This window comes from Cupriavidus pauculus (assembly GCF_008801835.1).
Classification (GTDB): Bacteria; Pseudomonadota; Gammaproteobacteria; order Burkholderiales; family Burkholderiaceae; genus Cupriavidus; species Cupriavidus pauculus.
Genome location: NZ_VZOW01000012.1, coordinates 57,672 through 148,461, shown reverse-complemented (window position 1 = coordinate 148,461; position 90,790 = coordinate 57,672). Strand labels below are relative to the sequence as shown.

The following is a 90,790-nucleotide window of genomic DNA, read 5'->3' as shown; positions in this document are numbered from 1 at the left end:
CCGGCGGGGCCGGCGGGGCGGGGGGCGCCTCGATCGCGGTCGGCGACGGCGGCAGCGATGCCACCGGTTCCGGCGTCGGTTGCGGCTTGGGCGGCGCCGGACGCGGCGTGACCACCTTGACCTGCTTGGGCGGCTCGGGTGTCTTCTGCGGCTTGGGCGGTTCCGGCGCCTTCTGCTGCTGAGGCGGTTCCATCGGGATGATGCGGGCGATGATTTCCGGGGCGATGACGGCCTCGGTCATCTTGCGCGCCAGACCGGACTGGATCAGATACAGCAATCCGGCATGAAACAACAGGACCGCGACGGTGATCTTGAAAAATCGTTGATCGAACATGAGAGGAACGACAGATGCTCGCCAAATGGCGCAATCACTTGCGGTAGAACAGGATCAGCGAGATGCCACATCCGACCAGCAGGCTCAATAGCAGTTCCATGATGATAACGCTCCAGAAAAACACAGCCGTGAAACGGGGTTGCCAGGGGAGCGCTACTCTTGGGCAGCGTATCAGCGAGCAGTATAAACGATAATGATTCTTATTTGTTGCGCATTGTGCAATGCGGGCGATTCTTCTGCATCCGCTTCATTCGGGCGGAACATCAATGGCGGCCGCTACGTCGGGCCGGCGTAACGTGGCCTAGGCCGCGCCAAAAAGCGCGCCCGGCGCCCATCGGCCGGAAAACCGCGCTACGATAAACAGAAACCCCATTGCGGCAGACACGGCATAGGTTGGGCGATCCCTGCGGTCCGGACGTCCGAAGTCCTGTGCGAAGGGAGCCAGTCATGGATTTCACCCGTTTTGCTGAAGACGACCGCACGATGGACGACCGCACCACGTTGCTTCGCGCGTCGCCCGGCGCGCCGGGAACGTCGGCCCTCGACTGGATGTGCGCCCAGTTTGCCTTGCGCGTGGTCTGCGCACTGGGCCCGCGCTTCAACTTGCGCAGCAATATCAACGATGTCCTGACCGTCAGCGCGCAGGAGATGGTCTGGCCCTACGGCGTGGTGTTGCGCGTGCAGCGATTCCTGTCGGCGCGATGCGCCGATATGCCCGCGTGGAAGGGCGCCTCGCGGCTGTCGCCCGAGGACTTTCTGGAACGCCACGGTCAATGGAACAGCGCCTTCGACGAAAGCGCGTTGTTCTATTACCTCGACGAATACGTCAAGCATCACGCCAAGGACATGTTCGCGGTATTCGCCGCGTCGTCGGCCGCCATCGCCGCGCGGCTGGACGGCGAGCGCGTGCTGCTCGTGCGCAATATCGACATGCTGAGCCATGTGCTCAACCTGCCGGACCACGAGCGCAAGCTGCTGCTCTACGCCGCGCTCGCCAAGTACAAGCGCGACCTCCGAGCGGTGATGGTCGACTGCAAGGTCGCGCACAGCCAGGAGGCATTCCAGATCCTGTCGGGCCTCACCGGCGCCAGTCCTGCCGATATCGCGGTCTCGCTGCGCCCCGGGTCGCGTCTGGAGACGTTGAACCTGATCGAGCAACCGCTGCCCGAAAACAGCGTGACCGATCTGGGCGACCTGATGCGGCTGTCCGATCGGCTGCTGCACGTACTGCTGGGCAATTACGCCAACGAAGCCGAGATGATGGCGGTGTTCACGCGGCCGGCCGCGCCGCCGACGCTAGGTACCGCGGACTATCCGCATGTCGAAACCGATGTGCGCTATCTGACCGCGTTGCTTGGCAATGCCACGCGCCAGAATGCGCCGGGCGTGAACTTACTGATCTATGGGCCGCCAGGCACGGGCAAGACCGAGTTTGCGCGATTGCTTGCGCGCGAAGCGGCGTGCGAACTTTACGAGGTCGACTGCTTCGATCGCGACGGCAACAGTCTTTCGGGCAAGGACCGCTATCGCTCGCTGCAGGTGTCCCAGGCGTTCCTGCGCGGACGCCCCCGCACCGCGCTGCTGTTCGACGAGGTCGAGGACGTGTTTCCGGGCAGCGCGCGCGAGCTGATGAGCCTGTTCGGTCAGGAAGACACGCGCGGGTCCGTCAACGGCAAGGCGTGGGTCAACCAGACGCTTGAGCAGAATCCCGTGCCGGTGATCTGGATATCGAATTCGATCCGGCAGATCGATCCGGCATATCTGCGCCGCTTCCAGTTTCACCTAGAGCTGAAGATTCCGCCGCCGCTGGTGCGCGAGAACATCATCCGCAAACATCTGGGCAGCCTCGATGTCAGCGATGCGTTCATTGCCACGCTGGCCGCGCGCAAGACGCTGACGCCGGCCCAGGTGCAATCGGCCGCGCGGTTCGTGGAACTGGCGCGACCCGATGTCGACGAACCGCTCGAAGCGCTGATTCTGCGCCAGCTCGAACATGCCGATCGCGCGATGGGGCTGCGCCCGGAGGCCGAGGCGCGTCCGGTCGTCACGCATTACCGGCTCGACAATCTCAATCTGGAATCGCGCTACGCCGTCGACAAGATCGTGCAGGCGCTGGGCGCGCGGCGGCGCGGCACGCTGTGTTTCTATGGCCCGCCCGGCACGGGAAAGACGGCGCTGGCCGAGCATATTGCGGCCGCGCTCGATCTGCCGCTGATGATCCGTCGCGCGTCCGACCTGATGAGCAAGTACGTGGGCGAAACCGAGCAGCAGATTGCGGCGATGTTCGCGCGCGCCGAAGAGGATGGCGCGGTGTTGCTGCTCGACGAGGCCGACAGTTTCATGCAGAGCCGCCAGCAGGCCGTGCGCAATTACGAAGTGTCCGAAGTCAACGAGATGCTGCAGGGCATGGAGCGTTTCAACGGCATTTTCGTCTGCACGACGAATCTGTTCGAGCGGATCGACGAAGCGGCGCTGCGGCGCTTTTCCTTCAAGATCCGCTTCCTGCCGCTCAAGCCTACGCAGCGCGTGGCGATGTTCGTCGACGAGGCGCTCGATGGCGACGACAGCCGCATGACCGACGCGATTCGCCGCGATCTCGATGCGATGGATTGCCTGACGCCCGGAGACTTCGCCACCGTCAAGCGACAGTCCGTGGTTCTTGGCGAAGCGCTGACGCCCGATGAATTCCTGGCGCAATTGCGGCAGGAGCACGCCGTGAAGCCGGACGTGCGGCATCACAAGCCCGTCGGCTTCACGCAGTAAGCGGTCCGTCTTCCAGCGCGGGTGCGGGTTCGATGACCACGGTTTCGGCACGGGCCTCGACCTGCAGCAGCGCCGCGGCCATCTCGTGCAGATGCGCCGCATCCTTCGTCGACAGATAGCGAATGCCGGCCGCGTTGGCAGGATCGGCCGCCATATCGAATTCGGCCAGCTTGCGCGCCAGTTGTCGCGCAATTGCGGCGCCCGTGTCGATCAGTGTCAGCCTGTCCCCGACCATCTCGCGAATCGCGGCCGACAGGAACGGGTAGTGCGTGCAGCCAAGCACCAATGTGTCGGCGCCGGCTTCGAGCATGGGCCCAAGATAGGCGTCGAGTTTTTCGCGAATGGCCGGACTGGACACGTCGCCTTGCTCAATCAGCGCAACCAGCCCGTGGCCCGCCGCGCACAAGTAGCGGCTTTCCGGCGCGAGCGTCGCCAGCAGACGAGAGAACTTCTCGCTTTTCAGGGTGTTGGCGGTGGCCAGCACACCTACCACCTTGCTGCGACTGATCGCCGCCGCGGGCTTCAATCCCGGTTCGACGCCGATGACCGGCACACTCAATTCGCTGCGCAGCGCCTGCACGGCATGCATCGTGGCCGTGTTGCAGGCTATCACCAGCGCCTTGCACCCCTGCGCGACGAGCCATCGGCACACTTGCAAGGTGCGCGCCGTCACGAACCGCTCGGGCTTGTCGCCATAGGGGGCGTAGCGAGAATCGGCAAGGTAGATCAGCGGCTCATGCGGCAGCAGCGCGCGCACTTCGCGCAGGACCGAAAGGCCGCCAAGACCGGAGTCGAAAATGCCGACAGGAGAAGAGTCCACGAAATCGCGCGCGTAAAAAAGCCGGACAGCAATTGTCCGGCTTCCGAGGGTAAAAGACTACCGGTCGATCAGGCCGTTGCGACCGGAATCTTGCCGATCTTCGCCTGCCATTCGGCAGGGCCGGTCTTGTGCACCGACGTACCCGAACTATCCACGGCCACCGTCACGGGCATGTCCTTGACGTCGAATTCGTAGATCGCTTCCATGCCGAGGTCTTCAAATGCCAGCACCTTGGCGCCGCGAATCGCCTTCGACACCAGGTAGGCGGCGCCGCCCACGGCCATCAGGTAGGCCGACTTGTGCTTCTGGATCGATTCGATCGCCACGGGGCCGCGCTCGGCCTTGCCGATCATCGCGATCAGGCCGGTCTGCGAGAGCATGGTTTCCGTGAACTTGTCCATGCGGGTCGCCGTCGTCGGGCCGGCCGGGCCGACTACCTCGTCGCGCACCGGATCGACCGGGCCGACGTAGTAGATCACGCGGTTGGTGAAATCGATGGGCAGCTTTTCGCCCTTGGCCAGCATGTCGGCGATGCGCTTGTGCGCGGCGTCGCGGCCGGTCAGCATCTTGCCGTTGAGCAGCAGCGTCTGGCCCGGCGTCCACGAGGCGACTTCCTCGGGCGTCAGCGTGTTGAGATCGACGCGCTTCGAGGTTTCCGTGTTCGGCGCCCATTCCACCTTCGGCCATGCCGACAGATCCGGCGCTTCCAGCTTGGCCGGGCCGCTGCCGTCCAGCGTGAAGTGAACGTGGCGGGTGGCCGCGCAGTTCGGGATCATCGCCACGGGCTTGGAAGCCGCGTGCGTCGGCGACGCCATGATCTTGACGTCGAGCACCGTGGCCAGGCCGCCCAGGCCCTGCGCGCCGATGCCGAGCGCATTCACCTTTTCATACAGTTCGACGCGCAGTTCCTCGATCCAGTCCTTCGGGCCGCGTGCGATGATGTCCTGGATGTCGATGGATTCCATCAGCGATTCCTTGGCCATCACCATTGCCTTTTCGGCGGTGCCGCCAATGCCGATGCCGAGCATGCCCGGCGGGCACCAGCCGGCGCCCATCGTCGGCACTGTCTTCAGCACCCAGTCGACGATCGAGTCGGACGGGTTCAGCATCACGAACTTCGACTTGTTCTCCGAACCGCCGCCCTTGGCCGCCACCTGGATGTCCACCGTGTTGCCCGGCACCACTTCGTAGTGGATCACGGCCGGCGTGTTGTCCTTGGTGTTCTTGCGGGCGCCTTCCGGCGGGCTGACGATCGACGCGCGCAGCACGTTGTCCGGGTGCGTGTAACCGCGGCGCACGCCTTCGTTGATCATCTCGGTCAAGCCCATCGTGGCGCCGTCCCAGCGCACGTCCATCCCCACCTTGACGAAGACCGTGACGATGCCGGTGTCCTGGCACAGCGGGCGCTTGCCTTCGGCGCACATGCGGCTGTTGGTCAGGATCTGTGCAATCGCGTCCTTGGCGGCCGGACTCTGCTCCAGCTCGTAGGCGCGGCCCAGGCTGGTGATGTAGTCCATCGGGTGGTAATAGCTGATGTACTGCAGGGAATCGGCGACGCTCTGGATGAGGTCTTCTTGCTTGATGACTGTCATTTTGTGGGGGGAGGGCAGCGGTGAAACACAGCCCGGGATGATACACCGTGGCGGCGACGGCTGTTGCAATGCATACAGCCGTCGACACATTTGGTCGGGTATTGCGGCGGTGGCAGCCCTCGCCCCGCCAGTCGCGAAGTCAGTGTGCGTTTTGCGGCGCGCCGGGCACGCCGCGGGACGCGCCCGCCGGGTGCGGATACGACACCATGCGGTCCACCCAGGCCATCGCCAGCGCCGAGAGCAGGAACGCAACGTGGATGATCACCTGCCACATGATCGTATGCGAGCTGCGCTGCTCGGCGTCGATAAACGTCTTGAGCAGATGGATCGACGAGATGCCGATCAGCGCCATCGAAAGTTTCACCTTCAGCACACCGGCGTTGACGTGATCGAGCCATTCGGGCTCGTCGGGATGATTGTCGATGCCGAGCCGCGACACGAAGGTCTCGTAGCCGCCCACGATCACCATGATCAGCAGGTTCGAAATCATCACCACATCGATCAGTCCCAGCACCACCAGCATGATCTTGGTCTCGTCGAAGGACGTGACGTGCGACAGCAGGTGCCAGACCTCGACCAGGAAGTGATAGACGTAGACGCCTTGCGCGACGATCAGGCCAAGATATAGCGGCAGTTGCAGCCAGCGCGAAGCGAAGATAATGCGGGGAATCGGACGAAGCGGTCGGTAGGGAGTGTCTGCCATGGGATGGGACGCGGGAATTGGTAATGTCCTAAGACAATCGAAGCGGGGTTCGATTGTACCGTGCGTCCGATAACACCCGACTGCGCCGCCTGGTAACGGTTCGTCACCGTACCGACTGGTCGCCCAGCGCGCGGCGCGCGATCGGTCCGGGCCAGCTGGCCAGCGCGATGCCGCCCAACACGCAACCGAGGGCCACGCCGTGAGCCCAGCCGGGCCGCTCGCCCAGCACCGCGATGCCGTATCCGGCCGCGGCCACCGGCAACACTGCCGTGAACACGCCAGCCAACTGCGCGGGCACATGGCGGATGCCCTTCATCCAGAGCCAGAAAGAGAAGATGCTGGCCGACAACGCGTACCACAGCAGCAGTGCCCAGGTGGTCAAGCCCACGCCGGCGAAATCGAATGTCAGCAGCGGCACGATGCCCAGCGGCAGCATCAATGCGCCGCCGATCAGATGCGTGTATGCGCAGATTTCGATCGCGGCAAGCGTCTGCGACAACCGGCGCGACAGGATCACGTAGATCGACTCGCATAACACCGCGCCCAGGATCATCAGGTTGCCCATCAGCGCCTGGTTGCTGGCGGTGCCTTGCGGCGCGCCATGATCGCCACCGCGCGCAATGTTCAGCACCGCAATGCCGGCCACCGCCAGCAATACCGAAAACACTGTCCGTCTGGACAGGCGTTCGCGCAGCCATAGCCACGACAGGATCGCCACGGTGGCCGGGATCGTGCTCGTGATCACGCCGGCGGCCATCGCACTGGTCAGCCGCACGCCGCCCAGCATCAGCAGCGTGAACATGAAGGTGCCGAAGAACGCCATCAGGAACAGGTTGAGCCATTCGCCGCGCGATACCCGGCGCATCCGGGCGGGCCGATACCACGGCGACAGGCACACGATGGCCACCAGGAAGCGCAGCAGCGCGAACAGCAGCACCGGCACTTCGGCGATGATCGATTTGCCCAGTCCGACATTGCTGCCGACGAGGGCCATGGCGGCAATCAGTAGGAGCGCGTGGATCGGCAAAGGGTGGCGTGGAAGGAAAGAAAGGGATAACGCGACAGGCGCGATGAATGGGCGTGCGCGCTGTTCGGGTATTCGCGACCGGCGCATTATAGCTGTGCTAACTTAGTAGAGCCGACTGCACTTGCGCCCCCGCTTTCCCGCCGCGGTCGACCTTTCGACGGATCTGTTGCGACGCAGCATGACTGCGGCATCGGCTGCGCTGTCAGTCATGATCGTCGGGTTGGACCGTCAGGTTTAAGTAAGGCGCCGGGCGTACCTTGCACGCAAAGCAGTCAAAGCCAAACAGGAGACACCCATGTCCGCCATCGAGTCGGTGATGCAGGAGCATCGCGTTTTCAATCCCCCTGAGTCGTTCGCGAAGAACGCCGCCATTCCGAGCATGGAGGCCTACAACGCCCTGTGCGACGAGGCCGCCAAGGACTACGAGGGCTTCTGGGCGCGCCATGCCCGCGAGCTGCTGCACTGGCACAAGCCGTTCACGAAGGTGCTCGATGAAAGCAACGCGCCGTTCTACAAATGGTTCGAGGACGGCGAACTCAATGCGTCCCACAATTGCCTCGAACGCAATATCGAGAAGGGCCTTGGCGACAAGACCGCGATTGTTTTCGAAGCCGACGACGGCAGCGTTTCGCACGTCAGCTACAAGGATCTGCTGGCCAAGGTCAGCCGCTTTGCAAACGGCCTGAAGGCGCTCGGCATCAAGAAGGGCGACCGCGTTGTCATCTACATGCCGATGTCCGTGGAGGGCGTGGTGGCGATGCAGGCCTGCGCGCGGATCGGCGCGACCCATTCGGTCGTGTTCGGCGGCTTTTCCGCCAAGTCGCTGCAGGAGCGCCTGGTCGACGTCGGTGCCGTGGCGCTGATCACCGCCGACGAGCAGATGCGCGGCGGCAAGGCGCTGCCGCTCAAGGCGATTGCGGACGAAGCGCTCGCACTGGGCGGCTGCGAGGCCGTCAAGCATGTGGTGGTCTATCGCCGCACTGGCGGCAAGGTGAACTGGACCGAGGGCCGCGATCGCTATATGGAAGATGTCGCCGCCGGCCAGCCCGATCACTGCGAGGCCGAGCCGGTAAGCGCCGAGCATCCGCTGTTCGTGCTCTACACGTCGGGTTCGACCGGCAAGCCCAAGGGCGTGCAGCACAGCACCGGCGGCTACCTGCTGTGGGCGTTGATGACGATGCGCTGGACGTTCGACATCAAGCCCGACGACATGTTCTGGTGCACCGCCGACATCGGCTGGGTGACCGGCCACACCTACATCGCGTACGGGCCGCTGGCCGCCGGCGCCACGCAGGTCGTGTTCGAAGGCGTGCCGACTTTCCCGAACGCGGGCCGCTTCTGGGACATGATCCAGCGCCACAAGGTCAGCATCTTCTACACCGCGCCGACTGCGATCCGTTCGCTGATCAAGGCTGCCGAGGCCGACGAGAAGATCCACCCGAAGCAGTACGACCTGTCGAGCCTGCGTCTGCTGGGAACGGTTGGCGAGCCGATCAATCCGGAAGCGTGGATGTGGTACTACAAGAACATCGGCCAGGAACGCTGCCCGATCGTCGACACCTTCTGGCAAACCGAAACCGGCGGCCACGTGATCACGCCGCTGCCGGGCGCCACGCCGCTGGTGCCGGGCTCGTGCACGCTGCCGTTGCCGGGCATCATGGCGGCCATCGTCGATGAAACCGGCCAGGACGTGCCCAATGGCAGCGGTGGCATTCTGGTGATCAAACGTCCGTGGCCGTCGATGATCCGCACCATCTGGGGCGATCCGGAGCGCTTCAAGAAGAGCTATTTCCCCGAGGAACTGGGCGGCACGCTGTATCTGGCCGGCGACGGTTCGATCCGTGACAAGGACACCGGCTACTTCACGATCATGGGCCGCATCGACGACGTGCTGAACGTGTCGGGCCACCGCATGGGTACGATGGAAATCGAATCGGCGCTGGTGTCCAACCCGATCGTCGCCGAGGCCGCCGTGGTTGGTCGTCCCGACGACACGACCGGCGAAGCGATTTGCGCGTTCGTGGTGCTCAAGCGCTCGCGTCCGACCGGCGAAGAGGCCGTAAAGATTGCCGCCGAACTGCGCAACTGGGTGGGCAAGGAAATCGGCCCGATCGCCAAGCCCAAGGACATCCGCTTTGGCGACAACCTGCCCAAGACGCGCTCCGGCAAGATCATGCGTCGCCTGCTGCGGTCGCTGGCCAAGGGCGAGGAGATCACGCAGGACACCTCGACGCTGGAGAATCCGGCCATCCTCGACCAACTGAAGCAAGCGCAGTAATCCACCGGTCATGCGCGCTTGGCGCTTGCGTGACAACCGTTGTGCCCGCCCCGGCGTTGTCCGGCGCGGGCACATCTGTCTGCTCGACGACTCCTTTTTCTGATGGCTGACACCCAGTCGCGCTTTGGCCGACGGCTGATGCTCTATTACGGCCTGTTCACGCTCGGGCTGTTCGGCTTCGTCGGCATGATGGCGCTGCTGGAGCGTTCGAACGCGGATGCGCTGTGGCTCGGCTATGTCTTCCTGTTTGTCACGATCGCGATCTACGCGTGCATCGGGCTGATTTGCCGAACCTCGGACCTGAACGAGTACTACGTGGCGGGCCGGCGCGTGCCGGCGATGTTCAACGGCATGGCGATCGCCGCGGACTGGATGAGCGCCGCGTCCTTCATCGGCCTGGCCGGCATCATCTTCGCGTCGGGCTACGAGGGGCTGGCCTACGTGATGGGATGGACCGGCGGCTATTGCCTGGTGGCGTTCCTGCTGGCGCCATACCTGCGCAAGTACGGCGGCTATACGATTCCCGATTTTCTGGCCGCGCGCTACGGCAACGGCAAGCCGGGCGGCAATATTCCCGTGCGGGCCATCGCGGTGCTGGCCGCGTCGCTGTGTTCATTCGTCTACCTCGTGGCGCAGATCCAGGGCGTCGGGCTGATCGTCACACGCTTTATCGGCGTCGAGTTTGCCGTCGGCGTGTTCTTCGGGCTCGCCGGCATCCTGGTCTGCTCGTTCCTGGGCGGCATGCGCGCGGTGACGTGGACCCAGGTGGCGCAGTACATCATGCTGATCGTGGCGTTTTTGCTGGCCGTGTCTCTGATCGCATGGAAGCATCATCAGCAGGTGGTGCCGCAGGTGAGCTACGGCGGGCTTCTCAGGCAGATCGACGCCGAGGAAAAGCGTATCGATCGCGATCCGGCCGAGCAGCAGGTGCGCGAGATATTCCGCCAGCAGGCAATCGACCTGCAGGATCGCATCGCCCGTCTGCCGCAGTCGTTCCACGAAGAGCGGGCGGCACTGGACGCGCGGCTGCAGGAACTGCGCGCGCGCAATGCGCCGCTACGCGAGATCAAGGCCGTCGAGCGCGAACGGCAGGCCTTTCCGACCGATGCGGCGGACGCGCAGCAGCAGTGGAGCCAGGCGCGCGAGCATGCGCTGGCGCGCAGCCAGCCTTCGACGTCGTCCACCGAACCCTATCCCGCCGCATCGGAACAGGAGCGCAAGACGCGGCGTCTTAATTTCGTGCTGCTGGTGTTCTGCTTAATGGTTGGCACCGCCAGCCTGCCGCACATCCTGACGCGGCTCTACACCACGCCGTCGGTCAAGGAGACGCGCAATTCGGTAGCGTGGGCCGTGTTCTGTATTGCGCTGCTCTACGTATCGGCGCCCACGCTGGCTGCGCTGGTCAAGGTGGAATTCTTCCAGCATCTGGTCGGCATCCCGTACGCGGAGTTACCGCAATGGGTGGTGCAATGGCGGAAGGTCGATCCGCCGGTGTTCGGGATCCGGGACATGAATGCCGACGGCATCGTGCAGTGGGCGGAAATTCTGATCCAGCCCGACATGATCGTGCTTGCCGCGCCGGAGATCGCGGGTTTGCCGTATGTGATCTCGGGCCTTGTCGCGGCGGGCGCGCTGGCCGCCGCACTGTCGACCGCCGATGGCTTGCTGCTGACCATCGCCAACGCGCTGTCGCACGACGTCTACTATCACATGATCGATCGTCAGGCCAGCCATCAGCGCCGCGTTACCACCGCGAAGATCGTGCTGCTTGGCGTGGCGCTGTTTGCGTCTTATGTGACGTCGCTGCGGCCGGGCAACATCCTGTTCCTGGTCGGCGCGGCGTTCTCGCTGGCGGCTTCAAGTTTTTTTCCGGTGCTGGTGCTGGCGATCTTCTGGCGGCGGACCACCGCGGCGGGCGCGGTCGCCGGCATGGCCACCGGACTCGGCGTGGCGGTCTATTACATCTTCGTCAACTACCCGTTCTTTACCAGGATGACCGGCATTTTTGGCGACCGCTGGTTTGGCGTGGATCCGATCGCTTCGGGCGCGTTCGGCGTGCCGGCCGGATTCGCGGCGGCGATCCTGGTCAGCCTGATCACGCCGCGCAACGCCCCGGTGATCGACCGGCTGGTCAACTATCTTCGCAAGGGCTGACAGTGCACTAGCGGTTGGCGACACGTTGGCCGACCGGTGTGGCGGGCAGCACCTGATACAGCTGGATGCGGCGCGGCGCAATCGGCCCGCGCACCACCACTTCCTCGATATACCTCGCGCGCCGCAGCGCGTGGCGGGCCGCCTTCAGATACACCTTCGCTTCGCGGCCCATGTCGCGAAACGGCTCGCGCTGGCCGCGGAACGAGGGAATCAGCGGCGAGCAATAGTTCAGTTGCCGGATGTCCTCGCCGTTGCTGAAGTGCCCCGCGTGGTTCAGCGTCGTCGGATATGAGAAGCCAAGTTCGGGCGTGACTTCGATGTGTTCGAGGCCGCGAATGTCGATACGGTAAGCGTAAAGGACCCCGTTGCCGATGGGCCGAAGGCGCGGCGGAAGATATTGCGGACGCTCGACGCGCTCGCCGCTGCGGCCATTGATCCGCTCCAGTCCGAACGAAATGAGTCCGAGCACTGACCGGCATGCCTGGATCGTCTGGCTGCCGTAGATCCGTGGATCAAGGTGGCTGGTAGCCCCGCCGGAAAATCCTTCTTTGAGGATTACGGAAGGGTCTCGGACATCAAGCTTGTAGACGTACTCGATCATGTGGCGGCTCCTGAAAGGATCGGCCCCGCGCATGTCGTGTGGCCCACCCCCTGGCCGCGCGTCGGGCCAAAAAGAAAAGCCCCGCAAGTTTGTGCAACTTGTGGGGCTTTCTTATGGGTGTCCTGGCGGAGAGAGGGGGATTCGAACCCCCGATAGGCTATTAACCTATACACGCTTTCCAGGCGTGCGACTTAAACCACTCATCCATCTCTCCGGGAAGTCCGCGATTATAGCAGAGTCATTTCGGGTGTCCAGAGGCGGAGGTGAAGCGGGAAATCGGGGTCGGCGTTGCATCGGGCAGACAGCAAGTTCCGTTGCCGGCGTGGTGGCATGCATCTATAACGATTGCCGGGGGAGCGCTTTCACGACGTCGCCTTGGAGGTCGAAACATGCTGCCACGCAAGCTTGTGGGTTTACTGATGTTGCTGATGCTCACTGGCTGCATGTCGCGCCAGGTGAATCATCTGCTGCCGCCCGCGCCAGAACCGCCGCGTATGTCGCCCGATCAGGCCGCCGAGCCACGGGACGCCGTACAGGTCCTGGCGCCCACCACCGGGGCGACCGCGGTGTCGCGTGCACCTGTGTCGCCATAGGGATAGGCGTCGATGGCCCGCGAGGCAGTGCGCACCGTCGCGCGCCGAAGCCTGCCGGGTCCGCATCGCGATTCGCAATCTTGGCGATCGTCCACTACCATGCAGCGTAGGTGTTCGCACAACGGGATAGACGCGCATGTCGAATGAAAAACGGGGCATTGCCTTGCCGACGCTGCTGGCCTTCACGATCGCCGGCATGGCGTTTACCGCGTCGCTGGTGCTGGCGTACTACGCCACGCATCCCGACAGGATCGGGCGCTAGCCCAGGATGGCGCGGGTCACGCGATTGCGGCCGCTGCGCTTGGCTTCGTAAAGCGCTTCGTCGGCGCGGCCGTAGGCATGTTCGAAGGTGCGGCCCTGCGGCGACCAGCTCACGCCGAAACTGGCCGTGACCTGGCGGTTCACCGGTGACGGGAAGCGGTATGCGGCGATGGCCTCGCGCATGCGTTCGGCCAGTGCGATGGCCTCGTCGATCATGAAGTCGGGCAGCAGGGCGGCGAATTCCTCCCCGCCCACACGGCCGATCACGCCTTCGGCGCAGACCGTATCCTTCAGGCACGCCGTCACGCCGCAGATCACCGCATCGCCGACCGGATGGCCGAAATCGTCGTTCAGTCGCTTGAAATGGTCGATGTCCAGCACGATCAACGCGAGGCTGCCGCGCGCCAGCGCAGCGGTGGCGCGGTCGATCACGGCGCCGCGGTTCAGCGCACCGGTCAGCGTGTCATGCGTGGCGCGATATTCGAGTTCCTGCGCCAGTTCCTGCAGCCGATGGTTGAGCCGGTTCATTTCCAGCTCTTCGCGGTCGCTGCGCCGGATCAGCCGCCGCGTTTCGCGCATCAGTCGTTCGTAATAGCTGATCAGTTGACCGAGCGTATGCCGGTAGGCGTCCTCGCCGGCGTCGACGTCGCAGAACACGGCCTTGGCATGCGCCAGCACGCTGTTCTCCGATTCGAACAGGTCAGGTTCCGACATGGCTGCGGCAGGAGGCACTTCGCGCGGCGCGTTCAACTGCTGGTGGTGATTTCGTCGACAAAGTCGATGGCGGGAAAGTCGTCGTGCAGTTCCTGGCCGAATTCCAGGATCGTGTCGTCGTCTTCGTCGTGGAACCAGTGCAGCGTCACGCGATTGCCGTTCTCGGCCGCTTCGTTCAGCGCGTCGAACATGCTGAACAGCATCTTGGTGCTGGAGCTGTTGAAATAGGTCAGCGCAACGTTCACGGTGATGTCCATGTCGTCGCACTCGGCCAGGTACTTGCGCAGCCGGCCGAGCGCTTCGCCGTAAAAGACCGCGGCGTTTTCGGGGTAGGACTCGCCCTTGAGCGAAAGCGTGTGCCGCGCGAAGTCGAAGCTCAACTCGGGCGAGCTTGGCGTGGCGGCGATAAACAGGTTTTCCATGTCTGGCTCTGTGCGATCGGCGGATCAGATGGTGGCGACCAACTGGAACATCGTCGAGACCGGATCCGTATCGATCGGCTGAAAGTTGTACTCCAGGGGTGCGCTGGCATCGCGTGCCATCGTCAGGATGCCAAGCCCCGCGCCCTTGCTGCCTTCGGGTGCGTCGGCGCGCAGCGTTTCCTTGTACGCGCGCTTGATTTCGTCCAGCGTCATGGTGCGGACTTTCTCGAGCGTGCCGCGCAATTGTTCGACGCGCGCCGAGGAAACCGGGTTCGAGCACATCAGGCGGTAGTGTTCGTCCACCATGCTGATGCAGACCGATCCGTGCCGCAGCTGGCCGTCCGGCTGCGAGGGCGACGTGAGCGAATCGGACGAATAGTGCACGATGTTCTGCGCCATTTCCACGAACGACGAAAACAGCTTGCGCCGCGTGGTGCCATCCACGCCGCTCACGGTGAGCTGCAGGCGCACCGCATCGGACATGGCGGCAATGATGTTCTGCGAAAAATAGCCGACGTAGTAGAAGATCACGTTGCGTTCCCGAGCCATCTGGAAGAACGGCTCATATTCCTTGTCAATCGAGTAGGCGGCGGTCATGTGCGGTGCGGTCTGGCGCGATGCGGCGAGGTTCATTGCGCGCGGAAACAGAAGAAGGTCAGGTCGTCGCGGCGGCGCTGCGCGCCTTGCCACGCGCGATGCGCATCGAGCACGGCTTCGCCGATCTGCGCGGCCGACGCGTGGCGCTGGGCGCAAATCGCTTCACGCATGCGGCGCTTGCCGAACGCGATCTCGCGAGGGCCGCCGATCTGGTCGATCAAGCCGTCGGTGGTGACGAACACGAGGGTTCCGGAGCGGGTCGGCACGGTGCGGTTTTCCCACGCAAAATCCATGGCCGTGCCGACATAGCCCACACCCATGCGGGCGCCGTTGATGATCTCGCCCTCGGTGTCGGCGGGGTCGGCCTGCAGCACGAACAGCGACGATTTCGCGCCGGCAAACGTCAGCGCGCCGGTAGCGTTGTCGAACCAGAAGAATGCGGCGTCCATGCCGTCGTCCGACGCCGAGGCGTCCAGCACCTGGCGCGGCTCGCGGTCATTCTGCGCCAGCATCTGTTTGATGCCGCGATTAACCGCCATCAGCAGCGCGCCGGGATCGCGCGGGCCCAGTTGTTCCAGCGCCTGCGTCAGCAGCGACGACGCGATCAGCGTCATGAATGCGCCTGGCACGCCATGCCCGGTGCAGTCGGCCAGCGCGGCGAACCAGCCGTCCGGGTACGCGGCGAAGTGATAGAAATCGCCACCCACCACGTCGCGCGGCTCCCACACCAGCGCGGCGTCTGGCAGCGTGGCCGCCAGCGATTCGCGCGACGTGCGCAGCATCGCGCGCTGGATCGTGCTGGCGTAGTCGATGCTGTGCATGATCTGACGATTGCGCTCGGCCTGCATGTCGGCCACCACGCGCATCAGTTGAAGGCCCTGGCCCAGGCCGATGTACTGGCCGTCGCGCGCGATGATGAAGCCATCAGCCAGCGCCTTTTCGCCGTACTCGACGGTGCGAAAGGTCAGCGCATCGATGCTCATCGACGCGTCCACCACCAGCGGCTCCTTGTCCATGAAGGCGATGCAGCTTTTGCGGTTGTAGAGCTCGCGGTGATACGGCTTGCTCATCTGCGACAGGAAAATCGACCGGTTGATCAAGCCGATGGGCCTGCCTTGCTCGGTGACCGGCAGGCAGGCCAGCTCGCGATGCATCGCGAAGACTTCCAGCACGTCCTGGTTGGAATGGTCCGTGGTGACCGAAGGCGTAGGCACGGCCAGATCCTCTGCGCATGGCTGCCGGAAGCGTGGTCGGGCAGCGGAAGGATCCACCAGAAAGCCGGACATGACGAGGAGAGCAGGGAATTGGAAAGTGGCCCAGAGTCTAGGCACGCTTTATGTCGATTCCGTGACGAATTCCCTTGCAAATCAACGGCTAAGGCCCTACTCGCGAGGGGTGGCGGCATTAGCGTTCCGGCCGGGTGTGTACGCCGCCCTCACGGCTCCCGGTCGGCCGTGCGCGCAGGCGCGGCGTTGTCCGTGGCGGCCAGCGCCGCGCCGTCCTCGCGCAACTGCAAGCCCATCGTGCGCGCCAGCAGCGGCCAGCGCTGCGCCGCCTGGCGCGTTTCCACTTCGCCCTGCTGGTCGAAGTAGTGACTGCCGTCGAAGCCACTGACATGTTGCGCCAGCGCGTCGATGTCGTTGTAGGCGATGGCCGCCTTGCGCGAGGTGATTGGCTTGGCCATGACGATGCCTATTTTTGTTCGACCCAGACACCGTCCGGGGTGTGGATCACGTAGCCCTCGGTGCGTTTCATCGTGACCGTGGCTTCGTTCTCGCCCACCATCTGGGTCTGCGGCAGGTCCGCCGCGTATTGCGACAGCGCGGGCGCGCCTTGCCGGAACGGGCTGTCGGCGACCAGGTTGAACACCAGTTGCGATAGTCCCAGGAAGCTCATGGGCGCGTCGATAGTCACCGGCTGTGGCGTCTCGCTGCTCGGCAGGCCTACCAGCTTCACGCCCACCGGCACATGGATGATATTGGGCGTGGGAATCTCGCGCAGGCCGGAGATCTGGTTCTTGTCGCCACGCAGTGCCGCGCCATGCTCGGGCACGAAGACCACCACGGCCTTGCGGCCGGATTTGGCGATGGTGTCGATGATGCGGTCGACATCGTCGAGCAGGCTCTTGAGCCGCAACGGATACGATTCCAGGCTGGTCAGGCGCTTGCCGGGCAGGCGGTTGCCGTCGTGCAGCGTCACCGTGTTGTAGTACAGCGCCACCGGCTTCTTGTCGGCCTGCGCCAGGCGTTGCCGATACCAGTGATCGAAGGTGTCGAAATCGCCCAGCACGGGGGAATTGTCGAACGACCGCATCGCCACAGGCACGCCGTCGGTCGGCTCGGGATGCAGGCCGTCCACGCCCATTTCCCTTTCTACAATCGAGCGGAAATTGTCGAACCGGCCATCGTGGTTCATCAGGACATGCGGCGTGAAACCTGCCTGGGCCAGATCGGCAAAGATATGGCATTCGGCCGGCGCCGGATCGTACAGCGCCTTGTGTTCTTCCTGTCCGCACGCGCCGCGCAGCACGCGGATCGCGGCCGGACGGCTGTAGCTGGCCGCCGAGCTGAAATTCTTGAACAGGTAATCGAAACGCGACAGCAACGGGTGATTCAGGCTCTTGGCCGCATCGAGGTCGTCCCACGACAGCGAGCAGATATGCAGCAGGATGACGTCGAACTGGGCATCGGGGCTTGCCGTCAACGGCGCCACAGTGACGCTGCGCGACGCTTCCTGTTGCCGGAACGCTGCCAGGATGGCGTCGTAGTTGTTGGTGGCGTTGATGTCCGCGCGCGGGCTGTCCGCGGCGCGCGCCACATCGGCCGCGCTAGCGCCGCGCGTGCCAATCCCGAGCCCATACCAGAACGGCATGGCCAGCAACGCGATCAGCACGAACGTGGTGGTACGCAGCCAGCGATTCACCAGCAGATAGACGCCCAGCACCAGCAGCGCGGCCACCACCATCTGGATCGACACCAGGCGTTGCAGCAATTCGACCAGATAGGCGGGCGTGAACTCGCTGATATTGGAAAACTGGGAGATCACGCGCTCGAACGGCGGCAGCGTCGATTCGCGCCACGCCAGCGCGGCGCCAACGCCAATCGCCAGGATTTGCCGGATCACCCGCAGCGGACGCGATTCCATCGGCGCCACCAACAGCAGCGCGAGGGCGATGTTGAGGATCCAAACCGGCTTCATCTGCCCGGTATGGAACAAGTACAGCTTGGTGAGGAAGTAGAGATTCCAGAGTCCCATGTCGTCTCGATACAGGCGGATTCGGTCGGCAGTCAGGGCATGCGCGAGCGGCGCCGCGCGACGACCAGATCCACGGCGTCCATCAGCGCGTCGTATAGGCGCAGCAAGCCCTGGTAGCCCATTTCGATCACTTCCTTGAGGCTGCGCAGCGGCGCGTCCACGCGTTCGTCATCGAGCCAGTCGATCCATGCGTCGGCCCGGCCGAAGGTGCACTGGATCAACTGCGTTTCGCGCTCGATGGTCAGGTTGTCCATGCGAACTCCGAGATGGCGATTGACGTGGCGCGTGACCACCGCCGGGAAGTGATAGGTGCGCGGACCGCGCGACAGGCACAGGCCAACCCGCGCGCCTTCAGGCAACGGCACGTCGATCGGCAATACCACGCCCAGTCCGCCCATCGAATAATTTTCCGTCTTGCACGCGAGCGTGCGGCCGTCGGGCAGCAACAGCGTGGCGGGCACGCGCATCGGAATCCGGTGCGACACGCGCACTTGCCGCGCCTCGCGCGCCACGCCCACCGCCGCGCCCAGCATGATCAGGTTGAACAACGCCCAGGCCATGTTCATCAGCACCGTGGCCGGCTCCTCGGTGCCCCAGAACAGCAGGCGCGCGATACCGCAGCCCAGGCCGATAACGTTCAGCCCCAGCAGCACCAGGTAGGGCTTGGAGATGGTCCAGTCCAGGTAATCCTCGGCAATCTGCCCGCCCTTGGCCGTCACGTTGAACTTGCCCGCGCGCGGATTAATGAACGCCACGGTGGTGGGCAGCACGATATACCAGGCCAGCACCGATTCGTAGACCTCTGCCCAGAACGAATGCCGGAAGCGGCCCTGCAGCCGCGAATTGGTGATGTTGGCGATCAGCAGGTAAGGCACCACATAGGCCGTGATCAGCAGCGCGGAGGTGTTGATCACATGCAGCCCGAAATACAGGTACGCGATCGGCATGGTCAGGAAGATCAGCCGCGGAATGCCGTAGAAGAAGTGCAGCATGGCGTTGCTGTAGCAAAGCCGCTGGAAAAACTTCAGCCCACGGCCGAACATCGGGTTGTCGAGCCGGAAGATCTGCGCCATCCCGCGCGCCCAGCGAATGCGCTGGCCGATATGGCCGGACAGGCTTTCCGTGGCCAGTCCCGCCGCCTGCACGGTGCGCAGGTAGGCGCTGTTGTAGCCCAGCCGGTGCAGCTTCAGTGCGGTGTGTGCGTCCTCGGTGACGGTTTCCACGGCAATGCCGCCGATTTCGAGCAGCGGCTCGCGCTTGATGACGGCGCACGAGCCGCAGAAGAACGTGGCGTTCCAGAAATCGTTGCCGTCCTGGATCAGCCCGTAGAACAGGCTGCCTTCGTTGGGCACGCGCCGGAACGTATCGAAATTTCGCTCGAATGGATCGGGCGAGAAAAAATGGTGCGGCGTCTGCACCAGCGCGCACTTCGGATCGGCCAGGAATTCGCCCATCGTCATCTGCAGGAATGAGCGTGTGGGGATGTGGTCGCAGTCGAAGATGGCGATATAGTCGCCGCCAGTCTTAGGCAATGCGGCGTTGATGTTGCCGGCCTTGGCGTGCCGATTGTCGGTGCGCGTCAGGTAGCCCACGCCAGCCGCTTCGGCGAATTCGCGGATGTGCGCGCGGCGACCGTCGTCGAGGATGTACACGCGCAGCTTGTCGGCAGGCCAGTCCATGCTGCGTGCGGCGAACACCGTGGGCTGGATCACGTTCAGCGACTCGTTGTAGGTCGGTATGAACACGTCCACGGTCGGCCATTGTTGCGGATCGGCGGGCAGCGGCTTCGGTTTGCGATGCAGCGGCCACGCGGTTTGCAGATAGCCCAGCGCCAAGACGATCCACGTATAGACTTCGGCGGCATAGAGCACATAGCCAACCGCCGCTTCGATCGCGGTGGAAAACTGCAGCGTCTGCGTGGATCGCCACCAGATGTAGCGGCCCGCCATCAGGGTCGAAATGGCGATCATCGTCAGCGTCGCCAGCCGTCCCGGAATGCGACGCACCACGGCCAGCGCGATCCACACCACGGCGAACAGCGTGAGCTGCTCCTTGAGCGGCAGCGGCGTCGTGCTGACCGCCACCACCGCGATCGCGGCCAGCACCAGCGACACCGGCAGCACGAACGGAATCTTTCCGACGCGCGCCGAAAACGCTTCCGATACATAGCCCACGCGATTCCAGTTCGGCCGCGGCAGCCGCGTCACGATCTTGTGCCGCAGGCGCGATACGCGATGCCACAGCGGCTCCAGTACGCGATCGAGCGCCCGGCGCAGCCAACCCGTGCGCGCAGGTTCCTGTTCGGTCCGCTGCTTGCGCGGATCGGCCGCCAGGCGCACGCGCGGCTTGGGCGGCCGCACGAACAGCCGCCAGACCCACGTACCGCTATGAGCGCGCTTGCCGATGCCGAGCCGGAGCTTCGCGCGGCGGTAGATCAGCGCGCTCCATTCCGCGGGGATGTCGCGTTTGCCGGGGCGCGGCGGCCGGAAGAACAGGCGCAGCAGCCAGTCCCCGAAATGCGGCGCGCTCCCCGTGTCGGCCTGCACGCCGAGCCGGCGCGCAATGCGTGCGCGCGCCGCGGTGGTCCATTGTCGCCATCCGCTTGCGATTGCGTTCATGACTGGCTCCCGCCTGGATCGCCGTCAGCCGCGCGCGTGTCGTTCGATTCCAGCCACGCGGACAGCCATGACGCCAGCCCGTTCAAATCGTGCGCGGTCTGCGAATGCGGCGTGCTGCGGCAGAAACTCTCGCTGCGCGCCAGGGCGTCGGCGACGCTGCTGTCCTCGTGCACGTGATAAGGCAGCATGTCCTGCCCCACCATGGCTTGCAGCATGGCAACGATATCGACCTGCAGTTGCCGCGCCGGCATCAGTCGCGTGGCCAGGTAGCGGACCGTCTTGCCGCGCGACGCCAGTGCATCCACCAGCCGTCGCAGCGTCAGGCAGGTTTCCGGTTGCGCGGGCGTCAGCACCAGCACCAGGTCGGCTGCATCGATGGCTTGGTTGGCGCCTGCCGACGGCCATGGCGGCGTATCGACCAGCACCGCCGCGCGTGCCGGCAGGTCGACCTGATCGATGCGCCGCGCGAGCCAGTTGGCGGGCAGGCGTTCCATCACGCCGATGGCCGTGTCGTCGCCCCATGGCACGAACAGCACGTCGTCGTCGCTGCGCTGGCCCGTGCCGGCCCATGCGGCGCCAGGGTTTTCCTGCAGATGGCTGCCGAGGCCGGCGGCGGGAATGTCGCGCAGCCCGAAATGAAAGCCGAGCACATTGCGCGGGTCGCATTCCAGCGCCAGCACCGCGTGCTTGCGCCACGCCAGCAGCGCCGCAAGCTCGGCGGTCAGCGTGGTGCGGCCGGCGCCGCCCGTGGTGGAGACGATTGCCACGGTTTTCATCGAGGGCCTCCGCCATTGGACTGGCGCTTGCCGCGGATTACCAGGGCGTCAAGCTGCGGCGGCAGGCGCACCGCGCGCCTTGGGCGCGGTGCGGTCCAGCGCGGCAGCCAGCGCAGCAGGTCGAAGCGCCACGCCAGCCATGCCAGCGGTGCGGCCAGAATCAGTCCCCAAACGAAGTAGCCGAGAAAGATGGGCATCGTCAGTCCTGTCGTTTGAGCGGCACCGGATGGTGCTCGGGTAGCGCGCGCGGCCCGGGGCGTGGCCCGACGCGGCGCGGTGCGATCAAGGGCAGCGATACGGGCGGCGATACCGGCTGCGGCGCGGGTGGGGCTCCCGGCGCGGTGCCGAGCTCCGTGGCCGCGTCGGCGCCGGTGCCGATGTGGGAGGGCGATTCCTGCGCGGCCGGCGACGGCAGCCAGGTGCTGTAGTCGGGCGGTGGATATGCGGCGATCTCGGCCTCCAAGCGGCCCAGCACGGCGGCGATCGATTCGTTGTCGCCACTGCGCAGATCGCCCTGGAACAGATCGGCCATGGGTCGCTTGAACACGCGCTGGCATACGGCGTCGACGTCGTCCATGCGGCACGCGAAGAAGAACGCGTAGAGACTGTCGCTGCTGGCCGTGCAAAGGTCGCCGGCCCGGTTCATCTGGCAAGCACGCAGTGCGTCGATATGCGCCTTTTCGGGCAACAACGGCAGTTGCAGCAACACATGCGGCAGCCGAATCATCCGGCTGCGCTCGACCGCGTCGCGCACCAACGTGATAAAGGTGGATGCGGTGACATAGCCGCTGGTCGTGGTGGTCAGCACGGCGGACAAGGCATTGCGATAGTCGGCAAGGATAGGCCGCGAGAACACCTGGCCTTGCAAGCCGTCGATCATCGCCTGCATGCGCGCAAACGGCGTGCGCTGTGCAATCACGGCATTGGCGCCCAGATTCAGCATCAATAATTCGTAGTGTTGCCGCATGGCCTCGCGGTCTTCGCGGATCACGATCTTGAGCGCGCGCCCCGCGGTGCGGCGCAGGCGATGCACCTGGCCGGCCAGCGTTTCCAGGTCTCGACTGCCCGCGTAATGGAGGATTACTGTCGCGGCGACCGACTTGCTGGCGGTGGCGACTGCCGCCTCGTTGCTGTCGACCACGCGCCAATCTTCCGGGATATGGCGCTCACGCAGCACCGCCTCGCGGCTGACGATCACGCGGTTCTCGTCGGGCGCGAGCATGCCGGCTTCCTCGATGGCATCGCTAAAAGTATCGGACGCTACCATCAGGCGGTGTTCCTGCGGCGCAAAGCGCAGGCGGATCACCTCGCCGGCCACCACGGCCTGGTTGTCACGCCAGAACGCGACTTCCCACGTGTATTGGCCTTGTTGCTGCGAGAGCTGCACCGCGCCGGCAAAGCGGCCGTGAAAGCCATGCAGGTCGGATGGCGCCTGTCCCGGCTCCAGCGTGGGCGGCGTCACGACCAGCAGCAGGCTGCAGCGTTCCTGCGCACACCAGTCGCCCAGCCGCGCGCCCTCCACGGCCAGCGCCGTGGCGTCGTGCCAGCTGAAAAACGCCTCCGCGCCTTCGATCAGGAACGCCGTGCCGCGCGCGCCGCATTGATCGACCAGCGCCTGCAGCGCGTCGAGAAGGACGTCGATGCCCGGGCGGCCTTGTTGCGGACGCAATGCGCACAGGTTGGCGCGTGCGTGCAGGGCTCGGTTCACATCGATATCGAGACCATGCTCGCGCAGCGCCGTGGCGATCTCCGCCGCGCTGCGCGTCGACAGCACGCAGGCCGGGCCGCGCAGCGCCGACGCGGCGGTCTGCCAGAACAGCGCATCGCGCGCGGGCGACGGCCTGGCGTACACGACATGCGCGCGACCGGCGGTCAACGTTGCCAGCGCCGCGGGCAGTCCCTCGATGGCGAGCGTGGCGCGCGCCTGTAGCCGCGCCAGCAACGGAGCGGGTGCGGATTGGGCGGGTTGGCGAGAGGCGTCGTTCATCAGTGGCCCAAAACTCAATATGCCGAATATGGCCGCACCGGCGTTGGCGGGAACGGCACCGGCATCTGCCGTTTGTCGAACAGATACCGCAGCCATGCCATGGCGCGGTTAGGCGCGTAATCACGTGAGCGGTCGATCGAGAAACCGGCGCCGACCACCCAGTGCGGCGCGAACGTGTATTCGACCGTAGCGCCGAGCGTGTAGCTGAAGCCGCCGCCAGAGCCGCCGCCATAGGTGGCGTTGCCGCTGAGCGCCTGGAGATCCGGGCGGGTGGGAAAGTAGGGCGCGTCGTTCTCGTAGGTGAACGACCAGCCCGCCGATCCCAGAAATCTCCACGACCACTTGGCGTAGCGGCCGGTCCAGTCCAGCGGAATGCCGACCGACACGTAGCGTTGCGGGCTGTAGTAGCCGCCGTGGCCAAAGGTGTAGAAGCGCTGGTTGTCGGAGTAGTGCCAGTAGTTGACGACCAGTCCGCTCGACACGCGCTGGTCACGCTGGGTATAGACCGGTACGTCGAAGCCGGTGCGCACCGTGATCTCGCGATTTGTCTTGACGTTGTCGCCAGTGTAGAGGCCGGCGCCGACATCGGCAAACAGCCCGACCCGGCCCACATCGCGCGCATAGCGCAGATGCACGCCGTTGCGCACGATGCCGCCCCAGGTCTCGCCCGTGACCGGATCGCGCGCACCGCCATACGAAATCAGCGAACTGGTCTGGGCGCGGCGCGAAATGTCGACCGTCACCGACTGCACGCCCAGATCGGCGCGATAGCGGAATCCGCCCACCACGGTGGTTTCAAGAAATCCGAGCGGCGTGGTGCCGATATCGGCGCGCCAACTGTTGTAGGCGCCGTCGTATTCGTAACCGGCGGCCAGCGCCACGCCTTTTTCGGATTGCCCGATGGCGCCCAATCCGGCGTTGCCCAGCGCCGGAATCTTGCCGAACGGCAGATCGCTGACGCGGCGGCTGGCCTGCAACGTGCCCGCATCGAGCAACACCGTGTCGGCGTGGAAGAACATGTGGCCGGTGTAGCCGTGCGGAATGCGCACGTACAGCGGAATCTCGGTGGCATGCAGCTTTGAGATGCCGTCGTCGCCGGATTTGTTCGATTGCATGACGGCGGTGGCCACTTCGCCCTGGCGTCGCGCTTCCAGTCCCGCGAGTGCGCGCTGCGCGGGTGTGCCGTCGGCGCCGGCGGGCACGCTTTCGCGCTGTTCCAGGCCGCGAGCGGTGCGATACAGCGCGGCCGCATCGTTGAAGTCGCCGCGCGATTGCGCGACGCGTCCGCGTTGCACGGTGATATCGGCGCGCTCGGGAAAGCGTGCATCCAGCGCATCGACGACTTCGCTCGCCTCGTCCTCGCGCCGCATCGCGGTAAAGCGCCGCGCGATCGACAGTCGCGTATCGATGTCGTCGTCCGGCGTTTCCGCCAGCACGGTACGCACGATCTCGAGCGCCTGATCGGTCTTGCCGATGCGTTCGTACTGCCGCGCCAGCGTCAGTTGCGCACCCGCGTCGTGCGGCTGGGTGGCCAACACCTCTCGTGCGGCATCGGCTGCGCCGCGATAATCGCCGGCTGCTTCGCGCAGGTCCGCCACCGCAAGCAGCCAGCGACGGTCGGTCTGCTGCGCAGCGGGCACGGCGTAAAGCACGTCGTGTGCGCGGCGCAGGTCGCCGGCGTCAATCTGCCGGTCAGCCTCGCGCATCGCCAGACGCAGCGACTGATCGGCCAGATCGGCGCGCTCCTCGGCTGACACGTCCGGCAGCGCCGACGATTCCGCAATCCACTGGCGCAGATCGTCGTCGCGGTCGGCCGCCGCCAGCAATTCGCCGTAGCGCAGGCGGATATCGACATGTGGCGCCTCGCGGTGCGCGGCCAGCCAGTCGCTGACCAGCGCGAGGCCCTTGTCGGGTTCGCCCAGCGCGATCCATTCGCGGCCAATCGACGCTAGCATGTGCGGGTCCTCCGCAGCTTCGGCGGCGGCTTGATCCAGCAGTGCGCGCGCTTCGTCGTCGCGGCCCTGGGCCACGCGCTGGCGTGCGTCGCGCAGCAGGCGTTGGGCGGCGAGGTTATGGGACAGCCCGCGCATGCCTTCCGAGCGCTCTGCCTGCGGCACGGCCGCCAGCACCGTGCTGGCCGCATCGATGTCGTCGAGGCTGTTCAGGTACAGCGCGGTGGCGTAGCGCATGTCGTTGTTGGGCGCCGCGCGCATGCCGTCATCCATCACGCTGCGGCCCAGCGCCGGCAGCTTCAGGTCGCGATAGACGCGCGCCAGCGTGAAGCGTGTCCATGGATCGTCGGGGCGCAGGCGGATCGACGCTTCCAGATTGCGGATCGCCGGGCTGCGTTTTTGCTGGGCGAGCAGGCTCTCGGCCTGCACGGAAAGCAGATCGGCACGCATCGCGCGCAGGTCGTCCGACGCGCCTTGCATGCGCGCTTCCTGGCTGGCGATCAGCGGCTCCACTTCGTCGCCGCGGCCTTCCTTCTGCAGCAGCGCTGCCAGCGTGCGCAGCGCGCCGACGTCCGGCTTGGGGCGCGCCAGCATCTGGCGCAGCAGCGTTTCCGCTTCGTCGTTTTTGTTCTGCGCGATCAACGCGTCGGCCAGGATGACCTGCGCGTTTTCGTTGCCGGGCTGCTGAGCCAGCGCCTGTCGCGCGAGCGTTTCCGCTTCGGCGGGCTTGCCTTGCGCATTCGCTTCACGCGCCTTGGCAAGCGTGCCCCAGAACGTGGCCGTGACGATGAGGCCGCGCCACTTGCTGCTCGGGTCGAGTTGCTGCGCGCGCGTGAACAGTTCGCGCGCTTCGTCATGGCGCCCTTCGCGCAGCCGCACCAGTCCCAGTCCGCCGACCACTTCGGCATCGTTGCGGCGCTTCTGGTAAGCCTTCTGCAGCGCGATGTCGGCGTCCTTGAGCTGGCCGCGTTCCAGGTTTGCCAGGCCGCGCTGACGCGCCTGGAACGCGGGGTCGGCTTGCAATTTGCGCTGCGCCGTGACCTTCTTGCCCAGTTCGGCCAGCGTTTCCTGCGCCGCCTTGTCGTCGGGTACTTCCTTCAGATAGCGCTCGAACCAGACGTAGTACGCGGTGTCGTCGTTGACACGATAGAGCGCGCGCCGCCAGATATCGATCGCCGTGGTGCGATCGCCATCGGCTTTTTGTGCCACTTCGTAGAGCAGCGCGAGGCCCTCCTGACGCGTGGCCTCGCGGTCGGTCAGCAGATCGCCCAGCGCCAGCTTCAGATACGGATCGTTGGGATTGGCGCGGATGCGCTGCCGCAATTCGGCGATCGCCTGCGGCCGGCCCTGCGTCGTGCCGGACAGGATGCGGTAGTAATCGCGCGCCAGACTGCCGGAGGGCGCGCCGCGTGGGAACAGCTTGCGCAGGCGTTGCGCCGCCTCGTCATCCTTGCCGCTGCGCGACAGCAGCCTGATCGTCGCCATCTCGCGCTTGTCGCGCGTGGCAATGCGATAGGCGTCTTCCAACTCCTGCGTGGCCGCGCTGTCGGGCGCCGCGGCGCGTAACTGGGCCAGCCGTTTCTCGGCTTCGGCGGGGCGGTTCGAACGGATCTCGATCAGCCCCATCAGCTTGAGCGCTTCGGGCTGTCTCGGGTCGATCAGCAGCGCCTTTTCCAGAATGCCGCGCGCCATGTCGGCGCGATTCTTTGCATCCCACATGCGTGCCGCCGCCAGCAATTGGGCCATCTCGCTCGATTGCGCGCTGCGCGAAGCGGGCGGGAGATCCGCCGCGATAGCCGGCAATGCGGAACTGGCCAGGCACAGCGCCAGCGTCGGGGCTAACGCGCGGCGCGGCATGTGGATTCCCAAGCCGGCACCAGCGTGCCGTCCGCCTCGAAGCGGAAGTGTTGGTCGAGATGGCCGAGGCCGAAGAGCGCCAGCACCTGGCTGTAGTAGCCGAGCGGCTCTTGCGCGGCCATCGTGCGCGTGCGTTGCGCCTGCGCGCGTGCCGCGTCGGTCTGGCCAATGGCCGCCAGATACGGCGCGACCGCGGCCGAGAATCCGGCGTTGCCGGCGTTGGGTCCGAAGGTTGCCGCCTGCGTATCGACGCGCTCGGGCGGGTGGCCATGCTGCAGGACGTAATCGGCCATCGGCCGAAACGCCTGCAGGACCGGCGTGCGCAGCGGGTCGCCCGAGGCCATCATGCCGGCCCACAGATAGACGCGGATCGCGTTGTAGGACCCGCCGGCCTGCGTCTGCGTGTCGGGGAAAAAGCCGCGTCCCTTGCGATATTCGACCCAGTCGGGCGAGAAGCCGCGCGGTGCCGTGTCGACGACCAGCCGCGCCGAGGTGTCGAGCAGTGTCTTCCAGTTGCTGTCGTCGCCGAGCAGTTTTGCCAGACGGCGCATCACGGGAAGCGGCACATAGCTGGGGTTGAGGCGCCAGACGTCGGCCGCGGGCTGGAAGCCAACGGGGCCGGGCAGCAGCGTGCGGCCGAGCCCAGGCAGGACGGCGGTTTCCTCGCGCAGCACGCGGCGCGCGATCAATGTGCCAAGCGCAGTGTAGCGGCGTTCCTTCCAGAGGCGGCCCGCTTCCAGCAACGTATAGGCGATCCACACATCGGCATCGGATGCGGGATTGCGGTCGATCACGCCCCATGTGCCGGCCTGTTCGCCTTCGGTCCGCTTGCCCCAGATCCACGCAGGCAAATGGGCGATCAGGTCGCCCTGCGCGAGATTGTTTTCCGTCCATGCCAGCAGCCTGTCGAACGTGGCGCGGTCATTGGCGACCAGCGCGAAGAACAGGCCGTAGGCCTGCCCCTCGGAGACGGTCACTTGCTGATCGGTGCTGGCGTCGATCACGCGGCCATCCTGGCTGATGGTGTTGCGGCGGAAGGCGTCCCAGTCCGGCCATGGACACGTGGCGGCGGCGCTGGTCAGCGCGACGCCAGCCAACCAGCACGCCAGCGCGCCGCGCATCGACGCACGCACCAGCCAGACCCTTGCCCGCAACATGTCAGCCTCCGTTGCGGCGCGCTGCCAGCCGGCCCAGGGCCCAGAACAGCGTCAGCGCCACCAGGAGGCCGGCCAGCATTCCGCCAATCGCCAGCAGCGCCGGATGCGCGGACAGCCGGATCCACAGCCATGCGTACCACGGCAGATTGCCGACGAAATACGTCTCGCCCAGCCGCAGACCTTCCAGGTCGCGCTGCCGGATCACGGTGAGATCGCCACGGATCTGCGCCACCTTGCCGGGATCTTCGAGCACGTCGAGCACGTCGCGCACGCGGTCATCGCTCGATGCGGTGAGGGCCACCACGCTGCGTTGCGCGGCGTAAGGTGATTCGAAGCCGATCAGCGCCGCCAGCGGCCCGTTGGCCGTGAGGATCGCGCGCCCGGCCGGCGAGATGTTCTCGGCCTCGATGCCGCTGAGCCAGTCCGACCACGCATGCGTGCGCTGGTCGCGCAACGCGATCTCGGTCTTGCCGCGCTCGATCAGCAGCGGCAGCGACTTGCCCCAGCCGTGCAGCACCTGCGCTGCGCTGCCGGTGCCGACGATCACCAGGTTGCGATCCTTGACCGATTCGATCGCCTTGGCCGGCGTGACGGCGACGCGCAGCGCAGGCAGGCCCGACCACTTGCCCATATGGCCGAGCACGGTCAGCAGCGCTTCCTCGTCGATGGCCGTCGGCGCATCGGGCATCACGACCGCGGTGTCGGCCAGGTCGGCCAGGCGTGTGAACGGGTAGCCGCTGTTGGCGAAGAACGCGAGATTCGGCAGCGCGGCATAGTGCAGGAATCCGCTGAAATCGATCGACGAATCGGGATCGATGGCGGCCCGTCCGACATTGGCCGCGGACGACGAGCATAAGCCGGTCTTTTGCGAATCGATATGAAAGCGGAACTGCATCTGGTTGTTGCTGCCGACCCGGAACGCCGGAATCAGTATCTCGTTGCTGACTGTGGCGCTGCCGCCGGACAGCAGCGGCACGCTAACCAAGTTTTCGTCGGTCTGCACGGTCAGCGGCTTGAGGCGGTACGACCGCACCAACTGGTCGTTGACATCGACGCTGAGTGTCGAATCGTTATACGTGGACGGCGCCGTATAGCGATACTTGACGCTGAGCGGCACCGCACGATCGTTCCAGCCGAACAGGTCGGCCGGCACGCGCATGTTCACGCGGATGGCATCGGGATTAGCGCCCGACACCTGCAGCTGCTGCGGATCGGTGACCAGTTCCTTGAACAGCACGGGGCGATCCGATGGCGCCCACGCCGGCGCGTCATACGGGCGGCGCGGCTTGCCGAGATCGACCGACTTGACGGCGGCGGTCGATCCGGCCAGACCGGCCTTGCCAAGCACGACCGCATTGGCGGCGACTTCGAGTTCCTGTGGGGTGCGCCCCGCCAGCACCAGCAGTTTGCGCGTGGGATCGGCCGGGTTCGGCATGACCATGACCGTGGGCCCTTCGATCTTGTCGAGATGGACGCCATCGGGCTGCGCGTTGGGCAGCACCAGCGCAATCGCATGCGCGTCGGCCGGCGCGCTGCGCGTAACCGGGAAGCGCAGTTCACGATAACTTGCCAGCGCCCCGAGCCACGACGCCACCACACCAGCGGCGCGCAGCGTCACCGGATCGGCATTGGCGGGCAGCACGAATGGCACCGTGACGCGCCGGTTGTCACGACGGTCGAAGAACGGCGCCGGCAACAGTGCGAGATTGTCCGGCAACGTAACCGTGGACTTGGTCAGCGTGAGCGTACTGGTGGGGCTGATGTCGGCCCACAGGCTCGAGTGATAGGGATCTTCGCAATGATCGAGCGTGTAGTGCGCGATCATCTGCACGTTGATGCGATTGAAGTCGGTGAAGTAGCGGGGATCGATGTCGATCTCGCGCGAGATCTGCTGGCCTGCGTGCTCCTGGTCGAGCGGCAGCGTGGCCACCACCTCGTCGTTGATGCGGATCTTCAGGTGCGACAGCGGATAGACGAGCGACGGCGAATAGGTGAATACGAGCTTGAGCCGGGCCGCGGTCACCACCTCGTCGAGACGGACGCCGACGTTGACCGTGCGCTCCGGATCGATGCCGCGCAGCGGAATCGTGTAGTTCGCGCCCATCTGTGCGAAGGTCAGCACCTGTGCGCGTCCGGGCGGCGGTGCGGCCGCGTCGGAGGCGCTGGCCGGTGCGATGGCCTGCGCGGCAGACCCTTGCGGAACGACGAAGGGGACAATGACCAGAAACAGCAAGGCCATCTGATGGAAAATGCGTCGAAGGCCAGACACACGTTCGGTCATATCGGCACGCCCTGTGAAGATCACGCAGCAGATTTTGCGTGTGGAAAATACTGCGTGACAAATATAGCACGCTGATTTCCGCGCGCAGCAAGGCATCCGGGAAGAATTCCGTGAATTAAGAAAAATTCAATTCATACGCGTGGCAGCCCTTAAAAGAATTGACTTGCATAACGCGCCACTCACGGCATGGCCCGTAAATTTGGCCCTCGGCATGCCAACTTTGCATAAAGTACACACCGGCCACGTGGAAGAATCCGGGCATTGTTCATTCCCATAAGAGCCGTCATGTCCGAACCCGTCGTCTTTCTGAATGGCGAACTGTTGCCGCTTTCCGAGGCCCGTGTCCCTGTGCTGGACCGCGGATTCATCTTCGGCGACGGCATCTACGAGGTGATTCCGTTGTACAACGGCAAGCCGTTCCGCGGCGCGCAGCATTTGGCGCGCCTGGCGCGCAGCCTGGCGTCGATCGGCATCCCCAACCCTTATACCGAGGCGGAATGGCTCGCCCGGATCGACAGTGTGGTCAAGGCCAACGGCTTGGCCGACCAGATGATCTATATGCAGGTGACGAGAGGGGTGGCCAAGCGCGCGCACGCTTTCCCGAAGGACGTCACGCCCACCGTGCTGATCATGACCAACGCGATGGCGCTGCCGCCGGCCGCGTCGGTCGAGCAGGGCGTGGCCTGCGTGACGATGGAAGACCGCCGCTGGCTCAACTGCCAGATCAAGTCGACTTCGCTTCTGGGCAACGTGCTGGCCGCGCAAGTCGCGGCCGAGGCAGGCGTCACCGAGGCCATCCAGTTCCGCGATGGATATCTGACCGAAGCGTCGTCGTCCAATGTGTGGATCGTCAAGCACGGCCGCGTTTGCGCGCCGCCCAAGGACAACCTGATTCTTGAAGGCATCCGCTACGGCCTGATGGAAGAGCTGTGCCAGGCGATGGACATTTCGATCGAAGCGCGCCGCATCGCCCGCGATGAAGTGTTCGGCGCCGACGAAGTGATGATTTCGTCGGCCAGCAAGGAGCTGCTGCCGGTGGTGTCGATCGACGGCCAGACCATCGGCACTGGCACGCCCGGCCCGGTGTTCCAGCGGCTCTATGCGGCGTATCAGGCAGCCAAGGCCGCGCTCTAAGGCGACCCGCCGCCAAGTCGGCGGCTGCGTGCTAGCATGGCCGCGGACGAACCACCGACTGGAGGCTCTCACATGTCCAAGCGCGAACGCAGCCGGCGCGTCATCAAGGAAGAGGTGAGCCGACGCATTCAGGAGATCGACGAGATCGTCAACGATGGCGCGCGCGTGCAGGTTCCGGACCCTACGCCACACGAGCGCGACGCGCGCGGGCGAAACTGGGACATGCTGCGCTTTGGCAACGCGCGCGGCTATGAAGCGGCGATTCGCGCGGTGGTGGACGATGTGCGCGACGAATTCGATCTGGTCGAGGACACCGTCGGCAAGGTGCCGAATCCGTTCGGAGACTGAGTCCGGGGCGGCCCGCAAGGTCCGCCAGCAAGATCCGCCAGTGTCAGTCGATGGTGACGATGATCGCCACGCGGCGGTTTTCGGCACGTCCCGCGGCAGTGCGGTTGTCGGCAATCGGACGCGACTTGCCCATGCCGCGCACCTGCAGGTGATCGCGGCCAAATCCGCATGAGGCCATCACGCGCGCCACGGCTTCGGCGCGCCGTACGGACAACTGCTGGTTGTAGTCGGCGCTGCCCGAATCGTCGGTGTGTCCGTCGATGCGCAGCGCTTCGATGCCTGCGTCGTGCAGCGCGCGCCCCAGCCGCAGCAATGCGCTTTCCCGATCCGGCGTGATGATGTCCTCGTCAAAACCGAACAGCAGCTTGTCCGGCAGGCCAAGCTCCCAGCCGTTGTCGGTCAGTTTGAACCCTTCGTCCTTGAGCAACGCGACCTGCGCGGGCGTGAGTTTCTCGCGCGCGGGTTCGGGCGCGCTGGCGCAACCGGTCAGCGCCAATGTGGCGCCGAAGGTGCAGGCGATAAAGAGGCGGCGGGTGATGCGGTGCTTCGTCATGGTGTTCGATCGGTGTGGCGTTCAGACATGCGGTTCCGGCGGGGCGGTTTCGGCGCTGCGCCAGGTGGCGCCGGATTGGCGTTTCGCGCCGTACATGGCGGCATCGGCGGCATGCATCAAACCTGAGCCGCTGCGCGCGTGCAGCGGGAATATGGCGATGCCGATCGACAGCGGCGCGATGATGGCGGTGCCGTCCGGCAGTTTCAGTGGCACATTCATGGCGTCCAGAATGCCCTCGGCAATCCGCACGGCGTCGTCGGGCAGCCGTAGCGCGCCAACCAGCACGGCGAATTCATCGCCGCCCAGCCGCGCGACGCTGTCGGTGTCGCGCACACAGGTACGGATGCGCTGTGCAATGCCGAACAGCACCGCGTCGCCCGCCGCGTGCCCGTGGCGGTCGTTGATCCCCTTGAAATCGTCACTGTCGAGATACAGCAGCGCGACATACTGGTTGCGCGCCGCCGCCGTGCGCACGGCCAGGTCCAGTGCGTCGGTGAAGGCGGCGCGGTTCAGCAAGCCTGTCAGGCTGTCGTGCGTGGCGCGGTGCGCCAGCGAGCGATTCTCGTGCTGCAACTGGTTCTGCCACGCTTCCAGTTCGTTCAGCAGGACGTTGAAGTCCTCCGACAACGCATTGAGTTCTTCGATACGCGCCGGCGGCATGCGCTGGCCGAACGCGCGTTCGGATCGCACCGCGTGTGCCACGCGCATCAGGTTGCGCAGCGGATCGACGATGTCGACGAGCATGCGGCTGGACATGTAGTGGGCGCCGATGGCAGTCAGCAACAGGCAGGCAATCAGCCCTAGCGTGCCTTGCAGCAGGAAATGTAGCAGCGCGACCGGATCCCCGACCACGCGGACGCTACCCACCTGTTGCGATTGATGGACGACCGGCATTTCTACTTCGCCGGAGCTCAGCAGTTCCCCCGCCAGCCGGCGCCACCCCGGGAAGCGGTCCTGGCCGGAGCGCTGCCACGCCGCCAGTTGCTGGCGATCGCGATCGAAAACCGTCACCGCCGCCACGTCTTCCACCGCAGCGATGACGGAAAGCGTGTCGGCCGCGGCCGCTTTGTCGCCGAACACCACCGGGGCCTCGACGGTATAGGCGATCGAGCGCGCCACCAGTCGCAGGTTGTGATCGGCGTAGGCGCGCAGCGCGGTCAGGCCGAGCGCCGTAAGAGACAGCCCGGCCGTGAGCACCGCAATCAAAGCCACGCTCAGATGGATGCGGCGCAGCGTGCCGTACAGCGTCGGCCGGGGCTGGGCAGTCTGGAGCGGGGAGGGTGGGCGGCCGCGCAGATTCATGAGCCCTGCGCCTTGCGGCGTCCCAGTTGCAATACGCCGGGGTGGACGTGAATGCCGCTGCGCGCGATGGCATCGAGATTGATGCGAAACGACACCTGGTTTTCGCGAATATTGAGGCAGAACATGCTACCGCCCTCGCATTCGAAGTCTTCCTCCGCGATCACCATCACGGGCCGGCCAACGAAGTCGGCAAGCAGCTTCTTGCGGCGCGCCTCGGTCATCGGGCCAAGGTACAGCGCGTCGCAATCGGCGGGCATCGGGTCGGCCAGCATGTCCACGCGCTGTGTTTCCACCAGCCGTCCGGTCGACAGCGTGCCGCCTTCCATCAATTTGCCGGCAAAGCGGGCGCTGTTGTCGATGCACAGGCGCAGCGATTCGCGCTCGTTCGGCCACCTTGCATAGCTGAGCAGGCTCATGACCACGCGCGCGACCAATTCCGGGCGAGAAGGGGACGCCGGGGACGCCGGGGACGCCGGGGACGCCGGGGACGCGGGCGGCGCGCCGGCCGTTGGCGGGGCCACGGAGGCCAGCGCGCCAGGGGCCGCCGGCGTCGCTACGGATGTCGGCGCCGCGCACACGGCGCCTGGGTAAGGCGTGGCGAGCACGACAACCAGCGCCGCCGCAAAGGCCGGTCGGGCGAGTCGGCACGGAACAGGAGGAAGGCGAAACGCGGTACGCAGCAATTGGAGGGCAGGCGGATTGTCGGACGATTCGCAGAAATGGGTGGGCGAAGGGCTCCATTGGAATGTCGGCAGGGATCGGGCAAAACTGTAGCGACAAACCGCTACGCCCGCATGGTGCCGGCGCTCTCGACTGCTTTCGACTGTATACCGGCCGGAGAGCTTAAAACGAATGTGCTAGAGTTTTTGGACGCGTTTGTCTTGTACGGAGAAGCACCATGGTGACTGAATCCAGACCGCAACTTAAGGCTTTCGTGCACACCGCGCCCCAGTCCGGGCGCTATGTGTGGGTGATTTCGCTGGTGGATTTTGGCGCCCAGCAGATCCGCAGGACCATTGTGTCCGACGACACCTTCACCACTTCCGACGCGGCGCGCGTGGCGGGCGACGCCCAGTTGAAGGCGATGGCCGGCGATCATTGAACCGGGCTCGTAATTTTCCGATACCCTTTCTTACACCCACCTCCTGGCCGGTGGGTAGACTGCTGCTCGTACCAGCTACAAGAATAGGGGTCCCATGAATCGTCATACCTTCCTGCGCGCAGCCGCTGGCGCCGCGCTGCTGTATTCGGCGGTGGCCTTCGCGCCGGCCGCCCTGGCTCAGGTCAACATCAACATCGGTATTGGCACGCCCCCGCCTGCGCCGATCTACGAAGCCGTGCCGGCGCCGCGCCCCGGTTATATCTGGGCGCCCGGGTACTGGGACTGGGACGATCACCATCACAAGCACGCATGGAAGGCCGGCCGCTGGATGCCCGAGCGCCCGGGCTATGCCTACGAAGGGCCGCGCTGGGTGCGCGCCAGCAATGGCTGGGTGATGCAGCCCGAGCGCTGGAACCACGGGCCGGATGACGATCGCTATCACGGGCACGACGGAGACGATCGGCGCGGCCCGGGGCCCAAGGGCTATCACTGCCCGCCCGGACACGCCAAGAAGGGCGAGTGCTGAACGCTCAGCGCCTCAGGAAAGCGCGTTGGAGCGTTCGGCGCGCGGTTCTCACGATGCGGTGACAGACGCGCGCAAGGCCATGCTAGGATGCCCGGGCTAAGCCGATTACCGGGAGATTCGACATGGCCAAGCAGGTCTTTTCGCGTGCACAGTATCTCGACATCCTTAACGACAGCCTGCGCCGGCACCCGGGATTCCAGCCGGGCATGGCGTTTGTGTTCCTGCCACCCGGCGCCAGCGCAAGCCAGGCCGCGGCGGTTGGCTGCACCGGGCCGCTCGAGGCGATGCCGGTCTATTGCGAGATCGAGCGCGTCGCGTCGGGGATGATCGAAGTGAAGGACTAGGGCGTCACGAATAATGCGGGCGCCCCGGCCGGCGCGCGGCGCATGGCAAGAAAAAAGCACCCGAGGGTGCTTTTTTTGCTTTCAGCCTTCGTCTTCCTCGTCATCGAGGAATTCGCGCCGGAGCATCCAGTTGGCGATGGCTTCGTCGCAGACCTTCTTGAGCTTGGCCTTGTCGGGCAGCTTGTCGAACAACTGGAAGTTCACCAGCGCCATGCCGGCATCGGTGATGTAGAACAGGCGGTCCGGCTCGTCATAGTGGACCACGCGCCCGTCGATGCCGGATTCCTCGCTGTCCGCGGGCATGTCTTCGAGTTCCACCACGCGGCACGTGAAGCGCGGGCTGCGCGTGTGCGTCAGATACTCGAATTCATCGTGCATGATTTCGCCGCCTTTATTGGCGACGACAGCGAAGCCCCAGATAAACCGGGGCATCGGCAGATCGGACAGATCGTCAATCTCGTCCATGGTGTTCTCCCTGATGCAATAGCCGGCATTATCGCCGAAGTCCCGCACCATGGGCGCCGCGGCGTGCCGATCCGCCGCCCGGCCGCCGGCTCAGCGGCACCGCTCAGGCCGCTCCGTTCAGCATATAGCCCTTTGCCAGCGCGCCAAACGCTTCGATTTCGCTGGCCTGCCAGGCGTCGTCAAGCCCAAGTTCCTCGGCCAGGATCGCGGCCACGCGCGGCGCGCCGGCCAGCGCATCCCTGGCATCGAGAAACAACGCGCGGTTGCGCCGGCCCAGCACGTCCTCGATCCGTCGCGCCAGCTCGTAGCGCGCCGCGAAGCGGACGTGCGCCTCGGTCAGGCCGGACGCCCCGACGATCATCGCGTCCGCGCCGGGCAGCGCCCGCACCAGCGGCAGATCGGCCCCGTAGTAGCGATCCGGCGATCCAGTATGCGGGTCGGGCAGGTCCTCCGGCATGCCCAGTGCGCCATGCAGCGGCAGCTCGGCAGTGCGGCACGGCGCGGCGCGCACCAACTGACGCTGGATCGCCGTTTCCACCACATCCTCGGCCATCTTGCGATAGGTGGTCCACTTGCCGCCGGTCACGGTGATCAGCCCCGCTTTCGATACGACGATCGTATGCTCGCGCGACAGCGACGCGGTGGACGCCTCGCCGGTGGCCTTTACCAGGGGCCGCAGCCCGGCCCAGACGCTGGTCACGTCGGCGCGCGACGGATCGCGGGCCAGGTAGCGCGAAGCGGTTTCCAGGATGAAATCGACATCGTCGCCGGCGGCGCGCGGCTCGAGCGGCAGGTCCTTGCGCGGCGTGTCGGTGGTGCCGACGATCACGTGGCCGTTCCAGGGCACCAGGAACAGCACGCGGCCATCGTCGGTCTTCGGGATCAGTACCGCGCGGTCGCCCGGCAGGAAGCTGCGCGGAATAGTCAGGTGCACGCCCTGGCTCGGCGCCACCATGGTGCGCGCCTGGCCGTCTTCCATCTGGCGCACGGCGTCCACCCACACGCCGGTGGCGTTGATCACGCAGTCCGCGCGCAGCGCGAACGAAGCGTCGCCGAGCGCGTCCTGCGCCGTGACGCCGGTGATCACACCATTGCTTTGCGTCAGGCCGGTCACGCGCATGTAATTGACGGCGGTGCCGCCCACGTCGAATAGCGTGCGCATCAGCGCGATGGCCAGGCGCGCGTCGTCGAACTGACCGTCGAAGTAGAGGTTGCCGCCGCGCAGCGGACGCCCGCCGACGTGTTCGGCCAGCGTGGGCGCGGCCTGCAGCGTTTCGCGATGATTGAGCCAGCGGCTGCCGGACAGGTTCAGGCTGCCCGCCAGCATGTCGTAGACCTTGAGTCCGATGCCGTAGAACGGTTGGTCGAACATCTGGTAGGCCGGCACGACAAAGCCGAGCGGCCACACCACATGCGGCGCGTTGCGCGCCAGCAGGCCGCGTTCGTGCAGCGCCTCGCGTACCAGGCCGATGTTGCCTTGCGCCAGGTAGCGCACGCCACCGTGCACGAGTTTGGTGGCCTTGCTCGACGTGCCCTTGGCAAAGTCGGCGGCTTCCAGCAGCAGCGTGCGATAGCCGCGCGACGCGGCGTCCACGGCGGTGCCGAGGCCCGTGGCGCCGCCGCCGATCACGATGACATCCCAGCGCGTCTCGCGTGCAAGCGTCGTGAGCAGATCGGCCCGCGAGGGCGGCTGGATCGGAGGAACGGTAATTTGCATGGATGCGATCACAGTCAATTCAGGAGTGCGCGGGCTCAATGGCCGGCTTCGTCGTCGCGCGCCCAGTCGCGCGCGCGATCCACGGCACGATGCCAGCGCGCGATGCGATGGGCGCGTTCGTCGTCCGACAGCCTTGGCTCGAAGCGATGTTCGATTTGCCACTGGCGAGTGATTTCCTCGGGGTCGGTCCAGTAGCCGGTGGCCAGTCCGGCCAGGTACGCGGCGCCCAGCGCGGTGGTTTCCGTGACGCGTGGCCGTACCACTGGCGTGCCGAGCAGATCCGCCTGCATCTGCATCAGCAGGTCGCTGCGCGAAGCGCCGCCGTCCACGCGCAGTTCGGCCAGCGAAATGCCGGCATCCTTCTGCATGGCGTCCAGTACGTCCACGCTTTGCAGCGCGATCGATTCGAGCGCGGCGCGCGCGATATGCGGGCCGCCGGTGCCGCGCGTGATGCCCACCATCGTGCCGCGCGCAAACGGGTCCCAGTGCGGCGCGCCCAGTCCGGCAAAGGCGGGCACCAGCACCACGCCGCCCGTGTCTTCGCACTGGCGCGCCAAAGGATCCACCTCGGGCGCGCTCTGGATCAGCTTGAGGCCGTCGCGCAGCCACTGGATCGTGGCGCCGCCCATGAACACGCCGCCTTCGAGGCAGTACTGGGTGTCGTTGCCGATCTGCCAGCCGATAGTGGTGATCAGCCGGTTGCGCGACGTCACGGGCTTGTAGCCGGTGTTCATCAGGATGAAGCAGCCGGTGCCATAGGTGTTCTTGGCCATGCCCGGCAGCAGGCAGGCCTGGCCGAACGTGGCTGCCTGCTGGTCGCCCGCGATGCCGGCGATCGGCACTTCCACGCCGAACAGGCGCGCCGCGGTGCGGGCAACTTCGCCGCTCGACGGCGCCACGTCGGGCAGCAGGCTGCGCGGAATGTCCAGGATGCCGAGCAGCTCGTCATCCCAGCGGAAATCGTGGATGTTGAACAGCAGCGTTCGCGACGCGTTGGACACGTCCGTGACGTGCCGCATGCCGTCGGTCAGCTGCCAGATCAGCCAGCTGTCGACGGTGCCGAACGCCAGTTCGCCGCGTTCGGCGCGCTCGCGGGCGCCATCGTAGTGATCGAGCATCCAGCGCAGTTTGGTGCCCGAGAAATAGGCGTCAATGATCAGCCCGGTCTTCTGCTGGAACGTGTCGCCGTGCCCGGCCGCCTGCAGGTCTTCGCACATCGGCGCGGTGCGGCGGTCCTGCCAGACCAGCGCACGCCCCACCGGCTCGCCGGTCTTGCGGTCCCACAACACCGTGGTTTCGCGCTGGTTGGTGATGCCGATCGCGCTCAACTGCGATCCGCTGACGTTGGCTTCGGTGAGCACCTCGTGCGCGACTGCCAACTGCGATTGCCAGATTTCGTACGGGTCGTGCTCGACGTGGCCGGGATGCGGATAATATTGCCGGAATTCGCGCTGGGCGATGCGCACCACATTGCCGGCGCGGTCGAACAGGATGGCGCGCGAGCTGCTGGTGCCCTGGTCCAAGGCCAGCACGTACTGGGGCTGGTGGGAAGTATGCGTGGATGTCATGCGTTCCATCCGGAATTGTTGAGTCGCGTTGTCATGTCTGAATTCGTGTCCAAGCCAATGCCTGTTTCCGCTTCCGCAGATGCCGATATCGTCGGCGCCATCCTGGCCGGCGTCGCCGCGCGCAGTCCATTCGATCCGGACGCGCACTGGCGCCTGACGGTGGAGGGCGTGCAGGTGGGATGGCTGCCGCGCAGGCATGCGCAAATCCTGACCGGCATGGCCGGCGACGTGATCGGCCCGGTCGACCCAGACGGCGCGGTGGCGCTGTTGCCCGGTTGCACGACGGTCGAAGCGCGCAATATCGCGCTGGCCGCGCTGGCGCGGCAACTGGCCGATGCGGGCCATGTGCGTGGCTGGCGCAACGAGCTGTTCGCCGTCACTCCGGCGCTCGATGCCGCGCCGTTTGCCGTGATCGAGCGCGCAGCCGCCCGTTTTTTCGGCCTGCTGACGTTCGCCTCGCATATGAACGGCATCGTCGACGGGCAGCGCGCCTTGTGGATCTCGCGCCGCAGCGAAACCAAGGCGGTCGATCCGGGCATGTGGGACAACCTCGTGGCCGGCGGCATGCCTGCGGGCAGCGATCCGCTGGAAACGCTGGTGCGCGAATGTGACGAGGAATCGGGCATCCCGCCCGCGCTGGCGGCGCAGGCGCAAGCGCATGGCGTGATCGACGTGCTGCGCGAAATCCCCGAAGGCGTGCAGTGGGAGCGCGTGTATGCGTATGACCTGATCCTGCCTGCCGGCTTCGTCCCCCATAACCGCGACGGCGAGGTGGCCGAGCATCGCCATATCGACCCGGCGTCATTGCTTGCTATCATGGCGGACCTCGCCATGACCGTCGATGCCACGCTGGTGACGCTGGATGCCCTCCGCCGGCGCGGCTGGACTGCCGTCCAGACCTGATTTGCACGCATCGCCGGCGCGGCTCGCCCAATCAAGATTCGCCCGATTCTCCGAAGATGAGCACCACCGGATTTATCCTGACCATTTCCTGCCCGGACCAGCCGGGCATCGTGCACGCCGTTTCCGGCCTGCTGTTCCAGCACGGCTGCAATATCGTCGATTCCGACCAGTACGGTGACGCCTTCACCGGCCGCTTCTTCATGCGCGTGCATTTCAGCACGGCCGCGGGCGGCCCGGGCCTGGCGGAACTGCGCGCCGCGTTCGCGCCCGTGGGCGAGCAGTTCGGCATGCAGTGGGAGGTCTTCGATGCGACGGTGAAGCCGCGCGTGATGATCATGGTGTCCAAGATCGGCCATTGCCTGAACGATCTGCTGTTCCGCGCCAAGGCCGGTGGCCTGCCCGTGGAGATCGCCGCGATCGTGTCGAACCACCGCGATTTCTATCAGCTGGCTGCCTCGTACGATGTGCCGTTCTTCCACTTGCCGCTGATGAATGCGTCGGCCGAGCAGAAGGCCGCGCAGGAAGCGCGCGTGTTCGAAGTGGTGCGCGACCAGAACATCGACCTGGTGGTGCTGGCGCGCTACATGCAGGTGCTTTCCGACGACCTGTGCCGCAAGCTGCAGGGCCGCGCGATCAACATCCACCACTCGTTCCTGCCCAGCTTCAAGGGCGCAAAGCCGTACTACCAGGCGCACGACCGCGGCGTGAAGCTGATCGGCGCGACCGCGCACTATGTGACGGCCGACCTGGACGAAGGCCCGATCATCGAGCAGGAAATCGAGCGCGTCGATCACAGCATGGATCCCGATCAGCTGACCGCCGTCGGCCGCGACGTCGAATGCGTGGCGCTCGCCCGCGCGGTCAAGTGGCATGCGGAACACCGCATCCTCGTGAACGGCCACAAGACGGTGGTCTTCAAGTAATTGCCCGCCGCCGCGCCGACGCGGCGCATCGCAACGGCTGCCCGCGCGCAACGGGGGCAGCCGGCGCGGTGGGCGCGCTTCATTCCTGGTCGGCGACCACACATTTCACTCCGCTTTCGGCCAGCATCGTATCGAACGGCGCTTGCAGAGGCTCGTCCGTGAACAGTCTGTTGATGCTCGACAGCGGCGCCAGTTCCACCATCGCCTGGCGATTGAATTTGCTGGCGTCGGCGGCGAGCCACACCTCACGCGAATGTTCCATGATCGTTCGCGCCACCTTCACCTCGCGAAAATCGTAATCGCGCAGCGTGCCGTCGGCCTCGATGCCTGAGATGCCGATCAGTCCGATATCCACCTTGAACTGACGGATAAATTCCACCGTCGCCTCGCCGACGATGCCGCGGTCACGCGATCGCAACACGCCGCCGGCCACAATCACTTCGCAGTCCGAATTGTCCGCCAGGATATTGGCCACGTTCAGGTTATTGGTAATCACGCGCAGCCCGCGATGATGGATCAGCGCGCGCGCGACTTCTTCCACCGTGGTGCCGATGTTCAGGATCAGCGAGCAGCCTTCGGGCACCGCGGCCGCCACGGCGCGCGCGATGCGCGCCTTGCCTTCGGCATTGAGCACTTGCCGCTGGCGATAGGCGATGTTCTCGGTGGTCGAGCCTTCCATCCGCACGCCGCCATGAAAGCGCGCCAGCATGCCGTTTTCGGCCAGCAGGTTGACGTCGCGCCGGACGGTCTGCAGCGTCACGCCGAACTTGCGCGCGAGTTCGTCGATGGAGGCGAAGCCCTGGCTGCGAACTTCCTCGAGCAGGGCGGTCTGGCGGGGATTAAGCGTCATGCCGGCATTCTAGTTCAAACAGAAACGAAAACAAATGATGCGCCGCAGTATTGTTTTATGTTCGTTTTTGCGCTAAAACGAGCGGGATGATTTTAAAAGTGCGCCTCGGCTGCGGTTTTTCGATGTGGCTGAGCAAGTACAAGAACATTGGAGACTGGATGCAGCTGAGCCTGGAAGGCATTGCGCAGCAAGTGGGGTCGCAAGCCTATCTCTACCCGATGTCACTGGCACCCACGCCAGGCGCCGTCACCATCCTTCTGGGAACCACCCAGGCCGGCAAGACATCGCTGATGCGGATCATGGCAGGGCTGGACAAGCCCAGCGCCGGGCGCGTGATGGTCGACGGCATCGACGTCACCGGCGTGCAGGTGCGCGAGCGCAACGTGTCGATGGTCTACCAGCAGTTCATCAACTACCCATCGCTGACCGTCTTCGACAACATCGCGTCGCCGTTGCGCCTGCGTCGCGACAGCCGCGAACAGATCGACGAACGCGTGCGCGGCCTCGCCGGCCGCCTCCATATCGAACATCTGCTGGCGCGCTATCCGTCCGAACTGTCGGGCGGCCAGCAGCAGCGCGTGGCGCTGGCGCGCGCGCTGGCCAAGAACGCGCCGTTGATGCTGCTCGACGAACCGCTGGTAAATCTCGACTACAAGCTGCGCGAGGAACTGCGCGAAGAGCTGACCCATCTGTTCGCCCAGGGCGATGCCACCGTGATCTACGCCACCACCGAGCCAGCGGAAGCGCTGCTGCTGGGCGGCTACACGGCCGTGCTCGATGCGGGCGAACTGCTGCAATACGGGCCGACGCCGGAAGTCTTCCACTATCCCGCATCGCTGCGTGTGGCGCGCGCCTTCAGCGATCCGCCGATGAACCTCGTCGAAGGCGTGCTGTCGGCCGGACGCGTAACGCTGCCCGGCAACATCGTGATTCCGCTGCCGGGCGTCGACGCGCCCGACGGTCCGGTCACGCTGGGCGTGCGCGCTGCCGCGCTGCGGCTCAGGTCGGTGCCCGACGCCGTCGAGATCCCGGGCAAAGTGGCGTTGGCCGAACTGTCGGGCTCGGACACCTTCGTCCACCTCGACACCTCGGCCGGCAACCTGGTTGCGCAGTTCGCCGGCGTGCTGGACCTCGAGCTTGGCGCGCCGCTGTCGCTGCATATCGAGCCAGGCCAGCTCTACCTGTTCAACCAGGCGGGCCTTCGCATCCACGCGCCGCGCCGGCCGGGCGCGCTGGCCGCTGTGGTCAGCACGCCGATCACCGAGCCGGGAGCCTGACATGGCACGCATCGATCTCGATCTGGCGCACGCCTATGTCGCCCATCCGCAGAAAGACGAGGACTACGCGCTGCTGCCGCTGAACTTTACGTTCGAGGACGGCGGCGCCTATGCGTTGCTCGGCCCTTCGGGCTGCGGCAAGACCACGCTGCTCAATTGCATTTCCGGGCTGCTGCGCCCGTCGCAGGGCACGATCCGTTTCGACGGCAACGATGTCACCGACGCTTCGCCGCAGGCGCGCAACATCGCGCAGGTATTCCAGTTCCCGGTGATCTACGACACCATGACGGTCGGCGAAAACCTCGCGTTTCCGCTGCGCAATCGCGGCGTGCCGGCCGCGCAGGTCAGGGAGCGCGTCGGGCGCGTGGCGGAAATGCTCGATTTGTCGTCATCGCTCGATCGTCGCGCCAGCGGGCTGGCGGCCGACGCCAAGCAGAAGATCTCGCTGGGCCGCGGTCTGGTGCGCCAGGACGTGTCGGCCATCCTGTTCGACGAGCCGCTGACCGTGATCGACCCACACCTGAAATGGCAGTTGCGCCGCAAGCTCAAGGAGATTCATCACGAGTTCCGGTTGACGCTGATCTACGTGACGCATGACCAGACCGAGGCGCTGACGTTTGCCGATCAGGTGGTGGTGATGTCGCGCGGCAAGGCGGTGCAGGTGGGCGCCGCCGATGCGCTGTTCGAGCGCCCAGCGCATACCTTCGTCGGCCATTTTATCGGATCGCCGGGGATGAATTTTCTGCCAGCGCAATGGCGCGACGGCGCCATCGAAGTGGCCGGGCGGCGCTACCTGCTCGAGCTGCCCGCGGCCACGCAGTCGGCGCTGCAGGCGGCGGGATCGTTCAAGATCGGCGTGCGGCCCGAGTACCTGCAACTGGCGCCCGCCGAAGATCCACGGGCGATTCCGGTGCGCGTGGACCGCGCGCAGGACATCGGCACGTACTGGCTGGTGACGTCGACCGTCGATCATGGCGCAAGCGCCATGGTGCGCGCCCGGCTGGGCACGGAAGCCGCCACGCTGCGCGCGGGCGACACCGCGTGGCTGACGATGTTCAATCGTCACACCTGCTTCTATATCAACGAGGAACTGGTCCCATGAAGCCCGTGAACCAGAAGGCGTGGCTGCTGATTCTGCCGGTGGTGCTGTGCGTGGCGTTCTCGGCGATCCTGCCACTGATGACGATCGTCAACTATTCGGTGCAGGACATCATCTCGCCAGAGCGCCGCGTCTTTGTCGGCACCGAATGGTATGCCACGGTGCTGCGCGATGGCGAGCTGCACGATGCGCTGTTGCGGCAGCTTGGCTTCTCGCTGGCCGTGCTGTGCGTCGAGATCCCGCTGGGCATCCTGCTGGCGCTGGCGATGCCGGCCAAAGGGTGGAAGGCGTCGGCCGCGCTGGTGGTGATTGCGTTGTCGCTGCTGATTCCGTGGAACGTGGTGGGTACGATCTGGCAGATCTTCGGGCGCACCGATATCGGCCTGCTTGGCGCCGCGCTCGAGGGCATGGGCTTCGACTACAACTACACGGGTAGCGCCATCGACGCGTGGGTCACGGTGCTGGTGATGGATGTCTGGCACTGGACGCCGCTGGTGGCGCTGCTTTGCTATGCGGGCCTGCGCGCGATTCCCGACGCCTACTACCAGGCCGCGCAGATCGACGGCGCGTCGCGCTTCGCGGTGTTCCGCTTCATCCAGTTGCCCAAGCTGCGCGGCGTGCTGATGATCGCGGTGCTGCTGCGCTTCATGGACAGCTTCATGATCTACACCGAGCCCTTCGTGCTGACCGGCGGCGGGCCCGGCAATGCCACCACGTTCCTGTCGCAATACCTGACGCAGAAGGCGGTGGGGCAGTTCGACCTGGGACCGGCCGCGGCGTTCTCGATCGTCTATTTCCTGATCATCCTGCTGACGTGTTTCGTGCTGTACAACTGGATGCAACGCGCCGGCACCGCAAGCGCCGAGGAGATGCCCCATGGCTGACCGCAATCTTCCCGGGCAGCGCCCCGGCTGGTGGCGTCCGGTGTTCCTGACGCTGTACCTGCTGTTCGCCATCGTGCCGATCTACTGGATGGTGAACATGTCGTTCAAGACCAACGAGGAGATCGTTTCCACGTTGTCGCTTTGGCCGGCCACTTTTACGCTCGAACACTACGTGACGATATTCACCGATGCCTCATGGTATTCGGGCTATATCAACTCGATGATCTATGTGGCGATGAACACGGTGATCTCGATCAGCGTGGCGCTGCCGGCGGCCTACGCGTTCTCGCGCTACCAGTTCATCGGCGACAAGCACGTGTTCTTCTGGCTGCTGACCAATCGCATGACGCCGCCGGCGGTGTTCCTGCTGCCGTTCTTCCAGCTCTACACCACGATCGGGCTGATGGATACGCACCTTGGCGTGGCGCTGGCGCACCTGGTGTTCAACGTGCCGTTGGCGGTGTGGATCCTGGAGGGTTTCATGTCCGGCGTGCCGCGCGAGATCGACGAGACCGCCTATGTCGACGGTTATTCGTTCCCGCGCTTTTTCCTGACGATCTTCCTGCCGCTGATCAAGGCCGGCGTCGGCGTGGCCGCGTTCTTCTGCTTCATGTTCAGCTGGGTCGAGCTGTTGCTGGCGCGCACGCTGACATCGGTCAACGCCAAGCCGATCGTCGCCACGATGACGCGCACGGTGTCGGCCTCGGGGATGGACTGGGGCGTGCTGGCTGCGGCCGGCGTGCTGACCATCGTGCCCGGCGCGATCGTGATCTGGTTTGTGCGGCACTACATCGCGAAGGGTTTCGCGATGGGCCGCGTGTGACGTCTGACGCCGTTTGCAAGGGAGCGAGCGATGTTGAGCTGGATGGTTTGGACCACGCCCGTGGCGGTGTTTTTCACGCTGGTGGTGCTGATGCTGATCGGCATGACGATCTGGGAAGTGCGCGCGCCGACCACCGAGCGCAAGGGCTTCCTGCCGATTCCCACCACGCGCGGCGACCGCCTGTTTATCGGCCTGATGTGCGCCGCGTGGATCAACCTGGCATGGGTGGGGCTGGGCGAGAAGATCCAGGGCTGGCTGCAACTGGCCGAAGCGCCGTCGATCTGGATCAGCGTGGCGATTTCCGCCGTGGCGCTGGCGATCGTCATGCGCAAGGGCTGATGACGCCGGCGGCGCCGGCGCGGTGGAGCGCGTTTTCTGTCATGGGCTGCGAGATCTTTGTCCCTTCCCCGGGGCCGCAACCCAGTTAAAGAGCCGGGGAAGGGTTCCTGAGGAGACACTGATGAAAGAGCGCGTGAAGTTGGGGATGTCAGCCCTGGCCTTTGCGGCCGCGCTGACATGCGGACATGCCGCCCTGGCCGACGAGGCCGCGGCGAAGAAGTGGGTCGACAACGAATTCCAGCCGTCGTCGCTGTCCAAGGACAAGCAGATGGCGGAACTGAAGTGGTTCATGGACGCCGCCGCCAAGCTCAAGGGCAAGGGCGTCACGCAGATCAACGTGGTGTCCGAAACCATCACCACGCACGAGTACGAATCGAAAACGCTGGCCAAGGCGTTCGAGGAAATCACCGGCATCAAGGTCAACCACGACATCATCCAGGAAGGCGATGTGGTGGAAAAACTGCAGACGTCGATGCAGTCGGGCAAGTCGATCTACGACGGCTGGATTTCCGATTCGGACCTGATCGGCACGCACTATCGCTACGGTGCCATCCTGCCGCTGTCCGACTACATGAACGGCGCGGGCAAGGAATTCACCAACCCCGGCATCGACATCAAGGACTTCATCGGCACCAAGTTCACCACGGCGCCGGACGGCAAGCTATACCAGTTGCCCGACCAGCAGTTTGCCAACCTGTACTGGTTCCGCGCGGACTGGTTCGCGCGCAAGGACCTGCAGGACAAGTTCAAGGCCAAGTACGGCTATGACCTGGGCGTGCCGACCAACTGGTCCGCCTACGAGGACATCGCCAACTTCTTCACCAACGACGTGAAGGAGCTCGATGGCAAGAAGGTGTTCGGCCACATGGACTACGGCAAGAAGGATCCGTCGCTGGGCTGGCGCTTCACCGATGCGTGGCTGTCGATGGCAGGCTCAGCCGACAAGGGCCTGCCCAACGGCATGCCGGTCGACGAATGGGGCATCCGCGTAGCCGAGGACAAATGCACGCCGGTCGGCGCCTCGGTGTCGCGCGGGGGCGCCACCAACAGTCCGGCAGCGGTGTACGCGCTGACCAAGTACATCGACTGGATGAAGAAGTACGCGCCGCCCCAGGCCATGGGCATGACCTTCTCCGAAGCCGGCCCCGTGCCGGCGCAGGGCCAAGTTGCGCAGCAGGTGTTCTGGTACACGGCCTTCACCGCCGACATGACCAAGAAGGGCCTGCCGGTGGTCAATGCCGACGGATCGCCGAAGTGGCGCATGGCGCCGTCGCCCTATGGTCCGTACTGGAAGCCGGGCATGCAGAACGGCTATCAGGACGTGGGCTCGTGGACGTTCTTCAAGAACACCGATCCGAACCGGCTGGCGGCCGCGTGGCTGTATGCGCAGTTCGTGACCTCGAAGACGGTGTCGCTGAAGAAGTCGCTGACGGGCCTGACTTTCATCCGCGACAGCGATATCCATCACGACTACCTGACCAAGAATGCGGCCAAGTATGGCGGGCTGATCGAGTTCTACCGCAGCCCGGCGCGCGTGGCGTGGACGCCGACCGGCAACAACGTGCCCGACTATCCGAAGCTGGCGCAGCTGTGGTGGAAGAACGTTGCCACCGCGGTTACCGGCGAGAAGACGCCGCAGGCCGCGATGGACAACCTGGCCGAGGAAATGGATCAGGTGATGGGCCGCCTGCAGCGCGCCGGCATGGCCAACTGCGCGCCGAAGCTCAATCCGAAGAGCGATCCGTCGAAGTGGCTGTCGTCGGAACACGCGCCGTGGAAGAAGCTCGACAACGAAAAGCCGAAGGGCGAAACCATCGCCTATGACAAGCTGCTGCAGGCGTGGAAGGAAGGGCGCGTGCGCTGATCCTTCGCCAGGACCGGTGTCCGGCTTGCGGTGAGAACGGTGGCGCGTCATGCGTCACCGTTTTTTTTATCAAGTCAGCGCGTGCCGCTCAAGCGTCGCTGGCCGTCTGCGCGACGATTCGGGACAGGGTGCCCGCGTGGCACGCCTTGCCCTGGCGTTTGGCGTCGTAAAGCGCCATGTCCGCACGCATGAACAGTTCGCTCACCGATGTGCCCTGGCCCGCGCGATGCATCGCGCTGCCAACGCTGGCGGTCGACACCATCTGTTCGCCGTGGATCTCGAACGGGCGCATGGCGGCGTGCACCACGGTGCGGGCGATGCGCTCGACGGTATTCGGATTGGACACATTGTCGAGGATGATCGCGAACTCGTCGCCGCCGATCCGCGCCACGGCGTCGCCGGCCCGCACGCACGCGCGCAAGCGTTCGGCGTAGGCAATCAGCAACTGATCGCCCACCGGGTGGCCACGGGTGTCGTTGACGGCCTTGAAGTCGTCGAGGTCGACCAGCAGCAGCGCGGCGTGATGGCCGCAGGCATCGGCGCGCGCCATGGTTTCCTGCAGGCGCCGGTCAAAGCCCTTGCGGTTGAGCAGCCCGGTCAGGTGGTCGGAAAGCGTCTGCGCTTCGAGCGTGCGCAGCTTCTGGCGCTCGCCGGTGACGTTGCGGGCAAACATGTGCAGGCCGGTGACAACATCCTGCGCGTCATTCCAGGCCGGCTGGAATGTCACTTCCCAAGCCGCGCCGTCCGCGCTCTCGCGCGTGAACGTGATCGACTCGCCGGCGCATGCGCGGTCCAGATAGGGCTTGTTGGCCACGTATTCGGGCGTGCCCCACAGCTCGCGCAGCGACAGGCCGACAATCTGCTCGGCGGGAAGGCCGAAATGCCTCGCATAGGCGCGGTTCACGAAGGCAAAGCGCTCGCTGGCGTCGATAAACGCCACGAAATCCGGTACGTGATTGGCGATCGCCTCGAGCCGTTTTTCGCTGGCGGCGGCGCTGTCCTTGGCGGCCTTGAGCGCCGCTTCACGCTCCGACAATTGCGTCATCACTTCCGAGAACGCACCGGCCAGCTCGCCGATTTCGTCGTTGCGCTTGACCGTGAGGTCGGCCATTGCCCCGGGATGTTCGCCCAGCCGGCGCACCGTGCGATGCAAGTGTTCGAGCGGCGCGAGCAGATGGCGGATGGTGGCCCACATCGCCAGCGCAGCCAGCAGCAGCGACGCCAGTGCGACGAATATCGAGCGCTGGCGCGCTTCGAGCAGCGGCGCATACGCTTCGGCCGCGGGCAGCACGGAAATCACCTCCCAGCCGTTCGATTCCAGCAGGCGACGCGCAACCACCGGTTGCTGGGGTGACAGCACTTCCCAGGCCGATGCGGGCCGTTCGGCGCCGCATGATTCGCCCACAGCCCGCGCCGGCGTGAGCACCTTGGAGGTATCGGGATGCATCGCATAACGGGGATTCGGGCCGGCCGACACCAGGCAGTAGAAGCCGGTCACGCCGACGCGGTGATGAGCCAGCTCGCGCAGGAAATTTTGGGACGACAGATTCAACGCGCCGCCCACCACACCGAGCAAGTGGCCATTGGCATCGCGCAACGGCACGGCGAGGATCACGCCGGGCGCCGCCGAATGCTTGCCCTGCAGCAGGTCGGACACGGCGAAGTCGGCCCCGTTGGCGATACTGCGGAAGTAATCGCGATCGCCCACGGTCATTTTCGTGCCGTCCGGCACCGCGGTGCTGAATGCCAGCGAGCCATCGGGCCAGACCATGAAGACGGCGTTGAAGTGCTCGGGCATGTCGACCGTGTCGGCCGCCAGGCGGCGCAACTGGCCGGTGGGGTGATCGAGAACCGGCGCAAGCGTACGCGCGAGCCGGCGCAACACGAGCGCACGCGCTTCGAGTTTTTCGTCCAGTTGGTCGGCGACCAGCTTGACCAGTGTGTCCTGCTGATCCTGAATCACCTCGTTCAGGCGCGTGTAGGCGTAGTACTGGGAAAAACTGCCCCGCACCACGACCACCAGCGTGACCACAAGCGCCGCCGCGATTGCCATCCGGTACTTCAAAGAGTGCCGCATGAAGCTCTTTTTTTTATTTCCTTTGCACTGACCCGTACCCTGTTGCCTGGGCTTTCTGCAACAACAGCCCGTGTGATAGCGATATCGTCGGCAACTGGATCAAAGCGTAGCAGAACTTGTGTTTATCTCGATGGCATTGGCGCCCGGCCGGTGTGTGTCGGCGCACATCAGGCAACCAGAGGCGCAGCGCGGGCGTTCCGAATGCACTGCCGCGTGGCACGGCCGCGACACTTCATGCTCACGCCGGGCCGACATGGCGCCTCAAGGGCATTCGGCCAGGGTTTGGGCAAGCCAGTCGATGACCGGCCGAAAGCGTGAAGCGCCGCGAAACTCGACGGGATAGGCTAGCCAGATTTCGCGCACCACTTCCGGCACGTTGCGGATCAGCGCGAGGCCGGGCTCGCCCGCGCCGATGTAGTGGGGCAGCAGCGCCACCCCCAGGCCGGCGCGCACGCCTTCACGGACGGCCAGCAAGCTGTTCGACTGGAACGAAAAGCGGCGCGCCTGCGCCAGCGGCCATTCCACTTCGGGCAGCGAAAACCCCTCGTCGAGCAGGCCGCACATCGGCGTATCGCGCGAATCTGCCAGCGCCGCAGGCATGTCCGCGGGCGCGTAGAGGCCGAAATGGATCGTGCCCGCACGCTGCGCCACCATGGTGTCTTCCTTCGGCCGCGCCAGCCGTACCGCAATGTGGGCGCGGCGCTTGGCCAGGCTGGTCACGCGGTTGTCCACCTCGAGCCGCACTTCCACATCGGGATTGCCGACATAGAACGCGGGTAGCCGCGGCGTCAGGAAATGGCTGCCCAGCGACGCTGTGGCGGCCACGCGCACCATGCCCGACACCCCGGGCGCCGTCCCTTCGATCTCCCGCAACAGCCGGTCGGCGGACTGTTCCATTTGTCGCGCCGCGGTCAGCGCGTTGCGGCCTGCCGCGGTCAGCACGAAGGTGCCGTCGGCGCGCGTGGCCACCGGCTTGCCCAGCGCCGCCTCCAGCCGCCGAATGCGCCGGATCGCCGTGGCGTGGGTGATATCGAGTTCGCGCGCGCAGGCCGAATAGCTGCCGGTGCGCATCAGCGTGGAAAGGGTCAGCAGATCGTCCCAGGAGATTGTGCTTTTTTGCACAGCGAGTGTGAGCAAGTGGGGAATTGGCGCACAGGTTACCGCGCTCTAGCATGCATGCCTAGTCACTATCCAAACCTGAGACTTCGATATGCCAACCGCCCCGTTCACCTTGCTCGATGCCGCCGGCGCCAGCCGCAAGCCCTCAGCGTGGTCCGACGCCGTGCTGATCCTGGTCGATCACCAGCGCGAATACGTCGATGGAAAGCTGCCGCTGACCGGTATGCCGGAAGCCGTGGCGGGCTGTGCGGAACTGCTCGCGCTGGCGCGCCGCCATGGCACGCCGGTGATCCACGTGGTGCATCACGGCAAGGCCGGTGGCGCGTTCGATCCGGCCGGCCCGTATGCGTTGATCATCGAAGGACTGACGCCGCGGGACGGCGAGCAGACGGTCGTAAAAAGCCTGCCGAACAGCTTTGCGGGCACCGACCTCGCCGCGCGCCTGACCGCGCTGGGCCGCAAGGAATTGATCGTCGCCGGATTCCAGACCCATATGTGCATCAGCGCCACGGTACGCTCCGCACTCGATCACGGCTATCGCGTCACGCTGGTGGCCAACGGCTGCGCCACGCGCGACCTGCCCGATCCGCTCGGCGGCGCGCCGCTGCCTGCGGCCGAACTGCATCGCGTCACGCTGGCGGCGCTGAACGACCGCTTTGCCACCGTGGTGCCCGATGCATCGGTCTGGCACGCCTGATTTGTCGCAGCGGCAGCACGGGAAGCAGGGGACACATGAGGCGCACGGCAGCGCGCTGGCAGCCGAGGGATGCCGGTGGCCGATGACGGCCTGATCCGCCCGACGCGCCCGGGAGTTGGGGCATACTAGCGCCTTTCGAACGCGGCCCGATCGGCCGCGTTTGCACACCGACGCCCCGTTCATGAAGCGCATTCTTCTTATTAAGATCACGTCGCTCGGCGACATGGTGCACACCCTGCCGTTGCTGTACGACCTGCGACGCGCCTATCCCGAAGCCAAGATCGACTGGATCGCCGATGCATCCTGTGCGGATATTCCGCGCTGGGCCGTCGGCGTGGATCGCGTGATCGCGCCGCCGCTGCGCCAGTTCAAGAAGAACGGCCGCAAATGGCGCGATCTGCGCGGCATCCTCTCCGCGTTGTGTCAGTTGCGCCGCGAGCCCTACGACGTGGCGATCGACGTCCATGGCGTGTTCAAGAGCGCCATCGCCGCGCGTCTGGCGCGCACCAAGCGCCGCCTCGGCTATGCCGCCGAATATCTTGGCGAGGCGAAAGCGGTGTTTGCCTATACCGAGATCTTCGGGCCGCATGGCGACGCCAACTGTCGCCAGAAAATGCGCATGGTGGTTGCCAACGCGCTGGGCTACCAGATCGAGCCGCACGAATCGGCCGAACTGAAAATCCCCGCGCCGGCCGTGGCGCTGAACGCCGACGGCGTGCCGCGCGCGATGCTGTTCCACGCCACCTCGCTCGACATCAAGAAATGGCCGCAGGCCAACTGGGTGGAAATCGGCCATACGCTGGCGCGCCGCGGCTATCGCGTGCAACTGCCGTGGGGATCGCCGAAGGAGCAGGACGAAGCCAAGGCGCTTGCCGCCGCCATTCCCAACGCCGAAGTGCTGCCGCGCATGTCGATCACGGAATGTGCGCAGCGCGTCGACGCCGCGGCGCTGGTGGTCGGCATGGACACCGGCTTCGTGCATCTGGCCGATGCGCTGGGCAAGCCTACCGTGATGCTGTTCACGGCCACCTCGCGCCCGCATTTCGGGGTGGACAAGCCCGGCCAGTCCGTATCTGTGGGTGATAACGGCGCGCCGCCGTCGGTCGACGAGGTGCTGCGCGCCATCGACTACGTGACCGGCCATGCCAGCACGCCAGACGCATTTGCGCCGCACGCCCCGGATCTCTCTTCGGCCGATCCGCGCTGAACCTTCGCGCGACGACCGCGACGCGCGGCGTCGCGGTTCAATGCACGAATCCGCCCTGCACGAAGCGCACTGGTTCGGCATCGATGCGCAGCAGCAAAGCGGTCAGTCCATCAGCGCCCACCGACGACGTGCCGGCCGCCTGGGCGGCGGTCTGCTGTCCGGCGGTGCACAGCAGATCGGCGTCGCTCCATTCGCGACGTTTGCCGTCCGCGCGGGCGCGCAGCCAGCCCTGACGATCCGCCAATAGCGTTGTGCCGGCCGGATGCGCGGCATCGACACCGGCAATCTGCGCATACACGCGCCACGCATCGGCAGACTCCGCCACGCAGTCGGCGCGAAATTGCCCCGCTTCGCCGGGCGCGCGACCGTCCGGCGTAACCAGCAAGGTCAGGAAACGCGGATCCTCGAACGGCTGCTCGGCCGCCGTGCCATCGATCATCACAACGCGCACGCGCTGTCCGCGCCGCCATTGCGATAGCGCGCGCGGTGCTTCCCGTCCGCAGCGCACCGCAACCTCCGGCAGCCGCAACGGTATCGGCCAACTGCCTTGCTGCGCCGCGCCGGTGCCTGCCGCAAGCGCCTTCATGTAGTCGATCACTGCCCACGTGTCGGTGTCGCTAAGCTGCGCGGCGAATGCCGGCATCGTCGCGTGTCCTCGCGCGTCGCGCATGCCGTGGGCGATATGCCAGAACAACTCGCCTTCGGCGCGACGGCCAAGCAGGGGACTGGCAAAGGTGGGCGGCCAGCGCATGAGCGTCGCCGACAGCCGACCTTCGCCGCGGCCGTCGTCGCCATGGCACGCGGCACAATGCTGCGCGTAGAGGCGCGCGCCCGTGGCGATCGACGTCACCGCAAAGCCCGATGGACTGATGTGGAAGCTGGTGGGCGCGGCCGGGGTCAACAGCAGGCCTGTCGACGGCCACGGTGCGATCGTGAGCGCCAGCGCGCCGATGGCGAGCGCAGTCAGCCGATGCCGCTTCCAGATGGCCGCGGCGAGTGCGCATGCCACGGCCAATGCGACGGCCAGCAGGGTCATGGCAAGCTGGCGCGCCAGACCCAGATCGATCAGCAGCGTTTCGCCAGCAATGCGCTGCGCCCACGGCCACGCGGGCTGGCCGTACAGTTCGCCCGTCCAGCCCAGCGCGTGCCAAATCCGCAGCAGGGCGAGCTGCGCCTGTTGGATCAGTGAGAGCAGTGCATTGAGCCACGCCTGGGGCGGCGGCCCGTTCATGGCCTACCAGCTGGCATCGAGACCGAGATGACGCAGCGCTTCATGACGCAGTTCGGTCAGGCGCGGATCGCCGCGATGCCGCGGGTAGGGCAGGTCGACCTGGATCTCGGCCGTGATGCGCGCGGGTCGCTGGCTGAACACGATCACACGTTGCGCGAGGAACAGCGCCTCTTCCACATCGTGCGTGACCAGCAGCGCCGAAAACCCGGCGCGCTGCCACAGATCGACGAGATCGCTCTGCATCGCCAGGCGCGTCAGCGAATCGAGCTTGCCGAGCGGTTCGTCGAGCACCAGCAGGCGCGGGTCGTTGACCAGCGCGCGCGCCAGTGCCACGCGCTGCGCCATGCCGCCCGAGAGCTGATGCGGAAACGCGCGCGCAAAGGCTTCGAGTCCCACGCGCCGCAGCGCGGCGTCGACGCGATGACCTTCGCGGCGCAGCAGGCCGCGCGCCTGCAGACCCAGCGCCACGTTGTCGCGCACGCGTCGCCAAGGGTAAAGCGTGGGGTCCTGAAACACCACGATGCGCGACGGATCGGGCCGGTCGATCGGCGCATCGTCCTGCAGGATCTGGCCCTGATCGGGCGCATCGAGTCCGGCCACGAGCCGCAACAGCGTGGATTTTCCACAGCCGCTCGGTCCCAGCAGCGCGACGAACTCGCCGGGCGCGACTTGCAGGTCGACGCCGTCAAGCACGGGCAAGCGCTGGTCGCCATCGCCAAATGCATGGCTGACGCCACGAATATCGATCCTCGCGCCGCGTGCCTGCGGGGTCTGCTGCGCGTGCAGCGGAAGTGGCGGCTCGGCCGGTGATGTTTGCGCCGTTACCATTTGACGGTCCCTTTCTGCCACGACAGCGCGCGATCGCGCACGACGAAAAGCAATGTGATGACGCCCGAAAACAGCAGCGCCATGACGATCAGCGCCGCATACATGTTGACGTAGGACGCCCAACCCTGCGCCCACGTCAGATACCAGCCGAGGCCCGATTTCACGCCCATCATCTCCGCAGTGACCAGCACCGAGAATGACGCGCCCAGGCCCATGAACAGGCCGACGAACACCTGCGGCAGCGCGGCCGGAATCGCCACGCGCAGCACCAGAAACCATTCCGATGCGCCCATCGTGCGCGCCACGTCGTAGTAGCTCTTGTTGACGCCAGCCACGCCCGACCACGTCAACACTGCCACCGGAAACGCGGTGGCCAGCGCGATCAGGAAAATCGCCGCCGAATAGCTCGACGGAAAGAAGTAGAACGTGAGCGGCAGCAGCGCGGTGGATGGCAGCGGCCCAAGCACGCGCAGCACCGGATGCACCCAGTAGCCGATGCGCCGCGACCAGCCGATCGACACGCCGATCAGGAAACCGGCCACGCCGCCATACGCGACGCCCAGTGCGAGCAGCTTCAGCGTATTTAGCACACTGTCGCCCAGACGCCGCCAGTCGTCGAGATAGACCTCGATCAGCGCCTGCGGCGGCGCGAAGAACGGCGTGGGCAGCGTGGCGGTCTTGGCGGTCAGGATTTCCCATGCCGTGAAGACCAGCGGCAGCGCCACCAGCCACGGCCCGGCATGGCGCAACGCGCGCTGAGCGCGCTGTAGGCCGCGCAGATGGGCGCCAGCAAGGGCCACGACGGCTAGTGCCGCCGCCACCGCCAGCATCGCCACGCCCAGTTCCTCGGTGTAGGCCCAGTCGTTGAAGCCGACCAGATGGTTCGGCCAGCGCCATGTGACCGCGCCGAATACGGCCCAGGCCAGTGCCGCGGCCAGACCGGTGCGCCACACGCGCAGCGTGCCGCGCGTCGCCGGCTGCGCGAGTTGCCCGTCGCCCAGCAGCGGCGGGTGGATCGACTGTTGGCTGGTGGTCATTGCGATGCTCCGGTATCAGCCCAGCACATTGGCGTAGACATGCTGCGCCAGTCGCCGGGTGTCGGTAGATTTCTTGAGCACGCCGATGCGCTGGAAATCGCCGGCATAGAACGCGATTTCCTCCTGCAGGTCGACGCCGGTAGGGTGGTGCGTGTAGGTCAGCGACGCATACAGCTTGCGCAGATCGTCGACGCTGATCTTGGGCAAATACTTGGCGAACACCTTGGCCGCCTCGTTGGGGTTTTCGTTGACGTAGTCGGTGGCCTGCACGATCGAACGCGCCAGCGCCGCGGCAGCGGGGCGATCGTTGCGCACCAGTTCGCCGCGCGCGCCAATCACGCAGCACACCTTGCGCGCGTATTCGCCGCTCAGGTTGGTGGCCAGCTCGACGTAAGCGCCGTTCGTGCGTTTTTCCAGCAGATAGAGATTGGGATCGCCGTCGGCAATCGCCTGGATCTCGCCCTTGTCGACCGCGATGCCGAGCAGGTCGGCCGGATACTGGCGCCACGTAATGTCACGATCGGGATCGATGCCGTTCTTGGCCAGCAGGATCGTGAAGAAATGCTTGCCGGGCGCCGCAAGGTCGCTGACGCCGACCGTCTTGCCCTTGAGCGCCTGCAGGTTCGTCACGCCGGCGGCCTTCGATCCGACCAGGCGCACGCAGCCGCCATGGGAGCTGCCGATGATCTTCACATCGAAGCCGGCTTCCAGCGGCTTGAGCCAGCGATGAATCATGCCGACCGCCGCGTCCGCCTTGCCCGTGGCGATCGATTCGAGCAACTGATCGGTTGATCCGCTGTAGTTGATCAGGTCGACCTGCAGGCCGTTCTTTTCGAAGAAGCCTTTTTCCTGCGCCACCACGATCGGCGTGAGGCAGAACGAATTCTGGTTCCAGGCAAACGTCAGCTTGCGCGGCGCGGACCACGCCTGGCGGCCCAAAATCAGCGCCGGCGCGGCAATCGTCGCGGCGCCCGCCAGCCGCAGGACGTCGCGGCGGCGCGTGTTGGGTTTGAAGGTGTCTTGGCTCATGATTTCCCGTTTCCCGTTGTGTTTTTCGTATCGGGCGCCGGTGGATGGACGCTATGCCGGCGCGGTGGCGTCACGCGGCGCGGCGGTGTGTTTGCGCATCGCGCTGCGCGACCAGTTCCCGCACGCGCGGAATCAGCTCGCGGCCATAGTCGATCGCGTCTTCGAGCGGATCGAAGCCACGGATCAGGAACGTGGTGACACCCAGCTCGTAATAGGCCAGCAGCGCGTCGGCCACTTGCTCGGGCGTGCCGACCAGCCCGGTGGAATTGGAGCGTCCGCCGGTCTCGCGCGCGATGGCCGTCCACAGGCGCTGATCGACGCGATCGCCCTTGTCCGCCGCCGCCAGCAGCCGTCGGGCACCTTCGCTTTGCTGCGGTCCGCCACGGCTATAACCGGCCTGCACGCGCAGTGCGCGCGTCCGTTCGAGGATCTCGTCGGCGCGCTGCCATGCCTTTTCCTCGGTATCGGCCAGCACCGGGCGGAACGACACCGAGAAGCGCACCTCGCGGCCGTGTCGCGCGGCCTCTGCGCGCACGCGCGTGGTCAGCTCGCGCACCTGATCGAGCGATTCGCCCCATAGCGCGTAGACATCGGCGTGCTTGCCGGCCACCGCGGTGGCCGCGTCCGATGCGCCGCCGAAATAGATCGGCACGTGCGGCTGTTGCGCGGGTTTGACTTCGGAAAAGCCGCGCTGGAAGCGGTAGAACTGGCCTTCGTGATCGAAGGGCTCGGCTTCGGTCCAGATGCGCCGCAGGATGCCCAGGTATTCGTCGGTGCGCGCGTAGCGCTGGTCGTGATCGAGATAATCGCCGTCGCGCCGTTGCTCGTCGTCCGATCCGCCCGAGATGAAATGCACGCCGAGCCTGCCGCCGCTGAACTGGTCGAGCGTGGCGATCTGCCGTGCGGCCAGCGTCGGCGCGGTGAAACCGGGCCGATGGGCCAGCATGAAATGGATGCGCTCGGTCACGGCTGCCGCGTAGGAGATCGTCAGCGTGGCCGACGGGCCGGTGGAGTGATGCGGCACCAGAATGCGATCGAAGCCGGCCGCTTCGTGCGCCTGCGCAAAAGCGCGCACGTAGTCGCGATCGATCACCGGGCCGGACGGCGGATGGATTTCGGACTGTTTCTGGGACTGGATCATGCCGATGAAGTCGACGCTCATACTCGGTTCTCCTGGTTCGTTCGCAATTCGTTCGCGGTGCGGTCGCGTTGGGTTCGCGATGGATGCTGGCGGCAGTGCGCCGGGCCGAAGCACGCAACGTACGCCGCGCAAGCGTGCGGCCAAACGAATAAAAACGCGGCACCTTATGCGCTAAAACCGTTGCTCGATATGCGATATGCGTCGTTCGACGCAGCGGGGCGCGGCGGTACGCTATGCGGCGACTTATCCGCCTTTCGAAGGAATTCCATGTCTTCGTCATCCCTGCATCGCCTGCCGACGCCCGCGGCGCGCTTGTCCGAGGTGCTGGCCGACCTGGCAGCGCGGTTTGCCGCCACCGCGGCCGCGCATGACGCCAGCGGCAGCTTTGCTCACGAGAACTTCGCGCAGTTGCATGCCTACGGGCTGGTGGCGCAGGTGGTGCCGGCCGGGCATGGCGGCGGCGGTGCCGGGCTTGCGCAGGCGCGCCAGATCATCGGCGCGATTGCACGTGGCGATGCGGCGACCGCGCTGGTATTGACGATGACGTATCTGCAGCACCGCGCGATCGGGCGTGCCGATTCGCATTGGCCCGATACGCTGCAGCGGCTGGTGTTCCAGAGCGCGGTGGAGGACGGCGCGCTGATCAATTCGCTACGCGTGGAGCCCGAACTCGGGTCGCCGGCGCGCGGCGGGCTGCCGGAGACGGTCGCCACGCGCGTGGGCGACCGCTGGCGGATTCGCGGGCACAAGCTCTACACCACCGGCATTCCGGCGCTGCGCTGGCTGGCCGTATGGGCGCGCACGCACGAGCCGCAACCGCGTGTCGGTGTATTCCTCGTGCCACGGGATGAAGTCGGGTCGGACGGCATCCGCGTGATCGAAAGCTGGAATCATCTTGGACTGCGCGCATCGGGCAGCCACGAGACCGTGTTCGAGGACGTCTGGATCCCGTTCGAAAACGCCGTCGATATCCGGCCGCCGTCGGCGTGGGCACCGGCCGGCGCCAGCCAGGCCGACATCGACGCCAATGCCGACCAGCAGGCGTGGATGGTGACGTTGCTCGGCACGCTCTACGATGCGGTGGCGCGCGCGGGGTTCGACTGGATCGTGCAGTTCACGCGCGAGCGCGTGCCCGGCAGTCTCGGCAAGCCGCTGGCCACGCTGCCGCGCGTGCAGGAATCGATCGGCGAAATGACGGCGTTGCTGCGCACCAACCAGATCCTGCTGGACGATGCCGCCGCGCGCGCCGACGCCGGCGCGCCGCCATCATCCACCGACAGCGGACTGGTGAAGTACACCGTGACGTCGAACGCGATCCGCACGCTCGAACTGGCGTTGCAGCTGTCGGGCAACCACGGCCTGAGCCGCAACAATCCGCTGGAACGCCACTATCGCGACGTGCTTTGCAGCCGCATCCATACGCCGCAGAACGATTCCATCCTGACCGCCGCGGGCCGCGCGGCATTGGGCATCTGAGCCGTCCACGGCGGCGCCGGCTTCGTGCTATGGTTATCGGCGATTCGCCGCGCGGACGGCGGCTGGCAAGTCGTCCGCAAGCCGCCCGGAAGTAGCCCACATAGACGGCCGAACATATCTGGAGACAACCATGGCTGATCAGCCTGAAGCTGCGCGCGCGCTGACGCCGCTGCGCGATTTCATCACGGCGTTTTCCGCGTTGCTGGACCAGCAGCCGGACGAAGCGCGCATTCTTGACCACGGCGGCAAGCTGCTGGCCAAGCTGGTATCGCGCGACGACTGGTTGCCCGACGCCTACGCGCAACCGCATCCCGAGTTCTACCAGCAGATGCTGTTGCACTGCGATTCCGCCGAGCGGTTTTCGATCGTCAGTTTTGTCTGGGGGCCGGGACAACGCACGCCGATTCACGACCATACGGTCTGGGGGCTGATCGGCATGTTGCGCGGCGCCGAATATTCGCAGCCCTATGCGATCGACGCCGAAGGCGTACCGCGTCCCGCGGGCGATGCGGTGCGGCTGGAGCCCGGGCATGTGGAAGCGGTGTCCCCGACGGTGGGCGATATCCACCGCGTGCACAACGCCTTCGACGATCGCGTATCGATCAGCATCCACGTGTACGGCGCAAATATTGGCGCCGTGCGTCGCCATGTCTATCCGGAAGCCGGCGGCAGCAAGTCGTTCATCTCCGGCTATTCCAATTCCACGTTGCCCAATCTCTGGGATCGCTCGAAAGATCCCGTCGCTGCGCCATGACTGAAGCCACTCACTCGTTCCCGAAGACGACCAGCCTGGCGGTGCGCCAGGCGCTGCTCGATCGCACCGAAATCGCGCTGATCGATGTGCGCGAGGAAGACCCGTTCGCACAGGCGCATCCGCTGTGGGCCGCAAACTTTCCGTTGTCCAAGCTCGAGCTCGAAGCGTGGCGCCGCATCCCGCGCCGCGACACGCGCATCGTGGTGTACGGCGTGCACGACGGCGAGGACCTTGCGCCGCGCGCGGCGAACAAGCTGCGCGCGCTGGGCTATACCGACGTATCGCTGCTGGACGGCGGGCTCGATGCATGGATCGCCGCGGGCGGCGAAGTGTTCCGCGACGTCAATGTGCCAAGCAAATCGTTCGGCGAGCTGGTGGAAGCGCGGCGTCATACGCCGTCGCTCTCGGCGCCCGAAGTGCAGGCGCTGATCGACCGCAAGGCGGATGTGGTGATCGTGGACGCGCGCCGCTTCGATGAATATCAGACCATGAATATTCCGACGTCGACCAGCGTGCCCGGCGCCGAACTGGTGCTGCGCATCCGCGAACTGGCTCCCGACCCAAAGACGCAGGTGGTGGTCAATTGCGCGGGCCGCACGCGCAGCATTATCGGCACCCAGTCGCTGATCAACGCCGGGATCCCGAACCCAGTGGCTGCGTTGCGCAACGGCACGATCGGCTGGACGCTGGCCGGGCAAACGCTGTCGCACGGCGCCGACCGTCGCGCCCCGGCCGAGGTGAGCGCGGCGCATCGCGCTGCGGCACGCGAGGGCGCTAGGGCCATCGCCGAACGCGCGGGCGTGCGCCGTATCGCGCTGGACGCACTGGCATCGCTGGAGGCGCCCGGACGCACCGTATATCGCTTCGATGTGCGTACGCCAGAGGAATACGCCGCAGGTCATCTGGCAGGATTCGCCAGCGCACCCGGCGGCCAGTTGGTGCAGGAAACCGACCATCAGGCGCCCGTGCGCGGCGCACGCATCGTGCTGACCGATGACGACGACGTGCGCGCCAACATGAGCGCATCGTGGCTCGCGCAGATGGGCTGGGAAGTGTATGTGGTGGAACCGGTTGCCGACGCGCTGCGTAGCGAGCGCGGAAATCCCGAGCCGGACAGACCGGCGACGCCTCCCGTCGACACCGTCGCGCCATCGACGCTTGCCGAATGGCTCAAGCAGGGCGACGTCGCCGTGATCGACGTGACCGCCAGCGCAAACTACGTCAAAGCCCATGTCCCCGGCGCATGGTTCGCGATTCGCGCCCAACTGCCGCAAGCGCTGTGCGCGATCCCTCCTGCCAGCCGCTATGTACTGACCTGCGGATCGAGCCTGCTGGCGCGCTTTGCGGCGGACGACCTGAAACGCCTGACGTCCGCCGAAGTCTTCGTACTCGAAGGCGGCACCACCGCCTGGATCGCCGCAGGCCTGCCCGTGGAGCAGGGCGAAACACGCCTGGCCGTCCCGCGCACTGACCGCTATCGCCGCCCCTATGAAGGCACCGACAACGCCGCCGCCGCCATGCAGGCCTACCTCGACTGGGAATTCGGCCTGATCGCCCAACTGGATCGCGATCGGACGCATTTCTTTGAGGTGGTGTGAGGGCGTTTGGCAAGGCCGCCCGAACGGGCGGCCAGTGGTGCTCGGTAGGAGATGGACGACAAAAAACCCGGAGAGCGTTAGCTGTCCGGGTTTTTTGGCAATGTAGGGTGGTGGGGGCTATAAGCTGGTGGTGGTACAGCGTCCAAATCGATGCATGAAAAGCTAACTTTGAGAATCCAACGCACTAACTGTGAGACAGAACTCAACAACTGTGAGACGTGACAATCCGCCTTGAATGGCAGGCATTTGCGCTTTCACCCCCACAACCCTCCATCAGAGGGTGTATCACTTCCACACACCCCACTACGCCGACCATCCACGTTTCCGGCCGTCATGCTAGCGTGCTGCCTGCTTTTTTCCTGACGGGATTCCAACGATGGTCCTTCTTCTGCTGATTGCCGGATTTATCTTCCTCGCGATGCTGCTGCCGGCCAAGGTCACCATCGCCATGGTGGTTGCCAGTGTGGTGATCGGATTCGTGGTCAAGATCGTGGCGCGCATGGCCACGGGTAACGATCCCACCGTCATCGAATCGCTCAAGGCAGTGCTCGTGGCAATTCTCTTCAATGCGATTGCGGCAGCGATGTTTGCCAAGCTGACTGGCGGATCGATTTCCACGCTTTCCACGCTTGCCGGATCGGTCGTCACGTTCGTGGCGTTCTCTATGGGCTTTGTGGTCATGCTGAAGGCAACGCTTAAGCAAAGCGCGTTGATATCGCTGGTTTCCACACCGATTGCCGCTGTGGTGCTGTTTGCGATGGCGAAGCTGTAATGCATCGCCGGCACCTTCACCACTACCCAAGACCGATGCAACATTACTTGTTTCCCCTACTGGCCGCAGCGGCGCTTGCCGGCTGTGGCTCCCAGTTTCCATTGCGACCTGACAATGGCAAGACGACGACGGTCAGTCTCCACAACACCACGCCTCAGGCGCAGTACAGGAGCTTTGAGATTGGCTAGTCGCGAGCGATCTGCAGTCAGTCCGGTAGCGTGCCATACCCTGTACGGTTGCTGCATGTAGGCATGCAGATGTATCACAGATGGGTGACATCTTACGACGCCCACTAAGAGGAGGCGCTTACCACGGTCCCTGGCGTCTCCAGATTGGAGCGCCGGGCCCTGCAGTGGGGCGAGTCATCAGTACTCTGAATGTCCGCTTCCGGAACAGGTTCGCAAGTGTCCGCTCCTAGCCGGCAAGGGACATGCCTCTCACCCGATAGCTCCCATATCCCATGGCGCGAAGATGCGCGGCGTGCCCCGGTCCGGCACTCTGCTCAGGCCCCTTGCGGGGGAGGGTGCTTTTTGATGCTCTCGACAAGGCGTTCCGGGAGGGCACTAGCAAAAAAAGCCGTGGCACCGTGTCGCGGCCCGTCGCTCTCTCATCGGCTCCCACCAGTAGTGGGGTGTTGGGAGAGAGCAACGAGACCGGAAAGCGTTCTCGGTTAGATTCGTAGAGGGGGTGGAGCGGGCTTCGGCCCGAGTGCCGCCTCGCACGAACACAGAACGATAAATGAGGTCGGGTCGATGGGACGTAGGAGAAAGGAGCCGTCGCTGAGCGACGTATTGTTGGATTCGCCCTGGTGGGTGTCCGCAGCCCTGGCCGTGGGCGCGTACATTGTCTTTCGCTGGGCCTTGCCCGCTTCGTTCGCATCGAATCCCTTCCTCGCGGGCATCGTGATGATGAGCCAGTCGCTGGCTTGGGTTCCAGCAACGATGTTCGCATTCTTGGGGCTGTTGTCGTTCATCCGCGAGAGGCGGCAGAACAACAGTAACGCAGGGGAGGGGCCGCAGCTTAGAACGCAGCGCTCATCTGTAAGACAGCCGCGACAGGCCAGGCCAACGCCCTCGGAGCCAAGGCAGCGAGCCAGTGCGGCCGATAAATCAACCGCCTCCCAGCGACCAGTATCGCTAGCAGAGAAGCCGGAATTTAATGGCTGGACACTAGACGCGCTCAAGATTCTGGAGTGGAAGCGATTCGAGTTGCTCTGTGTCGGCTACTACGAGGCGATGGGGTTCACCGTCAAGACAGTGCCGCATGGCCCGGACGGCGGAATCGACGCCACGTTATACAAGGCAGGGCTGGACGCCCCGGTTGCCGTCGTGCAATGCAAGGCTTGGAGCAAACCAGTTAAGGTGGTTGAGGTTCGCGCATTGGCTGGCGTAATGCATGAGCACAAGGTGCGCAGGGGCGTGTTCTGGTCCCTGTCTGGCTATGTGGGGCGACCGGTGCAAGAGTCGGCGGAGCGGGCCGGTATCCAGTTGCTTGACGGCCCGGCGATCATCGAGCGGATTCGCGCGTTGGACCAGCACAAACAGACAATGCTGTTGGCGCAGGCATTTGAGGGGGACTACCGAACCCCGACGTGTGCCGCCTGTGGCGTGAAGATGGTGGAGCGCGAAGGCAAGGCCGTGCCGTTTTGGGGGTGCATAAACTATCCCGCTTGCCGCGTCAGGTTGCCCCGCGCTGTATAACCCCGAACTAAACCGCCGGTCGTCGCGGAACTCTGGCACGGCGCCGCTCGTGAGTGTACCCACGGTGTACCTCGATATTTGACTCCGCTGTATTGCCCCGATGTGGTGCCTCTCGGTTGCGGCGCTTTTATTACGGGGAGTGACTTGGTGAGATAGCGGTCGATGAGGTCCGCCATTGAAGTCTTAGAACTCAACAGTGTTTGCTTGGTTGCGCCATTGCCAAGACTCGATTCGGTCTCGGCGGCCCAAGCCGCTGCTTCGCTTTAGAGGGGAATGTCTTCGAGATGATGGGGAATCCGACCTTGCGCACGTTGGCTTGGTAGGAAACGTTCCCCTTGCTGTCTTCCCGGCGAAAGATTGTACCCATGAGCAAAACCTCCAGAAACTTCGTTGGAGGCCGCTGTACCCATCGTCGTACCCAGCCCGGCAGTGTCAACTGCCGGCACCCGGAAAGGAAAAAGGGCCTCGGCTTTTGCCTGAGGCCCTTTTTAACCACCAAATTCTGGTGGGTGGTACAGGGATTGAACCTGTGACCCCTGCCGTGTGAAGGCAGTGCTCTACCGCTGAGCTAACCACCCCTTACTGCTTCGTCACCGTTGTTGCTGATGTCGTGCAGTGGAGAAACGAGATTATGCCGACGTCGCAGTATCTTGTAAAGCCCTTTTTTCGGGGATTCGTCGAAAAAGTTCTATGTCGTGCGGGGCGGTTACTGGATCGTGGCGTCGGCGGGGATTTCGGGTTTCCAGATTGTCTTGCCGCCGCTGGCCTTGTCCAGGTCCTTGAGGACGCCCATGTGCGCGGTGATTTCCGTATCGGTGGCCAGCAGGACGGGCAGGGTGAGGGCGGAAAGGTCGGCCATGGCGCGGGATTCGCCCTGGGCGGTGCCGCCGTCGAGCATGTCGATGACCAGCGAGTTCTGCCCGCGCGTCATGGCCAGGTAGACCTCGGCCAGCAGTTCGGCGTCGAGCAGTGCGCCGTGCAGCGTGCGGTGCGCGTTGCTCACGCCCAGGCGGTCGCACAGGGCATCCAGCGAGTTGCGCTTGCCGGGGAACATCTGGCGCGCCTCGCGCAGCGTGTCGATGACGTTGGCTACATGTTCGCGGAACGGCGGCAGGCCGTGGAGCGTGAACTCCATGTCGAGGAAGCCGATGTCGAACGCGGCGTTGTGGATGATCAGCTCGGCGTCCTGCACGAACGCGCGGATGTCATGGACGACCTCGGCGAACTTCGGCTTGTCGGCCAGGAAGTCCGCGGTCAGGCCGTGAATCGCCACGGCGTCTTCGGGGACGTCGCGTTCCGGGTTGATGTAGAAGTGCAGGTTCCGGCCGGTCAGGCGGCGGTTCAGCAGTTCCACGCAGCCGATTTCGATCAGGCGATCGCCGGTGGCGTGGTTCAGGCCGGTGGTTTCGGTATCGAGGACGATCTGTCGCATGGGGCGGGATTGTAAACGGTCTTTGACGGCCCATCGGGCCGCATGCGGTCGCGCCGCTTCAGATTCAGGTATTGAGCGATTCCACGCCGCGGTTGGCAAGCCGATCCGCGCGTTCGTTACCGGGATGGCCCGCATGGCCGCGCACCCAGTGCCATTCGATCAGGTGCGGCTGGCGCGCTTCATCGAGCATCTGCCACAGGTCAGCGTTCTTGACCGGCTTCTTGTCGGCGGTTTTCCAGCCGCGCGCCTTCCATCCCACGATCCATTCGCTGATGCCTTTCTGCACATACTGCGAATCGGTATAGATATTGACGACGCACGGCCGCTTGAGCGCGCGCAGCGCCTCGATCACGGCCATCAGTTCCATGCGGTTGTTGGTGGTGGGATTTTCCCCGCCAAAAAGTTCTTTTTCGTGATCGCCGGCGACGAGCACGGCGCCCCAGCCGCCTGGGCCGGGGTTGCCCTTGCAGGCGCCGTCGGAATAAATCGTGACTTCTTGCATGTGATGGAGGTTGTGCGTCCGGCGTTAATCGTCGGACGCTGTCTGGTGTGTCTTGCCGTGCGTGCCGGTGGGCGTTGCAACGGGTGCGGATACCGGGGCCAGGGCCGGCTTGGAAGTCTTCCAGCTTGGGCCAACCAGGCGGATGTTCTTCACGCGCTTGACCGCCGAGATCATGTAGACCGAGCCGAAAATCGGCCACCAGCGGTCGCCGGCCTTTTCCATGAACGCGGCGCGCTGCAGCCAGCGCTCGGTGCGGTAGGGCGGGCAATAGCAGCCGAAGCGGCCGCGGATGATTTCGAATCCCAGCAGCTTGAGCCAGTCCTTGATCCGCACGAAGCCGACGGTCTGGGCGTCGCTGGGCAGAAACGGCGTGGCGCCCAGCCGGTTCAGGCCCTGGCGCGCGCCCCACAGGCTCATCGGATTCAGGCAGGTCACCACCACGCGGCCCTCGGGCATCAGCACGCGCGAGACCTCGCGCAGCACCTCGTGGGGATCTTCAGAGAACTCCAGCACGTGCGGCAGGGTGAGCAGGTCGATGCTTTGGGTGTCGAACGGCAATTCGTCGAACCGGCACAGCAGCTGGCGTGCATCGGGATGCGTGGCGCGCGGGCCGTGCGGGCCGGCGCGGCCATCGAGCGCCAGTGCCGAGAACGGCATGCGGTTCTCGCGCAGCGTGTCGATGTGCGGCAGGCCCAACTGCACCGCGTGATAGCCGAAGATGTCCGCCACCGTCCGGTCATACTGCTGCGCCTCCCACTGGAGCATGTACTGCCCGGGTGGCGAGGCCAGCCATTCTTCCCAATCTATAATCGGTCGGTTGGACATAAGGAGCACACATGTTGAAAGTGGAGCCGATCCCCGCCTTTCAGGACAACTATATCTGGGCCGTCCACGACGGGCATAGCGCCGCGGTGGTGGACCCCGGCGAGGCCGAGCCGGTCGAGCGCTTTCTGGCGCAACGCGGACTGGTACTGGGCGCTATTGTAATCACCCATCACCATGGCGATCACCAGGGCGGCGTCGCGGACCTGCTCGATCGTCATCCGAAAGCGCCCGATGGAGCGCCGCTGCCCGTCATCGGCCCGGCCGGCGAGCGCATCGGCCATCGCACCGAGGCGGTGCGCGAGGGCGATACGGTGACCATCGCGCATCCCGCCGTCTCGTTGCGCGTGCTCGATGTACCGGGACATACCGCCGGACACGTCGCCTACGTGGGCGATCTGCCGGGTGTGGGCGACGTGGTGTTCTGCGGCGATACGCTATTCGCCAGCGGCTGCGGCCGGCTGTTCGAAGGATCGCCCGCACAGATGCTGTCGTCGCTGGACAAGCTCGCGGCCTTGCCCGGCGATACGCGTGTGTACTGCGCGCACGAATATACGCGCAGCAATGTCCGCTTTGCGCAGGCAGTGGAGCCAGACAATGCCGACCTGGCCGCGTGGTCGGCGCGCGTGGATGCGTTGCGGCAGGCCGATACGCCGACCGTGCCGACCACCGTGGCGCACGAGCGTGCGGTCAACCCGTTCCTGCGCTCGCGCGAAGCGTCGGTGCGTAAGGCGCTTGCGGCACAGGGCGGCGATCTTGGCAGTGATGCGGCGGCATTCGGCGCGCTGCGCGGCTGGAAAGACAACTTCCGGTAAGACGTTACGGGCGCATCGGCATTGCGGCCGTTTCGCCGCGCCCGCCGTTTCCGCCGCGCGTCAGCGCACTGACGGGGCAGAAGCGGCAGCATCAAATTGCATCATGGGGAAAATCTCATTGACGCGAAGTCACCTTTTCCCTAGCATCAGCCCAAATTTTTTTGGCGTCACTTTCAGAGAACTTAATGCGATTTGGTCGATTTCTGGCGGTAATTGCGTGTGCCACGCTGCTTGCAGCCTGTGCCGGCACACCCACGCCGCCCGCCGGTGAAATGGCCGGCACACCGACCGCCCTGGAAACCGGTCCGAAGAAGGACCCGCTGAACACGCTCAACAGCACCGGCAAGGCCGGCACGCTCTCCAGCACCACCGTCGTCAATGTCGACCAGACCAGCGTCGACTGGCTGCGCGGCCCGTCGTCCGATATCTGGGATCGCATCCGCAAGGGCTTCGCGATGCCGGACCTCGAAGGCACGCTGGTCGACGACCGCACGCAATGGTATGCCGCGCGGCCGGACTATATGGAACGGATGGTGGGCCGGTCGAGCCGCTATCTCTATCACATCGTCGAAGAGCTCGAGCGTCGCAAGATGCCCACCGAGCTGGCGCTGCTGCCGTTCGTCGAGAGCGCGTTCAACCCCCAGGCGGAATCCACGGCCAAGGCGGCCGGCATGTGGCAGTTCATCCCGAGCACCGGCAAGTCGTACAACCTCAAGCAGAACATGTTCCGCGACGAGCGGCGCGACGTGCTGGCGTCGACCGATGCCGCGCTGGACTACCTGTCGCGGCTCTATGACATGTTTGGCGACTGGCAACTGGCGCTGGCGGCCTACAACTGGGGCGAGGGTGCCGTGTCGCGGGCCATCGCACGCAACCAGGCGCGCGGGTTGCCCACCGACTACGCCAGCCTGACGATGCCCAACGAGACGCGCTACTACGTGCCCAAGTTGCAGGCGGTCAAGAACATCATCGCCAATCCGGCCGCCTACGGCGTGAAGCTGCCGGAGATCCCCGATCACCCGTACTTCGTCACGGTGACCACGTCGCGCGACATCGACGTGGCGCTGGCAGCCAAGCTGGCCAACATGCCGCTCGACGAATTCAAGGCGCTGAATCCGTCGTTCAACCGGCCGGTGATCCTGGGCGCGGCCAATCCGCAGATTCTGCTGCCGTTCGATAACGCCGAACGGTTCCAGTACAACCTCAATACCTACCGTGGCGGTCTGTCCAGTTGGACCGCCGTGACCGTCGACAGCCGTGAGCGCGTCGAGGCCCTGGCGGCTCGGCTCAATGTCGATGTCGATACGCTGCGCGAGATTAACCGCATCCCGAAGGGCATGCGCCTGAAGGCCGGCTCGACCGTGATGATTCCGCGTACCGAGCGGCACGATCAGGACATCAGCGCATCGCTGGTGGACACCGCGATGCTGGTCGTCGAGCCCGATGTGCCGGATGCCAAGCGCGTGGTGGTCAAGGCCGGGCGCAAAGACACGGTGGCGACCGTGGCGCGCCGCTACGGCGTCTCGACGCGGCAGGTGCAGTCGTGGAACAAGCTCTCGGGCAGCAAACTGGTTGCTGGGCAGAGCCTGGTGCTGATGCTGCGGCCCAATTCCGCCGCGGCGGCGCGCGCCGAGCGCGGCGACGACGGCGATGACGCACCGGTGCACAGCGCCAAGGGGCGCGGCAAGGCGCAGGCGTCGACCAAAGCGACGAAGTCCGAGGCGGCCGACAAATCCGCCAAGGTCGAAAAATCGGGCAAGGCCGGCAAGGCCGAGCCGCGCAAGCGCGTAGTAGTCGAGGCGACGCCGCACAAGGCGGCGGCCAAAGCGGCGCCGGTCAAGGCGGCCTCGACGGCTAAGACCAAGACCACGCATGCGCGCTGAAACGCCGCGCTGAACCTGCACTGATCCGTCCGTATGTCGCCCCGGCTCGCCAGCCGGGGCCGAATTTCCCCGCAATTGCACCTGATCAACCCTTGACCTTAACGTTGGGCGAAGACGCTCGCCCGTCATCGCACGCATCGGTCCGTCAAGCAGGTCCCATTCGGCGTCGATGACCCGCAGGCCGTTTGCAATGCCGAACGCTTGGGACGCGATGCGGTCATGGTAGATTCTCCAAAAAAGATGGCCGGCATTCGCGCCCCGATGATCAAGGACCCGGCGCGCTGCAATCGGTAGCCGAACGAGACGACTCCGGGTTTGCCGACGCCATCCGCACCGCATTCATCACATACGACAAGCGGAGGAGACACCATGACGGCAAGCCGCGCGCTGCACGCGCGATCCCTGTCCGACAAGACCGGGTTCTGGACGGAACAGGCCGCGCGCATCGAATGGGAGACGCCATTCGAGCGCGTGCTCGACGATAGCCGGCCGCCGTTCGCGCGATGGTTCGTCGGCGGGCGCACCAACATCTGCCATAACGCGATCGATCGGCATCTGGCGACGCGCGGCGACCAGCGCGCGCTGGTCTACGTGTCCACCGAGACCGGCACCGAGCGCATCTATACGTACCGGCAACTGCACGACGAAGTGAATCGCATGGCCGCCACGCTGCAGGCATTGGGCGTGGCGCGCGGCGACCGTGTGCTGATCTATATGCCGATGATTCCGGAAGCGATGTTCGCCATGCTGGCGTGCACGCGGATCGGGGCGGTGCATTCGGTGGTGTTTGGCGGCTTTGCGTCGGTCAGCCTCGCCGCCCGGATCGACGATGCCAGGCCCAAGGTGATCGTCAGCGCGGACGCCGGGTCGCGCGCGGGCAAGGTCGTGCCGTACAAGCCGCTGCTCGATGAGGCGATCCGGCTGGCCGGCCATCATCCGGACAAGGTGCTGCTGGTGAACCGCCAACTGGCCGACATGCCGCGCACCGAAGGCCGCGACGAAGACTACGCGGCGTGGCGCGACAGGATGGCCGGCCAGACCGTGCCGTGCGTCTGGCTGGAATCGAGTGAGCCGTCGTACGTGCTCTACACCTCCGGCACGACTGGCAAGCCCAAGGGCGTGCAACGCGATACCGGCGGATATGCCGTCGCGCTCGCCACGTCGATGGAATACATCTTCTGCGGCAAGCCCGGCGACACGATGTTCACGGCCTCGGACATCGGCTGGGTGGTCGGTCACAGCTATATCGTCTATGCGCCGTTGCTGGCCGGCATGACCACCGTGATGTACGAAGGCACGCCGATCCGCCCCGACGGCGGCATCCTGTGGGAAATCGTCGCGCGGCACGGCGTGAACATCATGTTCAGCGCCCCCACCGCCATCCGCGTGCTCAAGAAGCAGGATCCGGCGCTGCTGACGCGGCACGACCTGTCCAGCCTGCGCCTGCTGTTCCTGGCCGGAGAGCCGCTCGACGAGCCGACTGCGCGCTGGATTCAGGACGGCATCGGCAAGCCGGTGGTCGACAACTACTGGCAGACCGAATCGGGCTGGCCGATCATCGCGATCCAGCGTGGCGTGGAGGCGTTGCCGGCCAAGCTGGGCTCGCCGGGCGTGCCCGCCTACGGCTACGACCTGCGCATCGTCGACGAGACCACCGGCGAGGAATGCCAGCCCAATCAAAAGGGCGTGGTGGCAATCGACTACCCCCTGCCGCCCGGCTGCATGACCACGGTGTGGGGCGACGACGAGCGCTTCGTGCGCACCTATTGGTCGGCGGTGCCCAACCGCCAGTGCTATTCGACGTTCGATTGGGGCGTGCGCGGCGCCGACGGCTATATCTTTATCCTCGGCCGCACCGACGACGTGATCAACGTGGCGGGGCACCGGCTGGGCACGCGCGAGATCGAAGAGAGCCTGTCGTCGCATCCCGGTGTTGCCGAAGTGGCCGTGGTGGGCGTCGCCGATGCGCTCAAAGGGCAGGTGGCGCTGGGCTTCTGTATTGCCCGCGACGCCAGCCGCACCGGCAGCGCGGCCGACCGGCTGGCATTCGAGAGCGAGCTGATGAAAACCGTCGAGCAGCAGTTGGGCGCCGTGGCGCGGCCGGCACGCGTGGTATTCGTCAATGCGTTGCCCAAGACACGTTCGGGCAAGCTGCTGCGCCGCGCAATCCAGGCGGTGGCGGAAGGGCGGGATCCGGGCGATCTGACGACGATCGAGGACCCGACCGCGCTGGAGCAGGTGAAGGCGGCGATGGCGGAGCGCCAGGGCTAGCCATTGCCGGAGGGCGCCGACGCCGCGCGCGGTGTCGGCGCAAATTTCCGCTTGCCAGACGCGGTCATGCGGCCTAATATTTTAAGCATAAAATATTTAACCATGATCTAGATGCCGGTCAGGCATCGCCCGGATGACCCGCCGGATCGGGTGCAGGAGACTGACAATGCGCGTGCTTTGTATTGGTGGCGGCCCATCGGGTCTGTATTTCGGCCTGTTGATGAAGCTGCGGAATCCGTCGCACGACGTAGTGGTGGTCGAGCGCAACCGCGCCTACGACACGTTTGGCTGGGGCGTGGTGTTTTCCGATGCCACGCTGGAAAACCTCAAGCAGGCGGACCCGGTCAGCGCGGCCGAGATCAACGCCGCGTTCAACCACTGGGACGACATCGACATCCATATCGGTGGCCGCACCATCCGCTCGGGCGGACACGGCTTCATCGGCATCGGCCGCAAGCGGCTGCTCAATATCCTGCAGGCGCGCTGCGAGGCGCTTGGCGTCAAGCTGGTTTTCGAGACCGATGTCAGCGACGACCAGGCGCTGGCGCAGCAGCACAACGCCGATCTCGTGATCGCCTCCGACGGCATCAACAGCCGCATCCGCTCGCGCTACGCAAGGACGTTCGAGCCCGATATCGACACGCGCCAGTGCCGCTTTGTCTGGCTCGGCACGCACAAATTGTTCGACGCGTTCACGTTCGCGTTCGAAAAAACCGAGCATGGCTGGTTCCAGGCGCATGCCTACCGTTTTGACGACAGCACGTCGACGTTTATCGTCGAGGCGCCCGAGGCGGTCTGGCGTGCGGCCGGCATCGAACAGATGAGCCAGGAAGAGGGCGTGGCGTACTGCGAGAAGCTGTTCGCGCGCTATCTCGATGGCCACAAGCTGATCAGCAACGCCACGCACCTGCGCGGCTCGGCAATCTGGATCCGCTTTCCCCGTGTGATATGCCGCCGCTGGGTGCACTGGAATACGCTGGCCGACGGCCGCCGCGTGCCCGTGGTGCTGATGGGCGACGCCGCGCACACCGCGCATTTCTCGATCGGATCGGGCACCAAATTGGCGCTCGAAGATGCGATCGACCTCGCCGATGCGATCGGCCAGCAGGGCGCGGTCGGCGTCGATGGACTACCGGAAGCGCTGACGCGTTACGAAGCGACGCGCAGTGTGGAAGTGCTGAAAATCCAGAATGCCGCGCGCAATTCGACCGAATGGTTCGAGAACGTGGAGCGTTACGCGGGCATGGCGCCGGAGCAGTTCGCCTATTCGCTGCTGACGCGCTCGCAGCGGATCTCGCACGAGAACCTGCGGGTGCGCGATGCGCGCTATGTGCAGGGGTTCGAGCAGTGGCTGGCGGCGCAGGCCGGTGTGCCGCCAGACGCGCTGGCGTCGCGTACCGCGGATGCGCAGGCCGTGCTGCCGCCGATGTTCACGCCGTTCACGGTGCGCGGCGTGACGCTCAAGAACCGCGTGGTTGTCAGTCCGATGGCGATGTATTCATCGGCCGACGGCGTGCCCGGGGACTTTCACCTCGTACATCTGGGCGCGCGTGCAATGGGCGGCGCGGGAATGGTCGTCGCGGAAATGACATGCGTCTCGCCCGACGCGCGCATCACGCCGGGGTGCCCGGGCCTGTGGAACGACGTCCAGCGCGACGCCTGGAAGCGCATCGTCGATTTCGTGCACGCCAACAGCGACGCGAAGATCGCCATCCAGCTCGGTCATGCGGGCCGCAAGGGCTCCACGCAACTGGGTTGGGAAAAGATGGACCATCCGCTGCCCGACGGCAACTGGCCGCTCCAGTCCGCTTCGCCGCTGCCGTACCTGCCCGGGATTTCGCAAGTGCCGCGCGAGATAACGCGCGCCGACATGGATCGCGTGCGCGATGACTTTGTCGCCAATGCGCGGCGCGCGGCGCAGGCCGGTTTCGACTGGTTGGAACTGCACTGCGCGCACGGCTACCTGCTATCGAGCTTCATTTCGCCGCTGACCAATGTGCGCGGCGACGAATATGGCGGATCGCTGGCCAACCGGCTGCGCTTTCCGCTCGAAGTATTTGCCGCGGTGCGCGCCGTATGGCCTGAAGACAAGCCGATGTCGGTGCGAATTTCTGCGCATGACTGGGTGGAAGGCGGCATCGACGCCGACGACGCCGTCGCCATCGCGCGCGCCTTCAAGGCGGCCGGCGCGGACATGATCGACTGCTCGTCCGGCCAGGTCAGCCCTGACCAGGCGCCGGTCTATGGCCGCATGTACCAGACGCCGTTTGCCGATCGCATCCGCAACGAGGCTGGCATTCCTACCATCGCCGTCGGCGCGATCTTCGAGGCCGATCATGTCGACAGCATCGTCGCCGCCGGCCGCGCCGATCTGTGTGCGATTGCGCGCCCGCATCTGGCCGATCCGGCGTGGACGCTGCACGAAGCGGCCAAGCTCGGCTATCGCGACGTGACATGGCCAAAGCAGTACGTGGCCGGCAAGCGGCAGCTCGAAACCAATCTTGCGCGCGCGGCCTCGTACGCGCAGTCGGCGGGAAAATGACCATGACATACGATCTGCAGGGCCGTCATGCATTGGTGACCGGTGGCGCGCGCGGCATTGGCGCGGCGATCGCGCGCCGCCTGCTCGATGCGGGCGCCAGCGTCACGCTGGTCGGTCGCGATCGCACCGTGCTGGATGCCGCGATGCAGGCGCTCGAGCCGTTCGCGGTGGACGGCGCGGCGTTGGGCACGGCCACTGCCGATATCACCGACGCCGATGCGGTCGATGCCGCGTTCGCGCTGGCCACCGAAGCGCGCGGGCCGGTCACGCTGCTGGTCAACAACGCCGGCCAGGCGTACAGCGCGCCCTTCGGCAAGACCGATCTTGCGCACTGGCAACGCATGCTCGATGTCAATCTCACCGGCACGTTCCTGTGCACGCAGGCGGCGTTGCCGGCGATGGTCGCGCAGGGCTGGGGTCGCATCGTCAACGTGGCCAGCACGGCCGGACTGATCGGCTATGGCTATGTCACGGCATATTGCGCGGCCAAGCACGGCGTGATCGGGCTGACGCGCGCGCTGGCGCTGGAGCTGGCCACCAAGGGCATCACCGTCAATGCGGTATGCCCGGGTTATACCGAAACCGACATCGTGCGCGACGCCGTGGCCAATATCGGCGACAAGACCGGCCGCACCGAAGCGCAGGCGCGCGCCGAACTGGCCGCGCGCAATCCGCAAAAGCGCCTGGTGCAGCCCGACGAGGTGGCCGATGCGGTGGCGTGGCTGTGCCGCCCGCAGGCGTCGGCCATCACCGGGCAGGCCATCCCGGTGGCGGGCGGCGAAGTGATGGCCGGCTGAACGGCACCACGCCACGCATCGACACGCATCAACCATCGAACGAGATCATGGAGCGAGACCCACAATGAGCGATGTTGCACTGGACATGCGCCACCACAAGCGCGCTTTCGCCAACTACCAGCCGAAGCATTTCCTGTGGTCCGTGTCGGCCGATGGCAAGGTGGCCACGATCACGCTGAACCGGCCCGAGCGCAAGAATCCGCTGACGTTCGATTCGTATGCCGAACTGCGCGATCTGTTTCGCGGCCTCTGCTACGCCACCGACATCAAGGCCGTGGTGGTGACTGGCGCGGGCGGCAACTACTGCTCCGGCGGCGACGTGCACGAGATCATCGGCCCGCTGACGCGCATGACGATGCCCGAACTGCTCGACTTCACGCGCATGACCGGCGATCTGGTCAAGGCCATGCGCGCGTGCCCGCAACCGATTGTCAGCGCGGTCGACGGCATCTGCGCCGGCGCGGGGGCGATGATGGCGCTGGCCTCGGACCTGCGGCTCGGCACGCCCGAGGCGAAGACGGCGTTCCTGTTCGTGCGCGTGGGGCTGGCCGGCGCGGACATGGGCGCCTGCACGCTGCTGCCGCGCATGATCGGCCAGGGCCGCGCCAGCGAGCTGCTGTACACCGGGCGGGCGATGACCGCGCAGGAAGGCGTGGATTGGGGCTTCTTCAATGCGCTGCATGCGTCGGACGGCGTGCTCGGCGCGGCGCAGGCGCTGGCCGCGCAGATCGCCGCGGGCCCGACCTTCGCGCACGGCGTGACCAAGAAGCTGCTGCATCAGGAATGGAACATGGGCGTTGACGAGGCCATCGAGGCAGAGGCTGAAGCGCAGGCCATCTGCATGCAGACGCGCGATTTCCGGCGCGCCTATGACGCGTTTGTCGCCAAACAAAAGCCGGTTTTCGAAGGCGATTGAGGAGCGCGCATGAGTGACAAGACCTATCTCGATCTGCCGTTTTTCGACGACGCTCACCGTCGTCTCGAAAGCGAGCTCGACGCCTGGTGCGCCGGACATGTGCGCGACATCGATCATCACGACGCCGATGCGGCGTGCCGCACGCTGGTGCGCAAGCTCGGTCAGGCCGGCTGGTTGCGCTACTGCGTGCCGCAGGCCTTCGGCGGCGCGTTGCCGGCGCTCGATTCCCGCGCCCTGTGCGTGTTGCGCGAAACGCTGGCGCGTCACGACGGACTGGCCGATTTCGCCTTTGCGATGCAGGGGCTCGGCTCCGGCGCCATCACGCTGGCCGGCAGCGACGCAGTGCGCGAACGCTATCTGCCGCGCGTAGCCAAAGGGGAGGCGATCGCGGCGTTTGCGCTATCGGAGCCGGAGGCAGGCAGCGACGTGGCAGCGATGCAATGCAGCGCGCGGCTTTCCGAAGACGGCACGCATTATGTGCTGGACGGCGCCAAGACGTGGATATCGAACGGCGGCATCGCCGACTTCTACTGCGTGTTCGCGCGCACCGGCGAAGCGCCCGGCGCGCGTGGCATCTCGGCGTTCGTGGTCGATGCCGATACGCCGGGCCTGACGATTGCTGAACGAATCGACGTGATCGCGCCACATCCGCTGGCAACGCTGCGCTTTGACAACTGCCGCGTGCCGGTGGGCCACCGCCTGGGCGAAGCGGGGCAGGGCTTCAAGGTGGCGATGATGACGCTGGACATTTTCCGCGCGTCAGTGGCGGCGGCGGCGCTGGGATTCGGCCGCGCAGCGCTTGACGATGCGCTGGCACGCGCCACTTCGCGCCCGATGTTCGGCGGGGTTCTGTCCGACCTGCAACTGACCCAGGCGGCGATCGGCGATATGGCGACGGCAATCGACGCCGCGGCGCTGCTGACCTATCGCGCCGCGTGGCTGCGCGATGTCCGCCAGCAACGCACCACGCGCGAAGCGGCAATGGCCAAAATGGTCGCCACCGAGAACGCGCAGCAGGTGATCGACCGCGCGGTGCAGATGTTCGGCGGGCTTGGCGTGAAGGTGGGGACGCGCGTGGAAAGCCTGTATCGCGAGATCCGCTCGCTGCGCATTTACGAAGGCGCCACCGAAGTGCAGAAGCTGATCATCGCGCGCGAAACGCTCGCCGCGCGCCAGCACGCCTGACCATCCCACACGAACCGGAGACAAGCATGGTCGCCCCCAATGTTGCCTCGGCCCATATCGATACGTTCGCGCAGGATCGCCTGCCGCCGCGGAATGCCTGGCCCGTGTTCCAGTTCAATGACGACACGCGTTATCCCGCGCGCATCAACGCCGCGGTGGAACTGGTCGACAGGCATGTCGCACAGGGAGACGGTGCGCGCGTGGCGGTGCGTCACGAGCGCGACGACCGGATCGAGACGGTGAGCTACGCGCAACTGGCGGCGCTGGTCAATCGCATCGCCCATGTGCTCGTGGAGGACATGGGGCTGGTGCCGGGTAATCGCGTGCTGCTGCGCGGGCCGAACAACCTGATGATGGCGGCAAGCTGGCTGGCAACGCTGAAGGCGGGGCTGATCGCCGTGGCGACCATGCCGCTGCTGCGTGCGAAGGAACTGCGCCAGATCATCGACAAGGCACAGGTCAGTGCGGCGCTGTGCGACGACCGGCTGCGCGAGGAACTGGAAACCAATCGGCGTGCGGACAGCGAGCATTTCTGTCCGACGATTGTGTCGGTGCGCTACTTCAACGGCACCGGCGAAGACGCGCTGGAAACGGCGATGGACAGCAAGCCGGACACGTTCGATGCGTGCGACACCGCAGCCGACGACATCTGCCTGATCGCCTTCACGAGCGGCACCACGGGCCAGCCCAAGGGCACGGTGCATTTTCATCGCGATGTGCTGGCGATGTGCGACCTGTTCCCGCGGCACGTACTGAAGCCGACGCCGGACGACATCTTCTGCGGCACGCCGCCGCTGGCGTTTACGTTCGGGCTCGGCGGCATGCTGTGCTTTCCGTTGCGGATCGGCGCGTCCACCGCGCTGGCCGAAAAGCTGACGCCGGAAACCTTGCTCAAGCTGATCCAGACGCATCGCGCCACGATTGTGTTTACCGCGCCAACGTTCTATCGACAGATGGCGACGCTCGCCGGCCAGTTCGACCTATCGAGCCTGAAGAAAAGCGTGTCGGCCGGCGAGGCGCTGCCCGACGCCACGCGACAGGCATGGAAGGCGGCCACCGGCATCGAGATGACGGACGGGCTGGGCGGCACCGAGATGATGCACATCTTCGTGTCCAGCGCCGGCGACGACGTGCGTGCTGGTGCGGTGGGCCGCGTGGTGCCGGGCTACGAGGCGCGCATCGTCGACGACGACATGAAGCCTGTGCCGCCGGGCACGGTCGGCAAGCTTGCCGTGCGCGGACCTACCGGTTGCCGCTATCTCGACGACGACCGCCAGTCCGTGTACGTGCGCGACGGCTGGAATCTGCCGGGCGACACCTTCATGTGCGACGCCGACGGCTACTACTTCTATCAGGCGCGCTCGGACGACATGATCATCTCGGCCGGCTACAACATCGCCGGGCCCGAGGTGGAGGGCACGCTGCTGCGCCACGAACACGTGGCCGAATGTGGCGTGGTGGGCGCCCCGGACGCCGAGCGCGGGCAGGTGGTGATGGCCTACGTGGTGCTGCGCCCCGGCGTGGACGCGAGCGATGCGACGCGCAGCGCGTTGCAGGACTACTGCAAGCGCGAGATCGCGCCGTACAAGTACCCGCGCCGCATTGAATTCGTGACCGCGCTGCCGCGCACGGAGACAGGCAAGCTGCAACGCTTCCGCCTGCGGCAAATGGCGTCCGAGGATGCGCGGTCATGAGCGTGGCGTTCAGCAAGCCGGTGCGCGTGCGCTTCAAGCATTGCGACGCGGCGGGCATCGTGTTCTATCCGCGCTATTTCGAGATGCTCAACGACCTTATCGAGGACTGGTTCGACGAGGCGCTCGACTGGCCGTTCGATGCGATGCACCTGTCGGCGCATGCCGGCGTTCCCACGGCCGAACTGCAATGCCGGTTCGTCGCGCCAAGCCGGCTGGGCGAGCGCCTGACCCGGCAACTGCGCGTGACGCACATCGGCCGCAGCAGTGTCGTGGTGGCGATCCGCTTTGCCGGTGGCGACGACGACACGCGCCTGGAAATCACCCAGCGGCTGGTCTGCGTCGATACCCGCACGATGCATCCACAAGCGCTGCCTGACGCGGTGCGCACCGCAATGGGGCGCTATCTGGCGGCAGCCTGACACGACAACCTTTCAGGAAATCACATCATGTTGAAGACATTGCAACCGCCCGACTGGGCGCCGCCCAAGGGATACGCCAACGGCATCATGGCCGAGCTGCAGGTGGGCAGCCGCCTGATCTTTGTCGGCGGGCAGATCGGCTGGAACGGGCAGTGCGAATTCGAGACCGATGATTTCGCGCTGCAGGTGGCACAGGCGCTGCGCAATATCGTGGCGGTGCTCGAGCAGGGCGGCGCGCGTGCCGAACACATTACGCGCATGACGTGGTACGTGAAGGACAAGGCGGAATACGTCGGTGCCTACAAGGCGATCGGCCAGCATTATCGCGATATCGTCGGTCGGCATTTTCCGGCCATGACCGCGGTGGAAGTGGCCGACCTGGTCGAGGCGCGCGCAAAGGTGGAGATCGAGGTCACGGCGGTGGTGCCGCCGGGCGCCTGATCGACCATCAGGCGACACGCGCGCGCAGATCGGGCGCGGATCGGGCGGCGCTGGCGGAGCCGGTCGCGGCATAGGCCGGCGAGCCGTGGCGGCGGCGTCGCCCGTCGCCACTGTCCATCGTAAGTTATTGATAACTTGAGAAATTGGGTGCGGCGGGATATAATTCGAAAGTTTCGCTTTCAGAACCCTTCACCCTAGCGCCTACCGTATTCCACCTTCCGCCGCTCCGTTTGCGCGGCGTTTTCATGCACCGCACAAAAGTGATGAAAATGCCATGCGCCTGCCGGCCCTTCGATGGGCCGCCCACGGAGCACGAGGCGTTGAGCAGGTCGGTCACGGGGTGAGTCCAGCAGGAGCCTACCCGTGTTACCGTCTTTTCCGTCCGCCATCCTCGCGCTTGCAGACGGCACGGTCTTTCGTGGCTATTCCATCGGCGCTTCCGGCCATACGATCGGCGAAGTGGTGTTCAACACCGCCATCACCGGTTATCAGGAAATTCTCACCGACCCGAGCTATTCCCGGCAGATCGTCACGCTGACGTATCCGCATATCGGCAATTACGGTGTGAATCCTGAGGATGTCGAAGCCACGAAAGTCCATGCCGCCGGCCTGATCATCAAGGATCTGCCGATTCTGGCCTCCAATTTCCGCAAGGAACACACGCTCGCCCATTACCTGAAGCAGGAAAAGGTGGTGGCGATCTCCGGCATCGACACTCGCAAGCTGACGCGCATTCTCCGTGAGAAGGGCGCGCAGAACGGCTGCATCTTGGCCGGCGAGGACAATGTCCAGAAGGCCATCGATCTGGCGCGCTCGTTCCCGGGCCTGTCGGGCATGGATCTGGCAAAGGTCGTGTCCGTCAAGGAACCGTACGAATGGACCCAGACCGAATGGAAGCTGGGCGAGGGCTACGGCAAGCAGGACAAGCCGCAGTTCCATGTGGTGGCGTTCGATTACGGCGTCAAGTTCAACATCCTGCGCATGCTGGCCGAACGCGGCTGCAAGGTCACGGTGCTGCCGGCGCAAGCCAGCGCCGCCGATGCGCTGGCGCTGAATCCGGACGGCATCTTCCTGTCGAACGGCCCCGGCGACCCGGAGCCTTGCGACTACGCGATCGCCGCGACGCGCGAGTTCATTGCGCGCGGCATCCCCACGTTCGGCATCTGCCTGGGTCACCAGATCATGGCGCTGGCCGTTGGCGCGAAGACGCTCAAGATGAGCACGGGCCATCATGGCGCCAATCACCCGGTCAAGGACCACGATGACGGGCGCGTGGTGATCACGTCGCAGAACCACGGTTTCGCGGTCGATGCATCGACGCTGCCGGCCAACGCGCGCGTCACGCATACGTCGCTGTTCGACGGCACGCTGCAGGGCTTTGCGCTGACCGACAAGCCCGCGTTCTGTTTCCAGGGCCACCCGGAAGCATCGCCCGGTCCGCATGACATCGCGTACCTGTTCGACCGCTTCACCAAGCTGATGCAGGACGCGCGCGCCAAGGCCGCCGCCTGAGAACGGGAAACGGGAAACAGGAAACAGGACTCGCCATGAACGCCTTTATGCACGCCAGCTTGGGCATTACCGATTTCTGGACCTTCGCGCTCGGCACGATCTTCATCGTGCTGCTGCCGGGGCCGAACTCGATGTATGTGCTGTCGGTGGCCGCGCAGCGCGGCGTGCGCCAAGGCTACAAGGGCGCGTGCGGAGTGTTTCTTGGCGACGCGATCCTGATGGTGCTGTCGGCCGCGGGCGTGGCGTCGCTGCTCAAGGCCAGCCCCGGGCTGTTCCACGTCGTCAAGTACGTCGGCGCGGGCTACCTCGCCTGGATCGGCTTGCAGATGCTGCGCGGCGCGCTGCGCAGTTGGTCGAAGCGCGCCAAGGCCGACGACGCCGCGCCGGAAGCAGCCGCGCCGGTGGACCGGTCGGCCAATCCGTTCACCAAGGCGCTGGTGATCAGCCTGCTCAATCCCAAGGCCATCCTGTTTTTCATTTCGTTCTTCATCCAGTTCGTGGATCCGCAGTTCGCGTATCCGGCGCTGTCGTTCGTGGCGCTTGGACTGGTCTGCCAGATCTGCAGCTTCGCCTACCTGACCTCGATCATTTTCGTGGGCGCGAAGCTGGCCGAAGCGTTCCGCCGCCGACGCCGCCTTGCCGCGGGCATGTCGAGCGGAGTCGGCGCGATGTTCATCGGCTTCGGCGCCAAGCTGGCCACGGCCACCCTGAGCTGACGGTCAAAACCTGATATCCGGTACGGCGCGCGGGAACACGCGCGCCGGCCAACAAAGAGAGCGTGCAATGCCAAAACGCACAGACATCAAGAGCATCCTCATCATCGGCGCGGGCCCGATCATCATCGGCCAGGCGTGCGAATTCGACTACTCCGGCGCGCAGGCCTGCAAGGCGCTGCGCGAGGAGGGCTTCAAGGTCATCCTGGTCAACTCGAACCCGGCGACCATCATGACGGACCCGAACACGGCCGACGTGACCTATATCGAGCCGATCACCTGGGAAGTGGTCGAGCGCATCATCGAAAAGGAACGCCCGGACGCGATCCTGCCGACGATGGGCGGCCAGACGGCGCTGAATTGCGCGCTGGACCTGCATCGCCACGGCGTGCTGGACAAGTACAAGGTGGAACTGATCGGCGCGTCGCCCGAGGCGATCGACAAGGCCGAGGACCGCCAGAAGTTCAAGGACGCGATGACCAAGATCGGTCTCGGTTCGGCCAAGTCCGGCATCGCCCACTCGATGGATGAAGCGGTGGCCGTGCAGTCGCGCATTGCCCAGGAAACCGGCGGTACCGGCTATCCGATCGTGATCCGCCCGTCGTTCACGCTGGGCGGCACCGGCGGCGGCATCGCCTACAACCGCGAGGAATTCGAAGAGATCTGCAAGCGCGGCCTGGACCTGTCGCCGACGCGCGAACTGCTGATCGAAGAGTCGCTGCTCGGCTGGAAGGAATACGAGATGGAAGTCGTTCGCGACCGCGCGGACAACTGCATCATCATCTGCTCGATCGAAAACCTCGACCCGATGGGCATTCACACGGGCGATTCGATCACCGTGGCGCCGGCGCAGACGCTGACCGACAAGGAATATCAGATCCTGCGTAACGCATCGCTGGCCGTGCTGCGCGAAATCGGCGTCGACACCGGCGGCTCGAACGTGCAGTTCTCGATCAATCCGGCCGATGGCCGCATGATCGTGATCGAAATGAACCCGCGCGTGTCGCGTTCGTCGGCCCTGGCTTCCAAGGCCACGGGTTTCCCGATCGCCAAGGTTGCGGCCAAGCTGGCCGTGGGCTACACGCTGGACGAACTCAAGAACGAAATCACCGGCGGCCAGACCCCGGCGTCGTTCGAGCCGTCGATCGACTACGTGGTCACCAAGGTGCCGCGTTTCGCGTTCGAGAAGTTCCCGCAGGCCGACAGCCACCTGACCACGCAGATGAAGTCCGTCGGCGAGGTGATGGCGATGGGCCGCACGTTCCAGGAGTCGTTCCAGAAGGCGCTGCGCGGCCTGGAAGTCGGCGTGGATGGCCTGGACGAGAAGTCGACCGACCGCGACGAAGTGGTCGAGGAAATCGGCGAAGCCGGTCCGGACCGCATCTGGTTCGTCGGCGATGCGTTCCGCCTTGGCATGTCGCTGGAAGAAGTACATGCCGAGACAGCCATCGATCCGTGGTTCCTGGCCCAGATCGAAGACATCGTGAAGACCGAAGGGCTGGTGCGCAACCGCACGCTGGACAGCCTGTCGGCCGCCGAGCTGCGCCTGCTCAAGCAGAAGGGCTTTTCGGACCGCCGTCTGGCCAAGCTGCTCAAGACCAGCGCCAAGGCTGTGCGCGAGGCGCGCGTGGCGCAAAACGTGCGCCCGGTCTACAAGCGCGTGGACACCTGCGCGGCGGAATTCGCCACCAACACCGCGTACATGTACGGCACCTATGAGGCCGAGCATGGCGAATGCGAGGCGCAGCCGACCGGCAACCGCAAGATCATGGTGCTGGGCGGCGGTCCGAACCGGATCGGCCAGGGCATCGAGTTCGACTACTGCTGCGTGCACGCCGCGCTGGCGCTGCGCGAAGACGGGTACGAGACCATCATGGTCAACTGCAACCCGGAAACCGTATCGACCGACTACGACACCTCGGACCGCCTGTACTTCGAGCCGCTGACGCTGGAAGACGTGCTGGAAATCGTCGACAAGGAAAAGCCAGTCGGCGTGATCGTCCAGTACGGCGGCCAGACGCCGCTGAAGCTGGCGCTGGACCTGGAAGCCAACGGCGTGCCGATCATCGGCACCAGCCCCGACATGATCGACGCCGCGGAAGACCGCGAGCGCTTCCAGAAGCTGCTGCAGGACCTGGGTCTGCGCCAGCCGCCCAACCGCACCGCGCGCGCCGAGGACGAGGCGCTGCGCCTGGCCGAGGAAATCGGTTATCCGCTGGTGGTGCGCCCGTCGTACGTGCTGGGCGGACGCGCCATGGAAATCGTGCATGAGCCGCGCGATCTCGAACGCTACATGCGCGAGGCCGTGAAGGTGTCCAACGATTCGCCGGTGCTGCTCGACCGCTTCCTGAACGACGCGATCGAATGCGACGTCGATGCCCTGTGCGACGGTCAGCGCGTGTTTATCGGCGGCGTGATGGAGCACATCGAGCAGGCTGGCGTGCACTCGGGCGATTCGGCGTGCTCGCTGCCGCCGTACTCGCTGTCGCAGGCCACCGTTGACGAACTGAAGCGCCAGACCGCCGCGATGGCAAAGGCGCTGAACGTGATCGGCCTGATGAACGTGCAGTTCGCCATCCAGCAGAAGGACGGCGAGGACGTGGTGTACGTGCTGGAAGTCAATCCGCGCGCCTCGCGTACCGTGCCGTACGTGTCGAAGGCCACCGGCCTGTCGCTGGCCAAGATCGCCGCGCGCTGCATGGCCGGCCAGTCGCTCGATTCGCAGGGCATTGGCGCGGAAGTGGTGCCGCCGTACTTCAGCGTCAAGGAAGCCGTGTTCCCGTTCAACAAGTTCCCGGGCGTCGATCCGGTCCTCGGACCTGAAATGCGCTCGACCGGCGAAGTGATGGGCGTGGGCAAGGTGTTCGGCGAGGCGTTGTTCAAGAGCCAGCTGGCAGCCGGTTCGCGCCTGCCCGAAAAGGGCACGGTGCTGATCACGGTGAAGGACAGCGACAAGCCGCGCGCCGTGACGGTGGCCCGCATGCTGCACGACCTGGGCTATCCGATCGTCGCCACGCGCGGCACGGCATCGGCCATCGAGGCGGCCGGCATTCCGGTCCGCGTGGTGAACAAGGTCAAGGATGGCCGCCCGCATATCGTGGACATGATCAAGAACGGCGAGCTGGCCCTGGTCTTCACGACAGTCGACGAGACGCGCACGGCGATTGCCGATTCGCGCTCGATCCGTATCGCCGCGCTGGCCAACCGTGTGCCGTACTACACCACCATCGCCGGCGCCAATGCTGCGGTGGAAGGCCTCAAGCACATGCAGAGCCTGGAGGTCTACGACCTGCAGGGCCTGCACAAGCAACTGGCCTGAAGGCCGATCGCCATGCTGCGGTGCGCACAGTCGCACCGGGGCGTGGCGCCGCCGCCGGGTTGAAACCGGCGGCGGTTCTGGCCTACACTACGTCGAATTCGCCGACTCCCCGGGCCGATGTGCCGTGGAGTCCCATCTGAAAGCCGCGGTTGAGCGGAAGTGCCGTCCGGCAAGGTTTGCCGGGGCATGGCTCCAGCTCCGCTGCGGCTGATTTTTTTGTTGAACGAGACAATGAGCACCATTCCGATTACCAAGCGTGGCGCGGAGCTCCTGAAGGAAGAACTGCAGCGCCTCAAGGCCGTCGAACGTCCCGCGGTGATCAACGCGATCTCCGAGGCGCGCGCCCAGGGCGACCTGTCGGAAAACGCCGAATACGACGCTGCCAAGGAAAAGCAGGCCTTTATCGAAGGCCGTATCCAGGAAGTGGAAGCCAAGCTGTCGGCCGCGCAGATCATCGACCCGACCCAGCTCGACACCGATGGCCGCATCGTGTTCGGCGCCACCGTGGACCTGGAAGACCTGGAATCGGGCAAGCCCGTGAGCTACCAGATCGTGGGCGACGACGAGGCGGACCTGGACAGCGGCAAGATCTCGGTCAGCTCGCCGATCGCGCGCGCCCTGATCGGCAAGTTCGAAGGCGATGTGGCCGTCGTGCTGGCCCCCGGCGGCGAGCGCGAATACGAAGTCATCACCGTTCGCTACATCTGATCGGGACGGACGTGTTTTCGTCTTCCTACTCGAACCTGCCGCCGCTGCCCCATCGCATTTTCCTGCTGCTGACAGTGGTTTGGGCCGGCAGCCTGTGGACGGTGGGCTACATGGTGGCGCCCACGCTGTTTGCCGTATTGCCGAGCCGCGAGGCGGCGGGCATGGTGGCGGGCCATCTGTTCCGCTATGAGGCCATGCTGGGTGTGACGATCGGCGTGCTGCAGCTGGTGCTGTGCAACGTGCTGATCCGCCGCGGCGCCGCGCGTTATCGCGCATTGCGCTGGATCGTCCTGAGCATGCTGGTGTGCGTGCTGGCGGGCTATTTTGGCGTGCAGCCGTTCATGGAGGGGCTCAAGGTCAAGGCGCAGGCGATGAACCTGGGCGTGTCCGAATCGCCGTACAAGAGCCAGTTCGGCATGCTGCACGGCGTGTCCAGCGTCTTTTATCTGGCGCAGAGCCTGCTGGCGCTGGTGCTGGTCTGGCGTGCCAGTGCGCCGCGCAGCGCCGGAGAGTGACGCCCGCATAAGAAAAGGCGGCCATGGCCGCCTTTTTCATGATCCACGGGAACCGGCTAGCCGGCCGGGAATCAACCCAATGCCTTCTTCTTCTGGCTGGACGGCCGTGCGCGAGCGCGCTTGACGTTGCCGCCCTGGGTGACCCGCTCGTTGCCGAGCACGCGGACCTGGGTGCTTTTCGGACGGCGCTGGCTGGAGCCGGTAGGCTTGCGCACCGTGACCGTGCGTGGCGCAGTGCCGGTGCCAAGACGGCGACGGCCCGGGCCGAGGTCTTCGGGCTGGTTTTCTTCCAGGCGCGCCGGACCCGGGCGCCAGATCACCAGCAGCTTGCCGATGTGCTGGATCGGTGCGGCGTCGAGTTCGTCGCAGATCGATTCGTAGATGGCAATGCGCGTATCGCGTTCGTCACCGAACACGCGGATCTTGATCAGGTCGTGGGCCGCCAGGCTGCGGTCGATTTCGGCCAGGACCGAGCGGGTCAGGCCTTCCGCGCCGATCATGACCACGGGATTGAGGCCGTGCGCGCGGGAGCGCAAATCGGAGCGTTGTGCGGGAACGAGTTGTAGGGCGGGCATTGGGAACGCAAATATCGGATTGGCGCGTATTATCCGCCAAAATGTCGCCGGCAGGCGGCAAAGATCACCAAGATCGGGAGAAAAAGCCGCGATGCGATCACCGCAGGTGACGCAAGGGCTCCCGCAAAGAGGTAAATCTCATTCATGGCCAAGGGCAAGAACAAGTTCAACCAGTCGTGGCTGCACGACCACATCAACGATCCGTACGTGAAGATGGCACAGCGCGAGGGCTACCGGGCGCGCGCGGCGTACAAGCTCAAGGAGATCGACGACCAGGACAAGCTGATCCAGCCGGGCCAGGTCATCGTCGACCTGGGCGCGGCGCCGGGCAGCTGGAGCCAGTACGCGCGCAACCGGCTGGCGGCGTCGCCGCGCGCCCAGGACGGCAAGATCGACGGAGCGGTGATCGCCATCGACATCCTGCCGATGGAGCCGGTGGCCGACGTGACGTTCATCCAGGGCGATTTCCGTGACGAAGCAGTGTTCCGGGAGCTGGAAGGGGTTGTGCTGGAAGCCTCCGGAGGATCGAGAATCGATCTTGTTATCTCCGATATGGCCCCCAATTTGTCCGGTGTGGCGTCGGCCGATGCGGCGCGGATCGAATATTTGTGCGATCTGGCGCTCGAATTTGCCCAGGCTCACCTGAAACCGGAGGGGTCGCTGCTGGTAAAGTGTTTCCACGGCTCCGGCTACAGCCAGATCGTGGAGAAGTTCAAACGTCAGTTCAAGGTGGTCGCCAGCCGCAAGCCCAAGGCGTCGCGCGACAAGTCTTCAGAAACCTTCATTCTTGGGCGTTACTTGAAGTCAGTGGACTGACAAGAGGTCGGCAGTACGCGTCAAGTGCCTCCGGGACGGATTTTTTGGCTTTTTGCGGCGATCCAGGCCCGACTTGCCCGGAACCCGCCGGCTCGGGCACTATCAGTCCCATAGTTTCAGATTTCCCTGCGGGGGCGGGCACTGCATTACAATGCAATGCAGTTATCCGTTGGCAAGGCAATTGCAAAGGAGTTCGGCCTTGAATAACAACCTGTTTCAAAAGGCGGCAATCTGGCTCGTAATCGCGCTGGTATTGTTCACCGTCTTCAAGCAGTTCGACAAACCGCGCGCCCAGGATGGGGTCACCTATTCGCAGTTCATGGATGACGCCAAGAACGGCAAGGTGTCGCGTGTCGACGTGCAAGGCCGCAACCTCGTGGTGTCGCCCAAGGAAGGGTCGAAGTACACCATCATTTCGCCGGGCGACATCTGGATGGTCGGCGATCTGATGAAGTACGGCGTCCAGGTGACCGGCAAGGCCGACGACGAGCCCAACGTGCTGGTGCAGGCGTTGTACTACCTCGGACCGACGTTGCTGATCATCGTGTTCTGGTTCTACATGATGCGGCAGATGCAGGGCGGTGGAAAAGGCGGCGCCTTCTCCTTCGGCAAATCCCGTGCGCGGCTGATCGACGAAAACCAGAACGCTGTGACCTTCGCCGACGTGGCGGGTTGCGACGAATCCAAGGAGGAAGTGGTCGAGCTGGTCGACTTCCTCAAGGATCCTCAGAAATTTCAGAAGCTGGGCGGACGCATTCCGCGCGGCGTGCTGCTGGTTGGCCCTCCGGGCACCGGCAAGACGCTGCTCGCGCGCGCCATCGCCGGCGAAGCCAAGGTGCCTTTCTTCAGCATCTCGGGTTCGGACTTCGTTGAAATGTTTGTCGGCGTGGGCGCGGCCCGCGTGCGCGACATGTTCGAGAACGCCAAGAAGCAGGCGCCTTGCATCGTGTTCATCGACGAAATCGACGCGGTCGGCCGCCATCGTGGCGCCGGCATGGGCGGCGGCAACGACGAGCGCGAGCAGACGCTGAACCAGATGCTGGTCGAGATGGACGGTTTCGAGGCCAACTCGGGCGTGATCGTGATTGCCGCGACCAACCGGGCCGACGTGCTGGACAAGGCGCTGCTGCGTCCGGGCCGTTTCGACCGCCAGGTCTACGTGGGCCTGCCGGACATCCGCGGCCGCGAGCAGATCCTGAAGGTGCATATGCGCAAGGTGCCGATTGGCAACGACGTCGACGCTTCGGTGATCGCGCGCGGCACGCCGGGCTTCTCGGGCGCCGACCTGGCCAACCTGGTCAACGAAGCCGCGCTGTTTGCCGCCCGCCGCAGCAAGCGCGTGGTTGACATGCAGGATTTCGAGGACGCCAAGGACAAGATCTACATGGGTCCGGAGCGCAAGTCGACCGTCATGCGCGAGGAAGAGCGCAAGGCGACGGCTTATCACGAATCGGGCCATGCGGTGGTAGCCAAGCTGTTGCCGA

At 65.4% G+C, this 90,790-nt stretch carries 78 protein-coding genes, 2 tRNA genes and 1 pseudogene (1 of these 81 running past the window's edge); 42 read left to right on the top strand and 39 right to left on the bottom strand.

What is annotated here, in order from left to right; genetic code table 11:
• Window positions 1-334: pseudogene (locus F7R19_RS14870) on the bottom strand (energy transducer TonB); the annotation flags it as partial.
• Between the two features lie 447 nt (window positions 335-781).
• Here F7R19_RS14870 and F7R19_RS14865 point away from each other — a divergent pair.
• Window positions 782-3,097 (top strand): AAA family ATPase, encoded by a 2,316-nt coding sequence (locus F7R19_RS14865; RefSeq protein WP_150981119.1) that lies wholly within the window; start codon window positions 782-784, stop codon window positions 3,095-3,097.
• On the opposite strand, the gene murI is transcribed toward F7R19_RS14865, so the two are convergent.
• The 4 genes from murI to F7R19_RS14845 all read right to left on the bottom strand — a co-directional run bounded on the left by murI (window position 3,087) and on the right by F7R19_RS14845 (window position 7,239).
• Entirely contained in the window at window positions 3,087-3,917 is an 831-nt protein-coding gene (gene murI / locus F7R19_RS14860) for a glutamate racemase (protein ID WP_150981118.1), read from the bottom strand. The two genes, F7R19_RS14865 and murI, sit on opposite strands and share 11 nt — an antisense overlap.
• Before the next feature lie 68 nt (window positions 3,918-3,985).
• Window positions 3,986-5,509 carry a fumarate hydratase gene (locus tag F7R19_RS14855; RefSeq protein ID WP_061959746.1) on the bottom strand — a complete coding sequence of 508 codons (1,524 nt, stop codon included), beginning with the start codon at window positions 5,507-5,509 and terminating at the stop codon, window positions 3,986-3,988.
• 139 nt (window positions 5,510-5,648) lie between these two features.
• Entirely contained in the window at window positions 5,649-6,212 is a 564-nt protein-coding gene (locus F7R19_RS14850; protein WP_150981117.1) for a TIGR00645 family protein, read from the bottom strand.
• Between the two features lie 103 nt (window positions 6,213-6,315).
• Window positions 6,316-7,239 carry a DMT family transporter gene (locus F7R19_RS14845; protein ID WP_150981116.1) on the bottom strand — a complete coding sequence of 308 codons (924 nt, stop codon included), beginning with the start codon at window positions 7,237-7,239 and terminating at the stop codon, window positions 6,316-6,318.
• A gap of 295 nt (window positions 7,240-7,534) precedes the next feature.
• Between F7R19_RS14845 and acs the strand changes: the two genes are divergently transcribed.
• Both acs and F7R19_RS14835 read left to right on the top strand, forming a co-directional pair.
• Complete coding sequence (gene acs / locus F7R19_RS14840) at window positions 7,535-9,517, top strand: acetate--CoA ligase (protein ID WP_150981115.1); 1,983 nt, start codon at window positions 7,535-7,537, stop codon at window positions 9,515-9,517.
• Window positions 9,518-9,619: 102 nt separating this feature from the next.
• Window positions 9,620-11,671 carry a VC_2705 family sodium/solute symporter gene (locus F7R19_RS14835; RefSeq protein WP_061959749.1) on the top strand — a complete coding sequence of 684 codons (2,052 nt, stop codon included), beginning with the start codon at window positions 9,620-9,622 and terminating at the stop codon, window positions 11,669-11,671.
• 7 nt (window positions 11,672-11,678) lie between these two features.
• On the opposite strand, the gene F7R19_RS14830 is transcribed toward F7R19_RS14835, so the two are convergent.
• Window positions 11,679-12,272 carry a hypothetical protein gene (locus F7R19_RS14830; RefSeq protein WP_150981114.1) on the bottom strand — a complete coding sequence of 198 codons (594 nt, stop codon included), beginning with the start codon at window positions 12,270-12,272 and terminating at the stop codon, window positions 11,679-11,681.
• A gap of 123 nt (window positions 12,273-12,395) precedes the next feature.
• Window positions 12,396-12,486: transfer RNA gene (locus F7R19_RS14825), tRNA-Ser, on the bottom strand.
• Window positions 12,487-12,661: 175 nt separating this feature from the next.
• Between F7R19_RS14825 and F7R19_RS14820 the strand changes: the two genes are divergently transcribed.
• Entirely contained in the window at window positions 12,662-12,865 is a 204-nt protein-coding gene (locus tag F7R19_RS14820; RefSeq protein WP_061959751.1) for a hypothetical protein, read from the top strand.
• 136 nt (window positions 12,866-13,001) lie between these two features.
• A complete protein-coding gene (locus tag F7R19_RS30480) occupies window positions 13,002-13,127 on the top strand; it encodes a hypothetical protein (RefSeq protein WP_263289587.1) in 126 nt (41 codons plus the stop codon).
• Here the strand turns inward: F7R19_RS30480 and F7R19_RS14815 are convergent.
• The 13 genes from F7R19_RS14815 to bcsB all read right to left on the bottom strand — a co-directional run bounded on the left by F7R19_RS14815 (window position 13,124) and on the right by bcsB (window position 30,742).
• The gene (locus tag F7R19_RS14815) at window positions 13,124-13,840 is read right to left on the bottom strand and encodes a GGDEF domain-containing protein (protein ID WP_150981113.1); all 717 of its coding nucleotides are present in this window, start codon (window positions 13,838-13,840) and stop codon (window positions 13,124-13,126) included. The two genes, F7R19_RS30480 and F7R19_RS14815, sit on opposite strands and share 4 nt — an antisense overlap.
• Window positions 13,841-13,872: 32 nt before the next feature.
• On the bottom strand, window positions 13,873-14,262 hold the full coding sequence (locus tag F7R19_RS14810; protein WP_061959752.1) for a DUF1987 domain-containing protein: 390 nt from the start codon (window positions 14,260-14,262) through the stop codon (window positions 13,873-13,875).
• Window positions 14,263-14,286: 24 nt separating this feature from the next.
• Window positions 14,287-14,859 carry a SiaB family protein kinase gene (locus F7R19_RS14805; RefSeq protein WP_061959761.1) on the bottom strand — a complete coding sequence of 191 codons (573 nt, stop codon included), beginning with the start codon at window positions 14,857-14,859 and terminating at the stop codon, window positions 14,287-14,289.
• Window positions 14,860-14,891: 32 nt separating this feature from the next.
• On the bottom strand, window positions 14,892-16,145 hold the full coding sequence (locus tag F7R19_RS14800; protein WP_150981112.1) for a SpoIIE family protein phosphatase: 1,254 nt from the start codon (window positions 16,143-16,145) through the stop codon (window positions 14,892-14,894).
• 149 nt (window positions 16,146-16,294) lie between these two features.
• Window positions 16,295-16,543 carry a BcsR/BcsP family cellulose biosynthesis protein gene (gene bcsR, locus F7R19_RS14795; protein ID WP_150981111.1) on the bottom strand — a complete coding sequence of 83 codons (249 nt, stop codon included), beginning with the start codon at window positions 16,541-16,543 and terminating at the stop codon, window positions 16,295-16,297.
• 8 nt (window positions 16,544-16,551) lie between these two features.
• Entirely contained in the window at window positions 16,552-18,114 is a 1,563-nt protein-coding gene (gene bcsG, locus F7R19_RS14790; protein ID WP_150981110.1) for a cellulose biosynthesis protein BcsG, read from the bottom strand.
• A gap of 32 nt (window positions 18,115-18,146) precedes the next feature.
• The gene (gene bcsA / locus F7R19_RS14785) at window positions 18,147-20,732 is read right to left on the bottom strand and encodes a UDP-forming cellulose synthase catalytic subunit (RefSeq protein WP_150981109.1); all 2,586 of its coding nucleotides are present in this window, start codon (window positions 20,730-20,732) and stop codon (window positions 18,147-18,149) included.
• Complete coding sequence (bcsQ, locus tag F7R19_RS14780; protein WP_150981108.1) at window positions 20,729-21,508, bottom strand: cellulose biosynthesis protein BcsQ; 780 nt, start codon at window positions 21,506-21,508, stop codon at window positions 20,729-20,731. Before bcsQ ends, bcsA begins: the two co-directional genes overlap by 4 nt.
• The gene (locus F7R19_RS14775; protein WP_150981107.1) at window positions 21,505-21,705 is read right to left on the bottom strand and encodes a hypothetical protein; all 201 of its coding nucleotides are present in this window, start codon (window positions 21,703-21,705) and stop codon (window positions 21,505-21,507) included. The genes bcsQ and F7R19_RS14775 overlap by 4 nt, the downstream gene beginning before the upstream one ends.
• Window positions 21,706-21,707: 2 nt before the next feature.
• Entirely contained in the window at window positions 21,708-23,495 is a 1,788-nt protein-coding gene (gene bcsE, locus F7R19_RS14770) for a cellulose biosynthesis protein BcsE (RefSeq protein ID WP_150981106.1), read from the bottom strand.
• 14 nt (window positions 23,496-23,509) lie between these two features.
• Entirely contained in the window at window positions 23,510-27,304 is a 3,795-nt protein-coding gene (locus F7R19_RS14765) for a cellulose synthase subunit BcsC-related outer membrane protein (protein WP_150981105.1), read from the bottom strand.
• Window positions 27,286-28,461, bottom strand: coding sequence for a cellulose synthase complex periplasmic endoglucanase BcsZ (gene bcsZ / locus F7R19_RS14760; protein ID WP_150981104.1), 1,176 nt, complete (start codon window positions 28,459-28,461; stop codon window positions 27,286-27,288). Before bcsZ ends, F7R19_RS14765 begins: the two co-directional genes overlap by 19 nt.
• Before the next feature lies 1 nt (window position 28,462).
• The gene (bcsB, locus tag F7R19_RS14755) at window positions 28,463-30,742 is read right to left on the bottom strand and encodes a cellulose biosynthesis cyclic di-GMP-binding regulatory protein BcsB (RefSeq protein ID WP_061960204.1); all 2,280 of its coding nucleotides are present in this window, start codon (window positions 30,740-30,742) and stop codon (window positions 28,463-28,465) included.
• Window positions 30,743-31,027: 285 nt separating this feature from the next.
• Here bcsB and F7R19_RS14750 point away from each other — a divergent pair, with 285 nt between their 5' ends.
• On the top strand, window positions 31,028-31,876 hold the full coding sequence (locus tag F7R19_RS14750; protein ID WP_150981103.1) for a D-amino acid aminotransferase: 849 nt from the start codon (window positions 31,028-31,030) through the stop codon (window positions 31,874-31,876).
• A 72-nt stretch (window positions 31,877-31,948) separates the two neighbouring features.
• Entirely contained in the window at window positions 31,949-32,224 is a 276-nt protein-coding gene (locus F7R19_RS14745; RefSeq protein ID WP_150981102.1) for a hypothetical protein, read from the top strand.
• Window positions 32,225-32,267: 43 nt separating this feature from the next.
• Here F7R19_RS14745 and F7R19_RS14740 read toward each other — a convergent pair whose 3' ends face one another.
• From F7R19_RS14740 to F7R19_RS14730, 3 genes are read right to left on the bottom strand one after another with little or no spacing between them, the layout of a single operon-like run.
• Window positions 32,268-32,777: an OmpA family protein gene (locus F7R19_RS14740; protein ID WP_099047674.1), complete on the bottom strand. Its 510-nt coding sequence runs from the start codon at window positions 32,775-32,777 to the stop codon at window positions 32,268-32,270.
• A 21-nt stretch (window positions 32,778-32,798) separates the two neighbouring features.
• Window positions 32,799-34,079, bottom strand: a complete 1,281-nt coding sequence (locus F7R19_RS14735; protein ID WP_150981101.1) for a diguanylate cyclase domain-containing protein — start codon at window positions 34,077-34,079, stop codon at window positions 32,799-32,801.
• On the bottom strand, window positions 34,076-34,600 hold the full coding sequence (locus F7R19_RS14730) for a YfiR family protein (protein ID WP_223505779.1): 525 nt from the start codon (window positions 34,598-34,600) through the stop codon (window positions 34,076-34,078). Before F7R19_RS14730 ends, F7R19_RS14735 begins: the two co-directional genes overlap by 4 nt.
• Window positions 34,601-34,977: 377 nt before the next feature.
• On the opposite strand from F7R19_RS14730, the gene F7R19_RS14725 reads away from it, so the two are divergent.
• From F7R19_RS14725 to F7R19_RS14715, 3 genes are all read left to right on the top strand, one after another.
• Entirely contained in the window at window positions 34,978-35,181 is a 204-nt protein-coding gene (locus tag F7R19_RS14725) for a hypothetical protein (RefSeq protein WP_061960199.1), read from the top strand.
• Window positions 35,182-35,275: 94 nt separating this feature from the next.
• Window positions 35,276-35,707, top strand: a complete 432-nt coding sequence (locus F7R19_RS14720; RefSeq protein WP_150981100.1) for a YXWGXW repeat-containing protein — start codon at window positions 35,276-35,278, stop codon at window positions 35,705-35,707.
• Between the two features lie 122 nt (window positions 35,708-35,829).
• Window positions 35,830-36,051 carry a hypothetical protein gene (locus F7R19_RS14715; protein ID WP_061960197.1) on the top strand — a complete coding sequence of 74 codons (222 nt, stop codon included), beginning with the start codon at window positions 35,830-35,832 and terminating at the stop codon, window positions 36,049-36,051.
• Between the two features lie 81 nt (window positions 36,052-36,132).
• Here the strand turns inward: F7R19_RS14715 and F7R19_RS14710 are convergent, their stop codons facing one another.
• The 3 genes from F7R19_RS14710 to glpK all read right to left on the bottom strand — a co-directional run bounded on the left by F7R19_RS14710 (window position 36,133) and on the right by glpK (window position 39,801).
• Window positions 36,133-36,516 carry a hypothetical protein gene (locus tag F7R19_RS14710; RefSeq protein ID WP_061960205.1) on the bottom strand — a complete coding sequence of 128 codons (384 nt, stop codon included), beginning with the start codon at window positions 36,514-36,516 and terminating at the stop codon, window positions 36,133-36,135.
• Between the two features lie 103 nt (window positions 36,517-36,619).
• On the bottom strand, window positions 36,620-38,233 hold the full coding sequence (locus F7R19_RS14705) for a glycerol-3-phosphate dehydrogenase/oxidase (RefSeq protein WP_150981099.1): 1,614 nt from the start codon (window positions 38,231-38,233) through the stop codon (window positions 36,620-36,622).
• A 35-nt stretch (window positions 38,234-38,268) separates the two neighbouring features.
• Window positions 38,269-39,801, bottom strand: a complete 1,533-nt coding sequence (gene glpK, locus F7R19_RS14700; protein ID WP_099047628.1) for a glycerol kinase GlpK — start codon at window positions 39,799-39,801, stop codon at window positions 38,269-38,271.
• A 33-nt stretch (window positions 39,802-39,834) separates the two neighbouring features.
• Here glpK and F7R19_RS14695 point away from each other — a divergent pair, with 33 nt between their 5' ends.
• Both F7R19_RS14695 and purU read left to right on the top strand, forming a co-directional pair.
• A complete protein-coding gene (locus F7R19_RS14695) occupies window positions 39,835-40,704 on the top strand; it encodes an NUDIX hydrolase (protein WP_150981098.1) in 870 nt (289 codons plus the stop codon).
• Window positions 40,705-40,760: 56 nt separating this feature from the next.
• Window positions 40,761-41,627 carry a formyltetrahydrofolate deformylase gene (gene purU, locus F7R19_RS14690; RefSeq protein WP_061958911.1) on the top strand — a complete coding sequence of 289 codons (867 nt, stop codon included), beginning with the start codon at window positions 40,761-40,763 and terminating at the stop codon, window positions 41,625-41,627.
• Between the two features lie 79 nt (window positions 41,628-41,706).
• Here the strand turns inward: purU and F7R19_RS14685 are convergent, their stop codons facing one another.
• Window positions 41,707-42,477, bottom strand: coding sequence for a DeoR/GlpR family DNA-binding transcription regulator (locus F7R19_RS14685; protein WP_150981097.1), 771 nt, complete (start codon window positions 42,475-42,477; stop codon window positions 41,707-41,709).
• 158 nt (window positions 42,478-42,635) lie between these two features.
• Between F7R19_RS14685 and F7R19_RS14680 the strand changes: the two genes are divergently transcribed.
• From F7R19_RS14680 to F7R19_RS14655, 6 genes are all read left to right on the top strand, one after another.
• Complete coding sequence (locus tag F7R19_RS14680) at window positions 42,636-43,754, top strand: ABC transporter ATP-binding protein (RefSeq protein WP_061958916.1); 1,119 nt, start codon at window positions 42,636-42,638, stop codon at window positions 43,752-43,754.
• A 1-nt stretch (window position 43,755) separates the two neighbouring features.
• Complete coding sequence (locus F7R19_RS14675) at window positions 43,756-44,856, top strand: ABC transporter ATP-binding protein (RefSeq protein ID WP_150981096.1); 1,101 nt, start codon at window positions 43,756-43,758, stop codon at window positions 44,854-44,856.
• On the top strand, window positions 44,853-45,737 hold the full coding sequence (locus tag F7R19_RS14670) for a carbohydrate ABC transporter permease (RefSeq protein ID WP_061958908.1): 885 nt from the start codon (window positions 44,853-44,855) through the stop codon (window positions 45,735-45,737). Before F7R19_RS14675 ends, F7R19_RS14670 begins: the two co-directional genes overlap by 4 nt.
• Window positions 45,730-46,560: a carbohydrate ABC transporter permease gene (locus tag F7R19_RS14665; RefSeq protein ID WP_150981095.1), complete on the top strand. Its 831-nt coding sequence runs from the start codon at window positions 45,730-45,732 to the stop codon at window positions 46,558-46,560. Before F7R19_RS14670 ends, F7R19_RS14665 begins: the two co-directional genes overlap by 8 nt.
• A gap of 30 nt (window positions 46,561-46,590) precedes the next feature.
• Window positions 46,591-46,899 (top strand): DUF2160 domain-containing protein, encoded by a 309-nt coding sequence (locus tag F7R19_RS14660; RefSeq protein ID WP_061958906.1) that lies wholly within the window; start codon window positions 46,591-46,593, stop codon window positions 46,897-46,899.
• A gap of 133 nt (window positions 46,900-47,032) precedes the next feature.
• Window positions 47,033-48,763, top strand: coding sequence for an ABC transporter substrate-binding protein (locus tag F7R19_RS14655; protein ID WP_061958915.1), 1,731 nt, complete (start codon window positions 47,033-47,035; stop codon window positions 48,761-48,763).
• Between the two features lie 88 nt (window positions 48,764-48,851).
• Here the strand turns inward: F7R19_RS14655 and F7R19_RS14650 are convergent, their stop codons facing one another.
• Window positions 48,852-50,840, bottom strand: coding sequence for a sensor domain-containing diguanylate cyclase (locus tag F7R19_RS14650; RefSeq protein ID WP_223505776.1), 1,989 nt, complete (start codon window positions 50,838-50,840; stop codon window positions 48,852-48,854).
• Window positions 50,841-51,101: 261 nt separating this feature from the next.
• Entirely contained in the window at window positions 51,102-51,962 is an 861-nt protein-coding gene (locus F7R19_RS14645; RefSeq protein ID WP_150981094.1) for a LysR family transcriptional regulator, read from the bottom strand.
• A gap of 88 nt (window positions 51,963-52,050) precedes the next feature.
• On the opposite strand from F7R19_RS14645, the gene F7R19_RS14640 reads away from it, so the two are divergent.
• Window positions 52,051-52,656, top strand: a complete 606-nt coding sequence (locus F7R19_RS14640) for a cysteine hydrolase family protein (RefSeq protein WP_150981093.1) — start codon at window positions 52,051-52,053, stop codon at window positions 52,654-52,656.
• Between the two features lie 181 nt (window positions 52,657-52,837).
• Entirely contained in the window at window positions 52,838-53,863 is a 1,026-nt protein-coding gene (waaC, locus tag F7R19_RS14635; protein ID WP_061958914.1) for a lipopolysaccharide heptosyltransferase I, read from the top strand.
• A 37-nt stretch (window positions 53,864-53,900) separates the two neighbouring features.
• Here waaC and F7R19_RS14630 read toward each other — a convergent pair whose 3' ends face one another.
• From F7R19_RS14630 to F7R19_RS14610, 5 genes are all read right to left on the bottom strand, one after another.
• The gene (locus F7R19_RS14630) at window positions 53,901-55,094 is read right to left on the bottom strand and encodes a c-type cytochrome (RefSeq protein WP_150981092.1); all 1,194 of its coding nucleotides are present in this window, start codon (window positions 55,092-55,094) and stop codon (window positions 53,901-53,903) included.
• Window positions 55,095-55,097: 3 nt separating this feature from the next.
• Window positions 55,098-55,922, bottom strand: coding sequence for an ABC transporter ATP-binding protein (locus F7R19_RS14625; RefSeq protein WP_061958901.1), 825 nt, complete (start codon window positions 55,920-55,922; stop codon window positions 55,098-55,100).
• Complete coding sequence (locus tag F7R19_RS14620; protein ID WP_150981091.1) at window positions 55,916-56,959, bottom strand: ABC transporter permease; 1,044 nt, start codon at window positions 56,957-56,959, stop codon at window positions 55,916-55,918. Before F7R19_RS14620 ends, F7R19_RS14625 begins: the two co-directional genes overlap by 7 nt.
• 15 nt (window positions 56,960-56,974) lie before the next feature.
• A complete protein-coding gene (locus tag F7R19_RS14615) occupies window positions 56,975-57,988 on the bottom strand; it encodes an ABC transporter substrate-binding protein (protein WP_150981090.1) in 1,014 nt (337 codons plus the stop codon).
• A 70-nt stretch (window positions 57,989-58,058) separates the two neighbouring features.
• Complete coding sequence (locus tag F7R19_RS14610; RefSeq protein ID WP_150981089.1) at window positions 58,059-59,150, bottom strand: LLM class flavin-dependent oxidoreductase; 1,092 nt, start codon at window positions 59,148-59,150, stop codon at window positions 58,059-58,061.
• A gap of 246 nt (window positions 59,151-59,396) precedes the next feature.
• Between F7R19_RS14610 and F7R19_RS14605 the strand changes: the two genes are divergently transcribed.
• The 5 genes from F7R19_RS14605 (at window position 59,397) to F7R19_RS14585 (ending at window position 65,429) form a co-directional block, all read left to right on the top strand.
• Entirely contained in the window at window positions 59,397-60,605 is a 1,209-nt protein-coding gene (locus F7R19_RS14605; protein WP_150981088.1) for an acyl-CoA dehydrogenase family protein, read from the top strand.
• Between the two features lie 130 nt (window positions 60,606-60,735).
• Window positions 60,736-61,359 (top strand): cysteine dioxygenase family protein, encoded by a 624-nt coding sequence (locus tag F7R19_RS14600; RefSeq protein WP_150981087.1) that lies wholly within the window; start codon window positions 60,736-60,738, stop codon window positions 61,357-61,359.
• Entirely contained in the window at window positions 61,356-62,957 is a 1,602-nt protein-coding gene (locus tag F7R19_RS14595; RefSeq protein ID WP_150981086.1) for a rhodanese-related sulfurtransferase, read from the top strand. Before F7R19_RS14600 ends, F7R19_RS14595 begins: the two co-directional genes overlap by 4 nt.
• 376 nt (window positions 62,958-63,333) lie before the next feature.
• Window positions 63,334-63,729, top strand: coding sequence for a hypothetical protein (locus F7R19_RS14590; RefSeq protein ID WP_150981085.1), 396 nt, complete (start codon window positions 63,334-63,336; stop codon window positions 63,727-63,729).
• A gap of 812 nt (window positions 63,730-64,541) precedes the next feature.
• Window positions 64,542-65,429: a restriction endonuclease gene (locus tag F7R19_RS14585; RefSeq protein WP_317851305.1), complete on the top strand. Its 888-nt coding sequence runs from the start codon at window positions 64,542-64,544 to the stop codon at window positions 65,427-65,429.
• A gap of 503 nt (window positions 65,430-65,932) precedes the next feature.
• Here the strand turns inward: F7R19_RS14585 and F7R19_RS14580 are convergent.
• The 4 genes from F7R19_RS14580 to F7R19_RS14565 all read right to left on the bottom strand — a co-directional run bounded on the left by F7R19_RS14580 (window position 65,933) and on the right by F7R19_RS14565 (window position 68,188).
• Window positions 65,933-66,007, bottom strand: a tRNA-Val gene (locus F7R19_RS14580).
• A 128-nt stretch (window positions 66,008-66,135) separates the two neighbouring features.
• Complete coding sequence (gene dnaQ / locus F7R19_RS14575; RefSeq protein WP_061958894.1) at window positions 66,136-66,861, bottom strand: DNA polymerase III subunit epsilon; 726 nt, start codon at window positions 66,859-66,861, stop codon at window positions 66,136-66,138.
• A 64-nt stretch (window positions 66,862-66,925) separates the two neighbouring features.
• Entirely contained in the window at window positions 66,926-67,363 is a 438-nt protein-coding gene (gene rnhA, locus F7R19_RS14570; protein ID WP_061958893.1) for a ribonuclease HI, read from the bottom strand.
• A 24-nt stretch (window positions 67,364-67,387) separates the two neighbouring features.
• Entirely contained in the window at window positions 67,388-68,188 is an 801-nt protein-coding gene (locus tag F7R19_RS14565; RefSeq protein WP_061958892.1) for a class I SAM-dependent methyltransferase, read from the bottom strand.
• 11 nt (window positions 68,189-68,199) lie between these two features.
• On the opposite strand from F7R19_RS14565, the gene gloB reads away from it, so the two are divergent.
• The 15 genes from gloB to F7R19_RS14490 all read left to right on the top strand — a co-directional run bounded on the left by gloB (window position 68,200) and on the right by F7R19_RS14490 (window position 87,915).
• Window positions 68,200-69,000 carry a hydroxyacylglutathione hydrolase gene (gene gloB, locus F7R19_RS14560; protein WP_150981083.1) on the top strand — a complete coding sequence of 267 codons (801 nt, stop codon included), beginning with the start codon at window positions 68,200-68,202 and terminating at the stop codon, window positions 68,998-69,000.
• A 185-nt stretch (window positions 69,001-69,185) separates the two neighbouring features.
• Window positions 69,186-70,883, top strand: coding sequence for a transglycosylase SLT domain-containing protein (locus F7R19_RS14555; protein WP_150981082.1), 1,698 nt, complete (start codon window positions 69,186-69,188; stop codon window positions 70,881-70,883).
• A gap of 369 nt (window positions 70,884-71,252) precedes the next feature.
• On the top strand, window positions 71,253-73,154 hold the full coding sequence (locus F7R19_RS14550; protein ID WP_150981081.1) for a propionate--CoA ligase: 1,902 nt from the start codon (window positions 71,253-71,255) through the stop codon (window positions 73,152-73,154).
• Between the two features lie 166 nt (window positions 73,155-73,320).
• A complete protein-coding gene (locus F7R19_RS14545) occupies window positions 73,321-75,696 on the top strand; it encodes a bifunctional salicylyl-CoA 5-hydroxylase/oxidoreductase (RefSeq protein WP_150981080.1) in 2,376 nt (791 codons plus the stop codon).
• A 2-nt stretch (window positions 75,697-75,698) separates the two neighbouring features.
• Complete coding sequence (locus tag F7R19_RS14540) at window positions 75,699-76,493, top strand: SDR family NAD(P)-dependent oxidoreductase (RefSeq protein ID WP_150981079.1); 795 nt, start codon at window positions 75,699-75,701, stop codon at window positions 76,491-76,493.
• Between the two features lie 64 nt (window positions 76,494-76,557).
• Window positions 76,558-77,409, top strand: a complete 852-nt coding sequence (locus F7R19_RS14535) for an enoyl-CoA hydratase family protein (protein ID WP_061958886.1) — start codon at window positions 76,558-76,560, stop codon at window positions 77,407-77,409.
• Between the two features lie 9 nt (window positions 77,410-77,418).
• Window positions 77,419-78,594: an acyl-CoA dehydrogenase family protein gene (locus F7R19_RS14530; protein ID WP_150981078.1), complete on the top strand. Its 1,176-nt coding sequence runs from the start codon at window positions 77,419-77,421 to the stop codon at window positions 78,592-78,594.
• Window positions 78,595-78,620: 26 nt separating this feature from the next.
• Complete coding sequence (locus F7R19_RS14525) at window positions 78,621-80,288, top strand: AMP-binding protein (protein ID WP_150981077.1); 1,668 nt, start codon at window positions 78,621-78,623, stop codon at window positions 80,286-80,288.
• Complete coding sequence (locus F7R19_RS14520) at window positions 80,285-80,707, top strand: acyl-CoA thioesterase (RefSeq protein ID WP_061958883.1); 423 nt, start codon at window positions 80,285-80,287, stop codon at window positions 80,705-80,707. The genes F7R19_RS14525 and F7R19_RS14520 overlap by 4 nt, the downstream gene beginning before the upstream one ends.
• A 27-nt stretch (window positions 80,708-80,734) precedes the next feature.
• Window positions 80,735-81,148, top strand: coding sequence for a RidA family protein (locus F7R19_RS14515; protein ID WP_150981076.1), 414 nt, complete (start codon window positions 80,735-80,737; stop codon window positions 81,146-81,148).
• A 363-nt stretch (window positions 81,149-81,511) separates the two neighbouring features.
• Window positions 81,512-82,660 (top strand): glutamine-hydrolyzing carbamoyl-phosphate synthase small subunit, encoded by a 1,149-nt coding sequence (carA, locus tag F7R19_RS14510; RefSeq protein WP_150981075.1) that lies wholly within the window; start codon window positions 81,512-81,514, stop codon window positions 82,658-82,660.
• A 35-nt stretch (window positions 82,661-82,695) separates the two neighbouring features.
• Window positions 82,696-83,376 carry a leucine efflux protein LeuE gene (gene leuE / locus F7R19_RS14505; protein WP_061958880.1) on the top strand — a complete coding sequence of 227 codons (681 nt, stop codon included), beginning with the start codon at window positions 82,696-82,698 and terminating at the stop codon, window positions 83,374-83,376.
• Between the two features lie 67 nt (window positions 83,377-83,443).
• Complete coding sequence (carB, locus tag F7R19_RS14500; protein WP_150981074.1) at window positions 83,444-86,692, top strand: carbamoyl-phosphate synthase large subunit; 3,249 nt, start codon at window positions 83,444-83,446, stop codon at window positions 86,690-86,692.
• Window positions 86,693-86,923: 231 nt separating this feature from the next.
• The gene (greA, locus tag F7R19_RS14495; RefSeq protein WP_061960252.1) at window positions 86,924-87,400 is read left to right on the top strand and encodes a transcription elongation factor GreA; all 477 of its coding nucleotides are present in this window, start codon (window positions 86,924-86,926) and stop codon (window positions 87,398-87,400) included.
• An 11-nt stretch (window positions 87,401-87,411) separates the two neighbouring features.
• Window positions 87,412-87,915, top strand: a complete 504-nt coding sequence (locus F7R19_RS14490; RefSeq protein WP_061960253.1) for a DUF4149 domain-containing protein — start codon at window positions 87,412-87,414, stop codon at window positions 87,913-87,915.
• 71 nt (window positions 87,916-87,986) lie between these two features.
• Here F7R19_RS14490 and F7R19_RS14485 read toward each other — a convergent pair whose 3' ends face one another.
• Window positions 87,987-88,490, bottom strand: coding sequence for a YhbY family RNA-binding protein (locus F7R19_RS14485; protein ID WP_061960254.1), 504 nt, complete (start codon window positions 88,488-88,490; stop codon window positions 87,987-87,989).
• Between the two features lie 144 nt (window positions 88,491-88,634).
• Between F7R19_RS14485 and F7R19_RS14480 the strand changes: the two genes are divergently transcribed.
• Together F7R19_RS14480 and ftsH are read left to right on the top strand one after the other, a co-directional pair.
• On the top strand, window positions 88,635-89,306 hold the full coding sequence (locus F7R19_RS14480) for an RlmE family RNA methyltransferase (protein ID WP_061960255.1): 672 nt from the start codon (window positions 88,635-88,637) through the stop codon (window positions 89,304-89,306).
• Between the two features lie 199 nt (window positions 89,307-89,505).
• A protein-coding gene (gene ftsH / locus F7R19_RS14475; protein ID WP_150981073.1) for an ATP-dependent zinc metalloprotease FtsH crosses the window boundary here: on the top strand, window positions 89,506-90,790 show its 5' portion. It continues 617 nt past the right edge of the window; only the first 1,285 of its 1,902 coding nucleotides appear in the window; it begins with the start codon at window positions 89,506-89,508; its stop codon lies off the right edge, out of view.

Coding starts and splice junctions, on each gene's coding strand:
- F7R19_RS14720 (WP_150981100.1), top strand. CDS start 35,276: ATGAATCGTCATACCTTCCTGCGCGCAGCCGCTGGCGCCGCGCTGCTG.
- F7R19_RS14740 (WP_099047674.1), bottom strand. CDS start 32,777: ATGACGAAGCACCGCATCACCCGCCGCCTCTTTATCGCCTGCACCTTC.
- F7R19_RS14695 (WP_150981098.1), top strand. CDS start 39,835: ATGTCTGAATTCGTGTCCAAGCCAATGCCTGTTTCCGCTTCCGCAGAT.
- F7R19_RS30480 (WP_263289587.1), top strand. CDS start 13,002: ATGTCGAATGAAAAACGGGGCATTGCCTTGCCGACGCTGCTGGCCTTC.
- F7R19_RS14735 (WP_150981101.1), bottom strand. CDS start 34,079: ATGAATCTGCGCGGCCGCCCACCCTCCCCGCTCCAGACTGCCCAGCCC.
- F7R19_RS14680 (WP_061958916.1), top strand. CDS start 42,636: ATGCAGCTGAGCCTGGAAGGCATTGCGCAGCAAGTGGGGTCGCAAGCC.
- F7R19_RS14685 (WP_150981097.1), bottom strand. CDS start 42,477: ATGACGCTTAATCCCCGCCAGACCGCCCTGCTCGAGGAAGTTCGCAGC.
- F7R19_RS14640 (WP_150981093.1), top strand. CDS start 52,051: ATGCCAACCGCCCCGTTCACCTTGCTCGATGCCGCCGGCGCCAGCCGC.
- bcsB (WP_061960204.1), bottom strand. CDS start 30,742: ATGACCGAACGTGTGTCTGGCCTTCGACGCATTTTCCATCAGATGGCC.
- F7R19_RS14675 (WP_150981096.1), top strand. CDS start 43,756: ATGGCACGCATCGATCTCGATCTGGCGCACGCCTATGTCGCCCATCCG.
- F7R19_RS14555 (WP_150981082.1), top strand. CDS start 69,186: ATGCGATTTGGTCGATTTCTGGCGGTAATTGCGTGTGCCACGCTGCTT.
- F7R19_RS14600 (WP_150981087.1), top strand. CDS start 60,736: ATGGCTGATCAGCCTGAAGCTGCGCGCGCGCTGACGCCGCTGCGCGAT.
- F7R19_RS14865 (WP_150981119.1), top strand. CDS start 782: ATGGATTTCACCCGTTTTGCTGAAGACGACCGCACGATGGACGACCGC.
- F7R19_RS14660 (WP_061958906.1), top strand. CDS start 46,591: ATGTTGAGCTGGATGGTTTGGACCACGCCCGTGGCGGTGTTTTTCACG.
- leuE (WP_061958880.1), top strand. CDS start 82,696: ATGAACGCCTTTATGCACGCCAGCTTGGGCATTACCGATTTCTGGACC.
- F7R19_RS14480 (WP_061960255.1), top strand. CDS start 88,635: ATGGCCAAGGGCAAGAACAAGTTCAACCAGTCGTGGCTGCACGACCAC.
- F7R19_RS14665 (WP_150981095.1), top strand. CDS start 45,730: ATGGCTGACCGCAATCTTCCCGGGCAGCGCCCCGGCTGGTGGCGTCCG.
- F7R19_RS14850 (WP_150981117.1), bottom strand. CDS start 6,212: ATGGCAGACACTCCCTACCGACCGCTTCGTCCGATTCCCCGCATTATC.
- acs (WP_150981115.1), top strand. CDS start 7,535: ATGTCCGCCATCGAGTCGGTGATGCAGGAGCATCGCGTTTTCAATCCC.
- F7R19_RS14485 (WP_061960254.1), bottom strand. CDS start 88,490: ATGCCCGCCCTACAACTCGTTCCCGCACAACGCTCCGATTTGCGCTCC.
- F7R19_RS14605 (WP_150981088.1), top strand. CDS start 59,397: ATGTCTTCGTCATCCCTGCATCGCCTGCCGACGCCCGCGGCGCGCTTG.
- F7R19_RS14620 (WP_150981091.1), bottom strand. CDS start 56,959: ATGACCACCAGCCAACAGTCGATCCACCCGCCGCTGCTGGGCGACGGG.
- F7R19_RS14830 (WP_150981114.1), bottom strand. CDS start 12,272: ATGATCGAGTACGTCTACAAGCTTGATGTCCGAGACCCTTCCGTAATC.
- F7R19_RS14535 (WP_061958886.1), top strand. CDS start 76,558: ATGAGCGATGTTGCACTGGACATGCGCCACCACAAGCGCGCTTTCGCC.
- bcsG (WP_150981110.1), bottom strand. CDS start 18,114: ATGGGACTCTGGAATCTCTACTTCCTCACCAAGCTGTACTTGTTCCAT.
- gloB (WP_150981083.1), top strand. CDS start 68,200: ATGTTGAAAGTGGAGCCGATCCCCGCCTTTCAGGACAACTATATCTGG.
- F7R19_RS14815 (WP_150981113.1), bottom strand. CDS start 13,840: ATGTCGGAACCTGACCTGTTCGAATCGGAGAACAGCGTGCTGGCGCAT.
- F7R19_RS14650 (WP_223505776.1), bottom strand. CDS start 50,840: ATGCGGCACTCTTTGAAGTACCGGATGGCAATCGCGGCGGCGCTTGTG.
- F7R19_RS14820 (WP_061959751.1), top strand. CDS start 12,662: ATGCTGCCACGCAAGCTTGTGGGTTTACTGATGTTGCTGATGCTCACT.
- F7R19_RS14530 (WP_150981078.1), top strand. CDS start 77,419: ATGAGTGACAAGACCTATCTCGATCTGCCGTTTTTCGACGACGCTCAC.
- F7R19_RS14590 (WP_150981085.1), top strand. CDS start 63,334: ATGGTCCTTCTTCTGCTGATTGCCGGATTTATCTTCCTCGCGATGCTG.
- F7R19_RS14540 (WP_150981079.1), top strand. CDS start 75,699: ATGACATACGATCTGCAGGGCCGTCATGCATTGGTGACCGGTGGCGCG.
- F7R19_RS14595 (WP_150981086.1), top strand. CDS start 61,356: ATGACTGAAGCCACTCACTCGTTCCCGAAGACGACCAGCCTGGCGGTG.
- F7R19_RS14855 (WP_061959746.1), bottom strand. CDS start 5,509: ATGACAGTCATCAAGCAAGAAGACCTCATCCAGAGCGTCGCCGATTCC.
- F7R19_RS14775 (WP_150981107.1), bottom strand. CDS start 21,705: ATGCCCATCTTTCTCGGCTACTTCGTTTGGGGACTGATTCTGGCCGCA.
- F7R19_RS14750 (WP_150981103.1), top strand. CDS start 31,028: ATGTCCGAACCCGTCGTCTTTCTGAATGGCGAACTGTTGCCGCTTTCC.
- glpK (WP_099047628.1), bottom strand. CDS start 39,801: ATGACATCCACGCATACTTCCCACCAGCCCCAGTACGTGCTGGCCTTG.
- rnhA (WP_061958893.1), bottom strand. CDS start 67,363: ATGCAAGAAGTCACGATTTATTCCGACGGCGCCTGCAAGGGCAACCCC.
- dnaQ (WP_061958894.1), bottom strand. CDS start 66,861: ATGCGACAGATCGTCCTCGATACCGAAACCACCGGCCTGAACCACGCC.
- F7R19_RS14550 (WP_150981081.1), top strand. CDS start 71,253: ATGACGGCAAGCCGCGCGCTGCACGCGCGATCCCTGTCCGACAAGACC.
- purU (WP_061958911.1), top strand. CDS start 40,761: ATGAGCACCACCGGATTTATCCTGACCATTTCCTGCCCGGACCAGCCG.
- bcsA (WP_150981109.1), bottom strand. CDS start 20,732: ATGAACGCAATCGCAAGCGGATGGCGACAATGGACCACCGCGGCGCGC.
- F7R19_RS14715 (WP_061960197.1), top strand. CDS start 35,830: ATGGCCAAGCAGGTCTTTTCGCGTGCACAGTATCTCGACATCCTTAAC.
- F7R19_RS14615 (WP_150981090.1), bottom strand. CDS start 57,988: ATGAGCCAAGACACCTTCAAACCCAACACGCGCCGCCGCGACGTCCTG.
- F7R19_RS14625 (WP_061958901.1), bottom strand. CDS start 55,922: ATGGTAACGGCGCAAACATCACCGGCCGAGCCGCCACTTCCGCTGCAC.
- F7R19_RS14525 (WP_150981077.1), top strand. CDS start 78,621: ATGGTCGCCCCCAATGTTGCCTCGGCCCATATCGATACGTTCGCGCAG.
- F7R19_RS14835 (WP_061959749.1), top strand. CDS start 9,620: ATGGCTGACACCCAGTCGCGCTTTGGCCGACGGCTGATGCTCTATTAC.
- F7R19_RS14515 (WP_150981076.1), top strand. CDS start 80,735: ATGTTGAAGACATTGCAACCGCCCGACTGGGCGCCGCCCAAGGGATAC.
- F7R19_RS14545 (WP_150981080.1), top strand. CDS start 73,321: ATGCGCGTGCTTTGTATTGGTGGCGGCCCATCGGGTCTGTATTTCGGC.
- bcsR (WP_150981111.1), bottom strand. CDS start 16,543: ATGGCCAAGCCAATCACCTCGCGCAAGGCGGCCATCGCCTACAACGAC.
- F7R19_RS14630 (WP_150981092.1), bottom strand. CDS start 55,094: ATGAACGGGCCGCCGCCCCAGGCGTGGCTCAATGCACTGCTCTCACTG.
- F7R19_RS14710 (WP_061960205.1), bottom strand. CDS start 36,516: ATGGACGAGATTGACGATCTGTCCGATCTGCCGATGCCCCGGTTTATC.
- bcsE (WP_150981106.1), bottom strand. CDS start 23,495: ATGAACGACGCCTCTCGCCAACCCGCCCAATCCGCACCCGCTCCGTTG.
- F7R19_RS14520 (WP_061958883.1), top strand. CDS start 80,285: ATGAGCGTGGCGTTCAGCAAGCCGGTGCGCGTGCGCTTCAAGCATTGC.
- carB (WP_150981074.1), top strand. CDS start 83,444: ATGCCAAAACGCACAGACATCAAGAGCATCCTCATCATCGGCGCGGGC.
- F7R19_RS14800 (WP_150981112.1), bottom strand. CDS start 16,145: ATGTCCGGCTTTCTGGTGGATCCTTCCGCTGCCCGACCACGCTTCCGG.
- F7R19_RS14670 (WP_061958908.1), top strand. CDS start 44,853: ATGAAGCCCGTGAACCAGAAGGCGTGGCTGCTGATTCTGCCGGTGGTG.
- F7R19_RS14765 (WP_150981105.1), bottom strand. CDS start 27,304: ATGCCGCGCCGCGCGTTAGCCCCGACGCTGGCGCTGTGCCTGGCCAGT.
- F7R19_RS14745 (WP_150981102.1), top strand. CDS start 31,949: ATGTCCAAGCGCGAACGCAGCCGGCGCGTCATCAAGGAAGAGGTGAGC.
- F7R19_RS14705 (WP_150981099.1), bottom strand. CDS start 38,233: ATGCAAATTACCGTTCCTCCGATCCAGCCGCCCTCGCGGGCCGATCTG.
- F7R19_RS14810 (WP_061959752.1), bottom strand. CDS start 14,262: ATGGAAAACCTGTTTATCGCCGCCACGCCAAGCTCGCCCGAGTTGAGC.
- F7R19_RS14805 (WP_061959761.1), bottom strand. CDS start 14,859: ATGACCGCCGCCTACTCGATTGACAAGGAATATGAGCCGTTCTTCCAG.
- F7R19_RS14565 (WP_061958892.1), bottom strand. CDS start 68,188: ATGTCCAACCGACCGATTATAGATTGGGAAGAATGGCTGGCCTCGCCA.
- greA (WP_061960252.1), top strand. CDS start 86,924: ATGAGCACCATTCCGATTACCAAGCGTGGCGCGGAGCTCCTGAAGGAA.
- F7R19_RS14610 (WP_150981089.1), bottom strand. CDS start 59,150: ATGAGCGTCGACTTCATCGGCATGATCCAGTCCCAGAAACAGTCCGAA.
- bcsQ (WP_150981108.1), bottom strand. CDS start 21,508: ATGAAAACCGTGGCAATCGTCTCCACCACGGGCGGCGCCGGCCGCACC.
- bcsZ (WP_150981104.1), bottom strand. CDS start 28,461: ATGTTGCGGGCAAGGGTCTGGCTGGTGCGTGCGTCGATGCGCGGCGCG.
- F7R19_RS14725 (WP_061960199.1), top strand. CDS start 34,978: ATGGTGACTGAATCCAGACCGCAACTTAAGGCTTTCGTGCACACCGCG.
- waaC (WP_061958914.1), top strand. CDS start 52,838: ATGAAGCGCATTCTTCTTATTAAGATCACGTCGCTCGGCGACATGGTG.